General features: G+C 71.2%; 108 protein-coding genes and 3 tRNA genes (2 of these 111 only partly in view). 60 read left to right on the top strand and 51 right to left on the bottom strand.

Features of this window, described 5'->3' with window-relative positions; genetic code table 11:
• Positions 1–810 carry the 3' portion of a M1 family metallopeptidase gene (locus HD594_RS14625; RefSeq protein WP_184751641.1) on the top strand. The gene continues 480 nt to the left of window position 1, outside the view, so only the last 810 of its 1,290 coding nucleotides appear in the window; its start codon lies off the left edge, out of view; it ends in the stop codon at positions 808–810.
• A gap of 24 nt (positions 811–834) precedes the next feature.
• Here HD594_RS14625 and HD594_RS14620 read toward each other — a convergent pair whose 3' ends face one another.
• From HD594_RS14620 to HD594_RS14605, 4 genes are all read right to left on the bottom strand, one after another.
• The gene (locus HD594_RS14620; RefSeq protein ID WP_184751640.1) at positions 835–1,356 is read right to left on the bottom strand and encodes a 4'-phosphopantetheinyl transferase family protein; all 522 of its coding nucleotides are present in this window, start codon (positions 1,354–1,356) and stop codon (positions 835–837) included.
• Positions 1,357–1,366: 10 nt separating this feature from the next.
• On the bottom strand, positions 1,367–2,305 hold the full coding sequence (locus HD594_RS14615) for an NUDIX hydrolase (RefSeq protein WP_184751639.1): 939 nt from the start codon (positions 2,303–2,305) through the stop codon (positions 1,367–1,369).
• Positions 2,302–4,467 (bottom strand): RNA degradosome polyphosphate kinase, encoded by a 2,166-nt coding sequence (locus HD594_RS14610; protein WP_184751638.1) that lies wholly within the window; start codon positions 4,465–4,467, stop codon positions 2,302–2,304. The genes HD594_RS14615 and HD594_RS14610 overlap by 4 nt, the downstream gene beginning before the upstream one ends.
• A gap of 61 nt (positions 4,468–4,528) precedes the next feature.
• Positions 4,529–5,227 (bottom strand): response regulator transcription factor, encoded by a 699-nt coding sequence (locus tag HD594_RS14605; protein ID WP_184751637.1) that lies wholly within the window; start codon positions 5,225–5,227, stop codon positions 4,529–4,531.
• 171 nt (positions 5,228–5,398) lie between these two features.
• On the opposite strand from HD594_RS14605, the gene HD594_RS14600 reads away from it, so the two are divergent.
• The 4 genes from HD594_RS14600 (at position 5,399) to HD594_RS14585 (ending at position 8,663) form a co-directional block, all read left to right on the top strand.
• Positions 5,399–5,689, top strand: a complete 291-nt coding sequence (locus HD594_RS14600; protein WP_184751636.1) for a hypothetical protein — start codon at positions 5,399–5,401, stop codon at positions 5,687–5,689.
• 133 nt (positions 5,690–5,822) lie between these two features.
• Positions 5,823–6,428, top strand: a complete 606-nt coding sequence (locus tag HD594_RS14595; RefSeq protein ID WP_184751635.1) for a nitrobindin family protein — start codon at positions 5,823–5,825, stop codon at positions 6,426–6,428.
• Positions 6,429–6,433: 5 nt separating this feature from the next.
• On the top strand, positions 6,434–7,537 hold the full coding sequence (gene ygfZ, locus HD594_RS14590) for a CAF17-like 4Fe-4S cluster assembly/insertion protein YgfZ (protein ID WP_184751634.1): 1,104 nt from the start codon (positions 6,434–6,436) through the stop codon (positions 7,535–7,537).
• A 19-nt stretch (positions 7,538–7,556) separates the two neighbouring features.
• Positions 7,557–8,663 (top strand): FUSC family protein, encoded by a 1,107-nt coding sequence (locus HD594_RS14585; protein WP_184751633.1) that lies wholly within the window; start codon positions 7,557–7,559, stop codon positions 8,661–8,663.
• Position 8,664: 1 nt separating this feature from the next.
• Here the strand turns inward: HD594_RS14585 and HD594_RS14580 are convergent, their stop codons facing one another.
• Positions 8,665–9,501, bottom strand: coding sequence for a class I SAM-dependent methyltransferase (locus HD594_RS14580; RefSeq protein ID WP_184751632.1), 837 nt, complete (start codon positions 9,499–9,501; stop codon positions 8,665–8,667).
• Between the two features lie 83 nt (positions 9,502–9,584).
• Between HD594_RS14580 and HD594_RS14575 the strand changes: the two genes are divergently transcribed.
• Positions 9,585–10,334, top strand: coding sequence for a phosphoglyceromutase (locus HD594_RS14575; RefSeq protein ID WP_184751631.1), 750 nt, complete (start codon positions 9,585–9,587; stop codon positions 10,332–10,334).
• A 75-nt stretch (positions 10,335–10,409) separates the two neighbouring features.
• Here HD594_RS14575 and phoU read toward each other — a convergent pair whose 3' ends face one another.
• Positions 10,410–11,096, bottom strand: a complete 687-nt coding sequence (gene phoU / locus HD594_RS14570; RefSeq protein ID WP_184751630.1) for a phosphate signaling complex protein PhoU — start codon at positions 11,094–11,096, stop codon at positions 10,410–10,412.
• A gap of 166 nt (positions 11,097–11,262) precedes the next feature.
• On the opposite strand from phoU, the gene HD594_RS14565 reads away from it, so the two are divergent.
• Both HD594_RS14565 and HD594_RS14560 read left to right on the top strand, forming a co-directional pair.
• Entirely contained in the window at positions 11,263–12,450 is a 1,188-nt protein-coding gene (locus tag HD594_RS14565) for a sensor histidine kinase (protein ID WP_184751629.1), read from the top strand.
• A gap of 25 nt (positions 12,451–12,475) precedes the next feature.
• Positions 12,476–13,162, top strand: a complete 687-nt coding sequence (locus tag HD594_RS14560; protein WP_184751628.1) for a response regulator — start codon at positions 12,476–12,478, stop codon at positions 13,160–13,162.
• 76 nt (positions 13,163–13,238) lie between these two features.
• Here the strand turns inward: HD594_RS14560 and HD594_RS14555 are convergent, their stop codons facing one another.
• A complete protein-coding gene (locus HD594_RS14555; protein WP_221446633.1) occupies positions 13,239–13,736 on the bottom strand; it encodes a DNA modification methylase in 498 nt (165 codons plus the stop codon).
• A gap of 121 nt (positions 13,737–13,857) precedes the next feature.
• On the opposite strand from HD594_RS14555, the gene HD594_RS14550 reads away from it, so the two are divergent.
• Together HD594_RS14550 and ispD are read left to right on the top strand one after the other, a co-directional pair.
• Entirely contained in the window at positions 13,858–14,340 is a 483-nt protein-coding gene (locus HD594_RS14550; RefSeq protein WP_184751627.1) for a CarD family transcriptional regulator, read from the top strand.
• A gap of 22 nt (positions 14,341–14,362) precedes the next feature.
• Positions 14,363–15,571 carry a 2-C-methyl-D-erythritol 4-phosphate cytidylyltransferase gene (ispD, locus tag HD594_RS14545; protein ID WP_184751626.1) on the top strand — a complete coding sequence of 403 codons (1,209 nt, stop codon included), beginning with the start codon at positions 14,363–14,365 and terminating at the stop codon, positions 15,569–15,571.
• A 34-nt stretch (positions 15,572–15,605) separates the two neighbouring features.
• Here the strand turns inward: ispD and HD594_RS14540 are convergent, their stop codons facing one another.
• Together HD594_RS14540 and HD594_RS17875 are read right to left on the bottom strand one after the other, a co-directional pair.
• The gene (locus HD594_RS14540; protein WP_373877178.1) at positions 15,606–16,067 is read right to left on the bottom strand and encodes a GNAT family N-acetyltransferase; all 462 of its coding nucleotides are present in this window, start codon (positions 16,065–16,067) and stop codon (positions 15,606–15,608) included.
• Between the two features lie 44 nt (positions 16,068–16,111).
• Positions 16,112–17,038: a DMT family transporter gene (locus HD594_RS17875; RefSeq protein WP_184751624.1), complete on the bottom strand. Its 927-nt coding sequence runs from the start codon at positions 17,036–17,038 to the stop codon at positions 16,112–16,114.
• Positions 17,039–17,101: 63 nt separating this feature from the next.
• Between HD594_RS17875 and cysS the strand changes: the two genes are divergently transcribed.
• The 5 genes from cysS to HD594_RS14510 all read left to right on the top strand — a co-directional run bounded on the left by cysS (position 17,102) and on the right by HD594_RS14510 (position 24,669).
• Positions 17,102–18,508, top strand: coding sequence for a cysteine--tRNA ligase (cysS, locus tag HD594_RS14530; RefSeq protein ID WP_184751623.1), 1,407 nt, complete (start codon positions 17,102–17,104; stop codon positions 18,506–18,508).
• Complete coding sequence (gene rlmB, locus HD594_RS14525) at positions 18,501–19,499, top strand: 23S rRNA (guanosine(2251)-2'-O)-methyltransferase RlmB (RefSeq protein WP_184751622.1); 999 nt, start codon at positions 18,501–18,503, stop codon at positions 19,497–19,499. The genes cysS and rlmB overlap by 8 nt, the downstream gene beginning before the upstream one ends.
• 103 nt (positions 19,500–19,602) lie before the next feature.
• Positions 19,603–22,116, top strand: coding sequence for a glycogen/starch/alpha-glucan phosphorylase (locus HD594_RS14520; RefSeq protein WP_184751621.1), 2,514 nt, complete (start codon positions 19,603–19,605; stop codon positions 22,114–22,116).
• A gap of 243 nt (positions 22,117–22,359) precedes the next feature.
• Positions 22,360–23,880, top strand: coding sequence for a sulfatase-like hydrolase/transferase (locus HD594_RS14515; protein WP_184751620.1), 1,521 nt, complete (start codon positions 22,360–22,362; stop codon positions 23,878–23,880).
• Positions 23,881–24,027: 147 nt separating this feature from the next.
• A complete protein-coding gene (locus HD594_RS14510; protein ID WP_184751619.1) occupies positions 24,028–24,669 on the top strand; it encodes an NAD(P)-dependent oxidoreductase in 642 nt (213 codons plus the stop codon).
• Between the two features lie 18 nt (positions 24,670–24,687).
• Here HD594_RS14510 and HD594_RS14505 read toward each other — a convergent pair whose 3' ends face one another.
• Both HD594_RS14505 and HD594_RS14500 read right to left on the bottom strand, forming a co-directional pair.
• Positions 24,688–25,998, bottom strand: a complete 1,311-nt coding sequence (locus tag HD594_RS14505) for a DUF4032 domain-containing protein (RefSeq protein WP_184751618.1) — start codon at positions 25,996–25,998, stop codon at positions 24,688–24,690.
• A gap of 76 nt (positions 25,999–26,074) precedes the next feature.
• Positions 26,075–27,175 carry an ABC transporter ATP-binding protein gene (locus HD594_RS14500; RefSeq protein ID WP_184751617.1) on the bottom strand — a complete coding sequence of 367 codons (1,101 nt, stop codon included), beginning with the start codon at positions 27,173–27,175 and terminating at the stop codon, positions 26,075–26,077.
• A gap of 245 nt (positions 27,176–27,420) precedes the next feature.
• Between HD594_RS14500 and HD594_RS14495 the strand changes: the two genes are divergently transcribed.
• From HD594_RS14495 to HD594_RS14485, 3 genes are all read left to right on the top strand, one after another.
• Positions 27,421–28,344 (top strand): DsbA family protein, encoded by a 924-nt coding sequence (locus HD594_RS14495; protein ID WP_184751616.1) that lies wholly within the window; start codon positions 27,421–27,423, stop codon positions 28,342–28,344.
• A 49-nt stretch (positions 28,345–28,393) separates the two neighbouring features.
• Positions 28,394–28,466 (top strand) — tRNA-Thr (locus HD594_RS14490).
• Between the two features lie 64 nt (positions 28,467–28,530).
• Positions 28,531–29,505 (top strand): DMT family transporter, encoded by a 975-nt coding sequence (locus tag HD594_RS14485; protein WP_184751615.1) that lies wholly within the window; start codon positions 28,531–28,533, stop codon positions 29,503–29,505.
• An 8-nt stretch (positions 29,506–29,513) separates the two neighbouring features.
• Here the strand turns inward: HD594_RS14485 and msrB are convergent, their stop codons facing one another.
• The gene (gene msrB, locus HD594_RS14480; RefSeq protein WP_184751614.1) at positions 29,514–29,921 is read right to left on the bottom strand and encodes a peptide-methionine (R)-S-oxide reductase MsrB; all 408 of its coding nucleotides are present in this window, start codon (positions 29,919–29,921) and stop codon (positions 29,514–29,516) included.
• A gap of 86 nt (positions 29,922–30,007) precedes the next feature.
• On the opposite strand from msrB, the gene HD594_RS14475 reads away from it, so the two are divergent.
• From HD594_RS14475 to groL, 5 genes are all read left to right on the top strand, one after another.
• A complete protein-coding gene (locus tag HD594_RS14475; RefSeq protein WP_184751613.1) occupies positions 30,008–31,000 on the top strand; it encodes a DUF2332 domain-containing protein in 993 nt (330 codons plus the stop codon).
• Between the two features lie 9 nt (positions 31,001–31,009).
• Positions 31,010–31,270: a DUF3263 domain-containing protein gene (locus HD594_RS14470; protein WP_184751612.1), complete on the top strand. Its 261-nt coding sequence runs from the start codon at positions 31,010–31,012 to the stop codon at positions 31,268–31,270.
• A 9-nt stretch (positions 31,271–31,279) separates the two neighbouring features.
• Positions 31,280–31,858: a LytR C-terminal domain-containing protein gene (locus HD594_RS14465; RefSeq protein ID WP_271171151.1), complete on the top strand. Its 579-nt coding sequence runs from the start codon at positions 31,280–31,282 to the stop codon at positions 31,856–31,858.
• Between the two features lie 139 nt (positions 31,859–31,997).
• Positions 31,998–32,201 (top strand): cold-shock protein, encoded by a 204-nt coding sequence (locus HD594_RS14460; protein WP_184751611.1) that lies wholly within the window; start codon positions 31,998–32,000, stop codon positions 32,199–32,201.
• Positions 32,202–32,374: 173 nt separating this feature from the next.
• Positions 32,375–33,994 (top strand): chaperonin GroEL, encoded by a 1,620-nt coding sequence (groL, locus tag HD594_RS14455; protein ID WP_184751610.1) that lies wholly within the window; start codon positions 32,375–32,377, stop codon positions 33,992–33,994.
• A 52-nt stretch (positions 33,995–34,046) separates the two neighbouring features.
• Here groL and HD594_RS14450 read toward each other — a convergent pair whose 3' ends face one another.
• The 3 genes from HD594_RS14450 to HD594_RS14440 all read right to left on the bottom strand — a co-directional run bounded on the left by HD594_RS14450 (position 34,047) and on the right by HD594_RS14440 (position 36,930).
• Positions 34,047–34,334, bottom strand: a complete 288-nt coding sequence (locus HD594_RS14450; RefSeq protein WP_184751609.1) for a WXG100 family type VII secretion target — start codon at positions 34,332–34,334, stop codon at positions 34,047–34,049.
• A 190-nt stretch (positions 34,335–34,524) separates the two neighbouring features.
• Positions 34,525–36,147, bottom strand: a complete 1,623-nt coding sequence (locus tag HD594_RS14445) for a sensor histidine kinase (protein ID WP_309297722.1) — start codon at positions 36,145–36,147, stop codon at positions 34,525–34,527.
• Between the two features lie 90 nt (positions 36,148–36,237).
• Entirely contained in the window at positions 36,238–36,930 is a 693-nt protein-coding gene (locus HD594_RS14440) for a response regulator transcription factor (RefSeq protein ID WP_184751608.1), read from the bottom strand.
• A 133-nt stretch (positions 36,931–37,063) separates the two neighbouring features.
• On the opposite strand from HD594_RS14440, the gene HD594_RS14435 reads away from it, so the two are divergent.
• The 3 genes from HD594_RS14435 to HD594_RS14425 are packed head-to-tail and all read left to right on the top strand — an operon-like array spanning position 37,064 to position 39,884.
• Complete coding sequence (locus tag HD594_RS14435; RefSeq protein ID WP_184751607.1) at positions 37,064–38,284, top strand: NAD(P)/FAD-dependent oxidoreductase; 1,221 nt, start codon at positions 37,064–37,066, stop codon at positions 38,282–38,284.
• Positions 38,281–39,177 (top strand): dihydropteroate synthase, encoded by an 897-nt coding sequence (folP, locus tag HD594_RS14430; protein WP_184751606.1) that lies wholly within the window; start codon positions 38,281–38,283, stop codon positions 39,175–39,177. Before HD594_RS14435 ends, folP begins: the two co-directional genes overlap by 4 nt.
• A complete protein-coding gene (locus HD594_RS14425) occupies positions 39,177–39,884 on the top strand; it encodes a pyrimidine reductase family protein (RefSeq protein WP_184751605.1) in 708 nt (235 codons plus the stop codon). The genes folP and HD594_RS14425 overlap by 1 nt, the downstream gene beginning before the upstream one ends.
• 30 nt (positions 39,885–39,914) lie before the next feature.
• On the opposite strand, the gene HD594_RS14420 is transcribed toward HD594_RS14425, so the two are convergent.
• Positions 39,915–41,576: a DNA repair helicase XPB gene (locus HD594_RS14420; RefSeq protein WP_184751604.1), complete on the bottom strand. Its 1,662-nt coding sequence runs from the start codon at positions 41,574–41,576 to the stop codon at positions 39,915–39,917.
• Positions 41,577–41,651: 75 nt separating this feature from the next.
• Between HD594_RS14420 and HD594_RS14415 the strand changes: the two genes are divergently transcribed.
• A complete protein-coding gene (locus HD594_RS14415; protein WP_184751603.1) occupies positions 41,652–41,975 on the top strand; it encodes a DivIVA domain-containing protein in 324 nt (107 codons plus the stop codon).
• 12 nt (positions 41,976–41,987) lie between these two features.
• Here HD594_RS14415 and HD594_RS14410 read toward each other — a convergent pair whose 3' ends face one another.
• Both HD594_RS14410 and HD594_RS14405 read right to left on the bottom strand, forming a co-directional pair.
• Positions 41,988–43,715, bottom strand: coding sequence for a helicase-associated domain-containing protein (locus HD594_RS14410; protein WP_184751602.1), 1,728 nt, complete (start codon positions 43,713–43,715; stop codon positions 41,988–41,990).
• A complete protein-coding gene (locus tag HD594_RS14405) occupies positions 43,716–43,982 on the bottom strand; it encodes a multidrug ABC transporter ATPase (protein ID WP_184751601.1) in 267 nt (88 codons plus the stop codon).
• 112 nt (positions 43,983–44,094) lie between these two features.
• Between HD594_RS14405 and HD594_RS14400 the strand changes: the two genes are divergently transcribed.
• From HD594_RS14400 to HD594_RS14385, 4 genes are read left to right on the top strand one after another with little or no spacing between them, the layout of a single operon-like run.
• Positions 44,095–44,478: a cold-shock protein gene (locus HD594_RS14400; protein WP_184751600.1), complete on the top strand. Its 384-nt coding sequence runs from the start codon at positions 44,095–44,097 to the stop codon at positions 44,476–44,478.
• A complete protein-coding gene (locus tag HD594_RS14395; RefSeq protein WP_184751599.1) occupies positions 44,462–45,193 on the top strand; it encodes a DUF3027 domain-containing protein in 732 nt (243 codons plus the stop codon). Before HD594_RS14400 ends, HD594_RS14395 begins: the two co-directional genes overlap by 17 nt.
• Entirely contained in the window at positions 45,190–45,789 is a 600-nt protein-coding gene (locus tag HD594_RS14390) for a 3'-5' exonuclease (RefSeq protein ID WP_184751598.1), read from the top strand. The genes HD594_RS14395 and HD594_RS14390 overlap by 4 nt, the downstream gene beginning before the upstream one ends.
• Positions 45,758–47,125: a hypothetical protein gene (locus HD594_RS14385; RefSeq protein ID WP_184751597.1), complete on the top strand. Its 1,368-nt coding sequence runs from the start codon at positions 45,758–45,760 to the stop codon at positions 47,123–47,125. The genes HD594_RS14390 and HD594_RS14385 overlap by 32 nt, the downstream gene beginning before the upstream one ends.
• An 18-nt stretch (positions 47,126–47,143) precedes the next feature.
• Here HD594_RS14385 and serC read toward each other — a convergent pair whose 3' ends face one another.
• The gene (gene serC, locus HD594_RS14380) at positions 47,144–48,256 is read right to left on the bottom strand and encodes a phosphoserine transaminase (protein WP_184751596.1); all 1,113 of its coding nucleotides are present in this window, start codon (positions 48,254–48,256) and stop codon (positions 47,144–47,146) included.
• A 132-nt stretch (positions 48,257–48,388) separates the two neighbouring features.
• Here serC and HD594_RS14375 point away from each other — a divergent pair, with 132 nt between their 5' ends.
• The 11 genes from HD594_RS14375 to HD594_RS14325 all read left to right on the top strand — a co-directional run bounded on the left by HD594_RS14375 (position 48,389) and on the right by HD594_RS14325 (position 62,227).
• Complete coding sequence (locus tag HD594_RS14375) at positions 48,389–49,090, top strand: iron-dependent transcriptional repressor DtxR (protein ID WP_184751595.1); 702 nt, start codon at positions 48,389–48,391, stop codon at positions 49,088–49,090.
• A 271-nt stretch (positions 49,091–49,361) separates the two neighbouring features.
• Positions 49,362–50,258 carry a M23 family metallopeptidase gene (locus tag HD594_RS14370; RefSeq protein WP_246414059.1) on the top strand — a complete coding sequence of 299 codons (897 nt, stop codon included), beginning with the start codon at positions 49,362–49,364 and terminating at the stop codon, positions 50,256–50,258.
• A gap of 320 nt (positions 50,259–50,578) precedes the next feature.
• A complete protein-coding gene (locus HD594_RS14365) occupies positions 50,579–51,076 on the top strand; it encodes an HNH endonuclease (protein WP_184751594.1) in 498 nt (165 codons plus the stop codon).
• Positions 51,077–51,234: 158 nt separating this feature from the next.
• Positions 51,235–51,996, top strand: coding sequence for a hypothetical protein (locus tag HD594_RS14360; protein WP_373877182.1), 762 nt, complete (start codon positions 51,235–51,237; stop codon positions 51,994–51,996).
• Position 51,997: 1 nt separating this feature from the next.
• On the top strand, positions 51,998–53,674 hold the full coding sequence (locus HD594_RS14355) for a DNA polymerase Y family protein (RefSeq protein ID WP_184751593.1): 1,677 nt from the start codon (positions 51,998–52,000) through the stop codon (positions 53,672–53,674).
• A 13-nt stretch (positions 53,675–53,687) separates the two neighbouring features.
• Entirely contained in the window at positions 53,688–57,092 is a 3,405-nt protein-coding gene (locus HD594_RS14350) for an error-prone DNA polymerase (protein ID WP_184751592.1), read from the top strand.
• Positions 57,093–57,271: 179 nt separating this feature from the next.
• Positions 57,272–58,945: a carboxypeptidase regulatory-like domain-containing protein gene (locus HD594_RS14345; protein ID WP_184751591.1), complete on the top strand. Its 1,674-nt coding sequence runs from the start codon at positions 57,272–57,274 to the stop codon at positions 58,943–58,945.
• A 128-nt stretch (positions 58,946–59,073) separates the two neighbouring features.
• On the top strand, positions 59,074–59,982 hold the full coding sequence (locus HD594_RS14340; RefSeq protein WP_184751590.1) for a zinc-ribbon domain-containing protein: 909 nt from the start codon (positions 59,074–59,076) through the stop codon (positions 59,980–59,982).
• A gap of 39 nt (positions 59,983–60,021) precedes the next feature.
• Positions 60,022–60,702, top strand: coding sequence for a PhzF family phenazine biosynthesis protein (locus tag HD594_RS14335; RefSeq protein WP_184751589.1), 681 nt, complete (start codon positions 60,022–60,024; stop codon positions 60,700–60,702).
• Positions 60,703–60,739: 37 nt separating this feature from the next.
• On the top strand, positions 60,740–60,967 hold the full coding sequence (locus HD594_RS14330; RefSeq protein WP_184751588.1) for an RNA-binding S4 domain-containing protein: 228 nt from the start codon (positions 60,740–60,742) through the stop codon (positions 60,965–60,967).
• Positions 60,968–60,973: 6 nt separating this feature from the next.
• Positions 60,974–62,227 carry an MFS transporter gene (locus HD594_RS14325; RefSeq protein ID WP_184751587.1) on the top strand — a complete coding sequence of 418 codons (1,254 nt, stop codon included), beginning with the start codon at positions 60,974–60,976 and terminating at the stop codon, positions 62,225–62,227.
• Between the two features lie 57 nt (positions 62,228–62,284).
• On the opposite strand, the gene HD594_RS14320 is transcribed toward HD594_RS14325, so the two are convergent.
• From HD594_RS14320 to HD594_RS14270, 11 genes are all read right to left on the bottom strand, one after another.
• Positions 62,285–62,359 (bottom strand) — tRNA-Arg (locus HD594_RS14320).
• A gap of 77 nt (positions 62,360–62,436) precedes the next feature.
• Positions 62,437–62,718: a Fe-S cluster assembly protein HesB gene (locus tag HD594_RS14315; RefSeq protein WP_184751586.1), complete on the bottom strand. Its 282-nt coding sequence runs from the start codon at positions 62,716–62,718 to the stop codon at positions 62,437–62,439.
• Between the two features lie 153 nt (positions 62,719–62,871).
• On the bottom strand, positions 62,872–64,446 hold the full coding sequence (locus tag HD594_RS14310) for an ABC transporter permease (protein WP_184751585.1): 1,575 nt from the start codon (positions 64,444–64,446) through the stop codon (positions 62,872–62,874).
• The gene (locus HD594_RS14305; protein ID WP_184751584.1) at positions 64,443–65,345 is read right to left on the bottom strand and encodes an ABC transporter ATP-binding protein; all 903 of its coding nucleotides are present in this window, start codon (positions 65,343–65,345) and stop codon (positions 64,443–64,445) included. Before HD594_RS14305 ends, HD594_RS14310 begins: the two co-directional genes overlap by 4 nt.
• 1 nt (position 65,346) lies before the next feature.
• Positions 65,347–65,691 (bottom strand): histone-like nucleoid-structuring protein Lsr2, encoded by a 345-nt coding sequence (locus HD594_RS14300; RefSeq protein WP_184751583.1) that lies wholly within the window; start codon positions 65,689–65,691, stop codon positions 65,347–65,349.
• 104 nt (positions 65,692–65,795) lie between these two features.
• On the bottom strand, positions 65,796–67,508 hold the full coding sequence (locus HD594_RS14295; protein WP_184751582.1) for a carbohydrate-binding domain-containing protein: 1,713 nt from the start codon (positions 67,506–67,508) through the stop codon (positions 65,796–65,798).
• Positions 67,490–68,281 (bottom strand): polyphosphate polymerase domain-containing protein, encoded by a 792-nt coding sequence (locus HD594_RS14290; RefSeq protein WP_184751581.1) that lies wholly within the window; start codon positions 68,279–68,281, stop codon positions 67,490–67,492. The genes HD594_RS14295 and HD594_RS14290 overlap by 19 nt, the downstream gene beginning before the upstream one ends.
• A complete protein-coding gene (locus HD594_RS14285; protein ID WP_184751580.1) occupies positions 68,278–68,877 on the bottom strand; it encodes a DUF4956 domain-containing protein in 600 nt (199 codons plus the stop codon). Before HD594_RS14285 ends, HD594_RS14290 begins: the two co-directional genes overlap by 4 nt.
• A complete protein-coding gene (locus HD594_RS14280; protein WP_184751579.1) occupies positions 68,874–69,995 on the bottom strand; it encodes a bifunctional glycosyltransferase family 2/GtrA family protein in 1,122 nt (373 codons plus the stop codon). Before HD594_RS14280 ends, HD594_RS14285 begins: the two co-directional genes overlap by 4 nt.
• Positions 69,992–70,999, bottom strand: coding sequence for a phosphodiester glycosidase family protein (locus tag HD594_RS14275; RefSeq protein ID WP_184751578.1), 1,008 nt, complete (start codon positions 70,997–70,999; stop codon positions 69,992–69,994). Before HD594_RS14275 ends, HD594_RS14280 begins: the two co-directional genes overlap by 4 nt.
• Before the next feature lie 113 nt (positions 71,000–71,112).
• Complete coding sequence (locus tag HD594_RS14270) at positions 71,113–71,976, bottom strand: helix-turn-helix transcriptional regulator (RefSeq protein WP_184751577.1); 864 nt, start codon at positions 71,974–71,976, stop codon at positions 71,113–71,115.
• A gap of 136 nt (positions 71,977–72,112) precedes the next feature.
• Here HD594_RS14270 and HD594_RS14265 point away from each other — a divergent pair, with 136 nt between their 5' ends.
• Both HD594_RS14265 and HD594_RS14260 read left to right on the top strand, forming a co-directional pair.
• Positions 72,113–72,466 (top strand): DUF485 domain-containing protein, encoded by a 354-nt coding sequence (locus HD594_RS14265; RefSeq protein WP_184751576.1) that lies wholly within the window; start codon positions 72,113–72,115, stop codon positions 72,464–72,466.
• Complete coding sequence (locus tag HD594_RS14260; RefSeq protein ID WP_184751575.1) at positions 72,463–74,085, top strand: solute symporter family protein; 1,623 nt, start codon at positions 72,463–72,465, stop codon at positions 74,083–74,085. The genes HD594_RS14265 and HD594_RS14260 overlap by 4 nt, the downstream gene beginning before the upstream one ends.
• A 71-nt stretch (positions 74,086–74,156) precedes the next feature.
• Here the strand turns inward: HD594_RS14260 and HD594_RS14255 are convergent, their stop codons facing one another.
• A complete protein-coding gene (locus tag HD594_RS14255; RefSeq protein WP_184751574.1) occupies positions 74,157–74,684 on the bottom strand; it encodes a methylated-DNA--[protein]-cysteine S-methyltransferase in 528 nt (175 codons plus the stop codon).
• Between the two features lie 199 nt (positions 74,685–74,883).
• On the opposite strand from HD594_RS14255, the gene HD594_RS14250 reads away from it, so the two are divergent.
• Both HD594_RS14250 and HD594_RS14245 read left to right on the top strand, forming a co-directional pair.
• Entirely contained in the window at positions 74,884–78,588 is a 3,705-nt protein-coding gene (locus HD594_RS14250; protein ID WP_271171152.1) for an AAA family ATPase, read from the top strand.
• Positions 78,575–78,766 carry a hypothetical protein gene (locus HD594_RS14245; protein ID WP_184751573.1) on the top strand — a complete coding sequence of 64 codons (192 nt, stop codon included), beginning with the start codon at positions 78,575–78,577 and terminating at the stop codon, positions 78,764–78,766. The genes HD594_RS14250 and HD594_RS14245 overlap by 14 nt, the downstream gene beginning before the upstream one ends.
• A 25-nt stretch (positions 78,767–78,791) precedes the next feature.
• Here HD594_RS14245 and mscL read toward each other — a convergent pair whose 3' ends face one another.
• The 3 genes from mscL to HD594_RS14230 are packed head-to-tail and all read right to left on the bottom strand — an operon-like array spanning position 78,792 to position 80,141.
• A complete protein-coding gene (gene mscL, locus HD594_RS17540; RefSeq protein WP_184751572.1) occupies positions 78,792–79,217 on the bottom strand; it encodes a large conductance mechanosensitive channel protein MscL in 426 nt (141 codons plus the stop codon).
• A gap of 26 nt (positions 79,218–79,243) precedes the next feature.
• On the bottom strand, positions 79,244–79,528 hold the full coding sequence (locus HD594_RS17535; protein WP_184751571.1) for an FmdB family zinc ribbon protein: 285 nt from the start codon (positions 79,526–79,528) through the stop codon (positions 79,244–79,246).
• A gap of 16 nt (positions 79,529–79,544) precedes the next feature.
• Positions 79,545–80,141, bottom strand: a complete 597-nt coding sequence (locus HD594_RS14230) for a 5-formyltetrahydrofolate cyclo-ligase (RefSeq protein ID WP_184751570.1) — start codon at positions 80,139–80,141, stop codon at positions 79,545–79,547.
• Between the two features lie 44 nt (positions 80,142–80,185).
• Here HD594_RS14230 and galU point away from each other — a divergent pair, with 44 nt between their 5' ends.
• The 4 genes from galU to HD594_RS14210 all read left to right on the top strand — a co-directional run bounded on the left by galU (position 80,186) and on the right by HD594_RS14210 (position 82,813).
• Positions 80,186–81,073: a UTP--glucose-1-phosphate uridylyltransferase GalU gene (gene galU / locus HD594_RS14225; protein ID WP_184751569.1), complete on the top strand. Its 888-nt coding sequence runs from the start codon at positions 80,186–80,188 to the stop codon at positions 81,071–81,073.
• A gap of 24 nt (positions 81,074–81,097) precedes the next feature.
• Positions 81,098–81,727, top strand: a complete 630-nt coding sequence (locus HD594_RS14220; protein WP_184751568.1) for a GNAT family N-acetyltransferase — start codon at positions 81,098–81,100, stop codon at positions 81,725–81,727.
• 56 nt (positions 81,728–81,783) lie between these two features.
• Positions 81,784–82,674, top strand: a complete 891-nt coding sequence (locus HD594_RS14215) for a coiled-coil domain-containing protein (protein ID WP_184751567.1) — start codon at positions 81,784–81,786, stop codon at positions 82,672–82,674.
• 66 nt (positions 82,675–82,740) lie between these two features.
• Positions 82,741–82,813 (top strand) — tRNA-Ala (locus HD594_RS14210).
• A 42-nt stretch (positions 82,814–82,855) separates the two neighbouring features.
• On the opposite strand, the gene HD594_RS14205 is transcribed toward HD594_RS14210, so the two are convergent.
• From HD594_RS14205 to HD594_RS14175, 7 genes are all read right to left on the bottom strand, one after another.
• Entirely contained in the window at positions 82,856–83,626 is a 771-nt protein-coding gene (locus HD594_RS14205) for an alpha/beta fold hydrolase (protein WP_184751566.1), read from the bottom strand.
• Positions 83,627–83,642: 16 nt separating this feature from the next.
• The gene (locus HD594_RS14200) at positions 83,643–84,830 is read right to left on the bottom strand and encodes a cation:proton antiporter (protein WP_184751565.1); all 1,188 of its coding nucleotides are present in this window, start codon (positions 84,828–84,830) and stop codon (positions 83,643–83,645) included.
• A gap of 10 nt (positions 84,831–84,840) precedes the next feature.
• Positions 84,841–85,650: a glycosyltransferase family 2 protein gene (locus HD594_RS14195; RefSeq protein WP_184751564.1), complete on the bottom strand. Its 810-nt coding sequence runs from the start codon at positions 85,648–85,650 to the stop codon at positions 84,841–84,843.
• 32 nt (positions 85,651–85,682) lie between these two features.
• A complete protein-coding gene (locus tag HD594_RS14190; protein ID WP_184751563.1) occupies positions 85,683–86,903 on the bottom strand; it encodes an NAD(P)/FAD-dependent oxidoreductase in 1,221 nt (406 codons plus the stop codon).
• Between the two features lie 150 nt (positions 86,904–87,053).
• Positions 87,054–89,186, bottom strand: a complete 2,133-nt coding sequence (gene helR / locus HD594_RS14185) for an RNA polymerase recycling motor ATPase HelR (protein ID WP_184751562.1) — start codon at positions 89,184–89,186, stop codon at positions 87,054–87,056.
• Positions 89,187–89,359: 173 nt separating this feature from the next.
• Positions 89,360–90,955, bottom strand: coding sequence for an AMP-binding protein (locus tag HD594_RS14180; RefSeq protein ID WP_184751561.1), 1,596 nt, complete (start codon positions 90,953–90,955; stop codon positions 89,360–89,362).
• A 117-nt stretch (positions 90,956–91,072) separates the two neighbouring features.
• Positions 91,073–92,155, bottom strand: coding sequence for a Glu/Leu/Phe/Val dehydrogenase family protein (locus tag HD594_RS14175; RefSeq protein WP_184751560.1), 1,083 nt, complete (start codon positions 92,153–92,155; stop codon positions 91,073–91,075).
• Positions 92,156–92,366: 211 nt separating this feature from the next.
• Between HD594_RS14175 and HD594_RS14170 the strand changes: the two genes are divergently transcribed.
• Positions 92,367–92,747, top strand: coding sequence for a VOC family protein (locus HD594_RS14170; RefSeq protein ID WP_184751559.1), 381 nt, complete (start codon positions 92,367–92,369; stop codon positions 92,745–92,747).
• Positions 92,748–92,753: 6 nt separating this feature from the next.
• On the opposite strand, the gene HD594_RS14165 is transcribed toward HD594_RS14170, so the two are convergent.
• Positions 92,754–94,664 carry a heavy metal translocating P-type ATPase gene (locus HD594_RS14165; protein WP_221447098.1) on the bottom strand — a complete coding sequence of 637 codons (1,911 nt, stop codon included), beginning with the start codon at positions 94,662–94,664 and terminating at the stop codon, positions 92,754–92,756.
• A 67-nt stretch (positions 94,665–94,731) separates the two neighbouring features.
• Here HD594_RS14165 and HD594_RS14160 point away from each other — a divergent pair, with 67 nt between their 5' ends.
• Complete coding sequence (locus HD594_RS14160; protein ID WP_184751557.1) at positions 94,732–95,208, top strand: YbaK/EbsC family protein; 477 nt, start codon at positions 94,732–94,734, stop codon at positions 95,206–95,208.
• Positions 95,209–95,263: 55 nt separating this feature from the next.
• Here the strand turns inward: HD594_RS14160 and HD594_RS14155 are convergent, their stop codons facing one another.
• Entirely contained in the window at positions 95,264–99,322 is a 4,059-nt protein-coding gene (locus HD594_RS14155) for a S8 family serine peptidase (protein ID WP_184751556.1), read from the bottom strand.
• Between the two features lie 154 nt (positions 99,323–99,476).
• Between HD594_RS14155 and HD594_RS14150 the strand changes: the two genes are divergently transcribed.
• The gene (locus HD594_RS14150) at positions 99,477–100,448 is read left to right on the top strand and encodes a helix-turn-helix transcriptional regulator (RefSeq protein ID WP_184751555.1); all 972 of its coding nucleotides are present in this window, start codon (positions 99,477–99,479) and stop codon (positions 100,446–100,448) included.
• Positions 100,449–100,457: 9 nt separating this feature from the next.
• On the opposite strand, the gene HD594_RS14145 is transcribed toward HD594_RS14150, so the two are convergent.
• The 4 genes from HD594_RS14145 to HD594_RS14130 form a co-directional block, all read right to left on the bottom strand.
• Positions 100,458–100,928, bottom strand: coding sequence for a SixA phosphatase family protein (locus tag HD594_RS14145; protein ID WP_184751554.1), 471 nt, complete (start codon positions 100,926–100,928; stop codon positions 100,458–100,460).
• A 47-nt stretch (positions 100,929–100,975) separates the two neighbouring features.
• On the bottom strand, positions 100,976–101,338 hold the full coding sequence (locus HD594_RS14140) for a gamma-glutamylcyclotransferase family protein (protein WP_184751553.1): 363 nt from the start codon (positions 101,336–101,338) through the stop codon (positions 100,976–100,978).
• 66 nt (positions 101,339–101,404) lie between these two features.
• Positions 101,405–102,610: a DUF445 domain-containing protein gene (locus tag HD594_RS14135; RefSeq protein ID WP_184752902.1), complete on the bottom strand. Its 1,206-nt coding sequence runs from the start codon at positions 102,608–102,610 to the stop codon at positions 101,405–101,407.
• Positions 102,611–102,672: 62 nt separating this feature from the next.
• Positions 102,673–103,782, bottom strand: a complete 1,110-nt coding sequence (locus HD594_RS14130; RefSeq protein ID WP_184752900.1) for an acyl-CoA dehydrogenase family protein — start codon at positions 103,780–103,782, stop codon at positions 102,673–102,675.
• 160 nt (positions 103,783–103,942) lie between these two features.
• Between HD594_RS14130 and HD594_RS14125 the strand changes: the two genes are divergently transcribed.
• Complete coding sequence (locus HD594_RS14125) at positions 103,943–104,950, top strand: TIGR00341 family protein (protein ID WP_184751552.1); 1,008 nt, start codon at positions 103,943–103,945, stop codon at positions 104,948–104,950.
• A 60-nt stretch (positions 104,951–105,010) separates the two neighbouring features.
• Positions 105,011–105,430: a pilus assembly protein CpaE gene (locus HD594_RS14120; protein ID WP_184751551.1), complete on the top strand. Its 420-nt coding sequence runs from the start codon at positions 105,011–105,013 to the stop codon at positions 105,428–105,430.
• A gap of 28 nt (positions 105,431–105,458) precedes the next feature.
• On the opposite strand, the gene HD594_RS14115 is transcribed toward HD594_RS14120, so the two are convergent.
• On the bottom strand, positions 105,459–106,664 hold the full coding sequence (locus tag HD594_RS14115) for an MFS transporter (RefSeq protein ID WP_184751550.1): 1,206 nt from the start codon (positions 106,662–106,664) through the stop codon (positions 105,459–105,461).
• 372 nt (positions 106,665–107,036) lie between these two features.
• On the opposite strand from HD594_RS14115, the gene nrdH reads away from it, so the two are divergent.
• The 4 genes from nrdH to nrdF are packed head-to-tail and all read left to right on the top strand — an operon-like array spanning position 107,037 to position 110,911.
• Positions 107,037–107,270 carry a glutaredoxin-like protein NrdH gene (nrdH, locus tag HD594_RS14110; protein ID WP_184751549.1) on the top strand — a complete coding sequence of 78 codons (234 nt, stop codon included), beginning with the start codon at positions 107,037–107,039 and terminating at the stop codon, positions 107,268–107,270.
• Between the two features lie 5 nt (positions 107,271–107,275).
• Positions 107,276–107,740 (top strand): class Ib ribonucleoside-diphosphate reductase assembly flavoprotein NrdI, encoded by a 465-nt coding sequence (gene nrdI / locus HD594_RS14105; protein WP_184751548.1) that lies wholly within the window; start codon positions 107,276–107,278, stop codon positions 107,738–107,740.
• The gene (nrdE, locus tag HD594_RS14100) at positions 107,722–109,878 is read left to right on the top strand and encodes a class 1b ribonucleoside-diphosphate reductase subunit alpha (RefSeq protein WP_184751547.1); all 2,157 of its coding nucleotides are present in this window, start codon (positions 107,722–107,724) and stop codon (positions 109,876–109,878) included. Before nrdI ends, nrdE begins: the two co-directional genes overlap by 19 nt.
• A gap of 55 nt (positions 109,879–109,933) precedes the next feature.
• Complete coding sequence (gene nrdF / locus HD594_RS14095) at positions 109,934–110,911, top strand: class 1b ribonucleoside-diphosphate reductase subunit beta (RefSeq protein WP_184751546.1); 978 nt, start codon at positions 109,934–109,936, stop codon at positions 110,909–110,911.
• 238 nt (positions 110,912–111,149) lie between these two features.
• Here the strand turns inward: nrdF and HD594_RS14090 are convergent, their stop codons facing one another.
• Positions 111,150–112,331: a TIR domain-containing protein gene (locus HD594_RS14090; protein WP_184751545.1), complete on the bottom strand. Its 1,182-nt coding sequence runs from the start codon at positions 112,329–112,331 to the stop codon at positions 111,150–111,152.
• Complete coding sequence (locus tag HD594_RS14085; RefSeq protein WP_184751544.1) at positions 112,328–112,627, bottom strand: hypothetical protein; 300 nt, start codon at positions 112,625–112,627, stop codon at positions 112,328–112,330. Before HD594_RS14085 ends, HD594_RS14090 begins: the two co-directional genes overlap by 4 nt.
• Before the next feature lie 61 nt (positions 112,628–112,688).
• On the opposite strand from HD594_RS14085, the gene HD594_RS14080 reads away from it, so the two are divergent.
• Positions 112,689–113,072, top strand: a complete 384-nt coding sequence (locus HD594_RS14080) for a DoxX family protein (RefSeq protein ID WP_184751543.1) — start codon at positions 112,689–112,691, stop codon at positions 113,070–113,072.
• 33 nt (positions 113,073–113,105) lie between these two features.
• Here HD594_RS14080 and HD594_RS14075 read toward each other — a convergent pair whose 3' ends face one another.
• Positions 113,106–113,431: the final stretch of a class I SAM-dependent methyltransferase gene (locus HD594_RS14075; protein WP_184751542.1), read on the bottom strand. It continues 793 nt past the right edge of the window; only the last 326 of its 1,119 coding nucleotides appear in the window; its start codon lies off the right edge, out of view — the gene reads right to left on this strand; the stop codon is at positions 113,106–113,108.

Below are 113,431 nucleotides of genomic sequence, written 5' to 3'. Positions count from 1 at the left end.
GCCACCGGCCGGTTCGTCTCGCGCGATCGGACCGGCGGCCTGCGCGCGTGGCGCTTCGCGTCGAGCGTGCCCACCGCGACGTACCTCGCCGCAGTCCACATCGGCCGCTACGTCACGACACCCATCGGCGCGGTCGGCGACATCCCGGTCGTCGTCAACCATCCGTCGAACCTGCGCGCGGCGATCAAGCGCACGTTCGCGCCCGTCGAGCGCATGCTCGAGGTCTTCGGCAGCGCCTTCGGACCGTACCCGCAGGAGCACTGCACGATCGTCGTCACGCCCGACGAGCTCGAGATCCCGCTCGAGGCACAGGGCCTGGTCGTCTTCGGCGCGAATCACCTCAATCCCGCGCACGAACGGCTCGTCGCCCACGAGCTGGCCCACCAGTGGTTCGGCAACAGCGTCGGCGTCGCGCGCTGGCGCGACATCTGGCTCAACGAGGGCTTCGCGTGCTACGCCGAGTGGGTGTGGGCCGAGGCGGCCGGCGGGCCCACGGCGGGCGAGAGTGCCGCGAACCACTACGAGCGGATCGCGGCGCTGCCGCAGGACCTCGTGATCTCGGATCCCGGCCCGGATCTCATGTTCGACGACCGCGTCTACAAGCGCGGCGCCCTGACGCTGCACGCGCTGCGCGTGCAGCTGGGCGACGCCTCGTTCTTCGACCTGCTGCGGCAATGGTGCCGCCTGCGGCACCACCACACGGCGACGGATGCGGAGTTCCGCGAGCTCGCGACCGGCATCGGCGGGCCGGCCGTCGCGAAGATCCTCCACGCGTGGCTCGACCGGGCGAAACTGCCGCCGCTGCCGTGAGGCGCCGCGCATCCGCGGCGCGGGTCACGCGTCGCGGTAGGCGGCGCTGACGACGTGCCCGCGAGGGCCCGCGAGGTCCTCGATCAGGTACGTGCTGCCCTGCGGGCCGATGCGGGCGGTGAGCCGGCCGTCCGGTGCGCGGCGGACGTCGACGGCGGCGGGATCCAGCGACAGCCCGCGCCCGTCGGCCTTGAGCACCGCCTCGGCGCGCACCCAGTCGCGCGCGGTGGCCGGTGCCCCTCCGGCGAGGTCGACGCCCGCCAGGTCCCGTTCCTCGGGCTCGGCGTCCAGGCCGAGGGCGGCGACTCCGGGCCGTGCGACGGCAGCGAAGGCGAGCGATCCGCTGTAGCTCACCGACGCGCGCCGGTCGTCCCCGACCAGCACGACGGGGCCGTGCGGTCCGCCGCACCGGGGGCACGGGTTCGCGATCCCGACGTGTGCGCCCGCGAGCTCCCGCAGAAGCCGCCACGCGACGTCGCGACGCGGTGCGCCCGGCGGAACCGGCGCCCACGCGAGCGCGATCGCCGGGACGAGGTCCATCCTCACACCCCGATCGTCACACCTTCGGGGCGTGCGTCTCGATCGCGACGATGCCCGACCCGGGGCTGTCGACCGACAGGTGCACGACCGAGAACCCCGCCGGCTCCAGGCTCGACGCGCTGCCGAGGTACGAGCCCTTGAGCGTCCCGGTCGCCAGCGCCAGTTCGCTCAGGATGTCGGGGAGCACGGGCCCGTGGCTGCACAGCACGGCGGGCTTGCGCGCCCGCACGCGCTCGCCGATGATCGTGCGCGCGTCCGAGGCGCCCTCCTCCCAGGCGTCCTGGCTGATGAGCGCCGTCTTGTCGATCTTGCGTCCGAGCGTCGCCGCGAGAGGCTTGACCGTCTTGACGCAGCGCTCCGCGGGCGAGGAGACCACCTTGCGCACGCCGAACGCCAGCAGCGGGCCGACGATGGCGTTCGCCTGCTTGCGTCCGCGGGGGGCCAGCGGCCGAAGCGCGTCGGCCTTGTCCCATTCCTCGCGGTCGAGCGCCTTGGCATGGCGCAGCACGACGAGCGGGAACGTGCCGAGGATGCCCTGGTCCACGAGCGCCATGAAGGTGCGGACGATCTCGATGTCGACCGGGTAGCTGAGCTTCTTGAGCGCCTTCTTCGGCGTCATCCACTCCACCGCGGCGATCTCCTTGTTCGGGACGAACTCCGAGGTGCGGATCGCCGCTTCGGTGGCCTCGGCGGCCCAGTAGTGGACGATCTTGGTGCGCTTGCTGGGGAGCAGGTAGCGCGAGACGCCCACGGGTACGCCGAGCGAGACGCGGATGCCGGTCTCTTCGCGGATCTCGCGCACGGCGGTCTCGGCGAGCATCTCCCCGGGGTCGACCTTGCCCTTGGGCAGGGTCATGTCGCGGTACTTGGTGCGGTGGACCAGCAGGATGCGCAGCTTGTCCTCGACGACGCGCCACACGACGCCGCCCGCGGCGTAGACGGCGGTCTCGCTCATCGCACCGCCCGCGAACGGCGGCGGCGCTGGACCTGCGCCATCGTGCGGTCCTGGATGTCCTTGAGCGGCGCGCCCTCGGCATCCAGGGCGTGCCGATCCCAGACGCCGTCGGGCCCGAGATGCCACGAGCTGGTCTCGGGGCTCATGGCGGCGTCGAACAGCGTCAGCAGCTCGCGCTTGTGCGCGGGGTCGGCGATGCTCACGAGCGCCTCGACGCGGCGGTCGAGGTTGCGGTGCATCATGTCGGCGCTGCCGATGTAGATCTGCGGATCGCCGCCGTTCTCGAACGCGAAGATGCGCGAGTGCTCCAGGTAGCGGCCCAGGATGCTGCGCACCGTGATGTTCTCGCTCATGCCCTCGACGCCCGGCTTGAGGGAGCAGATCCCGCGCACCCACACCTCGACGGGAACACCGGCGAGACTCGCGCGGTACAGCGCGTCGATGATCTGCTCGTCGACCATCGAGTTGACCTTGATGCGGATGCCGGCGGGCTTGCCGGCCGCCGCGTTGCGCCGCTCGCCGTCGATGAGCTTGAGCAGCCCCTTGCGCAGGTGCAGGGGGGCGACCAGGAGGCGCTTGAACTTCTTCTCGATCGCGTAGCCGCTGAGCTCGTTGAACAGGCGTGTGAGGTCGCGCCCGACCTGCGGATCGGCGGTGAACAGGCCGAAGTCCTCGTAGATGCGGCTCGTCTTGGGGTTGTAGTTGCCGGTGCCGACGTGGCTGTAGCTGCGCAGCACGCCCTCTTCCTCGCGGATGATGTTCACGAGCTTGCAGTGCGTCTTCAGCCCCACGAGCCCGTAGACCACGTGCACGCCCGCCTTCTCGAGCTTGCGCGCCCACACGATGTTGTTCGCCTCGTCGAATCGCGCCTTGACCTCGACCAGCGCCAGCACCTGCTTGCCCGCCTCGGCCGCGTCGATGAGGGCCTGGATGATCGGGCTGTCGCCCGACGTGCGGTACAGCGTCTGCTTGATCGCGAGCACGTGGGGGTCCTTGGCAGCCTGCTCGAGGAACGCCTGCACGCTCGTCGTGAACGACTCGTACGGGTGGTGGACGAGGACGTCGGCCTTGCGGATCGCCGCGAAGATGTCGGAGCGCTCGGTGGTGTCGCCCGGCTGGAACGCCAGGGCGGACGTGGGCACGTGCGGCTTGTACCGCAGGTCGGGGCGGTCGATGCGCGACAGGTCGAACAGTCCCCGCAGATCGAGCAGCCCGGGCAGGCGGTAGACCTCCTGCGCGGTGATGTCCAGCTCGCTGATCAGCAGGTCGAGGGTCAGGTCGTCCATGTCCTCGGCGACCTCGAGCCGGATCGGCGGGCCGAAGCGCCGACGCATGAGCTCGGCCTCGAGCGCCTGGATGAGGTTCTCGGTCTCGTCCTCCTCGATGACCATGTCCTCGTTGCGCGTGAGGCGGAACGCGTGGTGGTCGAGGATCTCCATGCCGGGGAACAGGTCGCTGAGGTTGTTGGAGATGAGGTCCTCGAGCGGGAGGTAGCGCACGCCGGATTCGCCGCGCGACACCTCGACGAACCGCGGCACCATCGACGGCACCTTCAGGCGCGCGAACTCCTGACGGCCGGTGCGTGCGTTGCGGATGCGGATCGCGAGGTTCAGCGACAGCCCCGAGATGTAGGGGAAGGGGTGCGCGGGATCGACCGCGAGCGGCATCAGGACGGGGAAGATGTGCGAGTGGAAGTGGTCGTACAGTCGAGACCGCTCGTCCTCGGTGAGGTCCGGCCACCGGACGACCTCGATGCCCGCATCCGTCAGAGACGGCTTCACGAGGCTCCGCCAGGCCTCGGCGTGGCGCAGCTGCAGCTCGTGCGCGAGGGTCGAGATGTCGGCCAGCACGTCGGCCGGCGCCCGGCCCACGTTGGTGGGGACGGCGAGGCCCGTGACGATGCGGCGCTTGAGGCCGGCGACGCGCACCATGAAGAACTCGTCGAGGTTGCTGGCGAAGATCGCCAGGAAGTTCGCCCGCTCGAGGACCGGCAGCGTCGGATCCTCCGCGAGCTCGAGCACCCGCTGGTTGAAGGCGAGCCAGCTCAGCTCGCGGTCGAGATACCGCTGATCCGGGAGCTGGTCGTCGTACGTCTCCTCGAGTTCGAAGTCGTCGTCATCATCGTCCCCGAGACCGGTGTCGAGCACCTCGTGTTCGATCATTCCCTCATCATTGCAGGATGGCGTGACGAGAGTGTGAACGGATGCCGCGCGGGACGGCGAGTCAGGTGCCCGAACGCTCGCGCGGCGCGGGCAGCTGATCGTCCTCGTACACGTTGAAGCGGTAGCCGACGTTGCGCACGGTGCCGATGAGCTGCTCGAGATCGCCGAGCTTGGCGCGCAGGCGCCGCACGTGGACGTCGACGGTGCGGGTGCCGCCGAAGTAGTCGTAGCCCCACACCTCGCTCAGCAGCTGCTCGCGCGTGAACACCCGGGACGGGTGCGTCGCGAAGAAGTGCAGGAGCTGGAACTCCTTGTACGTCAGGTCCAGGGGCTTGCCGTGCACCTTGGCCGAGTAGGAGGACTCGTCGATCGTGATGCCCGAGGTCTGGATGCGGCTGGAGACGTGCTCCTTCGACAGGCGCCCGATCGCGAGCCGGATGCGGGCGTCGACCTCGGCCGGGCCCGCGCTCATCAGGATCACGTCGTCGACGCCCCAGTCCGTCGACACCGCGGTCAGGCCGCCCTCGGTGACCACGAGGATCAGGGGGGCATCGAGCCCCGTCGTGTTGAGGATCTTGCACAGCGACTTCGCGCCGACCAGATCCGCGCGGGCGTCGACGAAGATGACGTCGGCGCTCGGGGCGTTGACGAGCTGGGCGGGTTCGGCCGGGATCTGGCGCACCCGATGGCTGAGCAGTTCGAGCGCGGGCAGGACGGCGGAGCCTCCGTGCGTGGAGCTCAGAACCAGAAGCTGTGCCAAGACGTCATCCTCCCGGCGTGGGGTGCACGCCGTGGAGACCAGTGTAGGGGGTCGAGGGGAGCGCTCTCCGTCACCCGCACTGAATCGTGTCATCGAGCGAGCCCGCGCGGCCCGGCGCGCGGGACGGGCGTGCGTGGTGCGCCTTCGTCGACGGTGAGGGAGAATGGGGGCATGTCCGCACCCGATCTCGCGCCCCGCCGACTCGTCGGGGGCATCATCGCGGTGTGGGTCTCGGCGGCCGTCATCGCCGTCGCGATCGGCCTCGCCGTACCCGCCCCGGACCGCACGATGTGGCTCGCCGTCGGCCTCGGCGTCTGCCTCATCCTGTCGTTCGGCCTGCAGCTGGCGACCGGCCGGTCCCACGGCTTCACCCAGCGCGTGGCGGCCGGCATCCTCGGCGCCATGGTCACGATGGGCTTCGTCAGCCTCGGGTTCGCTCTCGCGGCCGTCGTTCCCGGATAAGGTGGGGTCATGAACCTCGTCGCGCTCGAACTCTTCTTCGTGGGCCTGCTGGGCCTGGCGTCCCTCGCGATCGTCTTCACCTCGGGCGTCGTGGTCTGGAACCTGTTCCGCGGCCAGCGCTGACGGGAGCGCCGTGATCGAACTCCCCACCGATCTGCCCGCCGACCTCGTGCCGCTGTCGTGGCTCATCGGCGTGTGGGAAGGCAGCGGCGTCATCGACTACGACGCCGCCGACACGCACTTCTCGGGCGAATTCACCCACCGGGTGAGCTTCAGCCATGACGGCGGCGACTACCTGAACTACGCCGCGAACGCATGGCTCGACGCCACCGCCGATGAGCCCGCGCGGCCGCTCGTGGCCGAGACCGGGTTCTGGCGGCTGGCGCGGCCCGCGACCGACGCGGACGCCGGTCCCGGACTGCTCCCGGCCGTCGCCGGCGGATCCGCGCGCACGGTCGACGATGTCGAGGCGCTGCGCAACGACGAGGGCGGGTTCGACATCGAGGCGCCCATCGTGCACTCCGACGGCGTCAGCGAGCTGTATCTGGGCCAGGTTCGCGGCCCCCGCATCGACATGGCGACCGACGCCGTCGTCCGCACCGCCGGCGCCAAGCACTACGCGGCCGCGACGCGCATGTACGGACTGGTCGACGGCCACCTGCTGTGGGCGTGGGACATCGCCGCGCTCGGCGGCGAGCTGGCCTCCCACGCCTCCGCGCGTCTCGCGCGCGTGGAGTGACGGCCATGTACACCGAGGTCCCCGGCGCCGTCGTCGACGACGACGGCGCGCTCGTCCACCTGGGCAACCCCGTCGCCGAGCAGCGCGCGCTCGCCGCGGGCACCGCTCTGACGCCCCTCGACGACCGCCGCGTGATCGCGGTCACGGGCGAGGACCGCCTGACGTGGCTGGATTCGCTGACGTCGCAGGCGCTGGCATCGCTGGCCCCCGGGGAGAGCACCGAGACGCTCGTGCTCGACCCCCACGGACACATCGAGCACGCCGCATCCGTCCTCGACGACGGCGAGACGACGTGGCTGATCGCCGACCGGGCGGATGCCGACGGGCTGCTGCTGTGGCTCACCCGCATGCGGTTCCGCCTGCGCGTCGCCCCGCGCGACGCGTCCGCCGAGGTCGCGGTCGTCGGCGGCGCGCCCGCCGCGCTCGCGGGCATCGGGGTCGCGGCTCCCGCGGGCGTTCCGCTCGTCTGGCACGACCCGTGGCCGGGCGTGACCGTCGGCGGTCACGCGTACGCCGCGGACGACGCGCACCCCGGCGCCGAGCGGGATTGGGCCGAGGCGATCGTGCCGCGGGCCGAGCTCGCGCGCATCGTCGAGTGCGCGGCGGCGGGCGAGTTGGCCCTGGCCGGGCGCGACGCCGCCGAGGCGCTGCGCGTCGCCGCATGGCGGCCGCGCCGTGCCGGCGACGTCGACGAGCGGGCCCTGCCGCACGAGCTCGACTGGCTGCGCACCGCCGTCCACCTCGACAAGGGCTGCTACCGCGGCCAGGAGACCGTCGCCAAGGTGCACAACCTGGGCCACCCGCCGCGCCGGCTGGTCGCCCTGCAGCTGGACGGCAGCGGGACCGTGCTCCCCGAGCCCGGCGCTCCCGTGCGCGCGGGGGACACCGAGGTCGGCGCGATCACCTCGGTCGCGCGACACTTCGAGCAAGGCCCCATCGCCCTCGCGATCGTGCGGCGGACCACGCCGGTCGACGCCGCGCTGACCGTCGACACCGACGACGGGCCCGTCGCCGCCGCGCAGGAGGTCATCGTTCCGCCCGACGCCGGGGCGACCGCGGGCGTGCCGCGCATCCCGCGGCTGTCGCGCCGCGCCGCGTCGTCGGCCTGAACCGGCAGGCATCCGCGTCGTGAGCGCCGAACCGCCTCCCGTCACCGCCGCGGTGCCGACGACGTGGCGCACACGGCTCGATCCGCGCCCCGCGTTGAGCCGCCTGCGCGGATCCGGGATCGCGATCGTCCAGATCGTCGTCGCGGCCACCGCCGCCTTCTCGTTCGCGCACTACGTGCTCGGCCACGAGGTTCCGCTGCTGGCGGCGACCGTCACCGTCTCGAGCCTCGGGCTGGTGCGAGACGCGCGGCCGCGGCGCGTGCTCGAGACGGTCGTGGGCATGGTGGTCGGCATCGCCGTGGCCGAGCTGCTGTTCACCCTCACGGGAACGGGCTGGTGGCAGCTCGCCCTCGCCCTCGGTGCGACGCTCGTGATCGCGCGGCTGCTGTCGTCGCAGCCGGGTTTCGCGATGGCGGCGGCGATCCAGTCGCTCATCGTCATGATCATCCCGGCGAGCTCGCCGTTCTCGCGCCTCATCGACGGCGCGATCGGCGGCGTGGCGGCGCTGCTGGTCACCGCGCTCATCCCGCGCGACGCCGTCCGCTCCGCCCGCCGCGACGGCGCCGCGGTCTTCGCCGCGTTCGAGGCCGCCGGCGGCGCGCTCGTCCAGGCGCTGCGCCGCGGCGACCGCCTGCGCGGCGAGCGGGGGCTGACGAAGGCCCGCGGGCTCCAGCCGCTGCTGGACCGCTGGCGGGAGTCCCTCGACACGGGCCTCGGCATCGCGCGCATCTCGCCGTTCCTGCGCCGGCAGCGGGCGGAGCTCGAACGCCAGGAGCGCGTGCACCAGTCGATGGACCTGGCCTCGCGCAATCTGCGCGTGATCGCGCGGCGCGCCGCCTACCTCGTCGACGACGGGGTGCCCCGCCCTGTCGCGGCCGACCTCATCGCCGAGATGCTGCGGGCGGCGACGCTCATCGCGCACTCGCTCGACGACATCGCGGACGCCCCGGCCGCCCGCGCATCGCTGATCGCGCTCGCCGGCCGCCTCGACCCGGCGAAGATCCTCCCGGAGGCCTCGCTCGGGGACCAGAACCTCATCGCGGCGCTGCGCCCGTTCGTCGTCGACCTGCTCACGGCGACCGGGATGCCCCACGCCGAGGCGCGCGCCGTCGTGCCCCGCATCTGAGTCACGCCGACGGATCGCCCGGCGCCACCGCCTCCCACGGCAGGGTCACCTCGCCCAGCGCCCACCGGGCGCGCTCGCGCAGCGGCCACCCGGCCGACGCGAGTGCCGCGAGGGCCGTGCGCCACCGATGCACGGGGCCGAACGGCGACACGGCCGCCGCGCGCTCCCACTCGGCGTCGAGGGCGCCGAGGAACGCGTGGACGCGCTCGCCCGGCACGTTGCGGTGGATGAGCGCCTTGGGGAGCCGCTCGGCGGCGACGGACGGATGCTCGAGAGCCGCGAGCCGCAGGGACACGGTGAACGACTGGGGTGTTCCGCCGGCATCCACCGCCACCCACGTCACGATGCGCCCGAGCTCGTCGCACGTGCCCTCGACCAGCAGTCCGCCGTCGGCGAGGCGCCCTGCCATCTGCGCCCACGCGGCCGCCACGTCCGCCTCGTCGTACTGGCGCAGCACGTTCATCGCGCGGATGACCGCCGGGCGCCGGCCGGCGGGCACGGGCACTTCGAAGCCGCCGCGCGCGAACGACACCCGGGCGTCCGGCGCGAACGACGTGCGGCCGGCGCGGACCTCTGCCAGCTGCGCGCGGGCGCGCTCGACCCGCTCGGGCGCGATCTCGAGGCCGAGGACCTCCACGTCGGGGCGCGTGCGAGACAGGCGCGCGTGCAGTTCGAGCGCGGTCACGCCGCTGGCGCCGTAGCCGAGGTCCACCACGAGGGGATCGCCGGCGTTCCGCAGCGCCGGATGCCGCGCGATCCAGCGGTCCACGCGCCGCAGCCGGTTCGTGCCGGTCGTGCCGCGGGTGACCTGTCCGACGGGGGAGCGGCCTGCGGGCATGCCTCCATGATGCCAGCGGCGCCCGCCGGGCTCGTCGCGCGCAGGGGCCTGAGCGGCACCGCATCCGTCGATATCATGGGCGCATGACCGCGCCATACACGCTGATCCTCCTCCGTCACGGCCAGAGCGAGTGGAACAAGTCCAACCAGTTCACCGGGTGGGTCGATGTCCGCCTCACCGAGCAGGGCGAAGCCGAGGCCCGTCGCGGCGGCGAGCTGATGGCGGAGTCGGGCATCCTCCCCGACGTCCTGCACACCTCGGTGCTCAGCCGCGCCATCCAGACCGCGAACCTCGCCCTCGACACCGCCGACCGGCTGTGGATCCCGGTCAAGCGCTCGTGGCGCCTCAACGAGCGTCACTACGGTGCGCTTCAGGGCAAGGACAAGGCCCAGACCCTCGCCGAGTTCGGCAACGAGCAGTTCATGCTGTGGCGCCGCTCGTTCGACGTGCCGCCGCCGCCGCTTCCCGCCGACGACGAGTACAGCCAGGTGGGCGACCCGCGCTACGTCGGCATCGACGGCGAGGTGCCGCACACCGAGTCGCTCAAGCTCGTGATCGACCGCATGCTGCCCTACTGGGAGAGCGACATCATCCCCGACCTGCGCTCCGGCAAGACCGTGCTCGTGACGGCGCACGGCAACTCGCTGCGCGGTCTCGTCAAGCACCTCGACGGCATCAGCGACGACGACATCTCGGAGCTGAACATCCCCACCGGCATTCCGCTGGTCTACAAGCTCGGCGAGGACATGATGCCCCTCGGGCCCGGCGAGTACCTCGACCCCGAGGCCGCCGCCGCGGGCGCCGCAGCGGTCGCCGCGCAGGGCAAGAAGTAGGGACGCCGTCCCACAAGCGAAAGGAGCGGATGCCGTGAGGCATCCGCTCCTTTCGTCTGTGCGCGCTGCGCCCGATCAGTGATTGGGGTAGTGCGGCTCCACGATGGGCTCTTCGGTGTGGGTGTCCCAGTCGCCGGTCGCGAGGTAGTGGACCTTCTTGGCGATCGAGACGGCGTGGTCCGCGAAGCGCTCGAAGAAGCGGCTCGCGAGCGTGGCGTCCACGGTCTCGGTCGCCTCGCCGGTCCAGGTGTCGCCGAGGACCTTCTCGAAGACGCTCACGTGCAGCTCGTCGATCTCGTCATCGGCGTTGCGGATCTCCTCGGCCAGCTCCAGATCCTGCGTCTGCAGCAGCTCGGTGAGCTTGTTCGCCAGCTGCACGTCGAGCTCGCCCATGCGGGTGAAGGTGGACTTCAGGCCCGTGGGGATCGCGCGCGCCGGGAAGCGCAGGCGCGTGAACTGGGCGATGTGCTCGGCGATGTCGCCCATGCGCTCGAGCGACGCGCTCATCCGCAGCGCCGCCACGACGATGCGCAGGTCGCCGGCGACGGGCTGCTGCATCGCGAGCAGCTGGATCGCCATCTCGTCGAGCGCCACCGTCTTCTCGTCGATGATGGCGTCCTCGCTGATGACCTCCTCGGCCAGCGCGACGTCGCCCGTGGCGAACGACGTCGTGGCCTTGTCGATCGCGATGGCGACCAGCTCGGCGATCTCGACGAGGCGCGCCTGAACGTCCTCGAGAGACTGGTGGAAGACTTCGCGCATGCCGGAGACCTTTCGATGTGGTGCGGGGGAGACGGCAGGGTCCTCCGTGATTGTGGTCATGGAAGGTTAACGGCTGGTGCCCTGATGGTGAATTGTACCGAGGTGCACCGTCGGGGAGAGACGCGGGGGTCCGGATGCGGGCCGCGCGTCCGTTTACAGTGAGTGCATGGATTCGACGCAGCTGGCGCTGCTCGCGCTCCTGGCCGGTGCCATCATCGGGGGCGCGATCACGGTGCTCGTCGTCGTCGCACTCGACGCTCGCGATCGCGCGCACGCCGTCACGTCCCTCTCGGTTCCCGACGGTGTGCGCGAAGTCGTCCACGCCATGGACGATGCGGCCGTCGTCGTCGACAACTCGTATCACGTGCTCGCCGCGTCGGGCGCGGCCGTGCCCTTCGGGTTCACCGAAGGGACGACGCTGCCGGGAGAGCCGCTGCGTGAGGTCGTGCGCCACGCGCGCGCGGCCGACTCCTCCCGCGAGACGCTGCGCCTGCAGCGCGTCACCGCTCCGGCCGAAGCCCGCCTGGTGGTCGTGCGCGCCACGCGCATCTCGCCGCGGCTCATCCTCGTCGTCATGCGCGACATCACCGAGCGCGAGCGGGTCGAGCAGATGCGCCGCGACTTCGTGGCCAACACCAGCCACGAGCTGAAGACGCCCGTGGGAGCTGTGAGCCTGCTCGCCGAGGCGATCGAATCGGCCGCCGACGATCCGGAGCAGGTGCGCATCTTCGCGAGCCGGCTCACCGCCGAGGCCTCCCGCCTGGCTGCGCTGACCGCCCGCATCATGAACCTGTCGCGGCTGCAGTCCGACGACCTCTCGCCGGACGCGGACGTCTCGATCGACGAGGTGCTCACCGCCGCCCTCGAGGCGCACGCGCTTCAGGCGGCGTCGGCGGGGGTCACGGTGGTGCGGGGCGGCAAGCGCGGGCTGTACGTGCGCGGCGACGCCCAGATCCTCACGGACGCCATCGGCAACCTCATCTCGAACGCCATCGCCTACTCGCCCGCGGGCGCCGACGTGGGCGTCGGCGTCCGGCTCGTGGACGGCGTCGTCGAGGTCGTCGTGACCGACCGCGGCATCGGCATCGCCCCGGCCGACCAGGAACGCATCTTCGAGCGCTTCTACCGGGCCGACCAGGCGCGTTCGAGGCGCACCGGCGGCACGGGACTGGGACTGTCGATCGTGAAGCACGCCGTGAGCCGTCACGGCGGCGAAGTGCGCCTGTGGTCGCGCCCCGGACGCGGTTCGACGTTCACGGTGCGTCTGCCCGCGACCGAGGGGCCCGCGGATCTTCCGCGCGACAAGCGTGACAAGAAGAAGAAAAAGAAGAAGAAGGACAAGCGCGCCGCGTAGCGGCGTGCCGGAACGGAGAACCCGCATGACCACCCGCGTCCTGATCGTCGAGGACGAGCCCGACCTCGCCGACCCGCTCGCGTACCTGCTGCGCCGCGAGGGCTACGAGGTCGAGATCGCCGAGGACGGCCAGGCCGCCCTCACCGCGTTCCGCGAGCGCGGCGCCGACATCATCCTGCTGGACCTCATGCTGCCGGGGATGCCGGGCACAGAGGTGTGCCGCATCGTGCGGACGACGTCGACGGTGCCGATCATCATGCTCACGGCCAAAGACTCCGAGGTCGACATCGTCGTGGGGCTCGAGCTCGGCGCCGACGACTACGTCACGAAGCCGTACTCGTCGCGCGAGCTGCTGGCGCGCATGCGGGCCGTGCTGCGCCGGCACACGCCGTCCGAGTCCGACCTCGAGGAGCGCGTGCTCGACGGCGGACGCGTCGTGCTCGACATCGATCGGCACACGGTCGCGGTCGGGGGCACCGAGATCAACATGCCGCTGAAGGAATTCGAGCTGCTCGAGGTGCTCATGCGCAATGCCGGCCGCGTGCTCACGCGCGGTCAGCTCATCGACCGTGTGTGGGGGAGCGACTACTACGGCGACACCAAGACCCTCGACGTTCACATCAAGCGCATCCGCTCGCGCATCGAGGAGCACCCCGGCGACCCGGTGATGCTCGTCACCGTGCGCGGGCTCGGCTACCGGTTCGAGGCCTGAGCGTCCCACGCCGGCGAAGCGACGAAGGAGGCCCCGCCGACGGCGGGGCCTCCTTCGCGTGCGCTGTGCGTGGGTCTCAGGGGACGAACGGCTCCAGGTACGGCAGCTCGCCGTCGAGCACCGGGACGTCCATGAGCGTGCCCTCTTCGCCGCCGGAGGCGAAGTAGACGGGGAGGTCGGCGCCCGGCATGGTGTCCAGGCCCTCGATGAGGATCGGCTCCTCGTCGTCCACGCCGAGGCTGACGACGCCGCCGGCCGGGACGGTGACGGTCGCGGAGACGGCGGCCGAGCCCTCGCCGAACTCGAGGCTCAGGCGCTCGGTGCTGTCGCCGGTGTTGACGATGGCGGCGAGGAAGTTGCCGGCCGAGCCGTCCTCGTTGGCGACGATGAGCGCATTGCGGACCTCGAGCGCCCCGGCGTTGACCGCGACGCCGTCGGAGGCGTTGTACTCGATCGTGGTCGCCTGCGGCGAGATCATGCTGCACCCGGTGGTGCCCAGGATGACGAGGGCGCCGACGGCAATCGACGCGAACAGACGCGAATTCACAGATCCTCCCAGGACGGATGACGGCATCCTCAGCATTCTAGAGGGAACCCCGCCCGCGCACGTGCCCACGCGTGTCCGGGCCTGCGGCGGAGAACCTTAGCGTATGTCCCCTGTGGTACCCTGGAGGTTGCCGAAAGGACATAACTCCATGCTTTTTGAGGTTGGCGAAACGGTGGTCTACCCCCACCACGGGGCGGCGACGATCATCGAAGTCAAGGACCGCATCATCAAGGGCGAGACGAAGAAGTACCTGAAGCTCAACGTCACGCAAGGCGACCTCGTGATCGAGGTCCCCGCCGAGAACGTCGATCTGGTCGGCGTCCGCGACGTGATCGGCAAGGAAGGCCTCGACCGGGTCTTCGAGGTGCTGCGCGCTCCCTTCACCGAGGAGCCCACCAACTGGTCTCGGCGCTACAAGGCGAACCTCGAGAAGCTCGCCTCGGGCGACGTGATCAAGGTCAGCGAGGTCGTCCGCGATCTGTGGCGGCGCGACCAGGACCGCGGTCTTTCCGCCGGCGAGAAGCGCATGCTCGCGAAGGCGAAGCAGATCCTCGTGTCCGAGCTCGCGCTCGCCGAGAAGACCGACGAGGACAAGGCCAGCGTGCTGCTGGACGAGGTGCTCGCCAGCTGACGTCAGCCGGTAGATTCGGGGGGTGAGCAGCATCACCCCCGTACCGCGTGTCGCGGTCGTCGTCGTGGCGGCCGGGTCGGGAACGCGACTGGCCGCCGGCGGTCCGAAGGCGTTCGTCGGCATCGACGACGCGACCATCCTGCGCCACGCCCTCCGGGGCGTGTTCGCCGCGCCGCGGGCGCAGGTGATCGTCGTCGCTCCCGCGGGGCGAGAGGGCGACGCGCGGACCGAGGCGCTCGAGGCCGCCGGCGACCGCCGCGATCTCGTGTCGGTCGTCACCGGCGGTGCGTCGCGTCAGGACTCCGTCGCCGCGGGCCTCGCGGCCCTGTGGGGCGACGTCGAGGTCGTGCTCGTCCACGACGCGGCGCGGGCGCTGACTCCGTCCGACGTCTTCGCGCGCGTCATCGACGCGGTCCAGGCCGGCGCCGCCGGCGTGCTCCCGGTGCTCCCGGTGGTCGACACGATCAAGCGGGTGTCGGGCTCGACCGTGCTCGCCGCCGTCGACCGGTCCGAACTCGCCGCCGCGCAGACTCCGCAGGGCTTCCGCCGGGATGTGCTCCTGACGGCATATGAGGCCGCCTCGCAGGAGTTCACCGACGACGCGGCGCTCGTCGCCGACGCCGGGCATCCCGTGCGCACGGTCGCCGGCGACCCGCGGGCGTTCAAGATCACGACGTCGGCCGACCTCGATCGCGCCCGGGCGCTCGTCGCGGGCGACCCCGTCGCGCCGGTGACCGCGGCGCTCGATCCGGCGCCGCCCGCTCCGCGCGTGGGCGTCGGGACGGACGTGCACGCGTTCGGAGGGGACGGCTCGCTGTGGCTCGCGGGCCTGGAGTGGCCCGGCGAGCAGGCGCTGTCCGGGCACTCGGACGGCGACGCCGTCGCCCACGCCATCGTCGACGCTCTGCTCGCGGCGGCGGGTCTCGGCGACATCGGCACGCACTTCGGCACCGACCAGCCGCAGTACGCGGGGGCGCATGCGGACGCCTTCCTCGCCCGCACGGTCGCGCTGTTGGGGGAGGCCGGCTTCCGCGTCGGGAACGTCTCGGTGCAGGTGCAGGCCAACCGTCCCCGGTTCGCGTCGCGGCGCGCCGAAGCCGAGCGCGCGCTGTCCGCCGCGCTCGGGGGCGCGCCGGTGTCGGTCTCGGCGACGACGACCGACGGGCTGGGCTTCACCGGTCGCAGCGAGGGCGTCGCGGCCTTCGCGGTCGCCATCGTGGTGCCGGCCTGACGGCCGCCGATCCCATGCCCGGTCACGGGCCGGCTCAGAGCAAGCGCATCATGAAGACCGAGAAGGGGTCGTTCACGTAGTCGCCGAACGGTCCGCACTCGGTGAAGCCCTCGTCGGCGTACAGGCGGCGGGCCGCCAGGAAGGCCGGAGGGGTGCCCGTCTCGAGCCAGAGCGTCGACAGACCGCGGGCCCGCGCCGCGCCCATGACATGGTGCAGCAGCGCGCGCCCGACGCCGCGTCCGCGGTGCGCGTCGGCGACCCTCATCGACTTCAGCTCGCCGCGCGCGGCGCCCAGGTCCTTGAGCGCGGCGATGCCGGCGAGGTCGTCGCCGTCCCACGCCGACCAGAACGTGACGGCCGGCTCCCGCAGGGCGTCGACGTCGAGGGCATGGCAGCTCTCCTCGGGCGAGGTGGCCCGCATGTCGGCCAGATGGTGCGCGATCAGCGATCGCGTCGCCTCGCCGCTCAGGTCGTCGACTCGAATGCGCACGGCCACCTCCTCGAGGCGATCATCGCACGCCCCGCCCGACCCGCGTCCCGTCACCCCTCGACGGCGAACGGCGCCGGGTCCCGCGGCGTGCGCGACCCCCATGCGAGCAGCGCCAGGCCCGCGGCGAGCACCGCCAGGCCCGCGACGGCGAGCGGGGCCAGACGCTCCCCGAGCACGACGATGCCGAGGACGCCCGCCGTGAGCGGCTCGAACAGCGTCAGGGTCGCCGCCGTGGCGGCGGTCAGCCCCGACAGCCCCCACGTGAACAGCACGTAGGCGACGGCGATCGTCGCGAGTCCGAGCCACAGCGCCATCGCCCATCCGCGGGGGGAGCCCAGCCACGACGTGTCGACGAACGGCAGGGCGATGACGGCGACGGCGGCCGAGCTCGCGCCCATCGCGCCCACGACCGTGAACGGATCCCACCCGTCGTCCAGAAGCCGCCGCTGCACGTTGGCGAACACCGCGAACGACGCGCCGGCGCCGACCGAGCCGACCAGGCCGAGCGCGTCGACGCCGTCTCCGCCGGCAGTGCCGCCCATCCCCAGCAGGACGACCCCCGAGGTCGCCAGTGCGGTCGCCGCGAGCCACGTCGCCGACGGCATGCGGCGCGTCAGCGTCCATTCGAGGAGCCCCGCCAGCACGGGCGCCGATCCGAGCGCCACGACCGTCCCGACCGCGACGCCGTTGCGCGAGGTGCCGAGGAAGAACAGCGGCTGGTAGGCGGCCAGGCACACACCCGTCAGCGTCATGAGGGCGAGGGGGCGGATGCCGAGGCGCGGCGGTGACGCCGGGGACGGCAAGCGCCGTGCGTGCCGTCGGGCGAGCCAGAACGCCAGGACCGCCAGGCCTGTCCCGCCGATGACCATCCGCATGACGCCGACCGACAGCGGTGTCGTCCCCGCCGGACCCAGCGCCTGCGACGTGCCCGTGGTGCCGAACAGGAGGGCTGCGGCGAGGACGGCGATCACGTGCACGGATCAGTTCTACCCGCTCGCGGCTCCCGGTCGGCGCGCAGGACCCGCCGGTAGGCTGGATAGGTGACTCTCCGGCTCCACGACACCAAGACGCAGTCCCTGCGCGACTTCGTCCCTCTCGACCCCGGAAACGTCACGATCTACGTGTGCGGACCGACCGTCCAGTCGGGCCCGCACATCGGGCACCTGCGCGGCGCGCTGAGCTTCGACATTCTGCGGCGTTGGCTCGAGCACCGCTTCGATCGCGTGACGTTCGTCCGCAACGTCACCGACATCGACGACAAGGTGCTCCACAACGCCACCGACGTCGAGCCGTGGTGGGCGCTGGCCTACCGCATGGAGCTCGCCTTCACCCACGCGTACTCGGCGATCGGGATCCTCCCGCCCACCTACGAGCCGCGGGCGACCGCCTCGATCCCGCAGATGCAGGAGCTCATCGCGCAGCTCATCGAACGGGGCCATGCGTATGCGGCAGCGGGCGACGTCTACTTCGACGTGCGGTCATGGCCCGCCTACGGCGAGCTGACGCGCCAGTCGCTGGACGCGATGGAGCCGGCCGCCGACGCCGACCCGCGCGGCAAGCGCGACCCGCGCGACTTCGCCCTGTGGAAGGGCGGCAAGGCAGACGAGCCGGAGTCCGCGCGGTGGGAGTCGCCGTGGGGTGCGGGCCGGCCCGGCTGGCACATCGAATGCTCGGCGATGTCGCGCCGGTACCTCGGCTCCGCGTTCGACATCCACGGCGGCGGGCTCGACCTGCGCTTCCCGCACCACGAGAACGAGCTCGCGCAGTCGACGGCAGCCGGCCACGGCTTCGCGCAGTACTGGATCCACAACGGGCTCGTGACGGTCGGCGACCAGAAGATGTCGAAGTCGCTGGGCAACTTCATCCTCGCCGACGACCTGCTGGCCGCCCGCGATCCGCTCGTGGTGCGCTACGCCCTCGCCGCGGCGCACTACCGGTCGAGCCTGGACATCACCGAGTCGAGCTTCGACGAGGCCGAGGCGGCGCTCGAGCGCATCCGCACGTTCCTGCAGAAGGCGATCCGGATGCTGCGTGACGCCGACGCCGACCTCGACGTCGCCGCGACGGTGCCCGAGCGGTTCGCCGCGGCGATGGACGACGACCTCGGCGTGCCGCAGGCGCTCGCGGTCGTCCACGAGCGCGTGCGCGACGGGAACACCGCCGTGGCCGCCGCGGACCGGGATGGCGCCCTCAGCGCGTTCGCGGACGTCGCGGTGATGACAGGGCTGCTGGGAATAGACCCCCTCGACCCGCTCTGGGAGCGCGGGGGAGCAGGGCCGGAGGAGGCGGCGCTGGACGCGCTGCTGACGGCGATGATCGGCCAGCGCGCGCAGGCGCGGGCCGCCAAGGACTGGGCCGCGGCCGATCGCATCCGCGATGCGATCGCCGCGGCGGGAATCGCGCTGGAAGACGGCGCAGACGGAACACATTGGAGTCTCGATGGCTAAGCCAGGTCGCCCCGGAGCGGGCAACAGCAAGAAGAAGGGCGCCACCAAGGGCACCGGCGGTCACGGCCGCAAGTCCCTCGAGGGCAAGGGCCCGACGCCCAAGGCCGAGGATCGCGCCTGGCACGTCGCCGGCAAGCGCAAGGCGGCCCAGGAGCGGTACGCGGCGGCGGGAGGCAAGGGCCAGCCGGGCCGGAAGCCGCAGGGGTCGAACCCGAACCGCGGGTCGCGGTCGCGCCAGAGCGACGACACCGAGACGGTCACCGGGCGCAACTCCGTGCTCGAGGCGCTGCGCACGAGGATCCCGGCGACGACGCTCTACATCGCCCAGCGCGTGGAGATGGATGACCGCGTCAAGGAGATGCTCTCGATCGCGACCAACCGCGACATCCCCATCCTCGAGGTCACGCGTCAGGAGCTGGATCGCATGGCCGGCTTCGACGGCGTGCACCAGGGCGTCGCGCTGAAGGTTCCGCCGTACGAGTACGCCCACCCGCAGGACCTCCTCGAGAAGGTCATCGACCGGGGCGCGACGCCGCTCTTCGTGGCGCTGGACGGCGTCACCGACCCGCGCAACCTCGGAGCCATCATCCGCTCGACGGCGGCCTTCGGCGGGCACGCCGTGATCCTGCCGCAGCGTCGCTCGGCGAGCGTGAACTCGGCGGCGTGGAAGACCAGCGCCGGCGCCGCGGCCCGCATCCCCGTCGCGCTCGCGCCGAACCTGACGACAACGCTCAAGGAGTTCAAGAAGCAGGGCGTGTTCGTGCTCGGCCTCGACGGCGGCGGCGACGTATCGCTTCCCGCCCTCGAACTCGCCGACCGCCCGGTGGTCGTGGTCGTCGGCTCCGAGGGCAAGGGGCTCTCGCGACTGGTGACCGAGACGTGCGACCAGATCGTCTCGATCCCGATCTCGGCGGCGACCGAGTCGCTCAACGCCGGCATCGCGGCATCCGTCGCGCTCTACCAGATCTCGACGCTGCGCGGCGCGCGCTGACTCCCTGGGCGCAGGCTGCGCGGCGTGCGGCGGACGTGTAAATTCTGCGCGTCGGGCTCGCGACCGTGCCCCGCGGGCGGCGGGAGCGGAGTAGTTTCATATCGTGTCTGAGAACGCCCCCGCGCACCACATCGCCCACTCGCGCGAAGAGCGCCACCCGCTCGCGAAGGCTCCCGTCACGGCTCCGCCGAACACCGTCGACGGGTTCGTGAAGCAGTTCCTCGACAACCTGAACTTCGGTCAGGGCGTCGCGCTGTCGGCTTCGGGCGTCAACGACCAGTACCTGGCGCTCGCGCGAACGGTGCGCGACTACCTCATGGCGCGATGGCTCGAGACGGTCCGTCGCCAGCTCGTCTCCCAGGCCAAGGGCGTGTGCTATCTGTCGGCCGAGTACCTGCTGGGCCGGCAGCTCGGCAACAGCCTTCTCGCGACCGGGCTCGAGGACGTGGCCGCGGAGGCCCTCGCCGAGTGCGGCATCGACATCGCCGATCTGCGAGCGCAGGAGGTCGAGCCGGGCCTGGGCAACGGCGGGCTCGGACGCCTCGCGGCGTGCTTCATCGACTCGCTCGCGACCATGAGCGTGCCCTCCATCGGGTACGGCATCCGCTACGAGTACGGCATCTTCCGCCAGACGTTCGAGGACGGCCAGCAGGTCGAGAAGCCCGATCGCTGGCTCTCGATGGGTTCGCCGTGGGAATTCCCCCACCCCGAGGCCGCGCAGACGATCTCGTTCGGCGGTCGCACCGAGCAGTACGACGACGACGGGGTGACCCGCACGCGCTGGATCCCGGACTGGGACGTCCTGGCCATCCCGTACAACTACATGGTGCCCGGCTACCTCAACGGCCGCGTCAACACGCTGCGCCTGTGGAGCGCGCAGGCCACGAAGGCGTTCGACCTGCGCATCTTCAACGCGGGCGACTACGCCGAGGCGGTGCGCGCGCAGACGTTCGCCGAGAACATCTCCAAGGTGCTCTACCCCGAGGACTCCACGCCGCAGGGCAAGGAGCTGCGCCTGCAGCAGCAGTACTTCTTCGCCGCGGCGTCGATCGCGGACTTCCTCGACGTGGTCCTCCCGCCCGACTACGACCTCACCAAGCTTCCCGACCGCGCGATCTTCCAGCTGAACGACACGCACCCGGTCATCGCCGTCCCCGAGCTCATGCGGCAGCTCGTCGACGTGCGCGGCCTGGAGTGGGAGCAGGCGTGGGAGATCACGCAGGGGTGCTTCGCGTACACGTGCCACACGCTTCTCCCCGAGGCCCTCGAGGTGTGGTCGGTCGATCTGCTCGGCCGGCTGCTGCCGCGCCACCTCGAGATCATCTACCGCATCAACGAGGAGTTCCTCGCCGCGGTGCGCGAGCGCTACGGCGACGACGAGCTGCGCGTGCGCAACATGTCGATCATCGGCGAGCACCCCGAGCGCTCGGTGCGCATGGCGCACCTGGCGACCGTCGCGTCGGTCAAGGTCAACGGGGTCGCCGAGCTGCACTCGCAGCTGCTGCGCGAGAAGGTGCTGCACGACTTCCACGAGTTCTATCCGGGCAAGTTCACCAACGTCACCAACGGCATCACGCCGCGCCGGTTCCTGCGGCTGGCGAACAAGTCGCTCAGCGAGCTCATCACCGATGCGCTGGGTCCCGGCTGGGTGACGGACCTCGACCGGCTGCGCGAACTCGAGACGTACGCCGAGGACCCGGAGTTCCGCGAGCGCTTCGCCGAGGTCAAGGCGTCGAACAAGCGCCGGCTGAACCGGGTCCTGCTCGAGCGGGACGGCCTCGAGGTCGACGACACCCACATGCTCGACGTCATGGTCAAGCGCCTGCACGAGTACAAGCGGCAGATGCTGAAGCTGCTCCACATCGTCACGCTGTACGACGGGATCGTCTCGGGGCGCGTGCCGATCTCGGAGGTCACGCCGCGCACCTTCATCTTCGGAGCGAAGGCCGCGCCGGGCTACCGCATCGCGAAGGACATCATCCACCTCATCAACAAGGTGGGCAGCGTCGTCAACGCCGATCCGGCGGTCGAGGGGCGCCTGAAGGTGCTCTTCCCGCCGAACTACAACGTCACCCTCGCCGAGCGGATCATCCCCGCGGCCGATCTGTCGGAGCAGATCTCGCTCGCCGGCAAGGAGGCGTCGGGAACCGGCAACATGAAGTTCGCGCTCAACGGCGCGCTCACGATCGGAACCGACGACGGCGCCAACGTCGAGATCCGTCAGCTCGTCGGCGACGATCACTTCTTCCTCTTCGGCATGACCGAGCCCGAGGTCGAGGAGCTGGCGGCGAAGGGGTACGTGCCGAGCGACTTCTATCGTGCCGACCCGAATCTGCGCAGCGCGATCGACCTCATCGCGTCGGGCGCCTTCTCGGGCGGGGACCGGTCGGTGTTCGAGCCGGTGATCTCGAATCTGCTCTACAACGACCGCTTCATGGTCCTGGCCGACTACGCGGCGTACATCGCCGCGCAGGAGCGGGTGGATGCCGCCTACGCCGATGCCGACACGTGGACGCGGTCGGCGATCCTGAACGTGGCGCGGTGCGGATTCTTCTCGTCGGACCGCTCGATGCGCGACTACATCGACCGCATCTGGCACACGCCGCCGTCGTTCTGACGCACGTCATTCGACCGCGTCCGCCGGGCGCGTCGACGTCGTGGAAACGCTCCGGGGCCGAAACTCCACCACCTGGTTGACTTTCGTCCGCGCGGGAGGCACACTGTTCCGGTCCTGCTTTCGCAGCGCGTACCCGAACCGTGTCCGCCGAGGGCCTCCCGGCCCGAGGCGCGCGCGAGCCTGCGCTGCTGACCCCGTGAAAGGCCCCCGGCGACGATGTCGACAGAACTGCCCCCCGAGCCCGTGTCCGCGACCGATCAGGAGGCAGCCGAGCGGCCGCCCGCGAAGCGCGCCCGCAAGGGGGGTCTCGGCAAGCGGATCCTCAAGAGCACGGGACTGATCCTCGCGCTGCCCGCGACGCTGCTGATGGCAGGCGTCGGCTATGCGCTCTTCGAGCTGGCGACCAACCGCCCCGACGACTCGCCCGAGCACGAGGCGAGGAAGGAGGAGTACGTCAGCGAGCTCAGCGCGACGATGCCGGTATCGGGCGAGACGCCGAACGTCCTCCTCGTGCACTACGACGATCTGGGCTACGGCGACCTGGGCTTCATGGGCGACACCCCCATCCAGACGCCGAACCTCGACGCCCTGGCGGCCGACGGCGTCGTCATGACCAACTACCACGCCCCCTCCGCCGTGTGCACGCCGTCGCGTGCGGCCCTCCTGACCGGCCGCATGGCTCCGCGGGCGGCGGTTCCGGACGTGCTCTTCCCCAACGAAGGCGTGACCAGCCTCATCAACGTCGTGACGGGCACGTTCGGGCTGACCCAGGCGGAGCTCACGATCCCCGACATCCTCCAGGCGTCCGGCTATGACACCGCGATGATCGGCAAGTGGCACATCGGCGACACCGAAGGCTCGACCCCGAACGACTTCGGGTTCGACTCGTTCCTGGGTTCGCTGTACTCGAACGACATGGTTCCGTTCCAGATCTACGAGGACCGCGAGGTCGTGCTGGAGACGGTCGACCAGACCCAGCTCGACGAGCTGTACACGGACCGCGCCGTCGAGTTCGTCGGTGCCGCAGGCGAGACCGAGGATCCCTTCTTCCTCTACTTCGCGCACAACTTCCCGCACGAGCCGCTCTACGCGGCCGCCGAGAACCAGGGACGATCGGACGCCGGTCTCTACGGCGATGTCGTCGAAGGACTCGATGACGGCATCGGCCGCATCGTCGACGAACTCGAGGCCACCGGGCAGCTGGACAACACGATCATCATGGTCACGAGCGACAACGGCCCGTGGTTCCAGGGAGACGGCGGCGACCACCGCGGTCGCAAGGGCTCGATCTCCGAGGGCGGCACGCTCGTGCCGTTCCTCGTCCACTGGCCCGAGGGCATCGAGGGCGGTCGCACCGTCGACACGATGGCGATGGGGACCGACGTCCTGCCGACGCTGCTGGACTGGCTCGACATCCCCGCGCCGACCGATCGCACGCTCGACGGCACGAGCATGGCACCCGTCCTCGCCGGCACGAGCGACACCGTGAGCGAGTTCTACTACTACTACGCGAGCAAGAAGCTGCTCGCCGTCAGCGACGGCCGCTTCAAGTACTACGCCGCTCAGCCGTACCTGTACGGGGTCAGCGGCACGTCGTTCGCCACTCCGTTCTCGAAGGGTCCGTGGCTGTTCGACCTCGACGCCGACCCGAGCGAGTCCTACGACGTGATCGAGCGGTACCCCGAGGCCGCGGCCGCGCTCGCCGCCGAGCTCGAGCGACGCAACGCCGAGACCGACGAGAACCCGCGCGGCTGGAAAGACTAGCTACGAGCACGACCGCCGGGGACGGGACCTTCGCCGCCCCCGGCGGCCGCGCGTCATCGGCGTCCAGCTGACATCCGTTCATGCATGCCGGGGAATGAAACCGGTGGTGCGAGGATTGAACGTGTCAGAGCCGACGAGAGGAACACCATGGCCCGCATCGCCGTCATCGGAGGAACCGGCTACGCCGGACGTCACATCGTCGCCGAGGCCGTGAGCAGAGGCCACACGGTCGTGTCGGTGGCCCGCACGCTGCCCGCCGAACGGATCGACGGGGCGACCTACGTCGAGGGCACCGTCCTGGATGTTCCGACCCTCGTGTCGGAGCTCGAAGGCGTGGACGTGGTGATCTCGGCGGTGGCGCCGCGAGGCGACATGCTCGGAAAGCTGCGTCCGGCGATCGCCGAACTCGTCGCCGAGCTGCCGGCGGATGTGCGCCTCGGCGTCATCGGCGGAGCCGGAGGGAGTCTGATCGCTCCGGGCGGAGAACGAGTGGTCGACCAGCCGTTCTTCCCCGAGGCGGCCAAGCCCGAGGCGCTCGAGGCGATCGGGGTCCTCGAGGACCTGCAGGCCCACGGCGGTCGCCGTGACTGGTTCTACATCCACCCGGCGGCGGGGTTCGGCTCGTACAACCCCGGTGAGCGGACCGGCGGCTATCGCGTCGGTGGAGAGGTGCTGGTCACCCACGACGAAGGTGCATCGTTCATCTCGGGCGCCGACTTCGCCATCGCCATCGTCGACGAGATCGAGACCCCGCGTCACGTGCGAGAGCGCTTCACCGTCGGGTACTGACGGGTCTGGCGCGGAGCGTCAGACCAGGTCGCGCCAGTCGATCTCGTCTTCCTCGTCTTCGCCGATGATGTCGAGATCGGCGGTGATGACCGGCAGCGAGACCGTGTCGGTGGGCGGGCCCATCAGCGTCGCCTCGTCCCGCCGGTGGCGGAGCACGTCCTCGACGTAGCTGGTGAGCACCTCGGCCAGCGGAGCGGACCGTCCGCGTGCCTGCGACATGTACCACCGGTGCTCGAGCACCTGGTGGAAGACCTCGGCCGGCTCGAGCTTGGCGCGCAGATCGAACGGGATCGCCTTGACGACGGGCTCGAACACACGCGTGAGCCACTCGTGCGCGACCATCTCCTCGTCGTCGCCGAGCCGTGACACGCGGGCGCGGAACTCGTCGAGGTCGTTCAGCAGGCGACGCGCCTGGTTCTCCTCGACGTCGAGGCCCGTCAGGCGGAGCAGGCGACGCTGGTGGTGGCCGGCATCCACGACCTTCGGCTCGATCGAGACGCGCGTGCCGTCGGCGGTGGACTGGATCGACATCTCGCCGATGTCGAAGCCGAGGGTGTTCAGGCGCTGGACGCGCTCGGTGATGCGCCACGTCTCGTCGACGCCGAACGTCTCGGTGTCGGTGAGGGCCGCCCACAGCGACCGGTACGACCCCACGATGCCGTCGGCGATCGCGAGCGCGTCGACGCCGCCCTCGAGGCGTCCGCCGGCCTCGAGGTCCATGATCTCGCCGGCGATGTTGGTGCGCGCGATCTCGAGGTCGTGCTCGCGCTGACCGCGCGTGAGCCCGCCCTCGTGGAGCTCGCCTGTCTCGGCGTCCACGAGGTACGCGGCGAACGCTCCGGCGTCGCGCCGGAACAGCGTGTTCGACAGCGAGACGTCGCCCCAGAAGAACCCGACGTTGTGCAGGCGCACCAGCAGAGCCGCCAGCGCGTCGACCAGGCGCGTGGCGGTGTCAGGTCGCAGGACCTGCGTGAACAGCGCCCGGTAGGGGAGCGAGAACTTCAGGTGCGCGGTGACGAGGGCCGCCGGCAGCGGCTCGCCATCGGGGGAGCGGCGGCCGTCGATGACGGCCACGCGCTCCACGCGGGGGGCGTCCAGGCGGGCGAGGTTGCCGAGCATGTCGTACTCGCGGCGCGCCATCGGCCCGGTCGTCTCTTTGATGGCGACCACGCGACCCGACAGGCTCGCGAACCGCACGAGATGGCGCGAGATGCCCTTGGGCAGGTAGACGATGGTGTGAGACGGCCAATCGCCCAGCGGCGTCTGCCAGGGCAGGCCGAGGAGTCCCGGATCGACGCTGCTCGCGGTGATGCTCAGGGCATCGGGCACGGACCCTCCCGAAGACGGCGCGACGGCGCGGGGGATGTGCATCCGCCCGCGCCGCCGCGATGAGGTGTGGATCTGGTCAGGCCGAGGCGATCGCAGCCGAGGTCAGGCGCTCGCCCGACTCCATGTCGAAGACGTGCACGTGGTGCGGCACGGGCGCGAGCACGACGGTCTCACCCGCGTCGGGGTGGTTGCGGCCGTCGACGCGCGCGACGATGTCGGTGCGCTTGCCCTCGATGTCGGTGTGACCGTACAGGTACCCGTCGGCGCCGAGCTCCTCGACCAGGTCGACGACGACCGAGAGGCCCTTGCCGTCCTCGGGGTTGACGATGATGTCCTCGGGGCGGACACCCGCGGTCACCTCGCTGCCGTGGGCCTTGTTGGTGGCGTCGTCGATGCCGACGACCCGGGTGCCGAACTGGATGCCGCCCTCGGTCAGCGGCACCGGGAACAGGTTCATCGCGGGCGAGCCGATGAAGCCGGCCACGAACACGTTCTCGGGCTTCTCGTACAGGTCGCGCGGGGTGCCCACCTGCTGGAGGATGCCGTCCTTGAGCACCGCGATGCGGTCGCCCATCGTGAGCGCCTCGGTCTGGTCGTGGGTGACGTAGACCGTGGTGACGCCGAGGCGACGCTGCAGCGACGCGATCTGGGTGCGCGTCTGGACGCGCAGCTTCGCGTCGAGGTTCGACAGCGGCTCGTCCATGAGGAACACCTGGGGCTGACGCACGATCGCGCGGCCCATGGCGACGCGCTGGCGCTGGCCGCCCGAGAGGGCCTTCGGCTTGCGGGTCAGGTACTGCTCGAGGTCGAGCAGCTTGGCGGCCTCGAGGACGCGCTGCGCGCGCTCCTCCTTGCCGACACCGGCGATCTTCAGAGCGAAGCCCATGTTCTCGGCGACGGTCATGTGCGGGTACAGCGCGTAGTTCTGGAACACCATCGCGATGTCGCGGTCCTTGGGAGCGACATCGGTGACGTCGCGGTCGCCGATCAGGATGCGGCCCGCATTGACCTCTTCGAGGCCGGCCAGCATGCGCAGGGACGTGGACTTGCCGCAGCCCGAGGGGCCGACGAGAACCAGGAACTCGCCATCGGCGATCTCGAGGTTGAGCTTGTCGACCGCGGGGCGCGTGCCCCCGGGGTACAGACGCGTCGCATTGTCGAAAGTGACGGTCGCCATTGTTTCTTTCTCCTTCACCGGCAGGTACGTGCCGGACGATCCGTAGTGAGGATGAGCGGGGGCAAACCCGCCGCGCCCGCCATCGGGCGCTCCCCTCAGTATGCCAGATCGGGCAATCGGCCGGGTTCGGCGGCCATGGAGCGCCTGTCTGGGCATTTCCCAGCCACCCTGGTTAGCATCGTCTGCGGTCGCGTCCCGTGCGACCCCTGCCGCATGCCGGTCCACAGTCATTCCCGAGAGGTTCCATGTCGAGCGACGATCCATCGAACGCGCCGAGTCCGAGCGAGCGTCGCGACGCCGTTCGCGAGAAGGCGCAGCAGGTGCAGGCTCGGCAGCGGCGCGCACGCCGCATCCGCATCACGACCGTCTCGCTGGTCGCGATCGTCGTGGTCGCCGTGACTGCGTCGGTGGTCACGTGGGTCGTCTCGTCCGACGCCTCGCAGCCGCTCCGGTCCCCGGCGAACATGGCCGACGACGGCTTCGCCGTCACGTCCGTCGCCGGTGTCGCCCTCAGCAGCGACGTCGTGCAGGGCGCGACCCCCAGCCCCTCGGACACCGCCGAGCCCGAGGCGACGCCGACCGAGCGCCCCGCCGTCGAGATCCGCGTGTACGTCGACTACCTCTCGACGGCATCGCGCGACTTCCAGGTGGCGAACGTGCAGCAGCTGGCCAAGTGGGTCACCGAGGATGCCGCGACGCTCACGTACTACCCGGTGTCGATGCTCACCGCCAAGTCGAACGGCACCAAGTACTCCCTGCGTGCGGCCGGCGCCGCCGCGTGTGTGGCGACGCATTCGCCCGACACGTTCTTCGCGTACAACAACGCGCTGCTCACGCAGCAGCCCGAGGTCGACTCCGGCGGCTACGACGACAGCGAGCTGGCGTCGCTGGCGATCGCCTCGGGCGCCCAGAACCCCAAGACGGTGCGCACGTGCATCGAGGACCAGGTGTACCGCGGCTGGGCCAAGGAGGCCACCGAGCACGCCCTCGAGGGGCTGCCCGGCACCGACGGCCTCGCGCTCACCGGAACGCCCACGGTCCTGGTCAACGGCACCCCCTACGTCGGGTCGCTGACGGACCCGAAGGAGTTCGCGCAGTTCGTGCTCACGCTCGCGAGCGACGCGTACTACCAGGCGACGCCCACCCCGACGGCGACCGCGACGCCGTAGCCGGAGCGCGCACGGTCCCCGCACGCCGCGCCGGTAGACTGGTTGCTCTGCCGACTTGGCGCAATTGGTAGCGCACCCGACTTGTAATCGGGCGGTTACGGGTTCGAGTCCCGTAGTCGGCTCGTGTCTGGCGTCGACCCCGACTTGTCATCGCGCGGTACGGGTTCGAGTCCCGTAGTCGGCTCCATGAACGCGACCGAAGACGATGGGGTCTCCCGCAGCGTGCCTCTGCCCGGCTGGCTCGCGGTCTCGGGCGCCGTCGTCGTGGGGGCGCTCACGGCGCTGCAGGCGCGCGCGAACGGGCAGCTCGGCGTCCGAATCGACGACGGCTTCACCGCCGCGTTCATCTCGTTCGGCTCGGGCTTCGCGATCCTCGTGGTGCTGTCGCTGGTGTTCCCGGCCGGCAGACGGGGAGCGGCCACGCTGCTGAGGGGCGTGCGCACCGGAGGCATCCCGTGGTGGATGCTCGCCGGCGGAGCCGCAGGCGCCCTCACCGTCGCCACGCAGGGGCTCGCCGTCGGACTCATCGGCGTGTCGCTGTTCACGGTCGGCGTGGTCGCGGGCCAGACGCTCGCCGGGCTCGTGCTCGACCGGATCGGGTACGGCCCCGGCGGCGCCGTCGCCGTCACGATCCCCCGTGTGGTCGGCGGTGCGCTCGCGCTCGGCGCCGTGACGATCTCGCTGTCCGGCGGCGGCGTCGGAGGCATCCCGTGGTGGATGCTCACGCTGCCGTTCTTCGCGGGCGCCGGCATCTCATGGCAGCAGGCCACCAACGGCCGGCTCCGCCAGCGCGTGGGGACCCCGCTGACGGCGACCCTGGTCAACTTCGCCGGCGGGACGCTCGTGCTCGCGGTCGCCGCCGCGATCCGCATCGCCTTCGCCGGCCGGCCGGATCCGCTGCCGGCGGAGGCGTGGCTCTACACCGGCGGCGCGCTCGGCGTCGTGTACATCTTCCTGTCGGCCGCGCTCGTGCAGTACACCGGGGTGCTGCTGTTCGGCCTGGGATCGGTCGTCGGTCAGCTCGTGACCTCGGTGCTGCTGGACGCGGTGTGGCCGGCGCCGGCGAGCCCCGGGATCGTGCAGGAATCGCTCATGGTCTCGGTCGCCCTGATCTCGGTCGTCGTCGCGGCGGCACCCTGGCGGCGGCGTCGGCGCCGCTGACGGGAGTCCTACGCGGATTCGTGGGGCGTGAAGGACAGCGAGATCGAGTTCATGCAGTAGCGGTCGCCGGTGGGGGTGCCGAAGCCGTCCGGGAAGACGTGCCCCAGGTGCGAGCCGCAGTTCGCGCAGCGCACCTCGGTGCGCACCATGCCGTAGGTGCGGTCCTCGAGCAGTTCGACGGCCTCGGGCCGCACCGACTCGTAGAAGCTCGGCCAGCCGCAGTGCGAGTCGAACTTCGTGCCGCTGTGGAACAGTTCGGCCTCGCACGCGGCGCACGTGTACAGTCCCGCGCGATGCTCGTCGAGCAGCTCGCCCGTCCAGGCCCGCTCCGTGCCGGCCTGACGCAGCACCGCGTACTGCTCGGCGGTGAGCTTCTCGCGCCAGTGATCGTCGCTGTGGTCGACGTTGTACGTCATGGGTCCTCCTCGGTCGTATCCATTCAACAGCAGGGCCTGTGCGACTGTTCCGCGCTCGCTGAGCGTCTGCCGGGAGAATGGAGCCGATGAGCACCGACGAGCACGAGGTCGCGGATCGCTACGGCCGCTTCGCACGGGACGAGGCGCCCGGGCGCAGTGCGCTGTACGCCGCGTGGGCCGCCCGCGTCGCGGCGGACCCCGCCATCGCCCGGCTCCTCGCGCGCATTCCGGCGACGCGCCGCCAGCCGCCGCTCGTGTTCGCGATCTGCCGCATGCTGGGTGCCCCCGAGACGGATGCCGCCGCGTGGGCCGACTGGCTGGAGCCGCACATCGACGAGGTCGTCGACGAAGCCTCGCGGCGCTCCCTGCAGACCAACGAGCCGCTGCGGTGCGCGGCCCTGCTGCCGGCGCTGTCGCAGATCGAGGGGCCGATCGCCCTCCTCGAGCTCGGCGCGAGCGCGGGACTGTGCCTGCATCCGGATCGGTACTCGTATCGCTACGCGGACGGTCCGGCGCTGGATCCGTCCGCCGGAGCATCCGCGGTCGTGCTCGAGTCGCGGCTCACCGGCGACGCGGCTGTCCGCCTGCCCGAGGTCGTGTGGCGCGCCGGGGTCGATCTCGCCCCCCTGGATCCGCGCGACCGGGCGGATCGCGCGTTCCTCCGGGCCCTGGTGTGGCCGGGCGAGACGGGCCGCGAGGAGCGCATCCGCGCCGCGCTCGACATCGCCGCGGCGCATCCCGCGCCCATCTGGACCGGTGACGCCTCCGACCCCGACGTGGTGCGCGAGGCCGCGCGGCAGGCGCCCGTGGACGCGACCCTGGTCGTGACCACTCCCGGCCTCCTGCCGCACGTCCCGCGGGCCGGGCGCGAGCGGATCCTCCCGGTGCTGGCGGGCGGGCCGTGGCGGTGGGTGACGATCGATCCCGCCGGTCTGCACGATGCGTGGCGGCCGGCGCTGCATGCCGACGAGTGGCGTGGTGGGTTCGTGCTCGGACTCGACGCTCGCCCGATCGCCGTCGTCGACCCGCTCGGCGCGTTCGTGGAGTGGCGCGCCGGTCCCGCGACCGCGCGCGGCTAGCGTGGAGGAGTGCCCTTCAGCGACCGCGACCGCGCCCTGCTCGACTTCGAGAGCGCGTGGATGCGGCACGCCGGCGCCAAGGAGGAGGCGATCCGCGCCGATCTCCAGATGTCGCCGGCGCGGTACTACCAGCTGCTGGGACGGCTGATCGACACCGCCGAGGCGCAGGCGTACGACCCGATGCTGGTGGGTCGGCTGCGGCGCATGCGCGATCAGCGCGAGCAGCCCGGTCGCCGCCACGGTCAGAGGACCTCCGCCCACGCCGGGTAACATCGTGGGGTGCCAGAGTCCTCCTTCCCCCGGGATCGCTTCGACGACCTCCCCGAGGACGGCGGCCGGATCGGCGCCCACCGTGCCGAGCAGCCGCACCTGCACGGGTGGACGCTCTTCTTCTGGGCGGCCGCCGCGACCGTCGTCCTGACGATCGTCGGCGTGTTCGCCACGATGGTCGTCTCGGGCCGCATCGAGCTGGCGCCCGAGCCCGAGCCGACGATCACCGCCACCCCCGTTCCGACCGTCGAGCCCGCCGTCGACACGGCGTATCAGGTGCTCATCCTCAACGCGACGCCGAAGGAGGGCCTGGCGACGCAGACCAAGGATGTCGTGCTCGGCGCCGGCTGGTCGTCCTCGGACGTCACCGCCGGCGAGGCCGGCAGCCAGGACTTCGCCGAGACGACGGTCTACTACCTGGACGCCGAGGACGAAGCGGCCGCGCTCGGTCTCGCCGAGGTCGTCGGCGGCGCCCGCGTCGAGCAGAGCGACGTGTACCAGGCAGCGGTCGAGGGCAGCTCGCAGCTCACGGTCGTCCTGGGCCTGGACCGCATCGAGCAGTCGCCCAGCGCGACGCCGTCGCCCTGACCGAGCACCGGACCGGCGGCGCGTGTTTCGCGCCCGTAAACACTTCGCGGCATGCGTGTCAACACTTCGTCCGCGGGCGATTCCGTGAATTCTCCGATGAATACGATGGGCCCCAGTCCCACAGCTACAGGAGATTCGCATGACCCAGGGAACCGTCAAGTGGTTCAACGCCGAGAAGGGCTACGGCTTCATCACGGTGTCCGACGGCCGCGACGTGTTCGTCCACTATTCGAACATCGAGATGACCGGCTTCCGCGTCCTCGAAGAAGGTCAGACGGTGGAGTTCACCGTCGGGACCGGACAGAAGGGTCCGCAGGCCGAATCCGTCCGCGTCGTCGCCTGACGACACCACGACCTCGGAACGGAGCGCCCCCGCATGGGGCGCTCCGTTCCGTCGTGTTGCGGCACTGTTCGACGCGGCTTGCACTCGATAGGGGCGAGTGCCAGAATGTGTTAGCACTCCATCTTGCTGAGTGCTAAGTCCGACAGCCACCGTCCGGGAGGGACGACACACTTATGGCAAAGATCATCGCTTTCGACGAGGAGGCCCGCCGCGGCCTCGAGCGCGGCCTGAACATCCTGGCCGACGCCGTCAAGGTGACCCTCGGCCCGCGCGGTCGCAACGTCGTGCTCGAGAAGAAGTGGGGCGCACCCACCATCACGAACGACGGCGTGTCGATCGCCAAGGAGATCGAGCTCGAGGACGCGTACGAGAAGATCGGCGCGGAGCTCGTCAAGGAGGTCGCGAAGAAGACCGACGACGTCGCCGGTGACGGCACGACGACGGCCACCGTCCTCGCCCAGGCGCTCGTGCGCGAGGGCCTGCGCAACGTCGCGGCCGGCGCCGACCCCATCTCGCTCAAGAAGGGCATCGAGAAGGCCGTCGCCGCCATCACCGCCGAGCTGCTCGAGAACGCCAAGGAGGTCGAGTCCAAGGAGCAGATCGCTGCGACCGCCTCGATCTCGGCCGCTGACCCGGAGATCGGCGCGCTCATCGCCGAGGCCATCGACAAGGTCGGCAAGGAGGGCGTCGTCACCGTCGAGGAGTCGCAGACGTTCGGCACCGAGCTCGAGCTCACCGAGGGCATGCGCTTCGACAAGGGCTACCTGAACCCCTACTTCGTCACCGACCCGGAGCGTCAGGAGGCGGTCTTCGAGGACCCCTACATCCTGATCGCGAACCAGAAGATCTCGAACATCAAGGACCTTCTGCCCGTCGTCGACAAGGTGATCCAGGAGGGCAAGGAGCTCCTCATCATCGCCGAGGACGTCGAGGGCGAGGCTCTCGCGACCCTGGTGCTCAACAAGATCCGCGGCATCTTCAAGTCGGCTGCCGTCAAGGCCCCCGGCTTCGGCGACCGTCGCAAGGCTCAGCTGCAGGACATCGCGATCCTCACCGGCGGCCAGGTCATCACCGAGGAGGTCGGTCTCAAGCTCGAGAACGCCACCCTCGACCTGCTCGGCCGTGCGCGCAAGGTCATCATCACCAAGGACGAGACCACCATCGTCGAGGGTGCCGGTGAGCAGTCGCTCATCGAGGGCCGCGTGACCCAGATCCGTCGCGAGATCGAGAACACCGACAGCGACTACGACCGCGAGAAGCTGCAGGAGCGCCTCGCCAAGCTCGCCGGCGGCGTGGCCGTCATCAAGGCGGGCGCGGCCACCGAGGTCGAGCTCAAGGAGCGCAAGCACCGCATCGAGGACGCCGTCCGCAACGCGAAGGCGGCCGTCGAGGAGGGCATCGTCCCCGGTGGCGGCGTGGCCCTCATCCAGGCGGGCGCCACGGCGTTCGACGGCCTTGAGCTCGTCGGCGACGAGCAGACCGGCGCGAACATCGTGAAGGTCGCCATCGAGGCTCCGCTCAAGCAGATCGCGCTCAACGCGGGCCTGGAGCCCGGCGTCGTCGCCAACAAGGTGTCGGAGCTGCCGGCCGGCCACGGCCTGAACGCCGCCACCGGCGAGTACGGTGACCTGTTCGCACAGGGCATCATCGACCCCGCCAAGGTGACCCGCTCGGCTCTGCAGAACGCCGCGTCGATCGCGGGCCTGTTCCTGACGACCGAGGCCGTCGTCGCCGACAAGCCCGAGAAGGCCGCGCCGGTTCCGGCCGACCCGACCGGCGGCATGGACTTCTGATCCATCGCACCTGACAGAAGAGCCCCGGCTGATGCCGGGGCTCTTCTGCGTCTCAGCGGAACAGGCTCATCGTCGCCTGCTCGGCCTCGGCGTACTGCCGGCCCGCCGAGGCGAGCGCCGCGTTGATGCCCGCCAGCGACTCCTCGACCTGGCGCTGGGTGACGCGCCACTGCTCGACGGCGGCGTGGAAGGCGCTCGACGCCCCGCCGGTCCACGTGGACTGCAGCTGGGTCAGCTGCGACATCATCGCGTGCGTCTCGCCTTCGATGCGGTCGATCGTGTTGCGCACCGAGCCGGTCGCGGCGATGACGGCGTCGCTGTCGACGGAGAAGACGGCCATGGAACCTCCTCGAACAGGGGGAGGCCGGATGCCGTTCCCCGCTGCCTTCACGCTAGATTCCGGCTCCGCCGCCGGCGCTCGCGCGGGCCGGTCTGGGGACGGCAGCCGATTCCGGATCGCTGGGGAGGAGAGACGGTGCGAGGGATGCGCGCACACCCCGGGCGGCGATAGCGCGCAGCGGACCGGGCGGCTAGCCCGGCGGGGGCTGCAGGGGCTGTGTCTCGAGGTCGCGGTGCTCCTCCGCATCGCGGGCGCGCGCGAGGGGGAAGGCGACCCGGAACGTCGCGCCGCCGCCGGGGGTGTCCATCACCGTCACCGAGCCGTGCAGCGCATCCATGATCGACGCCACGATCGACAGGCCGAGCCCCGATCCGCCGGTCTCGCGCGTGCGCGACGTGTCGGCGCGCCAGAACCGCTGGAAGATCTTCTCCTTGATCTGGTCGGGGACGCCGGGGCCGTGGTCGCTGACCTCGATCCACCCGCTGCCCTGGGTCTGATCCACGCCGACGCGCAGCTCGATCGGCGAATCGTCGGCCGTGAACCGGCGGGCGTTGCCGAGCAGGTTGGTCACGACCTGGCGGATGCGGTTCTCGTCGCCGAGCACGACCGGTTCGCGGTGGCTCGGCGGCGGCGCCGATGACGCGGGCGCGGGCGGCTCGGGCGCGGGCGGCTCGGTCTGGCGGGCCCGTCGCCGGAGCATCGCCAGACTCGGCCCCGAGCGCCGCTTCTTCGCCTCGGGCTCGGCGGGCTTGAGCGGCGGCGCGGGGGCGGAGATCGTCTCGGAGGTCGTGTCGATGACCGTGACCTCGCGAAGCGGAGACGTCGCGCGCACGTCCAGCGCCGCGTCGCGTGCGATCGGGCGCAGGTCGACGTCGGTGATCACGACGTCGCGCCGTTCATCGAGCCGGGCGAGGGCGAGCAGATCCTCGACCATCGCGCCCATGCGGATGGCCTCCTTCTCGATGCGGTCCATCGACTGGGCGACCTGCTCATCGCCCTGGATGGCCCCCATGCGGTACAGCTCGGCATAGCCGCGCACCGTCACCAGGGGAGTGCGCAGCTCGTGGCTGGCGTCTCCGACGAAGCGCCGCATCTGCTGCACGGTCGAGTCGCGCTGCGTGATGGCGCCGTCGACGCGATCGAGCATGGCGTTGATGGCGCGCTTGAGGCGTCCGACCTCGGTGCCGGGCTCGATCTCGGTCATGCGTGTGCTGAAGTCGCCTTCGGCGATCGACATCGCGGTCGCCTCGACCTGGCCGAGACTGCGGAACGCGAGCGTCACGAGCAGCCGGATCAGGATGGCGCCGAGGGCGATGGTGATGACCGCGATGATGCTGTAGATGCCGAGGTACGTCGCGATCGTGCGGTTGACGCCCGCGAGCGGCGCGGCGACCAGCTGGGTGTACAGCGTGCCCGCGTTCTGGACCTCCTGGACCGTCACCGCGTAGCGGTACTCGGCCTCGCCGTCCTCGCTCCAGACGGTGTAGACGCCGTCGCGCTGGTAGGCGCGGTCGGGGGGAAACGTCTCGGGCAGGTCCGGGGGCGTCGCACCGCGTCCCCCCGCGACCGCGAGCAGCTCGCCCGGGGTCGGACCGTAGACCGCGACGAAGAGGTCGGTGTCGCGCGCCGTGTCCGATGGTTCGACGACGAGCTCGCCCCGCTCGACGAAGATGTCGAACTGCTGCGAAGCCACGTCGGTGCGCGCCAGGTCGCGCACGGTGTCCTCGACCGTCGACGCGAGTGCCCCGCGCAGGAAGGTCGTGGTGAGGATCCCCGCGCCGAGCAGACCCATCGCGAGCACGGCGACGGCCACGCCCGTCACCTTCGCACGCAGGCTCGTCGATCGCCACCAGCGGGTGACGGCGTCGTTCTTCTCGGTCAGGACGGGCCTCCTCGACGCCCGCTAGGCCGACTTGCCGGCCTTGAGCATGTACCCGAACCCGCGCTTGGTCTGGATCAGCGGCTCGGACGAGTGCGGGTCGATCTTGCGGCGAAGGTACGAGATGTAGCTCTCGACGATGCCGGCGTCGCCGTTGAAGTCGTACTCCCACACGTGGTCGAGGATCTGCGCCTTCGACAGCACGCGGTTCGGGTTGAGCATCAGGTAGCGCAGCAGCTTGAACTCGGTCGGGCTCAGGTCGATCGAGACATCGCCGACCTGCACGTCGTGGGTGTCCTGATCCATCGTGAGCTCGCCGGCGCGGATCACCGACTCCTCGTCGGCCTGCATCGTGCGGCGCAGGATCGCCTGGATGCGGGCGACGATCTCGTCGAGGCTGAACGGCTTGGTGACGTAGTCGTCGCCGCCGGCGTTGAGGCCCGTGATCTTGTCCTCGGTGTCGTCCTTGGCGGTCAGGAACAGGATCGGCGCGGTGTATCCGGCGCCGCGGAGCCGTTTGGTGACGCTGAACCCGTTCATGTCGGGGAGCATGACGTCGAGCACGATCAGGTCGGGTTCCTCCTCGAGGACGGCCGAGATCGTCTGGGCTCCGTTGGAGACTGCTCGAACCTGGAACCCCGCGAAGCGAAGGCTCGTGATGAGCAGGTCGCGGATGTTCGGCTCGTCGTCCACGACGAGGATGCGCGGTGCGGTCATATGGCCATTATTGCCACCCATTCGATGCGCGCGCTGGATATCCGTGCGGCGGGCCGGGATCGCGGCCCCTCCCCGACCCTCGCGGGCATAGGGTCGGAGCGGGGCTTCGAGCACACGAGACGAGGAGCGCGCGATGGTGCATCACGTGATCATCGGCGGGGGACAGGCGGCCGGATCGGCGGCCGAGACGCTGCGGAAGCGGTCCCCCGATGCGGACGTCACCGTCGTCGCCGCCGAGCAGCATCCGCCCTATCAGCGCCCGCCGCTGTCGAAGGGCTATCTCGCCGGAGACGAGGGGGCGGATGCCGTCGTGCTGCACTCCGCCGAATGGTACGGCGAGCAGGGCATCGACCTGCGCACGGCGACGCGCGCGACCGCGATCGACCCTGCCGGGCATCGCGTCCGGCTCGCGGACGGGACAGACCTCGCCTACGACGCGCTCCTGGTCGCCACGGGCGCCTCGCCGCGCCGGCTGCCGCTGCCGGGCGCCCATGCCCGGGGGGTCCACGTGCTGCGCACGATCGACGACGCCGACGCCCTCGCCGAGTCCCTGCGCCACGGCGGGCGCCGCGTGGCCGTGATCGGCACCGGGTGGATCGGGATGGAGGTCGCGGCGACCGCGCGCGGGCTCGGCAACGACGTCACGGTGCTCGGGCGGGCCCCGGTGCCGCTGGGTGCCGCCCTCGGCCCCCGCATGGGCGAGGTGTTCGCGGGCCTGCACCGCGACCACGGCGTCACGATCCGGTCGTCGGCGTCGGTCGACGCGCTCGTCGTGGACGGCGCCGTCTCGGGGGTCGTCGCGGACGGAGAGACGGTCGCCGCCGACATCGTGGTCATCGGGGTCGGCGCGACGCCGGACACCGCGCTGGCCGAGGCCGCCGGCATCCGGGTCCAGGACGGCATCCTCGCCGACGAGCATCTGCGCACGAGCGCCCCCGACGTCTACGCCGCCGGCGATGTCGCGCGCAGCTATCACCCGCTCGTGCAGCGTCACCTGCGCAGCGAGCACTGGGAGAACGCCCGTGCCGGCGGTGAGGTCGCGGCGCGGTCGATGCTGGGCGAGGACGTCCGCCACACCGGGATCCCGTACTTCTACACCGACCAGTTCGACCTCGGGATGGAGCTCTCGGGCTTCCCGACGCTCATGACGGACGCCGACGTCGTCGTCCGCGGCGATCTCGAAGCCCGGGAGTTCATCGCCTTCTGGCTCGACGACGGCCGCGTCGTCGCCGGGATGAACGTGAACGTGTGGGATGTGCAGGACGACATCCAGGCGCTCATCCGCTCCGGCGCGCGGGTCGAGCCGGATGCGCTCCGGGATCCGGGCGTCGACATCGCGGGCCTGGCCGCATGACCGCGCGCTCCGCGACCGCCTGGCTGCGCGCCGGCGACAGGACGCTCGACCTCGCCCATCGCGTCGCCGTGATGGGCATCGTCAACCGCACACCCGACTCGTTCTACGACCGCGGCGCCACGTTCGCGCTCGACACCGCGGTCGAGGCCGGCCGGCGCGCCGTCGAGGACGGCGCCGAGATCGTCGACGTCGGCGGTGTGAAGTTCGCCCCCGGCCCGCCTGTGCCCGTCGAGGAGGAGATCGCGCGCGTGGTGCCGGTCGTCCGCGAGCTCGCCGGGGTCGTGGCGGTCAGCGTCGACACGTTCCAGCCCGAGGTCGCGCGCGCGGCGATCGCGGCGGGCGCGGCGATCATCAACGACACCACGGGGCTGGCCGACCCCGCGATGGCGCAGGTGGTCGCCGACAGCGACGCCGCCGTGGTGGTCGCCCACAGTCTGGCGGCGCCCCGCACACAGCTGCCCATGCCGCGCTACGACGACGTCGTCGCCGAGGTCGTGACGTGGCTCGAGGACCGTCGCGCACGGGCGCTGGCCGCCGGCATCCCGCCCGACCGCATCATCCTCGACCCCGGTCACGACCTGAACAAGAACACGCTGCACTCGCTCGAGCTGACGCGGCGGCTGGGCGAGGTGGCGGCCCTCGGATCGCCGCTGCTGGTCGCCCTCTCGAACAAGGACTTCATCGGCGAGACGCTCGGACGCGACCGTGCCGCGCGCCTGGCGGGATCGCTCGCCGCGGCGGTCTACTGCGTCCAGCAGGGGGCCCGCATCGTCCGCGTGCACAACGTCGCCGAGACCGTCGACGCCGTCCGCATGCTCGAGGCGATCCTCGGGTGGCGCGTGCCGCCGGCCGACGCGCTCGTGCACAACATGCGACCAGAAGGGAACGAGTGATGCCCTCCGCCGCCGACCTGCTCGACGCGTACGCGCTGCCGGGGCGTTCGGCGCCGCTCGTGCGCATGAACTTCGTCGCGAGCGCCGACGGCGCGGCGACCCTGGGCGACCGGAGCGGAGCCCTCGGCGGTGAGACGGACCGTACGCTCATGGAGGTGCTGCGGGCGCTGTCGGACGTCGTCGTCGTGGGGGCGGGAACGGTCCGCGCGGAAGGCTACGGCGGCATGCGGGTCGGCGACGACCTGGCCGCGTGGCGCAGCGAGCACGGGCTGCCGACCCAGCCGCGGCTGGCCGTCGTCACCGGCCGTGCCGACCTCGATCCGGCCGACCCGTTCTTCGCGGGGGCCGTCACGACGCCCATCGTGATCACGTCCGGCCACGCCCCCGCGGAACGGCTGCACGCGCTCGAGGACGTCGCCGACGTCCTGCGGTGCGGCGAGCGGGCGGTCGACCTCGCGCTCATGCGCACCATGCTGGCCGAGCGGGGCCTCGCCCAGATCCTGTGCGAGGGCGGGCCCGGTCTGTTCGGCGCGCTGGTGGCGGACGGCCTCGTCGACGAGCTGTGTCTCACGCTGTCGCCGACGCTGGCGGGCGGGGACGCGGGCCGCATCTTGCAGGGCGCGGCCGAGGAGGAGCGTGCGATGGCCCTCGTGCACGCGATCACCGACGACGAGGGGTTCGTGTTCCTCCGCTACCGCATGCGGTGACGGTGCGACAGTCGACACCGCGCCGCGGGCTCAGGCGGCGGCGACCTCGTGGGCGTCCAGGATCATGTAGCTGTAGCCCTGCTCGGCGAGGAAGCGCTGCCGGTTCTGGGCGAAGTCCTGATCGACGGTGTCGCGGGCGATGAGCGTGTAGAAGCTCGCGGTGTCGGCGGACTTCTTCGGGCGCAGCAGGCGCCCCAGGCGCTGGGCCTCCTCCTGACGCGAGCCGAACGAGCCCGACACCTGGATGGCGACGGATGCCTCGGGCAGGTCGATCGAGAAGTTCGCGACCTTCGAGACCACCAGCACCGAGATCTCGCCCTCCCGGAACGCCTGATACAGCTCCTCGCGCTCGTCCACGGGTGTCTGCCCGGTGATCTTGGGGGCGCCCAGCGCCTCGGACAGCGTGTCGATCTGATCCAGGTACTGGCCGATGATGAGGATGCGCTCGCCCCGGTGGCGCTCGACGAGGCTGCGCACCACGCCGATCTTCGCGGGCGCCGTCGCGGCGAGGCGGTAGCGCTCCTCGTCGGCCGCGGCGGCGTACTCGAGACGCTCACCGGCCGGCAGGTCCACGCGCACCTCGTAGCAGACGGCGGGCGAGATGAACCCCTGCGCCTCGATCTCCTTCCACGGCGCGTCGAAGCGCTTGGGGCCGATGAGGCTGAACACGTCGCCCTCGCGGCCGTCCTCGCGTACGAGCGTCGCGGTCAGGCCCAGGCGCCGGCGGGCCTGCAGGTCGGCGGTGAGCTTGAAGACGGGCGCGGGCAGCAGGTGCACCTCGTCGTACACGACCAGGCCCCAGTCGAGCGCGTCGAGCAGCGCGAGGTGCGCGTACTGGCCCTTCCGCTTGGCTGTCAGGATCTGGTACGTCGCGATCGTGACGGGCTTGATCTCCTTGGACTGCCCGGAGTACTCGCCGATCTCCTCGGGGGTCAGGCTCGTGCGCTTGAGCAGCTCGTCGCGCCACTGGCGGGCGCTGACGGTGTTGGTGACGAGGATCAGCGTGGTCGTCCGGGTCGCCGCCATCGCCCCGGCGCCCACGAGGGTCTTGCCGGCGCCGCAGGGGAGCACCACGACGCCCGAGCCGCCGTCGTGGAAGGTGTCGACGGCCTTGCGCTGGTACGGCCGCAGGTGCCAGCCGTCCTCGGCGAGGTCGATCGGATGCGGCGTGCCGGGCGTGTACCCGGCGAGGTCCTCGGCCGGCCAGCCGATCTTCAGCAGCTCCTGCTTGATGTGGCCGCGCGCCCACGGGTCGACGACGTAGGTGTCGGGGGAGGGATGCCCGATCAGCAGCGGCTGGATGCGCTTGTTCTTCGACACCTCGGCGAGCACCGCGGCATCCGTCGATCGCAGCACGAGCTCGCCGCCGGTGCCGTCCTCGGCGGCCGGGGTGCGCTCGATGACGAGCCGCCCGTAGCGGTTCACGGTCTCGGCGATGTCGATCGACACCGACGGCGGCACCGGGAAGCGCGACCAGCGCTCGAGCGTGGCGAGCATGTCCTCGGCGTCGTGGCCCGCCGCTCGCGCGTTCCACAGCCCCAGCCGCGTGATGCGGTAGGTGTGGATGTGCTCGGGGGCGCGTTCGAGTTCGGCGAAGATCGCGAGCTCGTGCCGCGCGTTCTCCGCGTCGGGGTGTGCCACTTCGAGCAGCACGGTGCGGTCGCTCTGGACGATGAGTGGGCCGTCAGCCATAACGGACCAGTCTAGTCGCGTCGGGCCTGTGGAGGACTCACGCGGCGCGCGGCCCGATCCGGGTAGCGTCGCGGCATGCTCAGCTCCGATGTCCGTGCACTCACCCTCCCGGTCCGCCGTCGGACGCCGCTGTCCCTGTTCGCGGGCGACGTGTTCGACAAGGACGAGGTCGACGGCGTCCTGGAGGCGTGCGCCGATGCTCTCGCGGCGTACGAGTCCGGGCGGTCCTCCACCGGTCTGCGCGCCGATGACCTGGTGATCCACCGGTTCAGCAGAGCGGGGCTGTTCGCCGACGGCTATGACGCCGATGAGGTCGACGATCTCCTCGACGAGATCATCCCGGCGATCCGCGATCACGAGGCCCGGCTGATGCGGGGCGGCACGGCAGAAGACGGCTGAGGGCGGGCGGTCTCAGACCGCGCGCACGCTCACGATGCTCGTCACCGGCAGCGTGCGCTCGATGTCGGCCGCGCGATCGCGCCCGCGCAGACGCCCGCCGCCCAGGCCCGTGGCCTCCATGGTGAGCGCGCGCTCGCTGCCGTCGGGCATGCGGACCGTGACGACGATCTCGGCGCGTGCACGGACCCACTGCTCCAGCTCCCGCTGCAGCCACGCGTCCTCGCCCGAGTCGCCGTGACCCTGCCGCAGGGCCTCGATGAGCGGCGCGTACGCCTGCACCGGATCAGGAGCGGATGCCGCTGTGCCGGTCGCCGTGCGCCGGTGCATCGCCTCGGTGCGGCCGTCCGCGTCGATCGCGACCACGGGGTACCGGGCGTCGGCGAGCGACCAGTAGACGGCGTCCCGCCCGACGCGCGTGACGAGCCCGCCGCCGTCGGCGATGAGACCGAGGGGCCGCAGCGCCTGGTCGACCGACAGGGCGTCGAGCACGCCCAGGTCGTCGCTGTCGATGCGCGTGCGCTCCGAGGCGGGGTCGCCGGCGACCCGGATCAGGCCGTGCCGGGCCGAGGTCGATTCGATGAGGTACTCCAGCGGCTGCGGGATGCCGGTGAGCGAGAGCTCCCCGAGGAACGCGCGGATCGACTCCGCCGTCTCGCCCTCGGTGAGTGCGGCCGTCAGGGACTCCGCCGTGAAACGGTACGTGGACGCCTGCGCGCGCGATTCGCGCCGGGCCAGCGCCCGCAGGCGCAGATCGAGCGCCGGCGCGAGGGGGCCGGGGGCGATGGCGCTGAGGTCGGCCTGCAGGTACACGCGGTCGATCTCGGCGGGGAGCATGGCCGCCAGCGGCGCCGGGTCGGCCGCGCGCCCCTCGCGCAGCGGCGTCGTCCAGGCCGGCTCGCTTCCGTCGGCGGCGACGAGGCCCCACCGCGTCGCGGCGCGCAGCAGCCGGTCGGCCCTCCCCGGCCAGTCGGGATCGAGCGGGTAGGCGCCGGGCCACAGCTCCAGGGGCATCCATCCGCCCTCGGGGGTGCGCAGGCCCGCGGGCAGGGACGAGCGGAATCCGTCGGCCACGCTCAGCCAGCGCTGCGCCGTGGGTGCCTCGAGCCACGCGCGCGCGGTGTCGGTGACGGTCCACTCCTTGTCGATCGGCACGGCGAGTCCGGCGCTCTCGGCGAGCAGCACGAGGTCGTCGAGCTCGTCGAGGGAGTGCACGGCGCCGGATTCGATGAGGCGCTTGCGGTCGACCGCGCTGACGGCGCCCGCCCCGGTGCGGGTGAGCGGCGTCGCGTGGGCGGTGAGCAGGACGTCGGCCAGTGCGCCCGACGTCGTGAAGAGCCGCTCGGCGGCGGCGGCCGCCTGGCGGGCTTCGGAGGGCGCCGGCGGCGGGGGAGCGGCCGGTTCCGTGAACGCATCCGGTGCGGAGGACCGGAGCGCCTCGGCCCGATCGCGCACGAGCGGGAGCGGGCGCCCGTCCTCGCCGAGCAGGGCGAGCGTCGCCAGGCGCTCCCGCACCCGGCCCGCGGCGGGCGGCTCGTCGGCGAGCAGGGCGATGAGCGTCTCGCGCTCGAGACCCGTGATCGCGCGGTCGAGCGAGCCGGCGTCGAGCAGACCGTCGGCGGCGTCGAAGAAGTCCTGCCACGACGCCGACGTCGAGACGCTGCGCGCGGCGAGGATCTCCGCGAGCGCGGCGTCCTCGCGAGTGGCCAGCCACGTCGCGAGTGCGCGCTCGTCGGAGGGCACTCAGTCGCCTCGGTTCGCCCGGGAGCGACGGACGAGGCTCATGACGAGCACCGTCAGCAGGAGGATGAACGCGACGACGGGCGCGATGTAGACCAGGATGCCGACCGCCGGCCAGACGCCTGCCGACATGTCGGCGCCGGTGCTGGATCCGATCATGATCGCGAAGAACGCCAGGACCGACAGCAGCAGCAGTCCCAGCGACATGAAGGCCAGGAGGCGGTCGATCGGGCGGACGGGGACGTCGTCGCCCGGAGTTCGGGTGCTCATTCGCTCCAGCGTACCCGGTGCCGCGCGTGCCGTAGTCTGGAGGTCGGGGTCCATCCACCCCGGGTTCCGTCATGCCCGCGACCGCGGGCTCTTCTCATGCGAGGTTCGCGCGATGCCCACCGGCAAGGTCAGGTTCTACGACGAGGACAAGGGATTCGGCTTCATCGCCGCCGATGACGGTCAGGACGTGTTCCTGCACGCCAGCGCCCTTCCCGCCGGATCCCCCGCGCCCAAGCAGGGGGCTCGTCTCGAGTTCGGCGTCGCCGACGGCCGCAAGGGCCCGCAGGCGCTGTCGGTGCGGTTCCTCGAGGCTCCCGTCAGCCTCGCCAAGCGCTCGCGCAAGCCGGCCGACGACATGGCGATCATCGTCGAGGACCTCGTGAAGCTCCTCGACGGCATCGGCGGCGATCTGCGCCGCGGACGCTACCCGAGCGGCAGCCACGCGAAGAAGGTCGCAGCCGTGCTGCGCAAGGTCGCCGATGAGCTCGACGCCTGACGCCGATCCGGCCCTGCTGGACGCGCGCGACCTCGCCCTGGCCGCGCTGCACGAGATCACGACGCCCGCCTCGGTCGGCCCGGCCGCCGGCTACCGGCTCGAGGCCGACGGCGTGGTGTCGCTGCGCTTCGAGAACCGCCTGGGCGGCTACCCCGGGTGGTACTGGACGGTGAGCGTCGCCCGCGTCGACGACGCCGAGCCGACCGTGCTCGAGGCCGAGCTGCTGCCCGGCGACGGCGCGCTGCTGGCTCCGGACTGGGTGCCGTGGGCCGAGCGCCTCGCGGACTATCAGGCTGCGCAGGCGGCAGCCGCCGAGGCCGCCGCGGCCGAGGAGGCCGAGGGTGCGGACGACGCGTCGGATGCCGACGAAAGCGGTCTCGAAGACGAGGACCTCGACGACGTCGACGACATGGACGAATCGGACTTCGACCCGGACGGGTCCCCGATCCTCCACGCGGGCGACGTCGACGGCGTCGACATCGACGAGCTCGACGAGCAGCAGCCCGATGATGAGGATGACGACTCCGAGGATGACGGTGAGTCCGATGACGATGACGAGTCTGACGACGACGATGACGAGTCCGACGGGTCCGATGATGACGACTCCGACGATGACGATGAGTCCGACGATGACGACGAATCCGACGACGACGATGACGACGAGTCCGACGACGATGAGTCCGACGATGACGACGACTCCGACGAGCGCGGGTGACCGCGGCGCCTGAGGACGCGCCGGCCGAGGTCCTGATCTCGGTCGACGTCGAGACGGCGGGGCCCAGCCCGAGCGGTCACGCGCTGCTGTCGATCGGCGCGTGCGTCGTCGACGACCCCGCGTCGGGCTTCTACGTCGAGCTGCGACCGGACCGCGACGCGGTGGTTCCCGAGGCGATCGCCGTGAGCGGGCTCTCGATCGACGACCTCGTCCGCACCGGCGCCGACCCGGCCGACGCGATGGCGCGCTTCGCGGCCTGGATCGACGAGATGACCCCCGGCGGGCGGGTTCCGCTGTTCGTCGGCTTCAACGCCGGATTCGACTGGATGTTCGTCGCCGACTACTTCCAGCGCTATCTGGGGCGCAATCCGTTCGGCCACTCCTCGTTCGACATCAAGTCGTTCGCGATGGGCCTCACGGGACGCTCCTGGCGCGACGCGAGCCTTCGCCGGCTCGCCCCCCTCTTCCTCAGCGGGCGTGAACTCAGCCACAATGCCCTCGAGGACGCGCGCGATCAGGCGGAGCTCCTGCGAGCGATGCGTGCGCGTGCGGGAGAGGGGACACATGACGACTCCGGAGGACCAGCAGGGCGCTGACGCCCAGGCGGCGTCCGGCGATTTCGACCCGGTCATCGCGGTGCGCGAGATGGCGGCATCCGCTCGCGCTCGCGGGATCGAACTAGATGAGAGCGAGACGCTGAGATGGCTCGCGGCGATGGCGATCGGGGGTGAGGACCTCGTCGTCGATGCCGGATCGGGCGTGTTCGGCCATCGCATCTCGATGCTCGACTTCAGCCCGCGCGAACTCGAGCGGTTCCGCCGCATCGGGCGCATCGTCGAGGTGACCGGGCCGGACGGCGTCGCCGAGAGCGCGCTGGCGCTGTCGGGCTCGGCCGCCCAGTCGAAGATCCAGAGCTATCCGGGAGACTGCGACTACTTCCAGCGGCTCAACATCCGCGCCGACACGCGCGACGAGGCGTGCCGCATCCTCGGCGAGCTGATGCGCGAGAAGGCGCGCGCGTTCGATCGCGGCGACGGCTACCAGTTCATCGAGGGCAAGCTCGGCAGCTACCCCGCGAGCGGGGAGCACGCCGGGGCTCCCGTGCGCGCGGGCGCACCGGTCTCGTGGACGCCCGAGGAGATCGCCGAGGGCGTGCTGCACTGGACCTCCGCCGACGGCCGTGAACAGGTCATCCGCTGGGAGGACGCCGCCCAGGATCCGGGCTGGTGCAAGCTCGACTGGGTCGTCGCCGACCCGGACCGCGTGCGACTGGCCAACGCCAGCAACGTGATCGATGTGACGTGGGAGGCGCCGGACGGCGCGATCGTGCCGCTCGACGGCTACCTCGACGCCTACTTCCAGGAGGTCTATCTCGACGCCGACGCCGTGCCGACGTTCGTGAAGGTCGTCGCGCACGTCTCCGACGACGCGCTCGACGACTACGTCGATGCGCTCGAGGGGGAGGTCCGCAAGTACCTCACCAAGAACCTGAACTACGGCAAGGCCGCCAAGCGCATGTACAACCTGTTCCGGCTCTCCGGCCGGCACCTGGACGCGGCGTTCGTGCGCGAGCTGTTCGACGAGCCGGCGACGATGCTCTACCAGGTGTGGTCGCTCATCTCGACGCTCGACAACGCCACGCGTCCCGATTCGGCGATCCCGATCGAGCAGGTGCGCACGCAGGCGGACGAGCTGGTGGTCGAGGTGGCTCGTGCGCTCGAGGGCGACGTCGAGATCGAGATCGTCGACGCGCTGCTGGCGCTGCGCCGAACCCTCGAGTCGAAGGCCGACCTCGTCACGCGCACCGCCGAGATCGAGGGCGCGCGCACGCGGGTCGTCAACGTCGTGAACGGCTTCTTCAAGGAGAAGCTGGAGTCGGTGCCGACGATCCGCGCCTACATCCAGGAGGTCCAGGCGGGCGCCGCCGGGTGAGCGCGCGCCCGCCGCGGCTCACAGGTTCTCGAGCGTGTAGTCGATGCAGCGGATGAGCTGGCGGATGTCGTCCGGCTCGATCGACACGAAGGTCGCGATGCGCAGCTGGTTGCGGCCGAGCTTGCGGTAGGGCTCGGTGTCGACGATGCCGTTCGCGCGCAGGCTCTTCGCGATCGCGGCGGCATCGACGCTGTCGTCGAAGTCGATGGTGACGACGACGGGGGAGCGGTCGGCGGGGTCGGCGACGAACGGGGTCGCCACCTCCGACACCTCGGCCCACGCGTACAGCGCGTCGGAGGATTCGTGCGTGCGGGCATCCGCCCACTGCAGCCCGCCGTTCTCGACCATCCAGTCCAGCTGCTGCCCGAGCAGGAACAGCGTCGCGATCGCGGGCGTGTTCAGGGTCTGGTTCAGCCGCGAGTTGTCCAGCGCGTTCTTCAGGCTGAGGAACTCGGGGATGTAGCGCCCGGATGCGGCGATGCGCTCGATGCGCTCGATCGCGGCCGGAGAGACCGCGGCGAACCACAGTCCGCCGTCGGAGGCGAGGTTCTTCTGCGGCGCGAAGTAGTACACGTCGGTCTCGTGCACCGAGAAGTCGATGCCCCCGGCGGCGCTGGTCGCGTCGATGACGGTGAGGGCGCCGTCGTCGCCGGCGACGCGGGCGATCGGCGCCGCGACGCCGGTGGAGGTCTCGTTGTGCGGGAAGGCGTACACGTCCACGCCCTCCACGGCCTCGGGAACGGCGCGCGTGCCCGGCTCCGCCTTGCGGACATCGGGCGCGTCGAGCCATGGGGCGGCCGCCGCCTTGGCGAACTTGCCGCCGAACTCGCCGAACACCAGGTTCTGGCTGCGCTTCTCGATGAGGCCGAACGCCGCGGCGTCCCAGAACGCCGTCGATCCGCCGTTGCCGAGGACGATCTCGTAGCCGTGCGGCAGCCGGAACAGCTCGGCCAGGCGCGAGCGGACGTGCCCGACGAGGTTCTTGACCGGGGCCTGCCGGTGCGACGTGCCCAGGATGGAGGCTCCCGGGCCCACGAGCGCTTCGATCTGAGCGGCGCGCACCTTCGAGGGGCCGCAGCCGAATCGTCCGTCGACGGGCAGGAGTTCACGGGGCAGCAGGACGTGTGACATGGCTCGATTCTAGGGAGAACGGCCTGCCGCGACCGGACGAAGGTCCCCCTGTGACACGGAGTGCGCTCGCCGCAGGGGGAGCGAGGCCGGTTAGGCTGTCCTTTGCTCGAATCCGAAGCGAGGACGACCCCGATGACCGATCTGATCGACACCACCGAGATGTACCTGCGCACGATCCTCGAACTCGAAGAGGAGAACATCGTTCCGCTGCGCGCGCGGATCTCGGAGCGTCTCGGGCACTCCGGGCCGACGGTCTCGCAGACGGTGGGTCGCATGGAGCGCGACGGGCTCGTCGTCGTCACCGACGACCGACGCCTCGAGCTGACGGAAGCGGGCCGCCAGAAGGCCGTCGACGTCATGCGCAAGCACCGCCTCGCCGAGCGGCTGCTCTCGGACGTGATCGGCCTCGACTGGGCGTACGTCCACGACGAGGCGTGCCGGTGGGAGCACGTCATGAGCGAGAAGGTCGAGCGCCGCCTCGTCGAGCTGCTCGGGCATCCGACCGAGTCCCCCTACGGCAATCCGATCCCCGGCCTCGACCAGCTCGGCGACCTTCCGGCGAACCAGTTCGAGCAGGGCGTGGTCGGGCTCGTGAAGAAGCTGAACGCCGCCGGCGGGCCGATCACCGGCACGGTGCGCCGGCTCGCCGAGCCCGCGCAGGTGGATCCCGAGCTGCTGCAGCAGCTCTCCTCGGCGGGCGTCGTGCCGGGCGCGCACGGCGACTACCGATACAGCGAGGGCTACGTCCTCGTGCAGATGGACGGCCGTGACGACGCGCTGGAGCTGCCCGTCGAGATGGCGGGACACATCTTCCTCGTCGACGGCGCCGACTGACGGATTTCCGGTCTGACGGCCGGATATCCGGGTCGTCGAGACGCGTCGAACGCGGTGTTCAGGGGATGTCCAGGGGTCTGCCAGCGTTGAAACGTGACATGTTCGTTACCTTCCGGTAGCCTCGAACAGTCCGACAGGCGCGAAGCCCGCCGCCCGGACACCACTCAGATCGCCTCCCGGTTCGTCCTCTGAGCGGTGAATGCACAACGTGCCCCCGAACATCGAGTGCTGACGAACCGGCGCCCCCGGCGTCGAGGCGCCGGAGGATCGATTGGCTGAAGACAGAGATACGCCCCAGGGTGATGACTCGTCGTACGCGGCGGGTCTGACCAGACGCGACCGCTCGCGTCGCGTCGCGCCGACGCGTCCCTCCTCGACGCCGGCGACGCGTTCCGCCGCTGCCCCCGCCCCGCGCCGTCCGGCCAAGGCGTCCCGCAAGCGCAAGGTCAATCCCCTCAAGAGCGCTGTCATCCTCACGATGGTGGGCGGGCTCATCGCCACCGTCGCCCTCCCCGCCTACGGCGCCTTCCGCACCACGGGCGACGAGGCCGTCACGCTTCAGCAGATCGCGCTCGACGACGCCCAGTCGCTCGTCGTGGCGTCGGACGCCGAGTCGGTCGACCTGTCCCGTGAGAGCTACTCGGCGACCACGCAGAAGGAGATCGACGCGAAGAAGGCGAAGGAGGCCGCGGCCGCCGCTGCGGCCGAGCGCGCTCGCGCCGCCGCCGCCGCAGCCGCGTCGGTGCCCGTCAACGTCAGCATGAGCGCCGGCAGCGGCGCCGTGCGCTGGCCCATCCTGAACTTCACCAAGGGCCGCGGCCTGTGGGACTCCGGCTACCACCAGGGCGTCGACCTGCTCTCGTCCTGCGGCACCCCGCTGTATGCGGCGGCCTCGGGCGTCGTGCGCATCTCGCAGGAGAGCTACGGCGGCTACGGCGTGGCGGTCGTCATCGACCACGTGCTCAACGGCCAGTCGGTGTGGACGCTGTACGGCCACATGACGTACGGCAGCCGCATGGTCTCGGCGGGGCAGACGGTCTCGGCCGGCCAGCAGATCGGCGTCGTCGGCTCGACCGGAAGCTCCACCGCGTGCCACCTGCACTTCGAGGTGCACATCAACGACCAGGTCGTCGACCCCTGGGCGTGGCTGACCACCAACGCCGGCTGAGAGCCCTGACCGGGGGTTTCGTTCCCCGACACGCAACATGGCGTTAACCGCCGTGTGCGCCCGCATGCCGCTGGGTGCATTACTCTGAAACCGACGCTTGAGAGAAGCGGAGGTAGTCGAATGGGCAGCATCCCACGCATCCGAACCACGGTTGCGCTCGGTCGCCACGTCCTTCGGCATCGCATGAGCGGATGCTGCGGTCATCCCGTCGCGCCAAGGCGCTGTCTGTAGACAGCGCCTTTTTTCATGCCCTCGCTCCTCGATCGCGCCGAAGAGTCGAATCACCGGGAAGCCGTCCCGGCCGTTCGAGAGGATGAGGAATGCGCACTCTGGTGCTGAATGCGGGGTATGAGCCGCTCGCGGTCGTGTCGTTCAAGCGCGCGCTCGTGCTGGTGATGAACGAGAAGGCGACGGTCGTCGAACACGTCGAGGCCGAGCCGGTGTGGGGGACGAGACGCACGTACGATCGTCCCGCGGTCATCATCCTGACCCGCTACGTCCGTGTGCCGGGCGTCCGCAACGTCCCGGTGACCCGCCGCGGCGTGCTCAGACGCGACGGTCACCGGTGCGGCTACTGCGGCAAGTCCGCGGCCACGATCGACCACGTGCTGCCGCGGTCGCGCGGCGGCGCCGACTCGTGGGAGAACCTCGTCGCGTGCTGTCTTCGGTGCAACAACGTCAAGGGCGACCGCACTCCGCAGGAGATGGGCTGGGAGCTGCGGTACCCGCCTGCACCCCCGCGCGGCGGCCAGTGGACGGTGCGCGGCACCGAGCGCGCCGACCCGCGGTGGGAGCCGTATCTCGCGCTCGCCGCGTGACATACGGAACTCCTGGCCGGTCGCTCTCCTGTGCGGTCTCGCCGTGAACGGCTGAGTATCGAACATCCTGCCTGATTTTCGCCTTCTCGATGTCGGAGGCGGGGCGTATCGTCGCTCTCGACATTGAAGCATTCGAACATGCGTTCTACGATGTCGGGGTGGTGGTCGTCATGCGGAGTGAAGCGCTCTCGGCGGGCACCGTGTCGGGTGACACGGTGCCCGAGAGCGGTGTGCCGGGCGACACCATGCAGCGCCTGCGCGCCCAGCTCGAACGCATCCAGGGGCGTAAGCTCGACGCGCCCGTGCTGCCGGTCCACGACGCGCTCGCGCCGCTGCTGCCCGGTCGAGGGCTGCGGCCCGGCGCGGCGTATTCGCTGCCCGGGTCGACGTCGCTGCTGCTCGGCCTTCTGGCGGTGCCGTCGCGATCGGGGGCGTGGTGCGGGGCGGTGGGCATGCCGCAGCTGGGCGTCGAGGCGGCCGAGGCGATGGGGGTCGACCTGTCGCGGCTCGTGCTCGTCCCCGAGCCCGGCAGGCGCTGGCTCGCCGTCACCGCGACGATCGCCGACGTGCTTCCCCTGGTCGCGGTGCGCCCGCGCGGGCGCGTTCCCGACGGCGAGGTGTCGCGGCTCGCCGCCCGGCTGCGAGAGCGCGGCGCGGTGCTCCTCGTCGACGGCCCGTGGCCGCAGGCCGAGGCGGTCCTGACGGTCGACCAGCCCGAATGGCATGGCCTCGGGCGGGGACACGGCTACCTCGAGGGCCGCGCGGTGACGGTGACGTCGGCCAGCCGCCGGTGGCCGACGCCCCGCCGGGCCCGCGTCATGCTGCCCGACGCGCACGGAGACGTCTCACGCGCGCCCGAGGCGGCCCTGCCGGCCGAGCGACCGCATCTGGTGCCGCTCGAAGCGCGGGCGGTGGGCTGACATGTCCTTCGCGACGGCTCCCGAACGCAGTCTCGTGCTGTGGCTGCCGGACTGGCCGGTGACCGCGTACCTGCGCGAGAAGGGCTCCGCCGGCGATGCCCGTGCGCCGATCGCCGTCGTGGAGCGGAACCTCGTCGCAGCATGCTCGCCCGCGGCGCGCGCCGAGGGGGTGCGGGCCGGTCAGCGGCGGCGCGACGCGCAGGCTCGGTGCCCGCGGCTGACGGTGGTCCCCGCCGACCCGGCACGCGACCACCGCGCGTTCGCGCCGGTGATCTCGCGCATCGAGCAGCTCGCCCCCGGCGTCCAGCCCGTTCAGCCGGGGCTGTGCGCGCTGCGCGCACGCGGACCCGCCCGCTACTACGGCGGCGAGGACCACGCTGCCAGGACGATCCTCGCCGCCCTCGCCGAGGACGGCCTCGCCGGCGTTCGCGCCGCGGTCGCCGACGGGCCCTTCACCGCCGAGCAGGCGGCGATGTTCGCCACGAGCCCTTCCGAGCCGGTGTTCACGGTTCCGGCGGGCGGAGCGGCGGGCTTCCTCGCACCGCTGTCGGTGGCGGCGCTCGACGCGTCGTCGCTGCTCGGCGGGGGAGAACCGCGGACCGGCTCGTCCGCTCGAACGCGGAGCGGATCCACGGGGTCCCGAAAGGGAGCGCCTGCCGGTGCGGATGCCGCCGCGGGCGATCTCGTGAGCCTGCTCGCCCGGCTGGGCGTGCAGACCCTCGGCCAGTTCGCGGCGATGGATCCCGAGCGGGTGCGCGAGCGCTTCGGCGACCGTGGCGTGCGCCTGCACGCGCTCGCCGCGGGGCGCGACTCGCAGCCGGTGCGTCCGCGCACGCCACCGCCCGAGCTTCACCGCGAGATCGCGTTCGAACCGCCGCTCGAACTCGCCGACCAGGTCGCGTTCGGCATGCGCATCGCCGCCGAGGAGTTCATCGCGGGGATCGGCGCGGTCGACCTGGTGTGCACCGAGCTGCGCGTCGAGCTCACCGGTGATCGGGGGGAGCGCAGCGAGCGGGTCTGGCTGCATCCGGCCTCCTTCGACGCCGCCGCCGTCGTCGACCGCGTGCGCTGGCAGCTCGCCGAAGAGGCCGAGGGCCTGCGCAGCGGCGTGGCGCTGGTGCGGATCTCCCCCGAGGCGGTGGACGAGGCATCCCACCACGCTCCGGCGCTCTTCGGCTCGGGACCCGAAGAGCGCGTGCACCATGCGCTCTCGCGCGTGCAGGCGATGCTCGGCCACCGCGGGGTGCTCACCCCCGACGTCGGCGGGGGCCGGTGGCTCGCCGAGCGGCAGGTGCTGGTGCCGTGGGGCGACCGGCACGAGAAGGGGCACACCGGGCTCGCCGCCGAGCGGGCGCGGCCGTGGCCGGGGAGCCTGCCCGACCCGCTTCCGGCGACGGTGTTCACGCCGCAGCGGCCGGTCGAGGTGACCTCGCAGGGCGGGTACGCCGTCGACGTCGACGAACGCGGGATGCTCTCGGCCGTGCCGGCGCAGCTCGGGCTGGGTGACCGCATCCGCGAGATCGCCTCGTGGGCGGGGCCGTGGCCGGTGGACGAACGAGGGTGGGACCCCGCCCGCGCGCGGCGCGCGCACCGGTTCCAGGTCGTCGACGACGAGGGGACGGCGTGGCTGCTGGTGTGCGAGGCCGGCGCGTGGGCCGCCGAGGCGACCTATGACTGAGGGGCGCGGGTAGATGGGCTTCAACAACCCGGGGGTGCCGTGGTCCGAGATGGAGCGGATCCTCAGCGACCGGCGCCGCCCCGGCGGCCCGCCGGCCGGCGCCGACGGCGGCGACAGCCCGGCATGGTCGCACAAGCGCGGCCCGTATGTGCCGCCGTCCATCGAGCGCCCCGCCGAGACCGTGCCCTACGCCGAGCTGCACGCGCATTCGTCGTTCTCGTTCCTCGACGGCGCCTCCTCGCCCGAGGAACTCGCCGAGGAGGCCGAGCGCCTGGGCCTGCACGCACTCGCGATCACCGACCACGACGGCTTCTACGGCATCGTGCGCTTCGCCGAAGCCGCCGAATCGCTCGAACTGCGCACGGTGTTCGGCTCCGAGCTGTCGCTCGAGCTGCCCGCACCCCAGAACGGCGAGGCCGACCCGGTCGGCGCGCACCTGCTCGTGCTCGCGCGCGGCGAGGAGGGATACCACCGGCTGGCCTCCGCGCTCACACGCGCGCAGCTCGCCGGTCACGAGAAGGGGCGGCCCGTCTACGACCTCGACGAGCTCGCCGCGCAGGGGCGCGATCACTGGGTCGTGCCGACCGGATGCCGCAAGGGCGCCGTACGGCGCGCGCTCGCCGCCGAGGGGGCGGAGGGCGCCGCGCGCGAGCTCGACCGGCTCGTCGCGCTGTTCGGCCGCGATGCCGTCCACGTCGAGCTGATCGATCACGGCAATCCGTTCGACACGCGCCACAACGACGTGCTCGCGGGGCTCGCGCGCGAGCGCGGGCTTCCCCTGCTGGCCACCAACAACGTCCACTACGCCGTGCCTGAGCGGCAGCTGCTGGCCGCCGCCGTCGCCGCAGTGCGCGCGAACCGCGGGCTCGACGAGCTCGACGGATGGCTGCCGTCGCACGCCGGCGCGCACCTGCGCTCGGGCGCCGAGATGGCCGAGCGCTTCGTGCGGCATCCGGATGCCATCGCCCGCACGGTCGCGCTCGCCGACGAGCTCGCGTTCCCGCTTCGCCGCGCCAAGCCGGCCCTGCCGAAGCAGGAGGTGCCCGCGGGACATACCCCGATGTCGTGGCTGCGGCACCTGGTGTGGGAAGCCGTTCCGCGAAAGTATCCGGATCTCACCCCCGAGAACCGCGCTCGCATCGAGAAGGAGCTCGGGGTCATCGAGCTGAAGGACTTCCCGGGGTACTTCCTCATCGTGCACGGCATCGTGCAGGAGGCGCGTCGTCGCGGCATCCTGTGCCAGGGTCGCGGGTCGGCGGCGAACAGCGCCATCTGCTACCTGCTCGACATCACCGCCGTCGACGCCATCGCGTACGACCTGCCCTTCGAGCGGTTCCTGTCGAGCCTGCGCGACGAGGAGCCCGACATCGACGTCGACTTCGACTCCGACCGCCGCGAGGAGATCATCCAGTGGGTGTACCAGACCTACGGGCGCGAGCGTGCGGCGCAGGTGGCGAACGTCATCCAGTACCGCCCCAAGAACGCCATCCGCGACATGGCGAAGGCGCTCGGGCACTCGCCCGGACAGCAGGACGCCTGGTCGAAGCAGGTCGAGGGGTGGGGGGCGAAGCTCGAGACGCCCGGCGAGCACGACATCCCGAGCCGCGTGCTCGAGTACGCCACCGAGCTGCTGAAGGCGCCGCGGCACCTCGGCATCCACTCCGGCGGCATGGTGCTCACAGACCGGCCCGTCGGCGAGGTCGTGCCCATCGAGCACGCGCGCATGGAGGACCGCACCGTCATCCAGTGGGACAAGGACGACGCCGCGTGGATGGGGCTGGTCAAGTTCGACCTGCTGGGCCTCGGGATGCTGGCCGCGCTGCAGTACTGCTTCGACATGATCCGCGTCTCGACGGGTGAGGACTGGGAGCTGTCGACGCTGCCGAAGGAGGAGCAGGCGGTCTACGACATGCTGTGCCGGGCGGATTCCATCGGCGTGTTCCAGGTGGAGTCGCGCGCGCAGATGGGACTGCTGCCGCGGCTGCAGCCCCGGCGCTTCTACGACCTCGTGATCGAGATCGCCCTCATCCGCCCGGGCCCCATCCAGGGCGGTGCGGTGCACCCGTTCGTGCGGCGCAAGCTCGGGCACGAGAAGGTGACCTACGCCCACCCCAAGCTCGAGCCCGTGCTCGAGCGCACGCTCGGGGTGCCGGTGTTCCAGGAGCAGCTGATGCAGATGGCGATGGCCGTGGGGGAGTGCACGGGCGAGGACGCCGACCTGCTGCGGCGCGCGATGGGCTCCAAGCGCGGGGTCGAGCGCATCGAGTCGCTCAAGCAGAAGCTGTACGAGGGCATGGCCTCGAACGGACTCGTCGGCGAGGAGGCGGATGCCATCTACGCCAAGATCCAGGCGTTCGCGAACTTCGGCTTCGCCGAGTCCCACTCGCTGTCGTTCGCGCTGCTGGTCTACGCGTCGTCGTGGATCAAGCTGCACTATCCGGCGGCCTTCCTCGCGGGTCTGCTGCGCGCCCAGCCGATGGGCTTCTACTCGCCCGCGACCCTCACAGGCGACGCCCGCCGCCACGGCGTCGAGGTGCGCCGCCCGGATCTGCATGCCTCGGGCGCGGAGGCGGTGCTGGAGCCGGTGGATGAGACGGATGCTGCGCGTGTCGCCACCGGGCGGGACTCCTGCACCCACCGCACCCAGCCCCCGGTCGGCCCGTTCGACATCGACGCGCCGGACGAGTCCGCCGCCCACCGCCGCGACGGCCGGTTCGCGGTGCGACTGGGGCTCGCGGGGGTGAAGGGCGTCGGCAAGACGGTGGCGCAGCGCATCGTCGCCGCACGCGAGGCAGACGGCGCGTTCCGGGACCTGCGCGACCTCGTGCGCCGCACGAGCATCACGACCGTGCAGGTCGAGGCGCTCGCCACCGCCGGCGCATTCGAGTGCCTCGGCATCACGCGGCGCGAGGGCATCTGGCTCGCGGGGGCGGCTGCGCAGGACCGGCCGGAGTTCCTGCCGGACTCGCTCGTATCGGTGCAGCCGCCGCTGTTCACCGACCCCACGTCGTACGAGCTGCTGGCCTCCGACCTGTGGGCGACCGGCATCTCCACCGACGATCACCCCATGACCCACTACCGCTCGGGACTCGATGCGCGCGGCGTCCTCACGTCGCGCGAGCTGCGCTCCCACGAAACCGGCCGGCGCGTCGAGGTCGCGGGGCTCGTGACGCATCGGCAGCGGCCGGCGACGGCATCCGGGGTCACGTTCCTCAACCTCGAGGACGAGCACGGACTCGTCAACGTCATCTGCTCGGTCGGTGTGTGGAACCGCTATCGCCGCGTCGTGCGCGACGCGCCCGCCCTCATCGTGCGCGGGATGCTGGAGCGCTCGGTCGAGGGTGTGACGAACCTGCTCGCCGACCGGTTCGAGGACCTCCGGGTGGGGGTGCAGCACCAGTCGCGGGACTTCCGGTGAGCCGGCGAGCGGCAGGTGCACCGCACGCGGGGCTGATCGGGGAGGCCCCGGGTGGCGGTCCCGGTCTCTCGAGACCTGTGGACAACGCTGATCAGCGGTTCCGGCTGGGGTAGCCTGCCGCGAGCGCGCGATGCCGCGCGCGCCGCCCCACCCGACCTCGCCCCGCCTGGAGAACGCCCGTGACGAGCGCTTCACGACCCCGGACGACGCTTCGCGCGCTGTTCATCGCCTCCGTGATCGGAGCCCTCCTCGCGTCGGGCGTACCGGCGGCCGCACAGTCGGACGGCGGCCTTCGCGAGCGGCCGTCGGCGATGTGGGGGGCGCGCGAGCGGGTCGAGGGAGTGACCGAAGCCGCCCTCGCGCTCGCCGAAGGTCAGCCGTCCGCAGGCGCGCCGTCGGACGGCGTCCTGCGCGGCAGCGTCGTCGACGCGCAGGGAGCTCCCGCGGCGAACGTCGCCGTGTCCGCTTTCGCGGTGACCGCCGAGGAATCAGGCCGGCTCTTCGAGCACGTGGCCACCGTGCGCACCGACAGCAGCGGCGCGTACGGCTTCGGGGAGCCGCCGAGCGGCGCCTACGACCTCTTCTTCCACCCGATCGATGCGCCCGATCTGGCGTGGGGTTGGCTCGGAGGCGGGATCGAGCCGTCCGTCGACGCGCCGGTCCAGGTCGCCGTCGGGCCGGTCGAGCTGGGAGTGCACGCGTTGACGCCGGCCGCGCAGATCCAGGGAACCGTGACGAACGAGTACTCGGGTGGTCCGCTGAGCGGCATCGAGGTCACGGTGTGGGGCGGTGACGGCGTCGACCCCGGCACCGGTGTGGAGACGTTCTCGCGCGTCGGCAGGCAGACGACGGATGCCGGCGCCTATGCGTTCGCGCAGCTTCCTCCGGGCTCGTACATCCTCGAGTACACCTCCCCCTCACCGTCCTTCGTGGGGGAATGGTGGAATCACACGCAGAGCTTCGAGGCCGCCAGTGCTCTCCGGCTCGCAGCGGGCGACATCGTCGCGGCGGACGCCGAGCTCCGCCCACGGGTCGATCTCGGCACGGTGTCGATCAGCGGCACGCCGACGGTGGGGATCACGCTGAAGGCGACGCACAAGACGGCGTCGACGAGTTCCTACGCGTACCAGTGGTACGCCGACGATGCGGCGATCGCGGGTGCGAAGAGCGCGACGCTGAAGCTCACGAGCGCGCACGAGCACAAGCGCATCACCGTGCGGGTCACCGGGACGAACCCGCATGCGCTGTCGTCGTCGGCGATCTCGGCATCCACCCCGAAGGTGATGTTGACCACGACGATCAAGATCACGGGGAAGCGTGCGATCGCGCAGGACGTGTACTCGGAGTACACCCGATACACGCTGAGCGTCGCGCGCGGCACCTGGACGTCGGGTGCGACGGTGACGTACCAGTGGTATGCGGACGGAGCCGCGATCTCGGGTGCGAACGGGACGTCGTACACGCTGCGGGTCGACGACGTCGGCAAGCGGATCACGGTCAAGGTGACCGCGAAGAAGGACGGGTACGCGACCGTCACACGCACCGCCCCCACGACCACCCGCATCGCGCAGATCGGCACTCCGACCTTCATGGGACCGGTCTACGCCGGCTCGCCGCTCTCGAACTACGGCTGGGGTGACTGGACGTCCGGCGCGAAGAAGACCTTCCGGGTCTACGTCGACGGAACGCTCGTCGACAGCGCCACGACGACAGGATCCTTCCCGAAGCTGTACGCGGACATCCCGGACTGGGCCGTCGGCAAGCCTGTGACGCTGACGATCACCGGTTCGCTGTCGGGGTACACGACCTACACCGCGAGCGCCACGTCGGCGCCGGTGCTCCCCCGGCGCTAGGGATCCCGCGCGGATCGGGTCGAGGATCCCGCGGGTCCACGCCGGGAAGGCGACGGTGTCGGCCTTCGCCAGGGCGATGGCCGACGGCTCCCGGGTCGATGGGGGAGGCCCCGGGTAGCGTTCCCGGCATGCCGGAGCGGGTGCAGGACTGGTGGGCGAGGAGGCAGTTCTCCCGCGGCCGGGACGTCCCGTACGAGGTCGGCACCTACCGCGAGGCATGGGCGCCGTATCCGGCGCTGATCCGTCAGTACCACCCGGATCTGAACGCCGGCATCACCCTCACGCAGATCCCGCCGGCCGCCGACGTGCTGCTGCTGTGGCAGTGCGACGCGGGGCACCTGTTCGTCGCGACGCCGACCGAGCAGCGGTCCCGCCCCACCCGCGAGCGCCGGCGGTCGGTGTGGTGCCCCGAGTGCGCGGCCCTGGCGAACCCGCCGCGGATCCGGATGCCGGACGAGGCCGAACTCGCCGCCCTGCGGCATCCGCTCGCCGCTCCGGCGCCCACGGTCGCGCCCAGATCCCCCTCGGGCCCGAACCGCCCGCGGCGCACGAGCCGCCCGCGCTCGGCGCGCGAGCTGTGCCCGAAGACCCCCGATCTGCCCGTCGGCGAGCCGTTCTTCAGCGAGTGCGCGCCGGTGCCGGCATCCGCCGTCGAGGCGCGCCTGCGCGCCGACCTGTTCGAGCGTCTCGCCGTCACTCCCGGGCTGAACGCCGTGCGCGTCGCCCGCCCGTTCTTCGACCACGTCGAGGTGTGGCCCGACATCCTGCTGCCCGAACTCCGTATCGCGATCGAGTACGACAGCACCGGTCGTCACGGTCTCGAGCACGTCGGCGGGCGCGAGGACGTCGACCGCCGCAAGGACCGCGCTCTGCGATCCGCGCACTGGGAGGTCGTGCGCCTGCGCACGGGCAAGCTCGAAGCCCTCGGCCCCCACGACATCCAGCTGTCGGCGTGGAACGGTCGGGCGATGGGGCGGATGCTGGACGTGCTCCGCGACATCCGCGGCCCGCTCCTGGTCGACGCATACCTGCGGTGATGGTGGAGGTTGGAGGCGGGCCGCTGACATGATCGACCCATGAGCGTCCTGGTGAACGTCGTGAACGTGTTCGTGGATGCCGACGGCGCGCACGGAAACCCGCTCGGGATCGTGTGGGCGTCGAGTTCGACCAAGGGGCGCGAGGAGGAGATCTCGGCCGACCTCGGGTTCAGCGAGACGGTGTTCATCGACGAGCTCACCGACACCGAGGTGCGGGCGCGGATCTTCACGTCGATGCAGGAGCTGCCGTTCGCCGGGCATCCGGTGGTGGGGCTCGCGGGGTGGCTCGTCGCCTCGGGCGACGACATCCACACCGTCACGGTCCCGGCGGGCGTCTGCCGCGTCCGCGTGGACGGCGACCGTGTGTACGTCAACGCCATGGTCGACTGGGCGCCCGACTTCACGCTCGAAGAGCTTCCCAGCCCCGAAGACGTCGAGCTCGTCGACCCCGAGGCGTACGGCATGGGGATGCACTACGTGTGGGCGTGGAGCGACCGCGAGGAGCACCGCATCCGCGCCCGCATGTTCGCGCCTGAGCTCGGCATCCGCGAGGACGAGGCCACGGGCGCCGGCGCGATGCGGCTCACGACCGCGCTCGGCTGCGACCTGAAGATCCGGCAGGGGGAGGGATCCGAGCTCTTCACGCACATGCGCTACGTCGGCCAGCAGATCGAGGTCGGCGGCCGCGTGTCCGAGGCACGGCTGACCGAGATCCTCTGAGACGTCGACGCCACGCGAGGTCCGTTACCATTCGGGGATGGCGACTGAGGATCCGATCGAAGACGTCCCGATCGGCGGCGAGGCCATCCGTCTCGGCCAGTTCGTCAAGTTCGCGGGGCTCCTCGACTCCGGCGGAGACGTGAAAGAGGCCATCATCGACGGCCTCGTGCTCGTCAACGGCGAGGTCGACCGACGCCGTGGCCGGCAGCTGCAGCTCGGCGACATCGTCACCTTCGAGGGGCGCAGGGTCCGCGTCTGCGCGTGATCACGCATGATCGAGGTCCTCCGCAATCGCACGTACCGTGCGCTGTTCGGCGCGCAGGTGATCGCGCTGGTCGGCACCGGTCTGCTGACGGTCGCCCTCGGGCTGCTCGCGTTCGATCTGGCCGGGGAGGCGGCGGGGTCGGTGCTGGGGACCGCGCTGACGATCAAGATGGTCGCCTATGTCGGCGTGGCCCCGCTGATGGCGGCGCTGGTGGACCGGCTGCCGAAGAAGGCCGTGCTGGTCGGCGCGGACGTCCTCCGCCTGGCGATCGCGGTGACACTCCCGTTCGTCACCGAGACGTGGCAGATCTACGTGCTGGTGTTCGTGCTGCAGTCCGCCTCGGCGACCTTCACCCCGGCGTTCCAGTCGCTCATCCCCACGGTGCTCCCCGATTCCCGTGACTACACGCGTGCACTCGCGCTCTCACGTCTGGCGTATGACCTCGAGGCTCTTCTCAGTCCCATCCTCGCCGCCGCGCTGCTGACGGTGGTCGCGTACAACAACCTCTTCTTGGGAACCGCGGTCGGCTTCGCCGCCTCCGCGACGCTCGTGCTGATCGCCGCGATTCCTGCGCATCCCGGCGGATCCCCGCAGTCCACGTTCTGGCAGCGCCTGCCGGAGGGGGTGAGGGTCTTCGCACGCACGCCCACTCTGCGGTTCCTCGCGCTCGCGAACGTCGTGGTCGCCGCGGGCACCGCGCTCGTGCTGGTGAACTCGGTCGTCTACGTCAAGGCCGTGCTCGGGCTGGACGACGCAGCCCTCGCCCTCACGCTGGGCGCCTACGGCGTGGGGTCGCTGGCCGTGGCGCTGAACATCCCGAGGCTGGTGGATCGATTCGGGGTCATCCGCACCATGCGCGCAGGCCTCGTGGTGGTCGTGATCGGGCTGGCCGCGACATCCGTCATCACGCTCTTCACGCTCGCGACCGGCATCGGCTGGTGGGCCGTGATCGTCGCCTGGGCCGTCCTCGGCGCCGGCAGCTCGCTCATCCTGACACCGTCGGCGCGGCTGCTCGCCGACGCGTCCACATCAGCGAACCGCAACCTCGTCTACACGGCCCAGTTCGCCCTGTCGCACGCATGCTTCCTGGTGACGTATCCGCTCGCCGGGTGGATCGGCGCGGCGAACCTCGCCGCCGCTGCGGTCGTCCTCGCGGTCTTGGCGCTGGCGGCCGCTGTCATCGCATCCATGACCCGGGCCGCGCGGGACGCGCGGCGCCACGACTCGATGTCGGGGGAGTCGGCAGCGTCGGAGAGATGATCGCCGCAGCGCCCGGAGGCAGCTGAATGGGGACGCCTCCGATGGATCGACCTGGTGTGGCGCCCCTGGAGGGACTCGAACCCCCAACCGTTTCCTTAGGACGGAACTGCTCTTCCATTGAGCTACAGAGGCTGGCCGGTCAAGTCTACAGACGCGACGCGGGGCTCCCGCGCATGAGCGCGAGAGCCCCGGAAAGCCGTGAGCGGGTGTCAGCCCTGCGCGGCGAGCGCGAAGCGCACCGAGCCGTCCTGTCCCATCTCGGCGTCGAGGACGCGGTCCTCCAGCGCCTGCGTGGCGCCGCCGTCGAGGAACACGCGAGCGCCTTCGGTCACCACGACGGTGTCCTCGGGCTGCGGCTCCTTCGCGATCGAGAGCTCGAACCCCGAGGCGGGGTCGGTCTCCCGGATGCGGACGCCGCCGTCGGCGGCGTCGGGGGTGCTGGCGACGATGTTCTTCACTGCCTCGGCGGCGGTGTGGGTCAGCGTGAGCATGCTGTCTCCTTCCGTTTGGCAACTGAGTCGGCCACGATGCCGAGAATCCTCGGGCTCTGCAACCCGAACGGCCGCAGATGAGGGGACTCTCACCGGATACGGAGGTTCGGGTCGAGCGGGCGCCGCGACATCCCGCTCATTCACGCATCCACGTCAGCGTGGGATGTTCCGCACCCGGAATCCGGTGAAGCCGACCGCCAGCAGCGCCACGCCGATGCCGCTGAGGATCCACTCGGCGGCAGCCGAGACATCCTCCGACGGCACGCGGCCGACGGCGTCGACCGGCGAGATCGCCATGGCCCAGTCCGGCAGCGACACGGTGTCGCCCAGGATCGCGACGAAGGCGATGTAGCCGAGCGCGATCCAGATGACGGCCGTCGACCGTGGAAGCGCGCCGAACACCGCGACCGCGAGCCCGAGCACCACCAGCAGCGCCGGAAGGTACGCCGCCCCGGCGGCGAAGATGCCCTCGACCTCGGACCCGGCGGTCCACTCGAGCCCGGCGGCCCCGGCCAGCAGGGTCGCGGCGGCGAACACCGCCATCACGATCGTGTGAGACGCGAGCCACCACGGGCGCGGGATCGAGCGTGCCAGGGTCGGCTCGAGACGGCCCCCGGTCTCTTCGGAGCGCACGCGCCAGATCGCCTGCCCGACGGCGCCGATCGCCATGAGCACGACGAGCACGAGCGAGAGCCCCACATACGCTTCGTTGACGCTCGTTGCTCCGCCGAAGAACGCCTCCATCGCGGGATTGGCGCCGATCGCGTCGGCGATGTCGTCGGTGAACGCGCCGAACACGACCGCGACCACGAACGCCCCGGCGATCCACGCGACGCCGGACGGCGCGTGCATCCGCAGTGCGAGCCCGGGAGACGTGCGCAGCAGCGCGCTCGCGCGCGCAGGGCCGGAGCGGGTCGACACCATCGAGGCGCCGAGGTCGCGTCCGCCGACGAGCACGAGACCGGCCGCGATGAGCACCGCCCCGACGCCGAGCGCGAGCAGCAGCGGCCACACCCGCGGCTCGTCGGTGAACGGGCGCGTCTCCTGCTGCCATGCCAGCGGCGACAGCCACTTCCATGCGTTGTCGCGAACGTCGCCGATGGCGCGCGTGATGTACGCGCCGCCGAGGATCAGGATGCCGATCCCCGTGACGGTGCCGGCTCGGCGCAGCAGCTGACCCACGAACGTCGCGATGCCGACGAACACGATCCCCAGTCCGGCGATCGACGCGCCGTAGAGCACGGCGCCTTCGGCGTCCTCGCCGTAGGCGATCAGCGTGAGCGCCATGCCGGCCCCCACGATCACGAGGGCCAGCACGGCCACCGTCGCGGCGGCCGACCACGGGGCACGGGCGCCGACGCCGCGCGAGCGCAGCAGCTCCAGCATCCCGTTCTCCTCCTGCGCACGCGTGTGGCGGACGACCAGCAGCAGCCCCATCAGCGGGATCGCGATCGCCGAGATGAAGCCGAACTCGTTCGAGGTGACGCCCCCGAGCGTGTCGGCGCCATAGGGGGTGCCGTTGATCGCCGCCATGGCGGGGTCGCCGGCGACGGTCGCGTCGTAGGTCGCGAGCTGCTCGGGCGTGGAGTAGAGGCCGTCGATCGCGCCGACGGTGGCGATGTAGCCGCCGAGCAGCGCGCCGATCCAGATGACGAGCGCCTTCCATCCCGTGCGCAGCTGGACGCGCAGGACCGCGGCGAACCCGCTGCCGGGAGCTCGCGAGCTCACGCGGCGCCTTCGTAGGCGCTCAGGAAGAGTTCGTCGAGGCTCGGCGGCCGCACCGTCAGGGTCGACACGCCCACTGCGAGCAGCGGCGGCAGCACGCGATCGAGGGCATCCGGCTCGACCGTGAAGGTCAGATCGGTGCCGTCGCCGGAACCGACGGCGTGCACGTCCGTGATCGCCGGATCCTCGGGTGCGGCGATCCGTGACCGGGTGACGGCGTGCACCGTCGTGCGCGACAGCCGCCGGAGCTCGGCGACGCTGCCCGACTGCACGACCTTGCCGTGGCGGATGATCGTCACCGACTCGCACAGCGCCTCGACTTCGCTGAGGATGTGGCTCGACAGCAGCACGGACGCGCCGTCCGCGGCGCGCTCGCCGACGCACTCGCGGAAGACCTCCTCCATGAGCGGATCCAGGCCCGACGTCGGCTCGTCGAGGATCAGGAGGTCCGTCTCGGCGGCGAGGGCGGCGACGAGCGCCACCTTCTGCCGGTTTCCCTTCGAGTAGTCGCGGATGCGCTTGGTCGGATCGAGATCGAAGCGCTCGATCAGGTCCGCGCGCCGCGCCTGATCCAGCGGGGCCCCGCTCGACCCGAGCAGGTCGATGCACTGCCCGCCGGTCAGCTGCGGCCACAGCGCGACGTCGCCGGGCACGTACGCGACGCGGCGATGCAGTGCCACCGCGTGCGTGAACGGATCCCGGCCGAAGAGCGACACGTGGCCGCCGGAGCGGCGCATCAGTCCCAGGACGATCCTGATGGTGGTCGATTTCCCCGCGCCATTGGGTCCGAGAAAACCGAGGACTTCACCCTCGTGGAGGGTCAGATCGAAACCGTCGAGCGCGCGGACTTTTCCGAAATTCTTGGTGAGCCCCGCGATGTCGATGACCGCGTCGGCCACCATGTCAGTGCGCTGCTTCGTAGGCCTCGAGAACGGCCGCCGGCACGCGGCCGCGCTCGGACACCGTGTAGCCGTTCGCCTTCGCCCACTCGCGGACGACGCTGTAGTCCTGCTGGCCCGAGCGGCGTCGCTTGCGGGGGGCGGCTGCCACGGTGGTGCGCGAGGAGACCGTCCGCGCCGCCGCGATGAACGGGGCGAGCGCGTCGCGCAGCTCGCCCGCATGGGCGTCGGTCACGTCGATCTCGTACGCGACGCCGTCCAGCGAGAAGGTGACCGTCTCGCCCTCTCCGACTTCGAGGACGGTGCCGTCGATGTCGTCGACCAGTTGATGCACGATTCTGCGGGCCATGACTGTCACAATACGCCCCGGAACGCGGAATTGTCGCACGCCGCCGGGAAATTCCGGGGCGTGCGACAATTCCGCTCATTCGTCCGGCGAATTGTCGCCCGTGATCAGGGCCGGCCGCCGCCGCCGGGGCCGCCGCCACCGCCGCCGGGGCCGCCGCCACCGCCGCCGGGGCCGCCGCCCATTCCGCCGCCGCCCATGCCGGTCGACACGGTGGTCGAGGCGGTCGCGCTCGCGGAGGAGCCGTCGACCGTGACGGTGTACGTCTCGCCGTTCGTCAGTGCCGAGCTGCCGAAGACCACCCCGCCGAAGGACACCCCGGCGTCGAAGGACGCCACCACCGTGCCGTCGGCCGCGGTCACCTGCACCGACGATCCGTTCGAGCCGGTCAGCGTGGCCGAGACCAGCGCCATGCCGTCGACGGTGACGCCGCCGTTCGAGTCGATGGTCGTCTCGCCGCCGCCGGCTGGTCCGGTGATGGCCAGCTCGCCGCCGCTGAGCGTGATCGAGCCGTTGGAGTCGAGTCCGTCGCCGCCGGCCGAGATCGTGACGCTGCCGCCCGAGATGACGAGCGTCTCGCCGGTGTCGGCCTCGCCGCCGCTGGTCGCGCCGGCGGCGTTGATGCCGTCGTCGCTCGAGACCACGTCGATCGTGCCGCCGGAGATGTCCACATCCGTGGCTTCGAGTCCTTCGTAGGACGACGTGACGGTCACCTCGCCGTCGCGGATCTCGAGGGTCTGCTCGGCGTGGACGCCGTCGTCGCCGGTGGCGAGGGTCAGCGCGGCGCCGCCGATGCCGACGGAGCCGTCGGAGTGGATCGCGTCGTCCGCGGCGTCCATCGTGATCTCGCCGCCGTCGAGCGCGACGACCACGCCCGCCGTGATGCCCTTCGCGCCGGAGTCCGACGCCGTGCCGGCGCCCGCGGTGACATCGACCGTGCCCCCGGTCACGACCACATCGGTCACCGCCGCGAACCCGTCGTCGCCGCCGGCGAGCGACACCTCGCCGTCCAGCACGAGGATGTAGCCCTGCGTCGCATCGGAGTCCTGGTCGCTCTTGAGCGCGTCGCCTCCGGCGTCCACCGTGACGGTGCCGCCCGAGATGACGAGCGAGTCCTTGCCGCGCAGGCCGTCGTCGACGGCGTTCACGGTGATGTCGCCCGAGAGGACGACCAGGTCGTCCTTGGACGTGATGCCGTCGTTGCCGTTCGCGGTGACCTCGAGAGAGCCCGTGCCCGAGATCGTCAGGTCGGCGTCGCTGTAGATCGCGGCGTTCGCCTCGGCGTCGTCGGCGTACGACGACGCGTCCGACACGGAGTTGTCGCTGCCGGCCGCGAGCGAGATCGCGACGTCGTCGGCCGTGGTCACCGTGATCGCGGAACCCTCGGTGTCGGCGATGTCGGCGTCGTCGAGGATCAGCACGACCTGCGCCTCGTCGCCGGCGTCGACGACGACCGAGCCGTCGAGCGAGCCCGACAGGCGGTACACGCCCTCGGCGGTGATCGTCACGGTGGAGCCGTCGACCGTCACGGCGTCCGACGACGACGAGGCCGTCGTGCCGCTGAGCGTGATGTCGACGGCATCCGCCTCGGACCACTCGTCGTCGTTCACGACGGTGTAGTCGGCGTTCGCCGCGATGACGGCATCCGCGTCGAGGTCGGAGTCGATCACGGCGGCCGTCGTGGTCTCGGTGGTGGTCTCGGTCGAGGGCGCCGCGCTCGTGTCGGACGACTCCTCGGTCGCGACAGTGGCGCAGCCGGCGAGGACGACGGCGGACAGGGCGAACGGGATCGCGGCCAGGGTCAGGCGGCGGCGGAGCATGATGCCTCCTCGATGCGGTTGTCGGGTGAGAACGGGCCGCGCAGGAGCCGGGCCCAGCGGTTGTGGGGGAGTTCGGGATGCATCGCCGCGAGCCCCGTGGCGTACTTGCTCACGGTGGCGGGGCGGATGCCGTGACGCCACAGCGTCCGGTCGACCAGCGACGGCGCCGAGCCGGACTTCGTCTCGACGATCACGAGGTCGGGGATCGAGAATCCCTCGCCGTCGGTGTCGAGCCACGTCAGGTCGGTGTCGACGGTCGCACGCCCGACGCCGTCGGGGGCGAGCAGCGTCGCGCGGCGGTAGCGGGTGACGAGCGTCGCGTCGAGCTCCTCGGCACGCTCGGAGTCGACGCCGATCGTCTGGAACACGCCGGCGATCTCGTCGCGGGCCTGGTCGGTCAGTTCGGCGGTCAGGTCGGGGTCGTACGCCTCGCGCTCCTTGACGGTCGCGCCGCGGGCGCCGCGCGTCTTGATCTCGAGGAACGCCGATCCGGTGTCGAGGTAGCTGCGCGTGCGGAGCTTGAAGCGGCGCCGGCGCGGCTGGGCGGCCATGTGGAAGCTCAGCAGGTCGGGGGTGTCGAAGTACACCGACTCGTAGGAGAACTCGCGGGCGCCGTCGATCTCGAGCACGCGGGTCGCGGCGTCCATGTCGTCCAGGAGAGCGTCGAGCTCTGCGCGGCCGAGCACGTACTTGCGGTCGATGCGGGTCAGCAGCGCCGCCTCGGCGACGAGGTCGTCGAGGGTGACGGGGGAGAAGCGCGCGAGGTCGGTCATCGTCCCGCTCCCGTCATCGCGCCGCGGCGGGCGGGGGCGTGCGTGCTCGCGACGGCCTTGTAGCGGACGTCGACCGTCGTGGTGTCGTTGACCAGGTCGAGGTCGGTCACCGTGACGCGCATCACGGGGGCGCCCAGGCGCTCGGTGAGCTCGTCGTGCAGCTCGCCCTCGTCGGTGATGGCCCGGTCCAGGCGCACCCGCTGGTTGCGGCTGCGGGCGAGGAGCCGCGGGTGGTCGGCGGCCCACATCACGGTGAGGATGAGCGCGATGAGCCCGATCGGCAGGAGCGGGTCGGTCTGGGGAAGGCCGGCGATCAGGCCCATCGCGAGGGCGGAGAAGTAGTAGGCGACCTCGCGCTGCGAGATCTCGGACGAGCGCAGGCGGATGATCGACAGCACGCCGAACAGTCCCAGGCCCAGGCCCAGCGCCACCTCGGCCGTGCCGAGCACGGACGCGACGGCGAGGACCCCGACGTTGACGCCCAGGAACGCGACGACGAGGTCGCGGCGCTGGTGCCGGCGGTAGTACAGGCCGAGGCTGAGGATGACGGCGGCGATCAGGTCGACCGCGATGAGGAGGAGGGCGCTGGTGGTCATGAGCTTCTTCCGGTGTGGAGCGGGTGTGATTCCATTCGAGTCGGGGCGCCTATGCGGTTCCTATGACGCGCCTTTGACGGGGATTCCAATTCCGGGCGGCCGAAGACGAGCGAGCGCTGCACGCCGTAGCTGGTGACGAACAGCACCGCCTCGGTCGCGATCTTGGCGGCCAGCAGCGGTACGCCGAACGTCGTCAGCGCCTGCATCCACACGATGTTGGAGGCCAGCAGCAGCCCGGCCAGCAGCGCGTATCGCACCGCCTGGCGCCACCTGCCGGCGCCTCGCCGGCCGAAGACGACGCGGCGGTTGACGAGGAAGTTCACCGAGGCGCTGACCAGCCTCGCGACGACGATCGACAGCACGAGAGAACCCGTGAGCGCCGTCATCGCCAGCAGCGCCAGCGTGTCGATGAAGAACGCCAGCAGGGACGAGCCGCCGAACAGCACGAGCGGCAGGACGACGCGCAGCGAGTCGGCGACGGGCCGGAAGTGACTGGACGCGTTGTCGTCGAGGTAGACCGTCTCGATGGGGATCTCGCGCGTGGCGACACCCGCGCGGTGCGCGCGCAGCAGCACGTTCTGCTCGTATTCGAACCGGTCGCCGGGCACCTCCAGCAGCCAGGCGAGGACGGATGCCGGCAGGCCCCGCAGCCCCGTCTGGGTGTCGCTGAGACGCCACCCGGCGGCCAGGCGGAACAGCCCGCGGGATGCCGCGTTGCCGACGCGGCTGCGCGCCGGAACGGCGCCCGTGAAGGCGCGGCAGCCCAGGATCATCGCCCGCGTCTCGGATGCCGCGTCCTCGCGCAGCCCGTCGGCGACGCGCAGGATGTCGGCGATGCGGTGCTGGCCGTCGGCGTCGGCCGTGACGACGTCCTCGCCCGGCCGCGTGCTGAGGACGTCGGCGAACGCGGTCTTCAGCGCGGCCCCCTTGCCGCGGTTGGCGGGGTGGTGGAGCACGCGGGCGCCGGCCTGCCGGCACGCGCGGAAGACGGAGGCGTACGCCGGGCCGCTGCCGTCGTCGACGATCAGCACGTCGACGTCCGGGTCGGACGCGGCCAGCTCCCGGACGATCTGCGGCAGCGCCGGGCCCGGTTCGAGGGCCGGGATGACGACGATCACGAGTCGGCCCCCGCGATGTAGAGGATGTCGCTGGTCGCGCGCTCGCCGCCATTGGACGGGGAGTTCACGACCTCGCCGTTGAAGTACATGGTGGACGAGCCGCCGCCGTCGAGGTTGTAGGCGGTCGAGGCGCCGAGCGAGACCATGATCTCGGCCAGCTCGGGCAGCGTCACTCCCGCGCTGTATCCCGACTGGCGTCCGTCGACGACCACGAACACGAGGTGGTTCTCGTCGATCACACCGACCGCGGTGCGGGGCTGATCGCCCTGGATCGAGTGATTGCCGAAGTTGGTGTCGATCTCGACCTGGTCGATGCCCGAGACGACCGCGCCGTCCTCGACGATCGCCGGACCGAAGCTGAGGGTGTTCCAGGCTCCGTCGGCGAGCAGCTCCTCCGCCGAGGTCTCGGTCTCGTCGTACACCGCCACGGTGCCGTCGGCGTAGAAGACGAGACCCTCGCGCGCCGGTTCGTCGCGATACACGACACCGTTGCGGATCACGATCCCGGTGTCGCGGAAGCCGTAGTAGTCGCCGTTGATCGCCAGGATCGCGCCGTTGTCCTCGGCGATCTCACTGGTCAGCTCGGTGATGTTCTCGCCGAACTGGTCCTTCGCGAAAGCGCTCCGCAGAGCCGTCGCATCCGAGAGCACGACGTCGGCGACGTAGTACGTCACCGTGGAATCGCCCGAGCCCGACGTCACCGTCGACAGCGTGATCGTCGTCGATCCGTCGGTGTAGCTCGTGTCGGTCACGACCACCTCGGCCGCGGCATCCGTGCTCGCATCGGCCGCCGTGCCGTCGTCGGCATCCGAGTCGGCCGAGGCCGACTCGGCGCCGGCGTTCGCCGCTTCGTAGGCCGACACGTCCGCGATCTCGACGTGTTCGACGAGGTAGCGGTCCGCCGCCCAGGCGGCGGTCCCGCCGACGGTCAGCAGCAGGGCGAGGGTCGAGGACAGGATGACGGTGCGCCGACGGCGGCGGCGAGGGCGATGCGAGCGGTCCATGCATCCATGGCTACGCGCCGCGCCTGTCCGGGCCGTCGCCGCGGCCTATGGGCAGCCTGAGGAATCCGCCCGATCCTATGCGGGCGCTGTGAAGCGAACCCGCGGCCTCGGGGTCAGGGCAGGATGCCGGCGCGGCGCGCCTTCGCGACGGCGGCGTGCCGCGTCGATGCGTCGAGCTTGGCCATCGCCGACTGCAGGTACGACTTGACCGTCACCTCTTTGAGCTGGAGCGTCGCGGCGATCTCGCCGTTCGTCGAGCCGAGGGCGGCGCACGCCAGCACGTCCGTCTCGCGCGGCGACAGCCTCACGCCGGCTCCGTCCGGCGCGAGCGCGTCCGCGGGACGCGAGATCGAGGTGAGCCGCTGCTCGAGCTGGGCGAGCCGGTCGCGCAGGGAGGCGTCGGTGACGGCGGCCGCGAGGCTGCGCAGCTCGGCGAAGCTCTCACGCAGCTCCTCCTGCACGGCCGGCGCCAGCGGTGCGACCGATGCCGGAGCAGGCGGCATCGCGGCGAGCCGGCGGCGGACCTCGTCGCGCACGCGCAGCTCGGTGGCGAGCTCCTGCGCGACGGCGAAGGCGGGCCGGGCGACGACGTCGCCGACGGTGGACTGGCCCCACGAACCGCAGTAGAGCACGCCGCGTGATCGCCCCGCGACGATGACCGGCACCGCGAACAGGGTGGAGATGCCCTCCGAGAGCACGGGACGGTCGTAGTCGTGCGTGATGGAGCGCGACGTGCGGTAGTCGACGGCGAGCCGGGGTCGCTTCTCGACGAACGCGCGTCCGCCGAGTCCGCGGGTGGCCTCGACGACCAGGCCGTCGAGGTGGTGCGTGCGGGCGCCCTGGACGCTGGTCACGGTGATGGCGTCACCCCGCGCGAGACCGCCGAAGGCGACGGGGAAGCGGGTGCGCCGGGCGAGCTCCGCCACCGCATCGGCCACCGCCTGTGCGTCCTCGTCCTTGCCGGCCTGCGCGTCCACGCACTACCTACTTCCGGGGGTGACGGCCTCTTCGCCGCCTTTCGTAGCGTCGACCATACCACCGGGGCAGGCAGCGCCGACCCGGGAATACCCCGAGAGTGCGACGGTGCACTCCGGCAGCTGGCAAGGAGGCCACATGTCCGAAACACGCATCGAACCCGTCCCGCCGGGCGAGGTCGACTACGTCGCGGAGGAGTCCTCGCCGCGGTTCATCGAACTCAAGCGCCGCCAGCGCGGGTTCGTCTTCCCGATGGCGATCGCGTTCCTCGTCTGGTACTTCGCCTACGTCCTGCTGTCGTCCTTCGCGCCGGAGTTCATGGCGCAGCCCGTGTGGGGCCTGATCAATGTCGGGCTCCTCCTCGGACTCGGCCAGTTCGTGACGACGTTCGCGATCACGATGGGCTACGTGTCGTTCGCGAACCGGAAGCTCGACCCGCTCTCCGAGGAGATCCGCGACGAGCTCGAGCAGCAGCTGGAGGGATCGAAGTGAACGACGTCTTCGCCGCCGTCGATGCCGCCGTGCAGACGGTCGAGAACAATCCGATCCTGAACATCTCCATCTTCGCGGCGTTCGTCGCCGTGACGCTGTTCATCGTGCTCCGGGCCAGCCGCAACAACAAGTCGGCCGCGGACTACTACGCGGCCGGCCGCAGCTTCACCGGGCCGCAGAACGGCTTCGCCATCTCGGGCGACTACCTGTCGGCGGCGTCCTTCCTCGGGATCGTCGGCGCGATCGCCGTCAACGGCTACGACGGATTCCTCTACTCCATCGGCTTCCTCGTGGCGTGGCTGGTCGCGCTGCTGCTCGTGGCCGAGCTGATGCGCAACACGGGCAAGTTCACGATGGCCGACGTCCTGTCGTTCCGTCTCAAGGAGCGCCCCGTGCGCATGGCGGCGGCGATCACCACCCTCGCGGTGTGCCTGTTCTACCTGCTCGCGCAGATGGCGGGCGCCGGCGGACTCGTGGCTCTGCTGCTGGGGATCAACGACCAGCTCGGGCAGTCCATCGTCGTCGCCGTCGTCGGCGTCCTCATGATCGTCTACGTGCTCATCGGCGGCATGAAGGGCACCACGTGGGTGCAGATCGTCAAGGCGTTCCTGCTCATCGGCGGTGCGCTGGCGATGACGGTGTGGGTGCTCGCGCTCAACGGGTTCAGCCTCAACACGCTGCTCGAGAGCGCGGTGGCCGCCTCGACGAGCGACCCGGCCGACGCGATCCTCGCGCCGGGCCTGAAGTACGGCTCGAACCCGTGGGACTTCATCTCGCTCGCGATCGCGCTGGTGCTCGGCACCGCGGGTCTGCCGCACGTGCTGATGCGCTTCTACACCGTGCCCACGGCCAAGGAGGCGCGTCGCTCGGTGGTGTGGGCGATCTGGCTGATCGGCCTGTTCTACCTGCTCACGCTCGTCCTCGGCTACGGGGCCGGCTCGCTCGTGGGCGCGGACACCATCCTCGCGGCGCCCGGCGGCGTCAACGCCGCCGCACCTCTGCTGGCCAACGCGCTCGGCGGACCGCTCCTGCTCGGGTTCATCTCGGCGGTCGCGTTCGCGACGATCCTCGCGGTCGTCGCCGGCCTCACGATCACGGCGGCGGCCTCGTTCGCCCATGACATCTACGCGAACGTGTGGAAGAAGGGGAACGTCAAGCCGGACGGCGAGGTCAAGGTCGCCCGTCGCACGGTGATCGTGATCGGTGTGCTGGCGATCCTCGGCGGCATCGGGGTGCAGGGTCAGAACGTGGCGTTCCTCGTCGCGCTGGCCTTCGCGGTCGCCGCCTCGGCCAACCTGCCGACGATCATCTACTCGCTGTTCTGGCGCCGCTTCACCACGCGCGGCGCGGTGTGGAGCATGTACGGGGGTCTCGCGGCCGCCATCATCCTCATCGTGCTGTCGCCGGTGTTCTGGGGCACGCCCACGAGCGTCTTCCGAGACGTCGGCACGGCGATCTGGCCGCTGAACAACCCGGGCATCGTGTCGATCCCGCTCGGGTTCTTCCTGGGCTGGCTCGGGTCGATCATCTCCCACAAGGGAGAGGACCCGCGCAAGGCGGCGGAGATGGAGGTGCGCTCGCTCACCGGCTTCGGCGCCGAGAAGGCGACGCATCACTAGGGGGATCCGTCACGCCGCGGCCCGGGGAGCGCTCCTTCCCGGGCCGCGGCTCCGCGTGCGGGGCCGCCTCGTCAGCCGCCGAGGCGGGGATCCGCGCCCTGCTCCAGGTCGATGAGGTACCGCTTGAGCTCCGGCCGTCCCCCGTATTCGCCGAGCGTGCCGTCCGCCCGCACGACGCGGTGCACCGGGACCACGAGCGAGAACGGCGTGTTCGCGCACGCCGTACCCACCGCCCGCGCGGCTCGCGGCCGCCCGGCGAGGATCGCCACCTCGCCGTAGCCCGCGGTCTCGCCGTACGGGATCCCGCACACCGCCTGAAGCGCCTCCCGCGTGAACCCCTTCACCAGCCGCCAGTCCAGCGGCACGTCGAATTCGCGCACGTCGCCGGCGAAGTAGCCGTCCAGCTGGTCGATCGCGGCGGCGGCCGCATCCGTCCTCTCGTGCCGGATGTCGGCCCGGAACGTCTGCGCGACGTGGGCGAGGTCGTCCTCGACGGACCCGTGCGCCGGATGCAGCCACACGACGTGGTCCTCGGCCGTCACGATGACGATGTCGCCGATGGGCGAGCGGGCCGTGCTGAACTGCATCGCGGATTCCATGCGTCCATCCTGGAGTGCCGCGGCGTCGGACGTCGCCCGGTCGAGCGGCCTGTGCACGCTGGCTCCCCCCCGGGCCGGCTGGGGAGGAACGGCTGATCAGCGCACGAGTCCGCAATCCCGCGAAACTCGGCCCGCCTGCGAGGCCGGTGACGGGTCGGCGCTTACTGTGGCACGTGTGTGGCGAGCAGAGGGAAGCGTCGTGGCCGGCGCGCAGGACGGCGCCGAGGTGACGCCCGGCACCCTCGGACTCGCCGAGGGCGATGCCGTGGTGGTGCACGTCGCCGACGCCGAACGCGATCGCATCCGGCGCGAGACGGCGATGCTGGGCGGCCGCTCGACCCTCGTCCGCTTCTCGGAGCGCGACGACGCGGCCATCGACATCACCCACGCCCACCCCGGCAGCCTGCCGCAGTTCCTGACGGGCCGATCGACGCTGCTGTCGAATCTGTTCCGCGACGAGGTGGCGCTGCGCAACGCGCGCCTGGCCGCCGAGCGCATCACGGCCAAGAACGTCGAGCTGCGCACCACCCGCGGGCTCGAGGCGGTGCACCTGGCTGTGGGCCTGGCGTCCTGGCAGGCCGGAGAGGCGACGTCCACCGCGCCGGTGCTGCTGCGCCCGCTCGCGATCCGCCGCCACCACGCCGACTTCGAGCTGATGCTCCAGGGCTCGTTCGCCGTCAACCCCGAGCTCGTGCGGGCGCTGCGCGAGCAATTCGGGATCGAGCTGGACGGCGCCGCGCTCGCCGCCCTCGCGCACTCCCGCGGCGTGTTCCAGCCGCAGCCCGTGATCGATCGGCTGCGCGCCGTGACGGCGGGGATCGACAGCTACTCGGTCCGCCCGCGCCTGCTGGTGTCGAGCTTCGCCGACATCGCGGCGGGGATGTCGCGCGACGCGGGCGACCTCGACCACCCGGTGCTCAACGCGCTCGCCGGGCACCACCGCGATCGGGAGACCTTCGCGATCCGCCGCAATGCGCCGACCGCGCCCGACGCCGACAGCAGGCCTCCCGCCGCCGACACCCTGCTGCTGGACGCCGACGCCGAGCAGGAGCGCGTCCTCGCGCGCATCGCCGCCGGCCAGTCCCTGCTCGTCCACACCCTCCCCGGCACGGGCGGAACCCAGACCGTCATCAACGCCATCGGCTCGCTCGTGCGCGAGGGCAAGCGCGTGCTCGTCGTCAGCGCCCGTCGCTCGACGCTCGAGGGCGTGCGGCACCGCCTGAGCGGGATCGGCCTCCCGGGTCTGGCGGTCTCGCCCCGGCAAGTGCAGCGCGACCTCATCCGCGCGATCGGCCGCAACGAGAAGGCGACGGCGCCGAAGGTCGCCGAGATCGACGACGCGCTCGTGCGCCTGCGGACCGTGCTGCGCGACTACCGAAGCGCCGTCACGGCGCGGCATCCGGACCTCGACGTCTCGATGCTCGACGTCCTCGCGGCGCTGTCACGACTGGCCGGGGCTTCACCGGCGCCGAGCACGACGGCGCGCTTCGACGCGGGGACGCTGCAGAAGCTCGCCGCCATCCGCGCGGACGCCGCCGAGAAGCTGCGTCAGGCGGCCCGCCTCGGCGAGTTCCGCTTCGGCCCCGACGACTCGCCCTGGTACGGCGTGTCGTTCTCGACGACCGAGCAGGCGCGCGAGACCCACGCCCTCGCGGGCAAGCTCCACCGCTCGGCGGTGCCGACGCTGCTCGAGCGCGGCTACGAGCTGGTCGGTCAGACGCGCATGCGGCCGTTCGGCACGATCGCCGAGATGGGCGAGTACATCGCGCTCCTCCAGGGTGTGCGCGACTCGCTCGACCGCTTCAGCCTCACGGTGTTCGAGCGGCCCCTCGCCGAGCTCATCCAGGCCAACGGTCCGCGTCGCGATGCGCCGTCGATGACGGGCGCGAACCGCCGCCGGCTGCGGCGCCTCACGCGCGAGTACATCCGGCCGGGCGTGCACATCTCCGACATGCACGAGGCGCTCCTGCGCGTCCAGCACCAGCGCACGCAGTGGCAGCGCTACGTCGACGCCGGCGTCGCCCCCGAGGTGCCGATCGGCCTCGCCGATGTGCACGTGGCGTGGCAGCGCGTCGACGCCGAGCTCGCCGAGCTCGACCGCGTGCTCGGGCGATCCGGCCCCGACCGCCTCGCCCACCTGCCGGTCGCCGAGCTCGTCCGGACCCTCGCGGCGCTCGCCGCCGACTCGGACGTCTTCACCAACCTCCGCGAGCGAGCCGCGCTGCGCACCGAGCTCGCCGGGCTCGGGCTCGAGCACCTGCTGACCGAGCTGTCGGTGCGCCACGTGCCCGAAGAGGCCGTCGCCGACGAGCTCGAGTTCGCGTGGTGGCAGTCGGCGCTGGAGCACCTGCTGCACACCGACCGTGCCCTGCTGGGGGCGAACACCTCGGTGGTCGACCGGCTCGAACGCGACTTCCGGCTCGTCGACGAGGCGCACGCCGCCGCGTCGGGACCGCTGCTGGCCAACCAGCTGGCGACGCAGTGGCGCATCGGGATCGTCGACGAGCCCGGCGAAGCCGAAGCCCTCAAGGCCGCGCTCAAGGCCGGCGGGAGCGACCCGCGGCAGCTCGCGCACGTCGCGCCGACGCTCATGCGGACCCTCGCGCCGGTGTGGCTGGCCTCGCCGTACGACGTCCCGAGGATTCCCGACGACCCCGAGTTCGACGTCGTGATCATCGCGGACGCCGCCGCGATCTGCCTCGCCGAGGCCGCGCCGGCGCTCCGCCGCGCCCGCCAGGTCGTCGCCTTCGGAGACCCCGTCACCCAGAAGCCGACGCCCTTCGAGGTCGCGCCCGCGCATTCGCGCACCCGCCCGGCCGAAGACGCCGAGGAGGACGTCCCGTTCGACAGCACGAGCGTGTTCGAGCGCCTCGCCGAGCTGCTGCCGGTCGAGACGCTCACGCGCAGCTATCGCGCCGGGGGAGAGGACCTCGCCGAACTCGTCAACGAGGCGTTCTACGGCGGCGAGCTGGTGTCGCTGCCGTGGGCGGGCTCGTACCTCGGGCGCGGCAGCCTGAGCGTCGACTACGTCGAAGGCGGCAGCGGCGTCCCCGACCCGGTGACGGGGGCCGTCGAGAGCCCCGACGCCGAGGTGGCGCGCGTGGTGACGCTCGTCGTGGAGCACGCCGTCAACCGCGGCTCCGAGTCGCTGATGGTCGTCACCGCGAGCGCGCGTCACGCGCACCGGATACGCGCGGCCATCGAGTCGGCGTTCGCCGGACGCTCCGACGTCGCCGACTTCGTCTCGCGCGCGACCGCGGAGCCGTTCGCCGTGCTGACCCTCGAGGAGTCGGTGGCCGAGAGCCGCGACCGCGTGGTGTTCTCGCTCGGCTACGGGCTCACACGCCACGGCCGCGTCCTCAGCGACTTCGGCGACCTGTCGACGCCGGACGGCGAGCGGCTGCTGACGGTGGGGATGACCCGCGCGCGCCGGTCCATGGTGATCGTGTCGTCCATCCGGCCCTCCGCGTTCGACGACGGACGCCTCGAGTACGGCGCGGCGACCCTCATGTCGATCCTCGGCGGACTCGCCGCCCGCGCCCGGGATGCGCGACTGGAAGACCTCGCCGACCCGCTCACGCTCGCCCTCGCACGGGAGCTGCGGCGCCTGGGCGTCTCGGTCGACGTGCACTACCGCGGACTGCTGCCCCTGGTCGCTCAGGCGGACGGGCGGGCCGTCGTCGTCGAGAGCGACCCGGAGACGATCGGCGAATCGCTGCGGGAGTCGCTGCGGCTACGGCCGCAGATCCTGCGCAGGCTCGGGTGGCACTATGTGCGCGTGCACTCGTTCGACCTGTACAGCGATCCCGCCGGGGTCGCCGCTCGCATCGCGGGCCTGCTCGGCGTGCCCGCCGAGCAGGCGGCCGCCGACGGCGACACGCAGCCCATCGATGTCCACGAATAGGCAGCGCGTCGAGAGGGTGCCGGGCTCGCGGCGCGCCAGGCTCACGCCCGCGCCCGGGACGCGCCCCGAGCCGGTGCCGGAGGACGAGCGCGAGACGGATGCCGCGGCCGCCGCATCCGATCAGAAGGCGGGGCCGAACGACGAACGGCTCCGCCGCGACGTCCCGCCGCACTGGTAGCGGACGGGGCGCCTGGCGCCGCGGGTCAGCGCTCGCGCGCGTCCTCGCGCTGCGCGAGCAGGTCGCGGATCTCCACCAGCAGCTGCTGCTCGGTGGGGAGCCCGGGCTCCTCGGGGGACGTTTCGACGCCGGCCCTGGCCTCCGCCCGCTCCTTGATGCGGTTCATCGGGTAGACGAGGACGAAGTAGACCACGACGGCCACGGCGAGGAAGTTGACGATCGCGCCGAAGATCGAGCCGATCGCGATCGTCGAGGTGGCACCGGTGAGCGTCGGGATCTCGATGACCCAGCCCGACAGGTCTCCCACCTGGAAGACCGCACCGATGAGCGGATTGACGAAGCCGTCGACGAGCGCGGTGACGATGCCGGTGAACGCCGCGCCGATGACGACGGCCACGGCCAGATCGATCACATTGCCGCGAAGGATGAACTCCTTGAAGCCCTTGATCACGTGCTGTTCCCCCCCTGAGATCCGCGCTATGCGGGTGTCGTGCTGCCGGACGAGCTCTTCGTCCCAGACGTCGATGATGTCGAAGATCCCGCGTCGCCGCCACTCGAGCCCGCCTTCGCGTCGCCGCCGGTCGACGCCCGGGAGTCGGTGCGGTAGAACCCCGAGCCGTTGAACGTGATGCCGATCGAGCCGTACTCCTTGCGCAGCGCGCCGCCGCACTCGGGGCACTCGGTGAGCGCGGGTTCGGCGAAGGACTGGACGGCGTCGAAGCGGTGCGAGCACTGCTTGCAGGCGTAGGCGTAGGTGGGCATGGGTTCTCTCGGTCTGTCAGCGCGCCGCGGGCGCGAAGGTTCGGGTCTGGGTGGGGGTGACGACGCCGGTGACGGGCTGGTCGTGGAGATCGCGCGGGACGTCGTCGAGGATCTCGGAGTCGAACACGACGGCGTACACCGGCGGGCAGTGCTCCATCGAGCCGAGCGTCTTGTCGAAGTAGCCGCGGCCCCAGCCCAGGCGCATGCCGTCGCGCGCGACCGCGGCGGCCGGGATGATGAGCAGGTCGACGTCGTCGAGGGCGATCGGCCCGAGGACGTCTCCGGTGGGCTCGGGGATCCCGAACAGGCCCTCGGCGATGTCCGCGCCGCCGGTCGCGACCGCCCAGTCGAGCAGTCCGTCGGTCCGTGTGATGGGGAGCAGCACGCGGATGCCGCGCTCGACGGCGGCCTCGACGAACTCGTGGGTGCCGGGCTCGGTCGGCGTCGAGAGGAAGCACGACACCGAACGCGCGCCGAACTGCGCGACGAGGGCGTCGAGCTGGGCGCGCACGCCTGCGGCGGCGGCGTCCCGCGCGCGCTCGGAGAGCTGCTGCCGGCGTTCGCGCAGCTCCGCTCGCAGGGCGCGCTTCGCGTCGGCGATCTCGTCGGACATGCCCTCGATTCTAGGCGCGGTCAGGGGCTCAGTAGACTTGGCGCATGCCGCACAAGTCATTCAAGGCCGTCATCCCCGCCGCCGGGCTCGGAACGCGATTCCTGCCCGCCACCAAGGCGATGCCGAAGGAGATGCTTCCCGTCGTCGACAAGCCGGCGATCCAGTACGTCGTCGAGGAGGCGACCGCCGCCGGCATCGAGGATGTGCTGATCATCATCGGCCGCAACAAGAACAACCTCTCCAACCACTTCGACTCGGTGCCCGAGCTGGAGCACAACCTGCGCCAGAAGGGCGACGACGCCAAGCTCGCGAAGGTCCAGCATTCGAGCGACCTGGCAGACATCCACTTCGTCCGCCAGGGCGAGCCCAAGGGACTCGGACACGCGGTGCTGCGCTCCCGCGCCCACGTGGGCGACCACCCGTTCGCCGTCATGCTGGGCGACGACCTGATCGACGAGCGCGACCCGCTGCTGACGAAGATGCTCGCCGAGTACGACAAGCGCGGCGCGACGATCGTCGCCCTCATGGAGGTCGACCCCGAGCACATCCACATGTACGGCGTCGCGACGGTCGAGGCGACCGATTCCGACGACGTCGTGAAGATCACCGGCCTGGTCGAGAAGCCCAAGAAGGAGGACGCGCCCTCCAACCTCGCCATCATCGGCCGCTACGTGCTGGACCCGTCGATCTTCGACGTCCTCGAGCACACCGCGCCCGGCAAGGGCGGCGAGATCCAGCTCACCGACGCGATGGAGGAGCAGGCCGCCGACCCCGAGGGCCCCGGCGTGTACGGCGTCATCTTCCGCGGCCGCCGGTACGACACCGGCGATAAGGTGGACTACATCAAGGCCATCGTGCAGCTCGCGGCCGACCGTGAAGACCTCGGTCCCGACCTGCGTCCCTGGTTCAAGGAGTACGCGGCGACCCTGTAGCGCCGCCCGTTCGAGGGGGTCGACGTGGACACGACGCCTCCGCGTCGGCACGGGCCGGTGTCGATCCGGCTGGTGCGCCAGCGCGACGCGCGCGCGCTCCAGAACGAGCTGCTCGCCAACCGGGCGTGGCTGCGCCCGTGGGAGGCGACCAGCCCCGACGGTCCCGTGTCGTTCGACATGCGGATCGGCGTGCGCCGTCTGCTCCAGCAGTACCGTGACGGCGTGGGCGTGCCCTTCGTCATGGAGTACGACGAGGACATCGTCGGCCAGTTGAACGTGTGGGGCATCGCGCGGGGATCGCTGGCGTCGGCGACGATCGGCTACTGGGTCAGCGAGCGGTTCGCGGGGCGCGGGATCACGCCGACCGCCGTGGCGATGGCGACCGATCTGTGCTTCGCGGAGATGGGTCTTCACCGCATGGAGATCTGCATCCGGCCCGAGAACAGCGCGAGCCTGCGCGTGGTCGCCAAGCTCGGCTTCCGCTACGAGGGGCTGCGTCGCCGCTACATCCATATCGACGGAGACTGGCGCGACCACTACGCGTTCGCGCTCGTGCGTGAGGACGTGCCCGAGGGCGTGCTCCAGCGGTGGCTGGCCGGGCGCGCGCCCCAGGACGCGGCGACCGTGCCGCCGGCCGACCGCCTCCACGCGTAGCACGACACGCGCGCGGATGCCGGGAGCGGGGTCGCGCGTCCCCTACCGTTGAGCACATGGGCGGGCAGGTGCTGGGCGGCGGGGTGATCGTCCTCGTGGCGACCCTGCTGTGGCTGGTCTATCTGCTGCCGTCGGTGCACAGCCGCCGCCAGTACGACGCGGCCGAGCGCAACGCCGTTCGATTGAACCAGGCGCTGCGCGTCCTCGCCGAGACGAGTGAGACGCCCGAGGAGGTGCGCCTCGAGCTGTCGGCGCGCACCGCGATGGCGCAGCAGCGGCTGGCCCGCCAGGCGCTCGCCGAACGCGAGAACGCGGCGCTCGAGCAGGCCCGCGTCGACCTCGAGCAGGCTCGAGCCGAGCGCGCCGCCCTGCGCGCGCACCCCGACGCGCGCCGCGCCCGCGCCCGCCGGCGCACGCGGTTCGCGATCACGCTGTCGGGCGTGGTGGGGCTGGGCCTGGCCGCGTGGGGCGTATGGGATCTGCTGTCGACCGGATCGCAGATCGCGCTGTGGGCGGGCGGGGCCACCGTGGTCGTGGCGACTCTGCTGCTGCAGCGCATGGCAGCCGTGGGCGCCCGTGAGGCGCTGCGCTCGCAGAACGAGGCGGAGCGCTCCGCCGGGCGCACGACGACCGCGGCCGTGCAGGATGTCGCGCTGCCGACGGTGGAGCGGGCCTGGGCGCCGCGCGAGCTGCCGCGGCCGCTCACGGCATCCGCGGGTTCCCGCGCGTCCGCCGTCCTCGACGCCACCGCGGAGCAGGATGCGCTGCGGCAGGCGGCGCTCGACGAGGCGATGCGCCAGCGCGCCGAGGCGCAGCGTCCGCCGTCGATCGACACCGCGCGCGTGGCCCGCGAGGGCTCCGACTACGCCCGCATGGGCTATGTCGACGACGCCGAGATCGAGGCGCATGTGCGGGGGCTTCTCGCCCGCCGCGCGGCCGGTCAGTGACGCGCCCGGGAGGGTCGCACCGATTCGGGGACGCTCGGCGACCGTGGTAGTGTAACGGAGGTTCACGGGCCTGTGGCGCAGTTGGTAGCGCGTCTCGTTCGCAATGAGAAGGTCAGGGGTTCGATTCCCCTCAGGTCCACCGAAGAAGCCCCCGGTTCGCCGGGGGCTTCCTGCATTCTCCTCAGTGCGCGACGTGCGCGAGGATGCGTCCCCACACCGCGCCGATGGCGAGCCCGGTCGCATCCGGAACGCGCACGACGCGCGAGAACGGGATGCGGCGGTTCAGGCGCGCGCCGTCGACGGCCGCCGAGACGAGCGGGTGACCGTCGCCGTAGAGCAGCACCGTGTCGGCCTGGATGCGCCCGAGTGTCTCGGCCCAGTCGCGGCTGCGCAGCGCGCTGCGGTCGAATGCGAACCCGGCGCCGTCCTGCTCGGCGGCGTCCTCCAGCATCCGCTCCACGCGTCGGCCGAGTCCGGCGCGCAGCGTCAGCGCCGGCTCGTCGGGTTCGATGCACAGATCGCCCGGTGCGTACGGCGCCTCGACGTCGCCGGGACGCGCGCCCGCCGGCACGTCGACCAGGACGAGGCGGTCGACCAGATCGGGATGGCGGCCCGCCAGCGCCGCGGCGGCGAGACCGCCCACGCCCCAGCCGACGACGCCGACGACGCCGCCCGGCCCGACCGCCGTGCGCAGCTGGGTCGCGACGTCGTCCGCATGGCGGCCGAACGACGCCAGCTCACCCAGCTCGAGCGGCTCCGAGCCGCCGTAGCCGGGGCGATCGACGGTGACGACGCGAACGCCCGCGCGGCGGGTCTCGAGGGGATCGGGATCGAACCCCGCGGCGCCCGGCATGGGGGCGAACAGAGCGATCGTGCGGTCGGCGGCGGGATCGCCCAGCACCGTGATGCCGAGGCGGCGGCCCGAGGCTCCCGTGACGAGTCGGTCGGTCATGTTCACTCCTGACGGTTCATCCGGTGTCGAGGCGCGCGGCTTCGCGGTCGCGCTGCTCCATGCGCGCGAACCACCGCGCAATGGGCACGTCGGTGGACGAGTGGGCGATGATCGACAGCGAGATCACGACCACGATGATGTGGAACAGGTGCTCGGCGTCCACGATGCCGCTCTCGAGCACGAGCAGGCCGTACAGCACCGAGGCGAAGCCCTTCGGGCCGAACCAGGCGGCGGTGGCCTGCTCCTCCCACGGCAGCTTGCTGCCCAGCAGCGCGATCCACACGGCCACGGGCCGCGCCAGGACCAGCGCCAGCACGGCGTAGACGTAGCCGAGCGCCGAGACGTCGGCGAGCACGGCGGGGGAGATCAGCGCGCCGAACACGAAGAGTGCGAGGAGCTTGACGATCTCGGCCACGTAGTCGCCGAACTCGATGAAGGCGTCGCGCACGGCGGGCATGGTGCTCGCGATCGTCATGCCGGCCGCGAAGGCCGCGAGGTACGGGTTCGCGCCGGTCAGGTGCGCGATGCCGAAGATGAGGCATCCGATCGCCACGGGCGTGAGCGCCGCGTACAGAGGCGTCGAGGAGAGGAATTTGATGCGGACGAGCCCGGCGACCAGCAGCGGCACGACGACGCCGAGCGCGATGCCGCCGACCAGCTCGAGCGCGAGCAGGCCGAAGTCGGTCTGCTCGCCGCTGAGGATCGTCAGGAAGACCAGCACGATCGGCAGCGCCAGGCCGTCGTTGAGTCCGGACTCCACACTCAGCAGGTGCCGCACGCGTCCCGGGATCTCGCCGCGCCCGACGATGGCGCTCGAGAGCACGGGGTCGGTCGGGGCGAGCACGGCGGCGATCAGCAGCGCCTGCGGCCACGACAGCTGCAGCAGGACGACGCCGAGCACAGCCGTGATCGCGAAGGTCAGCGGCATGCCGAGCAGGAGCGCCCGCCCGGGCAGCTTCCACGCCCGCGTCAGGTCCCGCACGGCGATGCGCTGGCCATCGGTGAACAGCACGATGAACAGCGCGAGTTCGGCGATCAGGCTGACCGTCGGGTCGCCCGCCTGGATCGGGATGACATCGGTCACGCCGCTGCCGAGCACGAAGCCGGCGACCAGGAACAGCACGGCCGTGGACAGGACGGTGCGATGGGCGATCCCCGAGATGAGGATCGCCAGCAGCAGGACGACGCCGAACGCGATGGTCACGGTCGCGACACTAGCGCGCTCCGCGCATCGCCCGCCTCTTCGCGCGCAGGATGCGCCGGATCAGCCGCCCGCCGACGATCGCCTTGGTGCGCATCGACGCCGAGCTGCCCAGCACCTCGTCGATGCCGGCGCGCAGCAGGTGCGCCTGCTGGACGGGGTCGTGCGGCCAGCTCTTGCTGAGGCTCTTCTTCGTGTAGTGCTTGTGGCACAGCACCTCGGGAACGCGCACGAAGCCGCCCAGCAGCGACAGGTGCAGCAGCCACGTCCAGTCCGCAGAGTACTCGCCGCTCCTGTTGCGATGGATGCCGCCGGTGCGCTCGTACGCCGCGGTGCGGAACAGGCCCCGGTTGGGCACCCACCAGTCGAACGGGCGATCCGCCATCACTGTGCCGCGGTCGGCGGGCGATTCGACGCCCTCGAGGAGATCGAACGTGTGCGTCCGGACGGTCCCGTCGGTGTCGGCGACCGTCATGTCGCTGAACGCCAGGATCGCCGCGTCGTCGTCCATCAGCGCGCGGGCGAGACGTTCGACGTACGTCGGCTCGACGACGTCGTCGTGGAACGCGAAGAAGCTGAACTCTCCCGAAGCGCGGCTCATGAGATCGTTCGAGTTGCCGAGCCACCCCAGGTTCTCGGGGCGGTGCACGATGCGCACGTCGTCCCTCGTCGCGGCGAACTCCGCGATGATCCGAGGTGTCGCGTCGGTCGACCCGTCGTCGCCGATCAGGATCTCGAGCGCCGGCCACGTCTGCGCCGCGAGACTCTCGAGGGTGCGGCCGATGGTCTCGGCCCCGTTGTACGTGGGGACGATCGCGGTCACGACGGGATGCGTCGCTCCGGGCGGCGCAGGCGTCATCGGCTCTCCATGATCTCAGCGGCCAGCCGCCGGGCCGTCCAGGGCGCGGTCGAGTACTTGCCGGTGTCGACCGACCAGTACGCTCCCCGACGCGAGACGCCGTAGCGGTCGCGCCGGTGCAGGCCCGAGGCGGGATCGGCGAGCGATCCGGTGCCCTCGGCGAACACGTGCCCGCCGCCGATGCGGATCTCCTCGGCGGCGGCGAAGACGTCGTCGATCCAGGGGAGCGCCGTCTCGAGCCCCGCTCGCACGTCGGCGATGAAGGACTCGCGCGCCGCGGCGGTGGGCAGCTCGGGCTCGGCGAGCTCGACCGCCGACCCCTGGGCGACCAGACCCGCCGGGTACCACGACAGATAGAACGACCGCCCGTCGTAGTTCTTGACATCGCCGAACGGTCCGATCGCGACGATGGCGCTGGGCGCGTCGACGGGTTCGCGGGTGCGCACGAACAGCGACCAGCGCACACGGTGGGTCCACGTCGGGGGCAGCTCGAGACCGGCTTCGCGGTCGACGGCGAGCCGGCCGCCCCACAGGGCGTTGACGACGACGTCGTAGCCCTCGCCGAAGCCGGGCTCACCGCGCACCGTCACCTCGGCCCCGTCCGGATCGACGTCGACGCCCGACACGGTGACGCCGGGCACGAAGGCGATCGCGTCGTCCGACAGCACCCGCTCGGCGAGCCGGTCGGCGACCCACCCGGTGTCCACCGAGCGCTCGGGCACGCGGTAGCCGGCCACGACACGGGGCGACGCGATGGCGGACAGCTCGGCCGCGCTGAGCGGCGTGGCGCGTGCTCCGGATACGTCGACCAGGTACCGGTGCGCGTCCGGCTGTTCCCGCACGAGCGCGCTCACCCTGTCGAAGTGGTCGCCTACCGCGGGTGCATCGACGACCGAGTCGCGGTCGATGAGGTACACGTCGTCGCCCCCGGTCGCGTGCGGGGCGAGGTCGGCGTCGAGCAGCTCCGACATGATCGGCGCGAACGCCAGGCCTCCGGGCAGGATGTGGCGAGCCGTGCGCAGCGACGGATCGGCGCCGTACAGGTACCCCAGGTGGATCTTGCCCTCGTTGAACCGGCTGGCCTCCGACATCGGCGCCGCACGTCGGTCGATCACGGTCACGTCGGCGCCGCGGCGGGCGAGTTCGAGTGCGAGGCAGCATCCGGCGATGCCCGCGCCGAGCACGGCGACGCGCCGGGGCGAGGCGCCCGCGCTCACGGCGCGTGCTCGGTGTCGCGCCCCTCGTCGAGCGGGTCGTCGGGGCGGTCGAACGGCAGGCGACCCGAGGACGCATCCGGCACACGCATGGCGCGAGCCTATCGTTCCGGGCGGGCGCGGCCGCGCGCGATCGCGCCGCGGTCCGCGGGATCACGCCGTGCGCGACGAGAGGATCACGAGCTGCTGCGTCGCACGCGTCATCGAGACGTACTCGTCGACCGCTCCGGCGATGCCCGGGCCGAAGGCCTCCGGATCCACGAGCACGACCAGATCGAATTCGAGCCCTTTCGCCGTGACAGGGGTGAGGGATCGCACCCGCGGCCTGCCCGGAAACGACTCGTCGCCGATCACGCACGCGACGCCGTCCGGGTGGGCATCGAGCCATTCCCGCAGCACGGCATCCCGCTCGGCGCGCGCGCCGTGGCGCACGGCCACTCCGCTCTCGCGGATCGACCGCGGGACGTTCGCGTCGGCGATGGCCGCGCGGATCACCGGCGCCGCGGCGTCCATGACCTCCGCGGGCGTCCGGTAGTTCACCCGCAGCGTCGCCTCGCGCACGTGCGGGAGGCCGACGCGCGCGAGGCGCTCGGGCCACGACTCGGTGAACCCGCGCCGCGCCTGCGCGCGGTCGCCGACGATCGTGAAGCTGTGCGACGGGCACCGCGCGATCAGCATCCGCCACTGCGCGTCGGTGAGCTCCTGCGCCTCGTCGACGATGACGTGGGCGAACGGCCCCTCGAGCACGTCGGGGTCGGCGTCCGGCGCGACGGCCTCGTCGACGAGGCTGTTGCGCAGGTCGTCGCCGTCCATCCACCGCAGCAGGGCGACCGACCGGCTCAGCTGCTCGACGACCTCGCCCATGTACTCGCGCTCGGTGGCGAGCCGGGCTTCGCGGCGACGGCGGCGGGCGGATGCCTCGGGGTCGCCGAGCCGCCGCCGCGCGGCATCCAGGAGCGGAAGATCCGACTGCGTCCACGTCGACCCCAGGGGTCGCTGCAGGCGCCGCACGTCATCCGCTCCGAGCCACGGCGCGCAGCGGCGCAGGTAGGCCGGAACCGACCACAGATCCGCGACGAGGTCGGATGCCTCCACGAGCGGCCACGCGCGGGCGAACACGTGGCGGAGCCCCTCATCGCGCGCCAGCGACCGGCGCACCTGGTGCAGGGGCGCGTCGTCGTCGTCGACCTGGTCCAGCAGGATCTCGAGCACGCGGTCCCACACCTGGTCGCGCGCCTCGTTGTGCGCCAGGCCCGGCTCGGCGGACGTGAAGGCCTCGTCCCAATCGTCCGGTGTCAGCACCAGGTCTCCCCACGCCGTCTCGACGACGAGCATGCGCGTGGGCGGCTCCTCGAAGAGCGCGACGGCCGGTTCGATCGCCTCGACCATCCGCACGTCGGCCTTCAGGCGCGCCGCACCCGGGTCGGCCTCGAGCCCGGCATCCCGCCCCTCGGGGACGAGGTCGCGCACGGTGCACGTCCGCACGCTCTCCTCGCCGAGGCTCGGCAGGACGTCGGCGACGTACGCGAGATAGCCCTCGTGCGGTCCGACGAACAGGACGCCGCCGCGCCCTTCGCCCAGATGCGGATCGGCGTACAGCAGGTAGGCGGCGCGGTGCAGCGCCACGACGGTCTTGCCGGTGCCGGGCCCGCCGTCGACCACGAGCGCTCCGGCCGAGCCGGCGCGGACGATCGCATCCTGGTCGGCCTGGATGGTGCTCAGCACATCCCGCATGCGCGGCGAGCGGGAGGCGCCGAGGCTCGCGATGAACGCCGACTCGGCGTCGAGCGCGACGTCGGTCTCGAGTCCCTCGGCGGTGAAGACCTCGTCCCAGTAGTCCCGGATCCGCCCGCCGGCCCACCGGTAGCGCCGTCTGCTCGTCAGACCCATCGGGTTCGAGTAGGTCGCCGCGAAGTACGGCTCGGCCGCCGGGGTGCGCCAATCGACGAGGAGCCGCCCGCCGTCGTCGTCGGTCAGCCCGAATCGCCCGATATAGAGCGGCTCGCCGTCCTCGGGCGCGATGCGTCCCAGGCACAGGTCCAGCCCGAAACGGCCCAGTGCCCGCAGGCGCGCACTGAGCCGGTGGATCTCGAGATCCCGCTCCAGCGCCTGCTGTCCGCTGCCGCCGGGGGCGCGTCGCACGGCGTCGAGGCGGTCGGAGAGCCGCGCCGTCTGGCGCGTCAGCGCGTCGGCGACGCGTGCGAACTGCCGCTCGTCTGCGTCGATCATGGCGGGGGCGGCTTTGGCCGCCAGGTCCGGCGGCAGATCGAAGGCGGTGGGGGTCATTCCACTCCGGTCTCGACGCGCTCGGGGCGGCGGCCCCGATTTCGATCGCGACGAGTGATTATTCATCGCGACGGGGGTCTTGCCGCAAGGCCCCCCTCCTCTGGGACAATGGAGAGGGAACAGAAGAGCGGATGCGGCCGATGGCCGGCATCCGCTCTTCTCGTCGGTTCGGGTCAGTGGACCGGTGCGTGATCCCGGGCGCGCAGGTCCTTGCGGAGGATCTTGCCCGACGTCGACTTGGGGATCGCCTCGATGAACTCCACGCGACGCACCTTCTTGTAGGGCGCGACGTGCTCGGCGACGAACGCCATGACATCCTCGGCGGTCAGGCCCGAGTCGGGCGCTGCGACGACGAAGGCCTTCGGGATCTCCTGCTTCTCCTCGTCGAGGACGCCGATGACGGCGGCATCCATCACCTTCGGGTGGCTCAGCAGCAGCGCCTCGAGCTCGGCGGGGGCGATCTGGTAGCCCTTGTACTTGATGAGCTCCTTGAGGCGGTCGACGATCGAGAACCAGCCGCCCTCGTGGTAGACCGCGACGTCGCCGGTGTGCAGGAACCCGTCGGCGTCGATCGTGTCGGCGGTCGCTTCAGGCTTGTCGAGGTAGCCCAGCATGATGTTCGGGCCCTTCACCCACAGCTCGCCCGGCCGTGTGACGCCGTCCTCGCCGACCTCGGTGATCTCCTCGCCGGTCTCGGGGTCGATGAGCTTGACGACCTCGTTCGCGAGCACGACGCCGGCGGAGGAGGCGGGGATGTCGGGACGGTCGAACGGGATGACGAGGGCGGCGGGACTCGTCTCGCTCAGGCCGTAGCCCTGCACGACGTGCGCGTTGATGCGCGTGGCGGCCAGCTCCGCCGTCTCGCCGTCGAGGGGCGCGGCGCCGGAGAAGAGGGTGCGCACGCTCGAGATGTCGAACTCGTCGACGATCGGGTGCTTGGCCAGCGCCACGGCGATCGGCGGGGCGATGTAGAGGTAGGTGCAGCTGTGGGTCTGGATGAGACGCAGGAACTCGACCAGGTCGAACTTCGGCATCGTCACCATGCTCGCGCGGCGCTGCAGCGCGAGGTTCAGGAGCACGGTCATCCCGTAGATGTGGAAGAACGGCAGCACGGCGAGCACACGGTCGTCGGCGGTGAGGTCGATGACGTCGCGGCACTGCTGGACGTTGGCGACGAGGTTCCGGTGCGTGAGCATGACGCCCTTGGGGATGCCGGTCGTGCCCGACGAGTAGGGCATGACCGCGAGGTGCGTCGCCGGGTCGAAGCTCACCTCGGGGGGAGCCGAGCCCTCGGTCAGCAGCTCGCGCAGATTCGGGTGCCCGGGCGCGCCGTCGAGGACGATGAGGCGGTTGTGGGGGATGCCGACCGCCGTGGCGGCGGCGACGGCCTGGGGGAGCAGCGGGCTGACGGTGACGAACCACGTCGCGCCCGCATCCCGCAGCTGCTTCTCGATCTCGCCGGCGGTGGAGAGCGAGTTGACGGTGGTGACCGTCGCGCCCGCGCGGAGGGCGCCGTGGAAGACCGTCGCGAACGCGGGGATGTTGGGGCAGAGGACCGCGACCGTGGTGCCGAGCACGACGCCGCGGGCGGCGAGCGCGCCGGCGAACGCGTCGACCTGCCCCTTGAGTGCGCCGTACGTCGTCTCGGCGCCGGTCGCCGGGTCGATCATCGCGACCGTGGCGAGGTCTTCGGAGGTGAGTCCGCCGAACAGGTAGTCGTAGATGCTGACGTTCGGGATGTCCACATCGGGGAACGGGCTGGTGAACACGAGACTTCTCCCTTGACTCTTCGTGTGTCGGCGACCGGCGGCTCCGCCGGTCGCCGTCCATCCTGCCACGGTGGGATCGAGTTCCGTATGGGATGGGACTCGGTCCACGGCAGACGCTCAGCCGGCGAGCGCTCCCTCGGGAGTCCCCGCGCCGGACGAGAGGCGCTCGGCGGCGAGTTCTTCGGCCGCGGTCAGCGGCGTGACTCCGCGACGCTCGGACTCGTCGTAGATGCGGCGCAGCGTGTCGCCGATGCCGCCCACGCGCGCCATGATCTCGCTGCGGGTCCCCAGGCGCTTGGCCTCGAGGTCGAGGTAGATCACGCCGCCGGCGTTGACGACGAAGTCGGGCGCGTACAGGATGCCGCGGTCGGCGAGACGCTGAGCGCCGGCGTGCTCGGCGAGCGGGTTGTTGGCCGGGCCGCACACGGCGCGCGTGTCGAGGGCGTCGATCACGCCGTCGGTGAGGAGTCCGCCGATGCCGGCCGGGACGAACACGTCCGACGGTGCGAGATGCTCGGTGCCGGGCAGTGCCCATTCGGCGCCGAGCTCGAGCGCGAGGTCGCGCTTGACGGCGTTGACGTCGGTCACGGTCAGGCGGGCCCCCTCTGCGGCGAGACGCACGGCGAGGCGGCTGCCGACCTGGCCCAGGCCCGAGATGGTGACGCGGCGGCCCTCGACCTCGGGCGAGCCGGTCACCCGCTCGAGCGTCGCCCGCAGCGACTCGTACACGCCGAGGCTGGTCGGGCCCGCGGGCTCGCCGGAACCGCCGACCGCGTCGGGCAGACCCACGACGTGCTCGGTGCGCTCGCTCACGACGAGCATGTCCTCCGTCGTCGACCCCACGTCCTCCGCGGTCCGGTACAGGCCGTGCATGGACTCCACGGCGTCGCCGAGGTCGAGGAACGCGGCGCGGCGGCGCTCGGCGTCCAGCACCGTGCCCGGCTCCAGACCGATGACGGCCTTGCCGCCGCCGGCGTCGAGCCCCGCGGCGGCGTTCTTCAGGGTCATCGCGGCCGAGAGCCGCAGCGCGTCGCCGAGGGCGTCGCTCCAGTGCGGGTAGGTCCACAGCCGCGCGCCGCCGAGGGCGGAGCCGAGGACCGAGGAGTGCAGCGCGACGGCGATGAACAGTCCACTGCGTCGGCCTGTGATCACCTCCACGCGCTCGTGGGTGAAATCGGGCAGGGGCAGGGTGTGCGTCATCGCGGTCTTCCTTCGGCCGGCCTTGTGGGCTGAGCTCTGTGCGGATGCCGCGGCTGTGCGGCGTCCGTGAACATTCTGCCTCACGAGCGGGTGAGAAGGCATGCACTCGGAGCGGATTGGGAGCCCGCGGGCACGCACACCCCCTGCCGCGGCACGCGCGCGCGGAGTACCGTCGGCCCTGGAGGGGGGGAAGACAGAAAGGGAGGCAGTCATGTTCGAAGGAGCACAGGGCTGGGCCATCATCGCCGCCGGGGATCTGGCGCGCGCACGGGAGTTCTACGAGGGCGTGCTGGGGCTCACGCCGACGGAGGAGCAGGCCGGCGACGGCAGCGTCGTCTACGACGTCGGAGGCACCCCGCTGCTGGTGTACGAGACGAGCTTCGCGGGCACCGCGCAGAACACCGTGTTCGGAATCGGCACGAAGGACCTCGACGGCGACATGGCCGCGCTGCGTGAGAAGGGAGTCTCCTTCGCGGAGTACGACTTCGCGGAGCTGACGACGGTGAACGGCGTCGCCGAGCTCGAAGCCGGGCGCACGGCGTGGTTCACCGACAGCGAGGGCAACATCCTCGCCCTCGTCGAGCAGAGCTGACGACGTTCAGCCCGACGTCTGCGCCGGGGTCGCCGGGACGGATCCCTCCGGCCCGGCCACGGCCGGCAACGTGACCGCCGGTCCGGTCAGCGCGCGCAGCGCGTAGAGGATCGCCGCGAGGTCGACGAACTCCTGCGTGAGCGCGCCCGCGACCGCCGGGATCAGCCCGGTCGTCGCGATCAGCATGAGCCCGATGCTCAGTCCGATGCCGATCCAGATCGCCGCGAACGCCACCCGCAGCGTGTGCCGGCCGATGGCCACGGCATCGGCGACCTTGGCCAGCGAGTCCTGGAGGATGACGGCGGACGCGGCGTCCCCGGCTGCGGTCGCGCCCTTGGCGCCCATCGCGATGCCGACGTCGGCCGCCGCGAGCACCGGAGCGTCGTTGACGCCGTCGCCCACCATGAGGACGGGCCGCGGTCGCAGCTGCGCCGCCAGCAGGACCTTCTGGCCCGGCAGGAGCTCGGCCCGGACGTCGTCGATGCCGACGGAGCGACCGATCGCCTCGGCGGTCGGGTGCGCGTCGCCGGTGAGCATCGTGACGCGCTCGACGTCGTGCTCGCGCAGCCACGCCACGACCGACGCCGTCTCCGGCCGCGGATCGTCCGCGAGGACGAGCGCGCCGGCGAAGCGCCCGTCGACGGCGACGTACGCCGCCGCCTGCCCGGGCTCGAGGCTCAGCCGCTCGGTGTCGGGGGCGAGAGAGGCGACGTAGGCGGGCTTTCCCACGACGACCGTGCGCCCGTCGATGACGGCCGTGACGCCGTTGGTGGCCGCTTCTCGCGCTTCGGTCGCGGCCGAGACGACGATGCCGCGATCGGCGGCCGCGCGGCGGATGCCCTCGGCGAGCACGTGACTGGAGTACTGCTCGGCGGCCGCGGCGAGACCGAGCACCTCATCGGGGTCGAAGCCGTCGGCGGGGCGCACGTCGACGAGGTCCGGGCGCCCCTCGGTGAGCGTGCCGGTCTTGTCGAACGCCGCCGACCTCACCCGCGCGAGCTGTTCGATGACGGCGCCGCCCTTGATGATGACGCCCGCCTTCGCGGCGCGCGAGAGCCCGCCGAGGAAAGCCACGGGCGCGGCGATCAGCAGCGGGCAGGGCGTGGCGAGCACGAGCACCTCGGCGAAGCGCGTCGGGTCGCCCGACAGACCCCAGGCGGCGCCGGCGATCGCCAGCGACGCGGCGGTGAAGGGGATCGCGAACCGGTCGGCCAGGCGCACGACCGGTGCGCGGGACTCCTGCGCTTCGCGCACCAGAGCGACGATCTGCTGGTACTGGCTGTCGGCGCTGCGGCGCAGGGCGCGCACGCGCACCGCGCGCTGGCCGTTGACGGCTCCCGACAGCACCTCCTCGCCCGCGGTGCGCGTCACGGGCATGCTCTCTCCCGTGATCGACGACTCGTCGAAGCTCCCCGCCTCGGTGAGCAGCTCGGCGTCCACGGGGACGATCTCGGCGGGGCGCACGAGCAGGACGTCGCCGACAGCGACGTCGTCGGCGGGGACGTCGCGAACCTGATCGGAGTCCACCGCGTCCGGGTGCTCGATGACGTGGGCGATGCGCGGCGAGCGGTCGAGCAGCGCCGTGAGCTCGCGCGTCGCGCGGCGGCCGGCGTAGTCCTCCAGCGCCTCGCCGCCCGACAGCATCAGCACGATGATGAGCGATGCGATGTACTCGCCGACCGCAAGGGTCGACACCATCGCGATCACCGCGAGGACGTCCAGCCCCACATGCCCGCGTACGACGTCGCGCACCATCCCGATGATCGTCCACACGACGAACCCCGCGACGTACACCACGGCGAGCCACGTGCTCGCCGTGGGCATGTCGGCCGCCTGCAGCGAGAACACGACGATCCCGACCAGGACCGTCGCGCCGATCACCGGATACCGCGCGATCGCGCGGAGCGCTCTGTTCACGCACCCCACCCTGCCGCGGGCGCGGCGCCGTGCCAACCGGCGAAGGTCCCGTCGATATCGTGGACGCGTGACCGCGCATCTTCCCGCCCGCAGCCGCCTCGTCCACGACTCCCTCCGCGCCGCAGGGATCGCGGGCGACATCGTCGTTCTCCCGGATGCCGCCTCGACGGCCGCCCTCGCGGCCCAGGCGCTGGGGGTCGAGGTCGGCGCGATCGCGAACAGCCTCGTCTTCTGGTCCGACGGCGCACCGCTGCTGGTCATGACCAGCGGCGCGCACCGCGTCGACACCGCCGCGCTCGCGGCGCGCCTCGGGCGAGAGAGCATCAAGCGGGCGAGCGCCGACCAGGTCCGCGAGGCGACCGGACAGGCGATCGGCGGGGTCGCGCCCACGGGGCATCCGGCGCCGCTGGTCACGATCGTCGACGAGGACCTCGCCGGTCACCCCGAGATCTGGGCAGCCGGAGGCACCCCGCACACGGTCTTCGCGCTCACGTTCGAGGAACTCGTGCGCGTCACCGGCGGCACCGTCGCGAAGGTCGACTGACAGACGACGACGGGGCCCGGGCGAGAGCCCGGACCCCGTCGAGTCGGTCAGCGCGTCAGCCGGCGAAGGCCGCGAGCACCTCGTCGAGCGTGATGCCCTTGTGCTTCACCTTCGGGGTGGGCACGGTGTCGGCCGTCGGGTTGCGCACGAGGAAGTTCAGCTCCACGAACGCGAGGTCGGCGGCGTCGACGGTGCCGTCGGCGTTGATGTCGGCGGCGCGGGTGTCGGTTCCCTTCGCGTCGCGGATCGCGATCGCGTCGAGGATGTCGACCACGTCATCGCCGTTGACGTCACCGGCGGCCAGCTGGGCGACGAAGGTCGCGACGGCTCCGATGGGCTCGCCGTCGGATCCTTCCGTCGACAGCATGAGCGGCTGGTGCCACGTGAGGTGACCGGGCACCGAAACCTCGAGCTGCCACGCATCGTCGAACAGCTCGAGTCCGCCGGCTTCGATCCCGCCGCGCGCACCGACCTGCACGGTCTCGACCGTGCCGTCCGGGGCGGTCAGCGTGGCCTCGGCCCCGACCGTCGAGTGGTCGAGCTCGGGGTCGGGCTGGCCCGCCGCCGTCAGCAGGCCCTGCGCGTAGAACCCGCCCGAAGCGATGCCGTGCGATGCCAGCACCGCCACGGTGTCGAACGCGCGCTGCATCGAGACGCCGCGACCGAGGTCGTTCTTGACGTACGTGCTCACGTTGAGGAAGCCGGTGCTCTCGGCGGCGACGGTGTCGGGCACGTCGAAGACCAGGTCCACCAGCGGCAGGTCGTCTCCGGTGTACTCCTTCTCGCCGTCGAAGACGACCTTCTGCTCCCAGCGCCACGCGTTCGCGCTCGTCTGCGTCACCGTGGGCTCGCCGTCGAGGCGGCCGTACTCGGCGAACGCCTCCTGCGCCACGGCGCGGATGTCCGTCGTGTCGCGCTCGTTGAAATACGCCTGGATCGTCATCGTGGCGAACTGCGAGGCGTTGTTCGTCGAGAACGACGTCGTCACGGTGTCGCCGGGGCGCGCGGTCTTCTGATCGGCAGTGCCGACGACGTACGACTGCGTGTCCTTGAACCACCAGGTCTCGACGCGATCGCCGATGTTGCCGGCGGCGTCCATTCCCAGGAAGCGGTGCGACTGCACGGGGCTGAAGTTCAGCGAGACGGGCTCGGTGAACGCGCCCGACGCGTCCGGGCTGATCGCCTTGATCGGGTTGATCGAGAACGAGAAGAACTGGACGCTGTTGTCGGACTGGTCGATGTCGATCCCGGCGGCGCGGATCTCGTCCACCTCGCCGTCGACGACGGTTCCGGACAGTTCGAACGACGACTGCCCGTTCGCGAACTCGTTGACGCTGTCGGTGCCGGTGACGGTGCCCTCGCCGAAGTTCGTCGTGAACACCGGGGCGGTGTTGTCGACGTAGAAGCGCTCGACGGCCGACGAGAAGGTCGTGCCCGCGTCGTCGGTGCCGACCGCGCGCAGCGCGTGAAGACCCGGCTCGACGGTGGCCGCCTTGTGGCCGACGGGGAAGTCCTTGTCGCCGGTCAGGGGCAGGTAGTCGCCGTACCACGCGAACGCGCCGTAGCGCAGCCCGTCCTTCATGAGCGTCGCATCGATGCCGCCGAGGTAGCCGATGTCCTCACCGGACTCGGCGTCCACGAGGAACAGGTCGAGCGTGCGCGAGGGCGTGGCCACGCCCAGCGAGAACTTCAGAGCCGGGTCGTAGGCGTCGGCCGAGGTCGACATGACGGGCTTGATCATCGTGAAGTCCGAGATCTCGGCGTCGTCGACGCGGAAGCCCAGCGGCAGGCGCAGCGCCTCCTCGTCGTCCTGCGACACCGTGACGAAGGCCCCGTAGGTGCCGTCGGCGGCGCCGGCGGGCACGGTGAGGGTCAGCTTGACCTTCTTGGTGGCGCCGGGGGCGACCTTGACGACGTCCTGCACCTTCACCTCGGCGCCGGATGCGGCGAAGTCCGCGGTGCCGGCGCCGTGCTCGGTGTCGAGGGCCAGCGTGTACGTCGCGGACTTCGCGGCGCGGTTGGTGATCGCGACCGTCTTGGTGACGGTCGTGGTCTCGGTCGAGGGGATCATCCCCATCGACAGCGCACCGGTGATGTCATCGATCTGCGTGCTCTGTCCGCGCTGCTCGGCGACCCACAGGTCGTCCATCACCTGGGCGTCGACGGTGCCGTGGACGGCCTGGCGCGGGTCGACCTGACCGGCCCCTGACTCGAAGACGCCCGAGTCGTCGCGCAGTTCGTCGGCGGTGTTCATCAGACGCGTCTTGACGTCGGCCGGCGCGAGCGACGGGTCGTGCTCGAGGATGAGGGCGGCCAGGCCCGCGACGAACGGCGTCGCCATCGAGGTGCCCGACATCCGCGCGTAGGCCTCGTCGTACGAGATGTCGGCCTTCGGGTCGATCTCCCACGTGGGGACGCTCGACATCACCGAGACGCCGGGGGCGGTGACCTCGGGCTTGATGTCGGTCGTTCCGTTGGCGGGGCCGCGCGAGCTGAAGCTCGCGAGGGTGTCGGCCTCGGTGGTGGCCGTGACGAACTCGCCGAACGTCACCTCGGCGGCGCCGGCGGACATCGCCTCGCGCAGCGCGGCGCCGTCGGGGGCGCTCACGCTGAACGCGGGGACATAGAGGTCATCCTCGCCCAGGTAGTACTGGATGTGGCCCTCGGGGCGGTTGTTGACGACGATCGCGCCGATCGCGCCGCGCTGACGCGCGTACGAGATCATCTCGGTGAAGGTCACGGCGCCGCGCTCGATGACGACGATCGCCCCCTTCGGGTTCTTGCCGCTGTAGCCGCGCCATGTGCCGTCGCCCACGTCGACGAGCGGGTGGGTGCTGCCCGCGAGGTCGGTGACAGACGCGTCGTCGCGCTTCTGCGCGAGCAGGCGCAGGTCCGCGGCAGACTCGCCGACGGTCGCATCGGTCGTCGCCAGCTGCAGCGGGCTGTCGTTCGCGCCGACGGTGATGGCCAGGGCCGACGTGCCGGGGGAGCCCAGCGTCGCCGCGCCCCCGTCGCCGTCGTTGCCGGCGGCGATGACGGTCGTCACGCCCGCGAGCGTGAGGTTGTCGGCCGCGATGCTCAGCGGCGACAGGTGGTCGTTGTACGAGCCGCCGAGCGACATGTTCACCACGTCCATGCCGTCGGCGAGCGCGTGCTCCATGCCCTCGAGGATGTCCTCGGTGAAGCCCGAGCCGTAGGGCCCGAGCACGCGGTAGCCGTAGATGTCGGCCTCGGGGGCGACACCCCACGCGGCGCGTCCGCCGAACTCGTCCTGACCGGCGATGATGCCGGCCACGTGCGTGCCGTGGCTGGTGTAGTAGGTCGAGCCGGAGTACTTCTCGCTCTTGCCGCTGGCCTTCCAGTCGGCGTACGTCGTCTCCATCGGGTCGTCGTCGCCGTCGACGGCGTCGTAGCCGCCGGCGTAGACGTCTGCGAGGGCCGGGTGGTTGTAGTCGATGCCCGTGTCGAGGACGCCGATCTTGATGCCGGCGCCGGTGATGCCCGCCTCGTGCAGAGCGGCGACCTCGTCGTAGGTGACGCCGCCGCCGGTCAGCGGGGCGTCCTCGCCGGTCTCGGGCTCGGTGAGCACGATGACCTCGTTCGGCCACACCGACGCGACATCGGGGGAGTCCAGCAGCGCGGCGATGTCGGTGCCCGCGACGGTCATCGCCACGGCGTTGATCGAGCCGCCGAAGCGCTTCTCGATGCCCTTCGCCAGACCCTGCGCCTTCGCGAACGTCTCGAAGCGAGACTGCGACGCGCTGACGGCCTTCTCGGCGTCGGATGCCGACAGGCTCTCGCCGGCGGCGGCCGCGATCGCCCGTGCGGTCTGGGCGACCGGCTGGCGCAGCACGACGATGACGTCCTGCGCCGCGCTCGAGTCGAGGTCGACACCGTCGGCGACGTGCACCTCGTCGGGTGCGGTCAGCGAGATGGCCGACGCGAGGGCCTGACGCTCGGCGGCGGAGGTGCCGGCGATCACGCCTTCGGCGTCGGCCGCCTGCGCGGCCAGCGCGGGAGCCGGCACGAGCAGCGAGCCGACGAGCGTCGCGGCGACGGCCGTGCAGACGGCTGCCCGGCGGCCGGCGCGGCGCGGGGAGGAGGGTGAGGACATGGAGGGACCTTCGTGTTGAGACGAGCGGGGACGGTGGTGCTGGCATAACAGTGCCAAACCACCGGGAGGGGTACCCTGACGTAAAGACGACATGGCTACTTCTCGTCGCCGGATCGGTCGGATTCGCGCGCCGTGCTCGCCGATAGTGGAGGACGTGATGGGACTGGACGTGCTGGGACTCGGCGTGATCGAGCATCGCGTCTACGAGCACCTGGTGCGCCACCGGGCCACCCCGGCGGACCGGCTCGCCGCCGATCTCGGGCTGCGCGCGACCGACGTCGGAGCCGCGGTCTCGGCGCTGACGGCGCTCGGGCTCGTCGCCCGCGACGGCGTCGACTCCGAACGGCTCGTCGCCGCCCCGCCGGACGTGGGGCTCGGCGCCCTGATCCTGCAGCACGAGGATCGCCTCCGTCAGGCGGAGTCCGAGATGCTGCTGCTCGAACGGCTCTATCGCGACGCGGGTTCGGGCGAGGCGGATGTCGTCGACGTCGTGCGCGGCACCGAGGCCGTCCGTCATCGGTTCAACCAGCTGCAGCGCGGCGCGCGCCACGAGGTCCTGCTGTTCGTCAAGGGCGACGCCGTGGCCGTCGACCGCGACGAGAACGTCGAGGAGGAGGTCGCGATCGCCCGCGGCATCCGCTATCGCTACGTGCTCGAGCGCGCGCGGCTCGAGGCGCCGGGAGTCATCGAGGCGGCGCGCGAGGCGATCGCGGCGGGCCTCGACGTGCGCGTCGCCGGTGAGCTGCCCACCCGCATGCTCGTCGTCGACCGCACGGTGGCGATGGTGCCGCTGGCCACGGGCGGCGAGGACCAGTCGTCGGGAGCCCTGCTGCTGCACGCGGGCGGACTCGTCGACCTCGCGCTGAGCCTGTTCGAGCGCACCTGGGCGTCGGCGTCGCACCTGGTCGCCGCCGGCGACGGCGCGATCGACGAGGTCGAGCTCGACGACGAAGAGCGAGAGGTGCTCGCGCTCCTCGACGCCGGCCTCACCGACCGCGCCATCGGGCTGCGCACCGGCATGTCGGTGCGCACCGTGCAGCGGCGCGTGCGCGACCTCATGGACCGCGCCGACGTCGACACGCGACTGCAGCTGGGCGTCGCCGCCGTCCGGCGCGGCTGGCTCTGAGCGCGCGCGTCAGCGCGGGGTGTCGAAGGTCCAGTCGACGGGGTCGATCGCGTCCACGACCGCCCAGTCGTCGGCGTCCCACGTGAAGGTCGCCACCGCGCACGTCGGCATGTGCCCGATGCGCTCGCGGGACAGATGCCCCGCGAGCACGGTCATGCCCGGATCGTGCGCGACCAGCAGCACCGAGCTGTGGCCGCTGTCCGCCGCGAACGCGAGCAGCGTCGGCGCGCTCGCGCCGTAGAGCCCCGCCGCCTCGGTGACGGGCGTGGCGAGCGCCTCCGAGAAGGCCTCGGCGGTGGTGCGGGCGCGCACCGCCGTGCTCGAGAGGATCATGCCGGGCCGGAAGCCTGTGTCGGCCAGCATCCGGGCCATGCGCGGGGCGTCGCGACGCCCGCGGGGGTTGAGCGGCCGATCGTGGTCGTCGAGGTGCGGGTCGCCCCAATCGGACTTGGCGTGACGCACCAGTGCGAGGCGGATCACGACGCCACCGCCTTTCCGTCGTCGTGTGAGAGGGTCACTCCTCGACGCTACCGCCGCGGGAGCGCGTCGCCGACGAAGACCCACGCTCCGCGACCGCTCGCGAGGGTGACGGGGACGCGGTGGAACAGGGGTGCCTCGTGCTCGTCGCATGCGTCGAGCTCGTCATCGGTGAGCGGCAGCACGCGCCCGATGACCTTGTCGCGCGGGTTGCCGGTGGCGCGGACGAACGGATGCCTCGACGGCGTGGCGTCGTCGAGGTCGCGATGGTCTTCGAACGCCACGACGTCGACCGTGTAGCCGGCGAGCACATCGTCCTCGCCCGGCACGACGTGCCCGAGCGTGTCGAGCTGCACGCCCGGCTCGCACAGGGAGTCGCAGCTGAACAGCAGTGTTCCGGGGGTCTCGCCCACAGCGAAAGGGTACGACGCGGACCGAGGTTTCCGGGAGGGGTCCGGACTGAGGTTTCGCCGGGAGTCTCAGCCCAGCAGCGCGTGCGCGATCGAGAACACCGCCAGACCCGCGAGCGCCCCGACGATCGTGCCGTTGAGCCGGATGTACTGCAGGTCGCGGCCCACCATGAGCTCGATCTTCTCCGTCGTCTCGTCGGGGTCCCACCGTTCGACGGTGTCGGTGATGAGCGACGCGATGTCGTGCCGGTAGCGCTCGACGAGGAACACCGCGGCGTCGACGACCCACGTGTCGACGCGGTGCTGGGCGGCGGCATCCGTCGTCAGGCGCACGCCGAGATCCGACACCGCATCGGCCGCACGGGCCCGCAGCGCGCTGCCCGGATCCTCGAGAGCCGACAGCAGGCCCGACTTGGCGGTGTTCCACGCCTCGGCGGCGAGCTCGCGCACGCGCGGGCTGTCGAACACCGACTCCTTGGCGTCCTCGAAGCGCCCGATCGTCGACGGGTCGTGCTGCAGGTTCGTGGCGAGTCGCTCGAGGTAGCCGTCGAGCGCGAGGCGGGCGGGGTGCCGCGGGTCGGCCTGCACCGCGGCGACGAAGCGGACCGCCTCGGTGTAGACGGTCTCGTCCACGAGCCGCGCGGCGATCGAGGGGACCCACGCCGGCAGGCGGCGCGAGACCAGCCCCGCGAAGGCGGCGCGGTTGGCGTTCAGCCACGCCGCGATCGTGTCGACGCCGAGGTCCACCGCCTCGTGGTGGGCGCCCGAGGCGAGGATGCGCGAGAGCCACTCGCCCAGCGGCGGCCCCCACTCCGGCGCGATGAGGTGCTCGCGGGCCAGCTGCTCGATGATCCCCTGCACGTCGTCGTCGCTGAGGGCGCGCAGCACCCCGGCCGCGACGGCCGACCCCTCGACGACGACGCGCTCGGCGTGCTCGGGCTCGGTGAGCCATTCGCCGAGCCGTGCCGCGATCGGCGTCGCCTCGAGCCGCCGGCGCACGACGTCGCCGCGCAGGAACTCGGTCTCGACGAAGTCGCCCAGCGTCTGGCCGATCTCGTCCTTGCGCCGCGGGATGATCGCGGTGTGGGGGATGGGGATGCCGAACGGATGCCGGAACAGCGCCGTCACGGCGAACCAGTCCGCGAGCGCCCCCACCATGCCTCCCTCGGCGGCGGCGCGCACATAGGCCAGCCACGGGACGCTGCGCTCGAACGCGAACGCGACGGCGAACACGACCGCCATGCCGATGAGCGCTCCGAGCGCCACCGCCTTCATGACCCGCAGGCCGCGGAGCCGCTCGCGGTCGGCCGGGCTCAGCAGGTGCGGCGCCGTGCGCTTCACGGCTCGAGCGGGCCGAGCCACGCGGTGGCGACGGTCGAATGCGCCGACTCGGGGTCGGATGGATGGAACAGTCCCGCCAGGACGTCGCGATACAGGCGGCTGAGCTCGCTGGAGGCGAAGTACGACGAACCGCCGGCGACGAGCACGGCCTCATCGACGATCTGCTTGGCGGCCGTCACGGCACGGTGCTTCAGACCGCTCAGCAGCGAGAACCAGCGGGGGCCGTGGTCGGCGCGCTCGTCGACGTCCCGGGCGATCGCGGCGATCTGCGGGGGAAGGGCGTCGTAGGCGAGCGCCATGTCGGCGATGCGCCAGCGGATGTCGGGATCCTGGCCGTACGTCCGGCCGGTGCGCTTGGAGGTGCGCCGCGCCGCGGTGTCGACGGCGACGTCCAGCGCACGGCGGGCGATGCCGGTGTAGACCGAGGCCAGCAGGATCTCGAAGACGCTGAAGATGCCGAACACGATGGGATCCGGATTCGGCCCCGGCGCGATGCGGCGCACGACGCGTTCCGGCGGGGCCACGGCTCCGTGCAGCTCGGTGGTGCGCGACTGCGTGCCGCGCATGCCGAGCGTGTCCCAGTCGTCGCGCATGCGCACGGCATCCGAGCGCGGCACGAACGCGTAGACCATCTGCGGCGCATCGGGGCTCGTGGTGTCGAGACCGTGCAGTCCCAGCTGCGTCCACACCGGCGCGAGGGACGTGAAGATCTTGGTGCCGGTGAACGCGTAGCCCCCGTCGTCCTGCGGCGCGGCATCCGTATCGCTGCCGAACAGCACCAGGTCGTTGCCGGCCTCGCTGATGCCGAAGGCGAACACCTCGCCCGCCGCGGCGCCCTCCTGCACGAAGCGGAGCGCCTCGATGCCGCGGTCCGAGAGCACCTTCGCGACCCCGGTCCACACCAGATGCATGTTGACCGCGAGCGCGGTCGCGGGGGCCGCCCCGGCGAGGCGCTGCTGCAGCTCCGCCGCCTGGACGAGGCTGAGGCCCGCGCCGCCGAGCGCCTCGGGCACGAGGATCGCGAGATACCCCGCCGCCCGCAGGTCCTCCAGATCGGCCTCGGGGAAGACGTTGTCGCGGTCGTAGTCGGCCGCGCGCGCACGCATGCGCTCGAGGAGGTCCGCCGGCAGATGGATGCTGGGGTCGAACGATGATGCCGTCACATGCCCATTCTGCTCGCCGCCGGCGCCGCGGGCGTCGCGCTGCGCGGCACGTCGCGGGGCCAAGGTCCTGGCGGTCTGCGGGCGGCGACACGAGAATGTGCGCATGTCGAAGCTGACACGCACGCTCATCCCGCCCTCGCAGCGGTACTCGATCGACGGACTGCTCGACCTGCTCGATCTGTCGCACGGCGATGCGCTGAGCAAACGCACCGGGTTCCTCATCATGCTCGTGCTTTCGGGTGTGATCGCGGTCGCCGGTGTGCTCGCCGACTCCACGGCGACGGTCATCGGCGCGATGATCATCGCGCCGCTGGGCACCCCGATCCTCGGCATCGCGGCCGGAATCGTCACCGGGCATCCGGGGCTCGTCGCCCGCTCGGTGATGTGGGTGCTGTCGGGCCTGGGCATCGTCGTCGTCATCGGCGTGCTGCTGTCGGTGTTCATCGCGGATCCGGACGTGCTCACCACGAACGGCCAGATCACCGGACGCACATCGCCGAGGATGGTGGATCTGGCGGCGGCGCTGGCCACCGGGACGGCGGGCGCGTTCGCGATGAGCCGCAAGGACCTCAGCGCCGTCCTTCCCGGCGTGGCCATCGCCATCTCGCTCGTGCCGCCCCTCGGCGTCGTCGGCGTGTGCGCCGGGCAGGGGGCCTGGAACGAGGCGCTGGGCGCGCTCATCCTGTTCCTCTGCAACGTCTTCGCGCTGGTGATCGCCGGCAGCATCGTGTTCACGATGGCCGGCTACGCGCGCAACCCCCACGCCTCGCCCACGACGAACCGCAAGCGGGCCTACTCGATCGTCGGCGTGCTGGCGATCCTGATCGCCGTGCCGCTCGCGGTCAACAGCGTCATCACGATCTACTACGCCCGCATGACGTACGCCATCCACGAGGCGACCGGAGCCTGGCTCGACGACGCCGACATCGACTACGACATCGGCTCGATCACCTGGACGAACCGCAACGCGAACGTCGAGGTCTCGACCGAGGATGGTTCGCTCGGCGACCAGTCGAAGCTCGAATCGTCGCTGACCGAGCTGCCCGACTGGGTCACCGTGACGATCCACGTCACTCCGGCGACCAGCCACGTCGTCTACGGCGGCTCCTGAACGGCCGTCCCGGGGGCGCCCGCGGCCCCGCCCGGGCGTCATCCGGGTGAAGATGGGGAGATGATCTCGACGGAATGGGCCCTCGAGCTGCGCGAGTCCGGCCTCATCTGGCATCCGCGCTCGGGCGACCGGTTCCAGCTCGACGAGCCGGAGTTCGAGGCCGACGTGTTCACGGTCAGCGAGATGACGATCGAGCCGCGCGAGTATCCGACCGGGCGCATCCTCGCCTTCAACGGCACGACCGAGTGGGCCCTCGACTCGGTGGCGCTCGAGGACGCGCTGTGGCTGCCGCACGAGCACCAGCTGCGGGAGCTGCTGCGGGGGAGCTTCCGGGCGCTGCGGCGCCTTGCCGACACGCACGAGGTCGAGATCGTGCTGGGCCGCGGGGGCGAGAGCGAGGAGGTGCTCGTCTTCGAGCACCCCGAGCCGGCGGACGCGTACGCGATGGCGGTGCGGGAGCTGTTGCGGCGCATCGCGTGAGGAGCCGCGCGCGGCGCCGCGGCCGACGTCAGGTGACGAGGTCGACCGGCTCGGTGTCGGGGATGGGGCTCGCGTCGCGCCCGCGCAGATCGGGGAAGCCGCGCACGAAGACGATCGAGACCAGGACGCCGGCGATGCAGAACGCCGCCGCCGCCAGGTAGGCGCCGCCGGCGCCGACGCCGTCGATGAGGAACCCCGCGACGGCGGAGCCCGCCGCGGCGCCGATGAGCTGTCCGGTGTTGATCCAGCCGTACGCCTCGGCGGTCTCGCTGAACTTCACGCTCACCGAGGTCATCGAGAACATGACGGCGAACGCCGGGGCGATGCCGATGCCGGCCACCAGCAGCGTGCCGCCCAGCCACCACGCGTTCAGCGACACCATCGCCAGCGTCAGACCGGCCGCGACGATGGCCATGCGCCGGGCCATCGCCCAGGGGCCGATCGGCAGGTGCCCGAACGCCAGCCCGCCGCCGAGGCTGCCGACGGCGAAGAGGGCGAGCACGATGCCGGCCTCGAAGCCGTCGTGGCCGAACGTCGCCACGACTCCGGCCTCGACCGCCGCGCACGCGCCGATGAGGAGGAACCCGACGACGGTCGCCAGGATCACCGGCGGCTTGAGCAGGACGCGCCCGAGCCGTCGCCTGCTGCGCGGGATGCGCACGCGACCGACCTCGGGGGAGAGGATGAACCACGCGCCGCCCCCGATGAGCACGGCCACGACCATGAGGAGCGCTTCGACGGTGCCGATCTGCGTCGCGACGAACGTCACGAGCACGGGCGCGGCGACCCAGATGAGCTCCTGGAGCGAGGCGTCGAGCGAGAACAGCGGCGTCAGCTGCGAGGAGTTCACCATCTTCGGGTAGATCGTGCGCACCGCCGACTGGACCGGCGGTGTCGACAGTCCCGCGATCAGGCCGAGTGCCGTGTAGGCGGGCAGGACCATGTCGCCGAGCGCGAGGGCCGTGATCGACGCGGCGCAGATCACGAGGGTCACGGTGAGCACCTTGCGCATGCCCCACAGCCCCATCCAGCGACTGGTGACCGGCCCCGCGACGGCCTGCCCGATGGACGTCGCCGCCAGCACGATGCCGGCGGCCGCGTACGACCCGGTGACCTGCTCGATGTGGAGGAGCACCGCGAGGCTGAGCATGCCGCCGGGGAAGCGCGCCGTCAGCTGCGCGGCGATGATGCGCCCGACTCCCGGAGTGCGCAGAAGGTCCCGATAGCCCGCCACGGATCAACGTTACAGGCGAGCGTGGCGTCGGGCGTCCGGGGCCGGCCCCGGACGACACGCCGACGACACGCCGAAGGGCGCTTTCCACAGGCGAATCGATGTCGGTGGATGCCTCTACCGTCTCGTTCTGTGGACAGATCGAAGCAGTCGTCGCGAAAGACGCGTGATCCGGGGGTTTTCGCCGGGTCGCGCAGGCCGCGCGGCTGTGGATGAAGCGGTGGAGAACCTGTGCTGTCCCTGGGGATGGCGGTGGAAAACTACACGGATGTAACTACTACCCCTTGTGGTGCACCCCAATGTCTGTCCCCATATGTAGTATTGGTGTCCCGGCGGGGGGTCTGCCGGACGTAATGAGGGGAGAGACGGATCCATATGTCGATCACGGTCTACACGAAGCCGGCCTGTGTCCAGTGCAACGCGACGTATCGCGCGCTCGACTCGAAGGGCATTGAATACGAGGTCCTCGACGTTTCGGAGGACCCGGCGGCGCTCGAGCGCGTGAAGTCGCTCGGCTACCTGCAGGCGCCCGTCGTCATCACCGACGAGGATCACTGGTCGGGCTTCCGCCCCGACAAGATCGACGAACTCGCATCTCGTCTGGTGTGACCGGCATGGCAACCGCGATCGCTCGGCGCAGCGCGGTTGCCGACGGGGCCGCCGCGGTCCCGCTCCTGGTCTACTTCTCCAGCATCTCCGGGAACACCGCGCGCTTCGTCGACAAGCTCGGTCTGCGCGCGGTGCGCATCCCGCTCCACTCCACGGAGCCCCTGCTCCGGGTCGACGAACCCTACGTCCTCGTCACACCCACCTATGGCGGCGGCCAGGGGCGCGGGGTCGAGAAGGGCGCCGTCCCCAAGCAGGTCATCCGATTCCTCAACGACGAACGCAACCGCGGTCTCATCCGCGGCGTGATCTCGGCGGGGAACACCAACTTCGGCGAGCACTTCTGCTTCGCCGGTGACGTCATCAGCCGCAAGTGCCGCGTGCCGCACTTGTACAGGCTCGAACTCTTCGGCACGCCGGACGACGTGGATCGCGTAAGCGACGGATTGGAACGATGGTGGAATCAGCAGTGACCGAGCGCGGGTTCAAGACGGACCCCCGGTTCGAGGGAATGGACTACCACGCCCTCAACGCGATGCTGAACCTGTACGACGCGGACGGGAAGATCCAGTTCGACGCCGACAAGCGTGCGGCGCGCGAGTACTTCCTGCAGCACGTGAACCAGAACACGGTGTTCTTTCACTCGCTCCGGGAGCGACTGGACTACCTCGTCGAGAAGCAGTACTACGAGGGCGCCGTGCTCGAGAAGTACCCCTTCGAGTTCATCCAGAAGCTCAACGACCTGGCGTACGCGAAGCGCTTCCGCTTCGAGACGTTCCTCGGCGCGTTCAAGTACTACACCAGCTACACGCTCAAGACCTTCGACGGCAAGCGCTACCTCGAGCGCTTCGAGGACCGCGTCGTCATGACCGCGCTGGGCCTCGCCGACGGCGATCAGGACCTCGCGGTCGAGCTGGTCGAGGAGATCATCGCCGGCCGCTTCCAGCCCGCCACCCCCACCTTCCTCAACACCGGCAAGGCGCAGCGCGGCGAGCTCGTCTCGTGCTTCCTGCTGCGCATCGAGGACAACATGGAGTCGATCGCACGCGGCATCAACTCCGCCCTCCAGCTGTCCAAGCGCGGCGGCGGCGTCGCCCTGCTGCTGTCGAACATCCGCGAGGCGGGCGCCCCGATCAAGCAGATCGAGAACCAGTCCAGCGGCATCATCCCCGTCATGAAGCTGCTCGAGGACTCGTTCAGCTACGCCAACCAGCTGGGTGCGCGTCAGGGCGCCGGCGCGGTGTACCTCAGCGCCCACCACCCCGACATCATGAAGTTCCTCGACACCAAGCGCGAGAACGCCGACGAGAAGATCCGGATCAAGACGCTGTCGCTGGGCGTCGTGATCCCCGACATCACGTTCGAACTCGCCAAGAACGGCGAGGACATGTACCTCTTCTCGCCGTACGACGTCGAGCGCGTCTACGGCGTGCCGTTCGGCGACATCTCGGTCACCGAGAAGTACCGCGAGATGGTCGACGACGCGCGCATCAAGAAGACCAAGATCAACGCGCGCGACTTCTTCCAGACCCTCGCCGAGATCCAGTTCGAGTCGGGCTACCCGTACATCATGTTCGAGGACACGGTGAACGACGCCAACCCGATCAAGGGCCGGATCAACATGTCGAACCTGTGCTCCGAGATCCTCCAGGTCAACACGCCCACGACGTACAACGAGGACCTGTCGTACCAGAACATCGGCAAGGACATCTCGTGCAACCTGGGCTCGATGAACATCGCGCTCGCGATGGACGGCAAGGACCTGGGCAAGACGGTCGAGACGTCGATCCGCGCGCTCACCGCCGTGAGCGACCAGAGCCACATCTCGTCGGTCCGCTCGATCGAGGACGGCAACGACCGTTCCCACGCGATCGGCCTCGGCCAGATGAACCTGCACGGCTACCTGGCGCGCGAGCACGTGCACTACGGGTCCGAAGAGGGCGTCGACTTCACGAACATCTACTTCTACACGGTGCTCTTCCACGCGCTGCGGGCCTCGAACCGGCTCGCGATCGAGCGCCGCCAGGCGTTCGAGGGCTTCGCCGACTCGACGTACGCGTCGGGCGCGTTCTTCGACAAGTACATCGATCGTGCGTGGGAGCCTGCCACCGAGAAGGTGAAGGAGCTGTTCGCCGGCATCCACATCCCGACCCAGGACGACTGGCGCGAGCTGAAGGCGAGCATCCAGGAGCACGGGATCTACAACCAGAACCTGCAGGCCGTCCCGCCCACCGGATCGATCTCGTACATCAACAACTCCACGAGCTCGATCCACCCGATCGCCTCGCGCGTCGAGATCCGCAAGGAAGGCAAGCTCGGCCGCGTCTACTACCCGGCGGCGTTCATGACGAACGAGAACCTGGAGTACTACCAGGACGCCTACGAGATCGGCTACGAGAAGGTCATCGACACGTACGCCGCCGCGACCCAGCACGTCGACCAGGGCCTGTCGCTGACGCTGTTCTTCAAGGACACCGCCACGACGCGCGACATCAACCGCGCGCAGATCTACGCGTGGCGCAAGGGCATCAAGACGATCTACTACATCCGGCTGCGCCAGATGGCCCTCGAGGGCACCAACCTCAGCGAGTGCGTCAGCTGCATGCTGTGACGCGCAGCGCCTCGTCTCGCTCCGCTCGCACAACGACCGATACCAAGGACCGATCATGACTCCCGAGCCGCTCAAGCTCATCGACCACGTCCAGGCGATCAACTGGAACCGCATCCAGGACGACAAGGACCTCGAGGTGTGGAACCGCCTCGTGAACAACTTCTGGCTGCCCGAGAAGGTGCCGCTGTCCAACGACATCCAGTCGTGGAACACGCTGACGCCCGCCGAGCAGACCCTGACGATGCGCGTGTTCACCGGTCTCACGCTGCTGGACACCATCCAGGGAACGGTCGGCGCCGTCTCGCTCATCCCGGACGCGATCACGCCCCACGAGGAGGCCGTCTACACGAACATCGCGTTCATGGAGTCGGTCCACGCGAAGAGCTACTCGTCGATCTTCTCGACGCTGTGCTCGACGCCCGAGATCGACGACGCGTTCCGCTGGTCGGTCGAGAACGAGAACCTTCAGAAGAAGGCTCACATCATCATGGAGTACTACCGCGGTGACGAGCCCCTCAAGCGCAAGGTCGCCTCGACGCTGCTGGAGTCGTTCCTGTTCTATTCGGGCTTCTACCTGCCGCTGTACTGGTCGAGCAAGGCCAAGCTCACCAACACGGCCGACATCATCCGCCTCATCATTCGCGACGAGGCCGTGCACGGCTACTACATCGGCTACAAGTTCCAGAAGGGACTCGAGAAGGTCTCCGAGGCCGAGCGCCAGGACATCAAGGACTACACGTTCTCGCTGCTGTACGAGCTGTACGACAACGAGGTGCAGTACACGCAGGACCTCTACGACGGTGTCGGTCTGACCGAAGAGGTTAAGAAGTTCCTGCACTACAACGCCAACAAGGCGCTGATGAACCTCGGCTACGAGGCGATGTTCCCGTCGACCGTCACAAACGTCAGCCCCGCGATCCTGTCGGCGCTCTCCCCGAACGCCGACGAGAACCACGACTTCTTCTCGGGGTCGGGCTCGTCGTACGTCATCGGCAAGGCCGTCGCGACCGAGGACGAGGATTGGGACTTCTGAGCCGTGTTTCGCGGTCGTAAATTCTCGCGTGCGACCGCCTGATCGGGCCGGTCACCCATGGCGGCGCGCCGGTTCCGCGCGCTAGCGTCACGGGCAACCCACGCGTCCTGCATCTGAGTATCGCCCCCGGCCGAAAGCCAAACCCACGTGGGCCAGGCTTCCTCGGCGTCCGCACCGTCTGCGGGCGCCGAGGATCCCGCAAACGCGAGGGTCCTGCAAGCGCCGGTCCCGCAAGCGCTCAGTTCAGACGCCCCTCCGGCTCGAAGTCGGGGTCGTTGGTGATGATGAGCGCATCCAGCCGCGCGTCCGCCTCGCGTCCCGTGAGGACGAGCACGTGGGGCCCGGCTTCGAGTTCGGGCTCGAACGGGTCGCACTTGTGCGTCGTGAAGGACCCGCCGCACCGCAGGCTGATCGGCTCCCACGTCCAGTCGAGATAGATCGTGTCGACGCCCTCGTGGAAGTCCCAGATGTCCGGCGCCGAGGAGTCCAGCGACAGCCGGAACGTGTCGTTCGCGTCGAAGACATGCTCCGGGTCCGTCGACTCGGGCTGACTGACGCGCGCCCAGATGCGATACGTGCCGTCCTTGTCGATGTCGAACTCGAAGCGGGCGGTGCCGCTCTCAGCCTCGGCGGCGGCGATGTACGCGCCTCCGGACGCCTTGGAGTCCGAGTGCGCGGCCATCGTGGCGACGAACCGCCCGTCCTCGGCCTCGATCTCGACGGTGTCGAAGGGCGACTCGGGTGTGGGGGTCGGTGTCGGCGTCGGAGTCGGCGTCGGTGTTCCCTGGGCCGACACGTCTGCGACCGGTCCCTGGCCCGTCCCCGGGATCAGCATGAGCGCCGTCCAGACCCCGCCGGCGACGAGCGCGACGGCCGCCACCGCGATGGCGATCCCCAGCCAGCGGCGCTTCGGCGCCGCGGCTGCGGCGCCGACCGGCGCATGCCCGTGCTTCCGCGTCGGCAGCAGCGGCGCGATCGCGTCGCCGAGGACGCCGACGTCGTACTTGAAGCGCGAGTTGGTAACCTCCAGCCCCTGCCGGGTCGCGAAGCCATGGAGCGACTCGGGCAGGTCGGCGCGCGACGGCATCCGCGCCCCGTCCACGAGGACGGGGAACACCTTCACGTCGCGCGACAGCGCGCTCTCGACCTCGAGCCGCACGAAGTCGTCGGGGTCGTCGAGGCGCCGATGCCCCTCGGCGTCGGTGGCGGCGGTCCACTGCGGATCGACGACGACGACCACCGCGCGGCAGTCGCGCAGGGTCTCTTCGAGGACCTCCTCGAAGTCGGCGCCCGGCTCGATCCCGTCGACGTCCATGAACACCACGTCTTCGCCGAACCGCGCTGTCAGCGCGTCGTACAGCCGTCCGGCGGCGCCCGACGCGGTGTTGCGCCGGTAGCTCACGAAGACGGAGTAGGTCACGTCGCCAGCGCCTCCCAGTCGACGTCCACCGCGGTCGGGCGCGATGCCGAGATCCGGGCCGGCAGCCGCATGCCCGGGCGCGGCCAGTGCCGCGGCCGGGTCACGACGCTCGTGCTGACCGGTGTGGGCGGGACGCCGGGCGCCTCGGCGAGCAGCTCGAGGCGGCACTCCTGATAGCGGCCTCGCGCCTCGGGCTGCGAGACCGACACCACGAGCACGGCGCCGGCGACGGCATCCGCCATCGGGTCGGCGGTCATCCGTTCCAGCACACGGGCGATGTCATCGGCTCCGTCCACGGTTCCACGGTATCGCTCTCGCGCGGCCCCCGGGAGTGCGATCGCGTGGTTGGCTGGGTGCATGAGGAATGTCGCGCGGTGGGTTCTGGGGCTCAGCATGGTCTTCGCGGGGGTCAGCCACCTGTTCTGGGCCAGGAGGGAATTCCAGGCGCAGGTGCCCGATTGGGCGGCCGAGACCACCGGGCTCGGCAAGGACGGCATCGTGGTCGCCTCGGGCGTCGCCGAGGTGATGTTGGGGGGAGCGCTCGTGGCGCTGCCGGCCTCCCGCAGCCGCGTCGGCGCCATCCTCGCGGCGTTCTTCATCGCGGTGTTCCCCGGCAACATCGAGCAGTACACGAAGCGGCGGGACGGCTTCGGCCTCGACACCGACACCAAGCGTCTCGTGCGCCTGTTCTTCCAGCCCGTCCTCATCGCGTGGGCGTGGTGGTCGACGCGCACACGCTGACCGCGAGGCGCACGCCGGTGGATCGGCGAGGGCTCAGCCCCGCACCGACGCCGTGACGGTGAACTTCGCGTTGCGCGCGATCTGCCGCGTCGGACCCACGATCCGCTCGAGGTCCGAGCGGTAGCGCAGGTGCGAGTTCCACACCGTCCACAGCTCGCCGCCGGGACGGAGGGCCCGGGCGGCGTCCGCGAACAGGTGCGCGGCCAGTCCCTCGTGCACGGCGGCGCCGGTGTGGAACGGCGGGTTGAGGGCGATGAACGACGCGGCTCCGTCCGGCACGGATTCCAGCGCGTCGTCGCGCACGACGCGCACGCGGTCGGCGACGCCGTTCGCCTCGGCTGTCGCGCGGGCGGATGCCA

It is taken from the genome of Microbacterium thalassium (genome assembly GCF_014208045.1).
Classification (GTDB): Bacteria; Actinomycetota; Actinomycetes; order Actinomycetales; family Microbacteriaceae; genus Microbacterium; species Microbacterium thalassium.
Note: the sequence above shows the minus strand (reverse complement) of the source record. Positions and strands in the feature narration are given on the sequence as shown.

What these genes read in the sequence shown, in the direction of transcription:
- HD594_RS14405 (WP_184751601.1), bottom strand. Translation starts at nt 43,982, where the DNA reads ATGAGCACCCGAACTCCGGGCGACGACGTCCCCGTCCGCCCGATCGAC.
- nrdH (WP_184751549.1), top strand. Translation starts at nt 107,037, where the DNA reads ATGTCGATCACGGTCTACACGAAGCCGGCCTGTGTCCAGTGCAACGCG.
- HD594_RS14340 (WP_184751590.1), top strand. Translation starts at nt 59,074, where the DNA reads ATGCCGGAGCGGGTGCAGGACTGGTGGGCGAGGAGGCAGTTCTCCCGC.
- HD594_RS14395 (WP_184751599.1), top strand. Translation starts at nt 44,462, where the DNA reads ATGAGCTCGACGCCTGACGCCGATCCGGCCCTGCTGGACGCGCGCGAC.
- HD594_RS14440 (WP_184751608.1), bottom strand. Translation starts at nt 36,930, where the DNA reads ATGACCGCACCGCGCATCCTCGTCGTGGACGACGAGCCGAACATCCGC.
- nrdI (WP_184751548.1), top strand. Translation starts at nt 107,276, where the DNA reads ATGGCAACCGCGATCGCTCGGCGCAGCGCGGTTGCCGACGGGGCCGCC.
- HD594_RS14130 (WP_184752900.1), bottom strand. Translation starts at nt 103,782, where the DNA reads ATGCGTGCGCGCGCGGCCGACTACGACCGCGACAACGTCTTCCCCGAG.
- HD594_RS14560 (WP_184751628.1), top strand. Translation starts at nt 12,476, where the DNA reads ATGACCACCCGCGTCCTGATCGTCGAGGACGAGCCCGACCTCGCCGAC.
- HD594_RS14450 (WP_184751609.1), bottom strand. Translation starts at nt 34,334, where the DNA reads ATGGCCGTCTTCTCCGTCGACAGCGACGCCGTCATCGCCGCGACCGGC.
- helR (WP_184751562.1), bottom strand. Translation starts at nt 89,186, where the DNA reads ATGACCCCCACCGCCTTCGATCTGCCGCCGGACCTGGCGGCCAAAGCC.
- HD594_RS14135 (WP_184752902.1), bottom strand. Translation starts at nt 102,610, where the DNA reads ATGAAGGCGGTGGCGCTCGGAGCGCTCATCGGCATGGCGGTCGTGTTC.
- HD594_RS14350 (WP_184751592.1), top strand. Translation starts at nt 53,688, where the DNA reads ATGGGCTTCAACAACCCGGGGGTGCCGTGGTCCGAGATGGAGCGGATC.
- HD594_RS14120 (WP_184751551.1), top strand. Translation starts at nt 105,011, where the DNA reads ATGATCTCGACGGAATGGGCCCTCGAGCTGCGCGAGTCCGGCCTCATC.
- rlmB (WP_184751622.1), top strand. Translation starts at nt 18,501, where the DNA reads ATGGCTAAGCCAGGTCGCCCCGGAGCGGGCAACAGCAAGAAGAAGGGC.
- HD594_RS14615 (WP_184751639.1), bottom strand. Translation starts at nt 2,305, where the DNA reads ATGAGCGAGACCGCCGTCTACGCCGCGGGCGGCGTCGTGTGGCGCGTC.
- HD594_RS14215 (WP_184751567.1), top strand. Translation starts at nt 81,784, where the DNA reads ATGGGCGGGCAGGTGCTGGGCGGCGGGGTGATCGTCCTCGTGGCGACC.
- HD594_RS14385 (WP_184751597.1), top strand. Translation starts at nt 45,758, where the DNA reads ATGACGACTCCGGAGGACCAGCAGGGCGCTGACGCCCAGGCGGCGTCC.
- HD594_RS14485 (WP_184751615.1), top strand. Translation starts at nt 28,531, where the DNA reads ATGAACGCGACCGAAGACGATGGGGTCTCCCGCAGCGTGCCTCTGCCC.
- HD594_RS14305 (WP_184751584.1), bottom strand. Translation starts at nt 65,345, where the DNA reads ATGGTGGCCGACGCGGTCATCGACATCGCGGGGCTCACCAAGAATTTC.
- HD594_RS14245 (WP_184751573.1), top strand. Translation starts at nt 78,575, where the DNA reads ATGTCCACGAATAGGCAGCGCGTCGAGAGGGTGCCGGGCTCGCGGCGC.
- HD594_RS14255 (WP_184751574.1), bottom strand. Translation starts at nt 74,684, where the DNA reads ATGGAATCCGCGATGCAGTTCAGCACGGCCCGCTCGCCCATCGGCGAC.
- HD594_RS14555 (WP_221446633.1), bottom strand. Translation starts at nt 13,736, where the DNA reads ATGCCGTCATCCGTCCTGGGAGGATCTGTGAATTCGCGTCTGTTCGCG.
- HD594_RS14510 (WP_184751619.1), top strand. Translation starts at nt 24,028, where the DNA reads ATGGCCCGCATCGCCGTCATCGGAGGAACCGGCTACGCCGGACGTCAC.
- HD594_RS14300 (WP_184751583.1), bottom strand. Translation starts at nt 65,691, where the DNA reads ATGGCCCGCAGAATCGTGCATCAACTGGTCGACGACATCGACGGCACC.
- HD594_RS14315 (WP_184751586.1), bottom strand. Translation starts at nt 62,718, where the DNA reads ATGCTCACGCTGACCCACACCGCCGCCGAGGCAGTGAAGAACATCGTC.
- HD594_RS14460 (WP_184751611.1), top strand. Translation starts at nt 31,998, where the DNA reads ATGACCCAGGGAACCGTCAAGTGGTTCAACGCCGAGAAGGGCTACGGC.
- folP (WP_184751606.1), top strand. Translation starts at nt 38,281, where the DNA reads ATGACCGCGCGCTCCGCGACCGCCTGGCTGCGCGCCGGCGACAGGACG.
- HD594_RS14495 (WP_184751616.1), top strand. Translation starts at nt 27,421, where the DNA reads ATGTCGAGCGACGATCCATCGAACGCGCCGAGTCCGAGCGAGCGTCGC.
- HD594_RS14415 (WP_184751603.1), top strand. Translation starts at nt 41,652, where the DNA reads ATGCTCAGCTCCGATGTCCGTGCACTCACCCTCCCGGTCCGCCGTCGG.
- HD594_RS14575 (WP_184751631.1), top strand. Translation starts at nt 9,585, where the DNA reads ATGACCGCGCCATACACGCTGATCCTCCTCCGTCACGGCCAGAGCGAG.
- HD594_RS14205 (WP_184751566.1), bottom strand. Translation starts at nt 83,626, where the DNA reads ATGACCGACCGACTCGTCACGGGAGCCTCGGGCCGCCGCCTCGGCATC.
- HD594_RS17535 (WP_184751571.1), bottom strand. Translation starts at nt 79,528, where the DNA reads ATGCCCACCTACGCCTACGCCTGCAAGCAGTGCTCGCACCGCTTCGAC.
- HD594_RS14335 (WP_184751589.1), top strand. Translation starts at nt 60,022, where the DNA reads ATGAGCGTCCTGGTGAACGTCGTGAACGTGTTCGTGGATGCCGACGGC.
- HD594_RS14175 (WP_184751560.1), bottom strand. Translation starts at nt 92,155, where the DNA reads ATGACGCACACCCTGCCCCTGCCCGATTTCACCCACGAGCGCGTGGAG.
- nrdE (WP_184751547.1), top strand. Translation starts at nt 107,722, where the DNA reads ATGGTGGAATCAGCAGTGACCGAGCGCGGGTTCAAGACGGACCCCCGG.
- serC (WP_184751596.1), bottom strand. Translation starts at nt 48,256, where the DNA reads ATGTCACACGTCCTGCTGCCCCGTGAACTCCTGCCCGTCGACGGACGA.
- HD594_RS14170 (WP_184751559.1), top strand. Translation starts at nt 92,367, where the DNA reads ATGTTCGAAGGAGCACAGGGCTGGGCCATCATCGCCGCCGGGGATCTG.
- ygfZ (WP_184751634.1), top strand. Translation starts at nt 6,434, where the DNA reads ATGTACACCGAGGTCCCCGGCGCCGTCGTCGACGACGACGGCGCGCTC.
- HD594_RS14265 (WP_184751576.1), top strand. Translation starts at nt 72,113, where the DNA reads ATGTCCGAAACACGCATCGAACCCGTCCCGCCGGGCGAGGTCGACTAC.
- HD594_RS14155 (WP_184751556.1), bottom strand. Translation starts at nt 99,322, where the DNA reads ATGTCCTCACCCTCCTCCCCGCGCCGCGCCGGCCGCCGGGCAGCCGTC.
- msrB (WP_184751614.1), bottom strand. Translation starts at nt 29,921, where the DNA reads ATGACGTACAACGTCGACCACAGCGACGATCACTGGCGCGAGAAGCTC.
- HD594_RS14580 (WP_184751632.1), bottom strand. Translation starts at nt 9,501, where the DNA reads ATGCCCGCAGGCCGCTCCCCCGTCGGACAGGTCACCCGCGGCACGACC.
- HD594_RS14230 (WP_184751570.1), bottom strand. Translation starts at nt 80,141, where the DNA reads ATGTCCGACGAGATCGCCGACGCGAAGCGCGCCCTGCGAGCGGAGCTG.
- HD594_RS14435 (WP_184751607.1), top strand. Translation starts at nt 37,064, where the DNA reads ATGGTGCATCACGTGATCATCGGCGGGGGACAGGCGGCCGGATCGGCG.
- HD594_RS14400 (WP_184751600.1), top strand. Translation starts at nt 44,095, where the DNA reads ATGCCCACCGGCAAGGTCAGGTTCTACGACGAGGACAAGGGATTCGGC.
- HD594_RS14375 (WP_184751595.1), top strand. Translation starts at nt 48,389, where the DNA reads ATGACCGATCTGATCGACACCACCGAGATGTACCTGCGCACGATCCTC.
- HD594_RS14550 (WP_184751627.1), top strand. Translation starts at nt 13,858, where the DNA reads ATGCTTTTTGAGGTTGGCGAAACGGTGGTCTACCCCCACCACGGGGCG.
- HD594_RS14295 (WP_184751582.1), bottom strand. Translation starts at nt 67,508, where the DNA reads ATGCTCCGCCGCCGCCTGACCCTGGCCGCGATCCCGTTCGCCCTGTCC.
- HD594_RS14610 (WP_184751638.1), bottom strand. Translation starts at nt 4,467, where the DNA reads ATGATCGAACACGAGGTGCTCGACACCGGTCTCGGGGACGATGATGAC.
- HD594_RS14500 (WP_184751617.1), bottom strand. Translation starts at nt 27,175, where the DNA reads ATGGCGACCGTCACTTTCGACAATGCGACGCGTCTGTACCCCGGGGGC.
- HD594_RS14275 (WP_184751578.1), bottom strand. Translation starts at nt 70,999, where the DNA reads ATGGACCGCTCGCATCGCCCTCGCCGCCGCCGTCGGCGCACCGTCATC.
- HD594_RS14325 (WP_184751587.1), top strand. Translation starts at nt 60,974, where the DNA reads ATGATCGAGGTCCTCCGCAATCGCACGTACCGTGCGCTGTTCGGCGCG.
- HD594_RS14285 (WP_184751580.1), bottom strand. Translation starts at nt 68,877, where the DNA reads ATGACCACCAGCGCCCTCCTCCTCATCGCGGTCGACCTGATCGCCGCC.
- HD594_RS14565 (WP_184751629.1), top strand. Translation starts at nt 11,263, where the DNA reads ATGGATTCGACGCAGCTGGCGCTGCTCGCGCTCCTGGCCGGTGCCATC.
- HD594_RS14600 (WP_184751636.1), top strand. Translation starts at nt 5,399, where the DNA reads ATGTCCGCACCCGATCTCGCGCCCCGCCGACTCGTCGGGGGCATCATC.
- HD594_RS14420 (WP_184751604.1), bottom strand. Translation starts at nt 41,576, where the DNA reads ATGGCTGACGGCCCACTCATCGTCCAGAGCGACCGCACCGTGCTGCTC.
- groL (WP_184751610.1), top strand. Translation starts at nt 32,375, where the DNA reads ATGGCAAAGATCATCGCTTTCGACGAGGAGGCCCGCCGCGGCCTCGAG.
- HD594_RS14365 (WP_184751594.1), top strand. Translation starts at nt 50,579, where the DNA reads ATGCGCACTCTGGTGCTGAATGCGGGGTATGAGCCGCTCGCGGTCGTG.
- HD594_RS14475 (WP_184751613.1), top strand. Translation starts at nt 30,008, where the DNA reads ATGAGCACCGACGAGCACGAGGTCGCGGATCGCTACGGCCGCTTCGCA.
- HD594_RS14330 (WP_184751588.1), top strand. Translation starts at nt 60,740, where the DNA reads ATGGCGACTGAGGATCCGATCGAAGACGTCCCGATCGGCGGCGAGGCC.
- HD594_RS14125 (WP_184751552.1), top strand. Translation starts at nt 103,943, where the DNA reads ATGTCGAAGCTGACACGCACGCTCATCCCGCCCTCGCAGCGGTACTCG.
- HD594_RS14425 (WP_184751605.1), top strand. Translation starts at nt 39,177, where the DNA reads ATGCCCTCCGCCGCCGACCTGCTCGACGCGTACGCGCTGCCGGGGCGT.
- nrdF (WP_184751546.1), top strand. Translation starts at nt 109,934, where the DNA reads ATGACTCCCGAGCCGCTCAAGCTCATCGACCACGTCCAGGCGATCAAC.
- HD594_RS14290 (WP_184751581.1), bottom strand. Translation starts at nt 68,281, where the DNA reads ATGACCGACCTCGCGCGCTTCTCCCCCGTCACCCTCGACGACCTCGTC.
- HD594_RS14355 (WP_184751593.1), top strand. Translation starts at nt 51,998, where the DNA reads ATGTCCTTCGCGACGGCTCCCGAACGCAGTCTCGTGCTGTGGCTGCCG.
- phoU (WP_184751630.1), bottom strand. Translation starts at nt 11,096, where the DNA reads ATGCGCGAAGTCTTCCACCAGTCTCTCGAGGACGTTCAGGCGCGCCTC.
- galU (WP_184751569.1), top strand. Translation starts at nt 80,186, where the DNA reads ATGCCGCACAAGTCATTCAAGGCCGTCATCCCCGCCGCCGGGCTCGGA.
- HD594_RS14080 (WP_184751543.1), top strand. Translation starts at nt 112,689, where the DNA reads ATGAGGAATGTCGCGCGGTGGGTTCTGGGGCTCAGCATGGTCTTCGCG.